Raw genomic sequence first — 113798 nt, forward strand, 5'->3', positions numbered from 1 at the left:
CCAGTTCTGCGATTCGTTCAGCACCCGATCGACATCGAGGGCAGGGAAGACGGCGACCAGCCAGGTGCGGAGATCCTCCCAGAGGTTGTCGCTGCTCTGCACCAACCGAGTGATCTGCCTGACTAGCTGGGACACCTGGTCAACGATGATGGGCAGCACGATCAGCACGATCCCGGCGAAGATTCCCAGGACGCCGAGGATCGTGATCAGCACGGCCAGCCAGCGCGGGAGCCTGCGTCGCTCCAGGAACGAGATAACCGGATCGAGGCCCAGGCTGATGAATAGCGCAGTGCCGACGTAGAGCAACACGGTCGACAGCGATTCGACACTGCCGATGAGCAGGACGCCGAGTCCCACACCGAGCGTCGCCACCAGTGCGGTGCGGAACGGGTTATGAACCTTCATGCGTTCTCCTCGACAAGACTGATCTCAGGGTAGTAGTCAGAATGGCAGCCACCATCCGCGACGTGCCGTTCAGCTTCGCCTGTACCCGTTTGTAGTCAACACACAGCCGGTTTCGATAGTCTGAAACGTCGAGCGGTGACACGGACGCGGCGTCCGAGTCACGTAAGGAGACTTTTCGTGCGTTTCGTTTGGGCCGTCGTGGCCTTCGTCCTGGCCACGCTTCTCATCGGAGCAGGTCTCGCTCAGAGAACCATTTTCATGGGTCCCTCGGTTCAGCAAGTGGAGATCAGTGTCGAGGAACCGGCGCCATTCCTGCTTATTGACGGCGCCGTGCTTCGCGAGCACTCCGGTCAGCAGACGCTCCTTATTCGCGGCGAAGGCGACATCTTCGCCGCCTACGGTCGTACTGCCGACCTCGAGGCATGGCTGGCGGATTCGGCATACAACTCGGTTGCACCGGGCGATGATGGCGCGACGGTGACGACTTTCGTCGAGCCGGTCGTCGCTGAGGAAGACCCCGCAGACCCACCGGCCGAGGAGGAGGGCGCGGAAGCGCCTGCAGAGGAAACCACTGAGGCGCCAGGCCGTAACCCGGCGGGCTCCGACCTCTGGCTTGACTCTTTCAGCGAACCAGATCAGCTGATTACAGACATGCAGCTTCCCGAGGGTATGAGCGTGCTGATCGCGAAAGACGGCACTGCAGACGCTCCGGAAGACATCGTCGTGTCCTGGCCGCTGGACACGACAACGCCGTGGGTCGGACCGCTGATCACCGCCGGTGGTGCGGTGCTGTTGTTCGGCCTTGTGATGTATGTTCTGGCGATCCGTCATCAGCGACGTGGTCGCGGCCCGCGCCGCAAGGGGCCAGGTCCGCTTCCACCGACAGAGCCGATCAATCTCGCGATGGAGACCGGATCTGTGCGCGCTCAGCTCGACGCCTCCGCAGCTGAAGAGCCGGGAGTTGAAGAGCCCGCAGTTGAAGAGCCCGTAGCCGAGGCAGAACCGACGCCGAAGAAGGGTGAGGCCACGACCGAACGTCGCGCTTCCCCCGTGCGCCGCCGTTTGCTTGCACTTCCTGCGATCGGCATCGCAGCGCTGCTGTTTGCAGGTTGCTCGAGCGACTCATGGCCGCAGTTTGGTGAGGCGACTCCGACTCCGTCCCCTTCTCCGACCGTGATCACGCCAGAGAATCAGAAGCCGCCGGCGGTCACCGAAACGCAGGCATCCCGCATTCTGCAGAACATCGCCGCGACCGTCGGAGAGGCAGACGCGGCACTCGACATCGATCTCGCCGCCACTCGCCTGGACGGTGCACCGCTCGATGCTCGACGGACGGATTACACGCTGCGCGCGGCTCTCACCGACCGAGCAGTTCCTGCGACCATCCCGACCGACGTCATCGAGGTGCTGCTGCCGCAGGCGACAGACAGTTGGCCACGCACCGTATTGACGCTGACCAAAAGCAAGAGCGACGACACTGTGCCGCCCGTCATCCTCACGATGACGCAGAACGATCCCTGGTCGGGCTACAAGGTCACCAACATCGCCGAGATGCAGGCCTCGGCGGAGGTGCCACCGTTGGCCCCGGCGTGGTTGGGTACCAGCCTCATCACCGAGAATGCGGCGGCCTTCCTTGCGCTATCGCCGGATGAGTTGTCCACGGCGTTCGCTGATGTGGTGGATGCGGGAGAGACAAGCGAGTATTACGCGCTCTTTGACCCGGTGGCCATCGCCCTTGCCGACTCGATCGCGGCCAGTCGTGACGCCGTCGTGCAATCACTGATCGACAATGATGCGGCCGAGACATCGAGTACGGCATTCGACATCGCGCCCAGCGCGGCGGCACCAGTCGCACTGGCAACGCTTGACAGCGGTGCGATCGTCGCTGTTTCTCTCATCGATAGCGAAACCATCACTCCGACCTCCGACGACGCGGTGATCAGATTCGGCGACAACCCCGAAGCCAAGACACTCACCGGGGCAGAGGAAGCGTCAAAGGGTGTCGTGACGACGTACGGTCTGCAGCTGTTCTTCTCCGTTCCCAGTCAGGGATCGACGGAACAGGTTCACCTTCTTGCAGTGCATCAGGACATTCTCAACGTGGAAGTGATCAAGTGAGCGATATCTCTGCTGCGGCCCTTCGTGGTGCCGTAGACCTCTCTACCCTGCGCAATCGCCCAGCGGCTCCAGCGAATCCGGCTTCCTCACCCGCCGAGGCGGGAGCTGTGGCCGCCGGTGGATTCATCGTGGACGTCACGGATGCCACATTCGGACAGATCCTCGAGCTCTCGCGCAGTGTGCCGATCGTCGTGGATCTGTGGGCCGAATGGTGCGGTCCGTGCAAACAGCTGAGCCCGATTCTGGAGAAGGTCGTCACTGAACTCGGTGGCCGAGTTGTGCTGGCGAAGGTCGATGTTGACGCGAACCCTCAGCTCGCTCAGAGCTTCAAGGCGCAGTCGATCCCGATGGTGGTGGCACTCGTCGCCGGACAACCCGTACCCATGTTCACGGGTGCCGTGCCCGAAGAACAGGTGCGCCAGGTCTTCGACCAGCTGCTGCAGCTTGCCGCCCAGAACGGTGTGACCGGATCTGTCGGCGGCGAGACGCCTGAGCAGAACGACGAAGAGGCCCCGCAGGAGGCTCCGCTGCCACCGTTGCACGCCGAGGCGTTTGCTGCCATCGAAGCGGGCGATTTCGCCACAGCGATCACAGCCTATGAGAAGGCGCTGGCGGAGAACCCCCGCGACGAGGATGCTCGAGCCGGTCTCGGTCAGGTCCGATTGCTCGACCGTGTGCAGGGAGTGGACCTGCAGGAAGCACGGGCCGCTGCAGCTGCTGCCCCGCAAAGCCTTGAGGCGCAGTTCACGGTCGCCGATCTCGACATCTCCGGCGGGCACATCGATGACGCGTTCGGTCGCCTGCTTGATCTATTCGCGGCGCTTCCCGCTGATCAGCGGCTCCCGGTGCGCGAACGCCTCGTCGAGCTGTTCGGTCTCGTCGGCGATGCCGACCCACGCGTGGCCGCCGCGCGAAATCGTCTGACGTCCCTGTTGTTCTGAGGCTCAGGGTTGTTCTGACGGCTCAGGGTTGTTCTGACGGCTCAGGCAGTCATTCGCTCGGCGCGATAGCGCAGCCAGATCGTCGACAGTGCTGGCAGCGTGATCTTCGTCATCGGCGTGCCATGCTCTCCGGTGGCATGCGCAGCCACACGGCCGTAATTGCCGATGCCGTGTCCGCCGTATTCGATGGCATCGGTATTGAGGATCTCATCCCAGACACCTGCCACCGGTAGCTCAAGCGGGAGACTGGCTCGCTCCACTCCGGCGAAGTTACTGATCACGATCACGCGTCCTCCGTGCGCGTCGCGTCGTTCGAAGGCGATCACGTTCGGGTCCCATGAGGGGGCGCCGAGCCTGCGGAAACGGGTGCTGTCGCTGTCGCGCTCCCACAGCGGTGCCGTGCTCCGGTAGACGGTGTTCATCGCGCCCACGAAGCGCTGAAGCTGCGCGTGTGCCGGCTGATCAAGCAGCCACCAGTCCAAGGGCCTACTCTCTGCCCATTCGGACATCTGACCGAACTCCTGGCCCATGAAGAGCAGTTTCTTGCCGGGGTGACCCCACATGTAGGCCAGGTACGCCCGGACGTTCGCGAGCTTGTGCGCGTGGTCGCCCGGCATCTTCGACACCAGGCTTCCTTTGCCGTGCACGACCTCGTCATGGCTGATCGGCAGCAGATAGTTCTCGCCAAAGGCATACACGAACGAGAATGTCATCTCGCCCTCGTGATGTGCGCGGTACATCGGATCACGTGCAATGTACTGCAGCGAGTCGTTCATCCAGCCCATGTTCCACTTGAACCCGAAGCCCAAGCCGGCGCTGTCGGTACGGGCGGTGACTCCGGGGAAGCTGGTGGATTCCTCAGCGATCATGACGATGCCGGGGTGCGCGCGGTACGCGGTGGTGTTGACCTCCTGAAGGAATCGGATCGCCTCGAGGTTCTCCCGACCGCCGTGGACGTTGGGCTCCCACTCGCCGTGATTACGGGAGTAGTCCAGGTACAGCATCGATGCCACAGCATCGACGCGCAGTCCGTCGATGTGGAACTGATCCAGCCAGTAGAGGGCATTCGCGACGAGAAAGTTTCGCACTTCGGGGCGGCCGTAATCGAAGATCAGCGTGCCCCAGTCCTGGTGCTCGCCGCGCCGCGGATCCGGATGCTCATACAGCGGTCGCCCGTCGAATCGGGCGAGTGCGAACTCGTCCTTGGGGAAGTGCCCTGGCACCCAATCCAGGAGTACGCCGATGCCCGCCTGGTGCAGCCGATCGATGAGATATCGCAGATCGTCGGGGGAGCCGAAGCGCGCGGTGGGCGCATAGTAGCCGCTCACTTGGTAGCCCCAGGATCCCCCGAAAGGATGCTCCTGGAGCGGCATGAACTCGACGTGGGTGAATCCGGTTTCGATAACGTGAGCGATGAGAGGATCAGCGACCTCGCGGTATCCGAGTCCCTGTCGCCAGGAACCGAGGTGCACTTCGTAGATCGACATCGGCTGCGCGACGGCATGGGTCGCTGCCCGCCTGGTCATCCAGGCGCCGTCCTTCCAGGAATATGCCGAAAACGGAACGATCGATGCGGTCTCCGGTGGCAACTGGGTGCGCCTCGCCATCGGATCCGCCTTAAGGATCCAGCGTCCATCCGGCGTGAGGATCTGATACTTGTACTGCGCGCCAGGCGTGACGTCGGGAATGAACAGCTCCCAGATGCCGCTGCCGCCCATCGAGCGCATGCTGTGGCCTTCGCCATTCCAGTCGTTGAAATTGCCGACTACTCGCACGGCCTGGGCATTCGGTGCCCAGACGGCGAAGGAAACGCCGATCTCGCCGTCAATCGGGTGGGAGTTGGCGCCCAAAGTCTCCCAGAGCCGCTCGTGCCGCCCTTCAGCGATCAGATGCAGGTCGAGCTCTCCGATGGTGGGGCGGTGGCGGTACGGGTCGCCTGCGAGGGTCTCCGTCCCGTCGTACACCGTGGCGACCCGGTACGAGCGCGGGTTCCCCCTGTGCTGACCCTCCCATATGCCGTGAGCGGTATGTTTCAGCACGAGTCGAGTGCCGTCGCTGAACACGGCGGTCACTTCGTCCGCCAACGGCCGCCGCACCCTGATCGTCGTGCGGGTGGCGCCAGCGGCATCCATGGTCGGATGAGCGCCGAGCAGGTCATGCGGAGCATGGTGAGAGCCCGTGGATATCGCCTCCCATTCGGCGGTGACGGTATCGGAGGTGTCGCTCATGATCGCTCCTTCACCCTGAGGATGTGCACCGGCTCGGCGAATGCGTCGAGGCGCACGAAATTGTGATCTGCCCAGGTCCATCGGGCACCGGTGATGAGATCCTCAACGTCATAGTGTGCGCCGGGCTCAACACCCCAGATACGAGTATCGAGATGCACAGTGGTCTCTCGAACGGAGTGCGGGTCGACGTTGGCCACCACGATGATGGTGTCTGGCGTACCGTCCTCGGTGAACGCTCCGTCGAGGTGTTTCGAATAGACCAGGATGCCGTCGTCGTCGCTCCAGTGCACCGCCAGGTTGCGCAGCTGGCCAAGCGCAGGGTGCAGACGGCGAATCTCGTTCAGACGGCGCAGGTACGGGGCGAGCGAGTCGCCGGCGACCTCGGCGGCGGCGAAGTCGCGCAGCTTGTACTCGTACTTCTCGTTGTCGATGTTCTCCTCGGACCCGGGGCGCGCCACGTTCTCATACAGCTCGTACCCGGCATACACGCCGTAGGTCGGAGCTGCTGTCGCGGCGATGGCAGCCCGGATCCGGTACGCGGCCCGGCCACCGAACTGCAGGTACTCGGTGAGGATATCTGGCGTGTTCACGAACAGATTGGGGCGCAGATAGTCGGCGGTCTCCTCGGCGAGTCCGGTGAGGAACTGCTCGAGCTCGCGCTTCGTGTTGCGCCAGGTGAAGTAGGTGTAGCTCTGCTGGAACCCGACAGCGGCGAGGCCGCGCAGGGGTGCAGGACGCGTGAATGCCTCCGCGAGGAAGACCACGTCCGGATGATCCGTCGTCACGCGCAGGATCAGCCATTCCCAGAACCACAGGGGTTTGGTGTGGGGATTGTCGACCCGGAAGATCTCCACGCCCTGAGCGATCCAGTGCTTCACGATCCGCAGGACCTCGTCGCGCAAGCCCACTGGGTCACCGTCGAAGTTCAGCGGATAGATGTCCTGGTACTTCTTCGGCGGGTTCTCTGCGTAGGCGATCGTGCCATCGGGGAGAGTCGTGAACCACTCAGGGTGCGAGCGCACCCACGGGTGATCGGGGGAGGCCTGCAGAGCCAGGTCAAGGGCCACCTCGACACCGACCTTTCGCGCTTCCCGCACGAAGTAGCGGAAATCGGCGAGTGTTCCGAGGTCGGGATGCACAGCATCATGACCGCCCTCAGCCGCTCCGATCGCCCAGGGTGATCCTGGGTCGGCGGGTCCGGCATTCAGAGTGTTGTTCGGTCCCTTGCGGTGGGTGCGTCCGATTGGGTGGATCGGTGGCAGATAGAGCACCTGAAAGCCCATGTCTGCGACGGCGGGAAGCCGCTTCGTGGCGGTGCGGAATGTGCCGCTCTTGATCGTGCCATCCTTCTGCCGCTTCGCCCCCTCGGATCGGGGGAAGAACTCGTACCAGCCGCCGACCCCAGCGCGCGTGCGTTCGACCACGATGCTCTGATCAGCAGTCGCCGAGGACATCGAGAAGAGCGGGCGGGCTGCGAAGAGTTCGGCGAGGTCGGGATCGGTAGCCACCTCGAGTGCGGTTTCGGCATCCGCTGTTTTGAGTGTCGACGAGATCGACGAGAGGCGCTTTCGCTCTGCCGGCGTGCGCGTCTTCTCGACAGCGGCACGTGCGAACAGGTCGCGGCCGAGGGCCGCCATCACCTCGACGTCGACATCTGCGGCGATCTTGACAGCCGCAGCGTGCGCCCAGGTGGCGTGGTCATCGGCGAAAGCTTCGAAGCGATAGTGCCAAACGCCTTGCGCATCCAACGCGATCTCCGCCTGCCAACGGTCGGATCCGTCGTCGACGCTGCTCAGGCGATGCAGACTCTCCTCGCCGTCGGGAGAGACGAGCCGAGCGTGTACGCCGATCAGATCATGGCCCTCGCGGAAGGCGATGACGTTGAACGGGACCACCTCGCCGGAGAAGGCCTTCGCCGCGAACCCACCAGGAACCGTCGGCCGGGGATCTGCCAGCGGAACGCGCCCGGTCAGCGTCCCTTCGTGCTCATCGACGGCACGGGGCCGCAGGGGGATCTGTGCGGGGCTTCGAAGCCCCGCGGGACGATTGCCAGAACGTGCAGCCACACCCTGAATGTACCGCGCCTGGCATGTCCTGGACACCCGTCCGGTAAAGCAATTTCCCTGAACGTCACTCGACGCGGAAAAGGCGCATGGATGTGCCGGGCGTCGGAAGCACGTCACCGGGTGCGAAAGTCTCCGCCGTGCTGTTCGGACGCTCGTCTGCACTCGACCACAGCGACACGAATCTCGTGGCACCTTCGACCCTGTCGGGCAGGGTCACGTCGATCGGTGCCTCGATGCCGTGCACGATGAGCAGGATGCGGTTGAACTGCTCATCGACAGGCGTGGATGCGGCGACATACTGCAGCGTGCGGTTGCCGGGGTCGGTCCACTGCGACTGCTCCATCGTCTCGCCATCCTGGTTGTACCAGTCCATGACAGACGCATTTGGCGTGTGCTCGCCGGCGCGGGCATAGCGGCTCGGGCGCAGTGCGGGGTTCTCCCGACGCAGCCTGGTCAGCGTCTGGACGTGGGCGCGGAGATCTTCTTGCCAGTCCTCGTGCTCCCAGCTGAGCCAGGTGAGGGCGGAATCGTGAGCATAGGCGTTGTTGTTGCCGCGCTGCGTGCGGCCCGTTTCATCCCCGGCGGTGAGCATGGGAATGCCAGCGGACAGCAGCAGGGTGCCCAGCAGATTGCGCATCGCCTTGCGTCGAGTGGCCCTGATCACAGGATCGTTGGTCGGGCCCTCTATGCCGTGGTTGAAAGCACGGTTCATATCGGCGCCGTCACGGTTGTCTTCGCCGTTGGCTTCGTTGTGCTTGACGTCGTAGGAGACAAGGTCGCGCAGCGTGAAGCCATCGTGCGCGGTGATGAAGTTCACACTGGCGAGGGGGCCGCGATCTTCGCTGAAGGTGTTCGAGGATCCGGCGAGGCGCGTGGCAAAACCGCCGATGCCGACCGGCGCCGACGCGCGACGCGCGTAGTCGATGTCGCTCAACCAGAAGTTGCGCACGCGGTCGCGGTAGCGGTCGTTCCACTCGTGCCAGCCGGCGGTGAAGTTGCCGGTCTGCCATCCGCCGAGACCGACATCCCATGGCTCGGCGATGAGTTTGACGTTCTGTAGTTCGGGGTCGTCGCGGATGGCAACGAGAAGCGGATGCTCCGGCGTGTACTCGTGCGCCGCGTCACGGCCCAGCGCGGCAGCCAGATCGAACCGGAAACCGTCGATTTGCATCTCCTCGGCCCAATAACGGAGTGAGTCGAGAACGAGCCTGGCTCCGGCATCCACCGCGGTGTTCAGAGTGTTTCCGACCCCGGTGGTATCGATGTAGACGCCGTCTGGTCCCTGCCGGTAGTAGTTAGCATTGTCGATTCCGCGGAAGCTCGACCTGGGCCCGCCGATGCCCTCTTCGGAGGTGTGGTTGTAGACGACGTCAAGGATGACTTCGAGACCGGCCTCGTGCAGCAGCCGGACCATGCCTTTGAACTCGGTGAGGATCGCCTCCGGGCCTTCCTTGCGCGCTTCGTCGGTGGCATAGGCGGCATGCGGAGTGAAGAAATTGAGGGTGTTGTATCCCCAGTAGTTGGTGAGTCCACGCTCGAGAAGTCGTGGCTCCGGCACAAAAGCATGCACAGGGAGCAGCTCGATCGACGTGATGCCGAGCGAGTGGAAGTACTCGATCATCGCCGGGTGGGCGAGGCCGGCGTAGGTTCCGTGCAGGGCGGGAGGGACATCCGGATGCCGCTTGGTCACGCCCTTCAGATGAGCCTCGTAGATCACGGTTTGATCGAGGGGAATCTCTGGCTTCTTCGAATCGCCCCAGTCGAACCCGTCGACGATGACGACCGAGCGCCACTCTTCGTAGCCGTCACCTTGCGCGAGACCGCGCGCGTAGGGGTCGAGCAGCAGAGTCTCTGGGTTGAAGGTGTTGCCGGGGCCATGGGGGCCGCCCACGCGCAGGGCGTATCGCGTTCCGGGTTGCAGCAGTTCCGTAGTCACTTCCCAGACACCGCCTGGTTGGCGCTCCAGCGCGACCTGATCCGTCACCCAATCGAGGTCGGTTTCGTCAAAAGTGACGAGCTCAATCGACGAGGCGTTCTGTGACCAGACACGCAAAGTCGCGGTGCCGTCGTGCAGACGCACGCCGAGGTTGTCGAGGGTGGTGCCGCCGGGAACGGCGAGCTGACGGGACGCAGGCATGAGTACACATTAGGCGGGATGTGTCGCAGTCTCACGTCAGGCCACACTCAGTTCCATATGCCAATGGGTGAAAAATGGGGGAGAGTTAAGGAATGCGGTTCTATCTCGACCATGCGGCCACCACGCCGCTTCGCCCTGAGGCACGTCAGGCGTGGCTGGCGGCGACCGATGTCGTCGGCAACGCCTCATCGACGCACGGCGCAGGGCAAGACGCGCGACGGCTGCTCGAGGAATCACGTGAGCGGATCGCCGCGGTGCTGGGCTGCGACCCGATCGAAGTCGTACTGACCTCGGGCGGGACGGAGTCGATCAACACCGCCTTGCATGGGATGTGGGCGTCGCGTCGCGCGGATGCCGACACGATTGTTCTTCCGGACGGTGAGCATCACGCGACGATGGACACAGTCGCGGCGCTTGCGCGTGAGGGCGCAGCAGTGCGTGCAGTGCCCATTTCGACTGTCGGCCGTATCTCGGCGGCGGCGTTCGCCGAGGCGCTGCCCGGCGCGGCGCTGGCTACTGCGCTCATCGCCAACAACGAAGTCGGCACGGTGAACGACGCAGCGATGCTGGCGGCTGCGGCCGCCTCTGCAGATGTGCCGCTGCATCTGGATGCTGTGGCCGCGATCGGTCACATGCGACTGTCGTTTCGTGAACTGCGTGCGGATGCTGTGGCGGGTGCGGGCCTGGTTGCGATGAGCGTCGCCGGTCACAAGGTCGGGGCGCCCGTCGGAGTCGGTGCGTTGGTTGTGGCGCGCACGGCAGGGATGACGCCGCTTCTATATGGCGGCGCGCAGCAGCGTGGACTGCGCGCCGGTACTCAGGATGTCGCTGGGGCCGCAGCCTTCGCCGTCGCGCTGGAGAGCGGCGAGGCAGAACGGGAGGCGGAGGGCATGCGGCTGAGTGTGATGCGCGACCGCCTGGTAGAAGGCATCCGCTCGGCTGTGCCCTCAGCGGAACTGCTGGGAGATCCGGTCGACCGGCTGCCGAACAACGCGCATGTGCTGTTTCCCGGTGCGGTGGGGGAGAGTCTGCTCTTTCTGCTGGACGTCGCAGGGGTCGCGGCATCCACGGGTTCAGCGTGCCAGGCTGGCGTCGCGGAGCCCTCGCACGTCGTAATGGCGATGGGGCGAAGCGAGAAGGATGCTCGCAGCGTGCTGCGGTTCACGCTCGGACGCACATCGAGCGACGCCGACGTCGACGCGGTACTTGCAGCGATCAATGATGCCTTTCTGCGGGCATCCGGTGCCAGTACAGGAACACGCTCGTAAACTGGAGTCATGCGGATTCTTGCGGCGATGAGTGGTGGAGTGGATTCTGCCGTTGCGGCGGCGCGCGCTGTGGATGCAGGACACGACGTCACAGGAGTGCATCTGGCGCTCTCGCGCGCAGGTGGGACGCTGCGCACCGGCAGCCGCGGCTGCTGCACGATCGAAGACGCCATGGATGCGCGACGTGCGTCCGACATGCTCGGCATCCCGTTCTATGTGTGGGACTTCTCCGAACGCTTCCGTGACGATGTCATTGACGACTTCATCAGCGAGTATCAGGCAGGGCGCACACCGAATCCGTGCATGCGCTGCAACGAGAAGATCAAGTTCGCAGCCCTGCTAGAGCGAGCGATCGAACTCGGTTTCGACGCAGTTTGCACTGGCCATTACGCGACGCTGATCGATGGCGAAGGCGGTCTGGAACTGCACCGCGCCTCGGATAACGCGAAGGACCAGTCGTATGTGCTGGGCGTGCTCACCACCGAGCAGCTGGCGCACACCTACTTCCCGCTGGGCACGACGCCGTCGAAGGCGATTGTGCGGGCGGAGGCTGCCGAGCGTGGCCTCACCGTTGCGCAGAAGCCGGATAGCCATGACATCTGCTTCATACCCGACGGCGACACGCGCGGCTGGCTGGCAGAGAAGGTCGGCGCCGAGCAGGGTGAGATTCTGGACCGCTCTGGTGCCGTGATCGGCTCACACGACGGTGCGCACGCGTTCACCGTCGGACAGCGTCGTGGCCTGAAGATCGGTATCCCGGCGGATGACGGCAAGCCCCGGTTCGTACTTGAGGTGCGGCCGGTGTCGAACACTGTTGTGGTCGGGCCGAAGGAAGCGCTCGCTATCAGCGAGATCTCCGGTGACCGGTACAGCTGGGCCGGCGCTGCTCCAGCCACGGCCGAGTTCGAGTGTCACGTGCAGATTCGCGCTCACTCCGAGCCCGTTCCCGCGCGTGCCACCGTCTCGGATGCTGGCGTCACTGTTGTGCCGGAGGTACCGCTGGACGGTGTTGCACCGGGGCAGACGGCCGTGCTGTACGTCGGCACCCGCGTGCTCGGGCAGTTCACGATCGATCGGACTGTGTCGGCGGTGCCGGTCGGGGCGTAAGCCCGCGGGCGTTGCGGCGGCGCGGCTTCGTGTGTACGCGCGAGAGCTTCTGCGCGTACCGCTCCTTCGGAGTTGTACCGGTTCCTCGGACCTTTTCGACGAATTGCTCCGAGCGCACCGCACATCTCCGAGCGAGGCGTACGGACGGTGGACGCGACGCGCATCCTCACATCGGATGTCGGCACCCGCTCGTAGACTGAGAAGGTGCCGGACAACATCTCGCTGGAAGACGCCCGCGTTGAAGCCGAAGAGCTGACGACGCGCATTCTCGATGCGAAAGACGCGTACTACGGGCGCGATACCTCGGTCGTGGATGACGCGACCTACGACGGCTGGATGCAGCGGCTCGAAGAACTTGAGCGACTGCATCCAGAACTGCAGGGTCAAGACTCGCCGACGCAGATGGTAGGGGCGGCTGAATCCACGGGTCTTGCGACGATCGAGCACGCCGAACGGATGCTGAGCCTCGACAACGTCTTCTCCATCGAGGAGCTGCGTGAATGGGCGGCGAAGACCACGGCGGCCTCTGGGCGCGAAGTTGCCTGGCTGACCGAGCTGAAGATTGACGGTCTCGCGATCAACCTGCGCTACGAGAACGGTGTGCTGACTTCGGCGGCGACGCGGGGTGACGGTCGCGTCGGTGAGATCGTGACGGAGAACGCACTGCGACTGGCAGACATCCCCGAACGGCTGAGTGGTGAAGGGCATCCGTCGATCGTCGAGGTGCGTGGTGAGGTATTCATCCCGGTTGCGGCCTTTGAACGGCTGAACGCCGCGCAAGCGTCGTTCCGCGAGCGTGCGTACGCCGACACTTTGGCGCGCTGGGAAGCACGCGGCGGCGCCAAGAAGCCGTTTGAGGAAGAGAAGGCGCGGGCGGCCGCCGCACGGCGCTTCCCCTCGTTCGCGAACCCGCGCAATGCTGCCAGCGGCGGGCTCCGCCAGCAGATTGACAAGAAGGACGGCCTGGAGCTCGAAGCGGGACTCCTGCGGGTGAACTCGCTGTCGTTGTATGTCCACGGCATCGGCGCGTGGGAGAACCCGCCGGTGGCGGCACAGAGCGAGGTCTACGAGCTGCTCGCATCGTGGGGGCTGCCCACCAGCCCGCATTCGAAGGTGTGCCGCGGCATCGATGAGGTCTCAGCCTTCGTCGAGTACTTCGGCGAGCACCGGCACGACATCGAGCACGAGCTCGACGGCATCGTCGTCAAGGTTGACGAGCTGGCGCTGCATGACGAACTGGGCACGACGAGCCGCGCCCCACGCTGGGCGATCGCCTACAAGTACCCGCCCGAGGAGGTGCAGACGAAGCTCCTCGACATCGTCGTCTCGGTCGGTCGCACCGGCCGTGCAACGCCGTTCGCTGTGATGGCTCCCGCTCATGTCGCCGGCTCCGTCGTTCGGCAGGCGACGCTGCACAACAAGGATGTCGTCAAGGCCAAGGGCGTACTCATCGGAGACACCGTCGTGCTGCGCAAGGCCGGAGACGTAATTCCCGAGGTATTGGGTCCGGTGGTCGAGAAGCGCGACGGCACCGAACGCGAGTTCGTGATGCCAGTCGGATGCCCAGAGTGCGGCACGCCGCTGCGCGCGATGAAGGAGGGCGACATCGATCTCCGTTGCCCTAACGCACGCTCGTGTCCGGCACAGGTGCGAGGGCGGGTCGAACACATCGGCTCGCGCGGGGCACTCGATATCGAGGCGCTGGGTGAGGTGACGGCAGCGGCATTGACGCAGCCGACCTTCCCCGCCGTCCCGCCGCTCGTCACGGAAGCGGGGCTGTTCGCGTTGACGTTGGACGAGTTGGTCCCGATCGAACTCGTCGTCAGGGATGCCGAGACCGGCCTGCCGAAGGAAGACGAAGACGGACTGGTGAAGACCCGCTCGCCATTCCGACGCAACCCCACCCCTGCAGAGAAGAAGAACGGCATCAATTCGACGCAGCCGTCGGCGCAGGCTCACACGTTGCTCGCCGAGTTGGAGAAGGCGAAGACCAAAGAACTCTGGCGCTTGCTGGTCTCGCTGAACATCCGTCACGTCGGGCCCGTTGCCGCGCGTGCGCTGGCGCAGTGGTTCGGATCGCTCGACGCAATTCGCGCGGCATCCCGTGAAGAATTGGCCGCCGTCGAAGGCGTCGGCGGGATCATCGCCGACTCGCTGCTGGACTGGTTCACGATCGACTGGCATGTCGAGATCGTCGAGCAATGGGCGACCGCTGGCGTGCAATGGACAACCCCCGGTCACCCGGGCCCTGGTGCGGCGGTTGTTGAAGGTGGCGTGCTTGACGGGCTCACCGTGGTCGCCACCGGCTCACTCGACGGATACACCCGCGACGGCGCGCAAGAAGCGATAATCAAAGCAGGTGGCAAGGCGGCATCCAGCGTCTCGAAGAAGACAGACTTCGTCGCGGCTGGCCCCGGCGCCGGTTCGAAACTTGCGAAGGCTGAAGAGCTCGGTCTCCGCATCCTCGACGCCGCCCAATTCCACATTCTGGTGACCGAAGGACCGGCCGCGCTGGATGCCTGAACATCTCATCGTCCTGAACGGCATGGCCGCGGCGGGCAAGACGACGTTGGCGCGGCCATTGGCTGCGGCTCTCGGCATACCGCTGGTGTCGAAGGATGCCATCAAAGAGGCGCTCGGCGACGCGGTGGACGCGCCGCTTCCCACCCGGGCGGTCGGCGCGCTGGCTGCGGATGCGCTCTGGCGGATCGTCGGGATGCTGGAGGGCACGGTGATGATCGAGTCGGTGTGGCTCACCGGACGAGACGAGGAGTGGTTCCGGCGGGGCTGGGAGTCCGTCGGATCGCCCATCGGGATTGAGTTGTGGTGCGAGGCGCCGCAGGCAGACATGCGCGACCGGTACCTGAACAGGCCGCGCCACACGGTGCACGACGATCAGGAACGCATCGCCGAGTGGGATGCTGCCGTCGGGCTGGCCCAGCCCATCAGTGGGTTTCCCGTCATCCGAGTCGACACGTCCGCGGCCGTCGACGTCGCCAGTCTGGCAGTACGGGTTCGCGGGGAGTTGGCATGAAGCGCTACGGACCGCTGCTCGCGGTGTCGGATGCCCTGGCCCTCGGCGACCCTGGCAGGCATCATCTGCGCCTGACGCCGGACGGAATCATCGTCCGCGAGGGTGCTGAGTACCGCCGCATCCTGCTCTGGGACAAGGTGTCCGGCTTTCGTCTGGACGTGCCCACAACCCGCTTCCGCCTCCCGGGACTTATGACCACGCTCGGACTCGGGATTTTGACGCTGATCTCCGTGTCTGACCTCGGGGTCGATCCGGACGACGGCTCGGTCGAGATCACTGTGGAGGGGGAGGTGATGAGCCTCCCGCTGAGCAGGCATCACGTCGGCGGCTACTGGGAGCGCACAATCGTCGGCACGCACCGACTGCTCGACCATCTCATCGCGCACCCGGCGCAGCGTGCGCTTCTCACGCGTCCGCAATCGCTCGTCGATGTTGCGGCGAAGCTCGCGCGCAGCAACATCTGAGGCGCGCGCCACCGTCGGCACATGGTGCCGCAATGACAAACCGCGGCGTGCACGACCTCGGAGATTCGAAGTCGTGCACGCCGCGGTTTTGCGTAGTTGGTGTGATCAGTCCTTGTGGCGCGGCTTGCGCGCATCGTAGGACGGACGATCCCGGCGCTCGTAGCCGCCACCGGTGTCGCGACGGCTGGGAACCCCACGGTCAGCCTTGATCTCGATCAGGCGACCCGAGATCCGGGTGTCCTTGAGCTTGTTGAGCACCGACGGGTCGAGGTTCGACGGCAACTCGACGATGGTGAAGTCAGGCTTGATGTTGATTGCGCCGAAGTCGTCGCGACCCAGCCCGCCTTCGTTCGCCAGCGCGCCGACGATCTGGCGCGGTTCCACCTTGTGACGGCGCCCGACCTCGATGCGGTAGGCCGCGTAGTCACCGCGCCCACGGCGCTCGCGCGGCTCGCGAGCAGGACGGTCAGAACGATCCGAGTCCCGACGCGGGCGGTTGTCGCGCTCGACGGCAGCGGTCAGTGGGTCGTTCGCAGGATCCAGCAGCAGCGGGGTCTTGCCCTGAGCGACGACCGCGAGGGCTGCGGCGACGTCGCCCTCGGGCACATCGTGATTGCGCACGTAGTGCGCGACGATGTCGCGGAACGCCTCAATACGGGCGGTCTCCGCGAGCGCAGCGGTGATGCCATCGTCGAAGCGCGCGAGACGAGTGGTGTTGACGTCTTCCGTGCTCGGCAGCGTCATCTGCACCGGGGCCTGACGGGTCGCCTTCTCGATGCTCTTGAGCAGGTAACGCTCGCGCGGTGTGATGAAGCTGATCGCATCGCCGGTGCGACCTGCGCGGCCCGTACGACCGATGCGGTGCACATAAGACTCGGTGTCGGTGGGGATGTCGTAGTTCACGACGTGGCTGATGCGCTCGACGTCGAGACCACGCGCGGCGACATCGGTCGCAACGAGGATGTCGAGCTTGCCATCCTTGAGTTGGTTGATGCTGCGCTCGCGCTGCACCTGTGCCACGTCACCGTTGATAGCGGCGGCGGAGTATCCGCGAGCACGCAATTTCTCAGCAAGCGTCTCGGTCTCGTTCTTCGTGCGGACGAAGACGATCATTCCATCGAAGTTCTCGACCTCGAGGATGCGCGTGAGCGCATCGACCTTCTGCTGGTACGAGACGACGAGGTACCGCTGTGTGATATTCGTGCTCGACGCGGTCTTCGACTTGATCGTGATCTCTTCAGCATCCTGCAGATACTTCTGAGCGAGGCGGCGGATCTGCGGCGGCATGGTCGCAGAGAACAGTGCAACCTGCTTCTCGGCAGGCGTCTGAGCAAGGATCTGCTCGACGTCCTCGGCGAAGCCCATCTTCAGCATCTCGTCGGCCTCGTCGAGAACGAGGTACTTCAGCTCAGAGAGGTCAAGGGTGCCCTTGGCGAGGTGATCCATGATGCGGCCGGGAGTACCGACGATCACGTGCACGCCGCGGCGCAGCGCCGACAGCTGCACGCCGTAGCCCTGTCCGCCGTAAACGGGCAGCACGTGCACGCCCTTCATCTTGGACGCGTAGGACTCGAAGGCCTCACAGACCTGGAGCGCGAGCTCACGGGTCGGGGCCAGGACGAGAGCCTGGGGGATCTTCTGCGACACGTCGAGACGCTCCAGCACAGGAAGTGCGAAAGCCGCAGTCTTGCCGGTTCCGGTCTGCGCCATGCCGACGACATCGCGTCCGCCAAGGAGGGTCGGGATTGTCGCCGCCTGGATGGGCGAAGGGGTCTCATAGCCAAGGCCGCGGATAGCCGCGAGGACGGGGCCGGTGATGCCTAGTTCCTCGAATCCGGGGGTCGTGGGGGATTCGTCGGTGGGCTCGCTCAGCGCTGCATCTTCAGGGGTCACTTCCTAAAGGTAGCGCCCCGAGATGCCGCTTGTCTGTGAAGACGCGCTCTCAGGCGCTGGTTGTGAGCGAGACGAGCTTTTCCTTCACCTGTCGACGCAGCACTTTCCCGATGATCGACTTGGGCAATTCGTCGACGACGAAGATCCGACGCGGCACCTTGTAGGGGGTCAGGATGCTCCGCGCAAACGCTCTGATCGACTCCTCATCGAGCTGTGCGCCCGCGTCGAGGACGATCGCGGCGACGACTTCTTCACCGGAGTGATCACTGTGCAATCCGACCACAGCGGCATCCGCGACCGACGGATGCTGGCGTAGCGCATTCTCGACTTCGGTGGGTGCGACGTTGAAGCCACCCGTGATGATGAGTTCCTTGATGCGATCGACGATCCGGATGAAACCGGCCTCATCGATCGCCACGATGTCGCCGGTGCGGTACCAGCCGTCGACGAACGCTTCCTCTGTCGCTTCCGGTTTGCCGTAGTAGCCGGAGAACACCTGCGGGCCACGAACAACGAGCTCACCGGGAGATCCGGGCTCGACATCCTGAGTGGGGTCGTCTGGATCGACAACACGGCACTCGGTGCCGGGCAGCGGCAAGCCGATTGTTCCCGGAACGCGGTTGTCAGCGACGGGGTTCGCCGTCAGCACGGGGGAGCACTCGCTGAGTCCGTACCCCTCGACGAGGAAACCTCCGGAGGCCGATTCGAAGGGCACAACGAGCTCGTGAGGGAGAGCCATCGCGCCGGAGATCGCGACGTCGATGCCCTGAAGTGAGACGCCCTTCGCCTCGGCGGCGGCCAGCAGACGTTCGGCGATCGGGGGAACCAACGGCAGGAAGGTCGCTGGATGCTTCTTTACGACGTCGAGCACCATGTCTGGATCGAACTTCGGGAACAACACCAGACGCGCACCCATCGACATCGCGAATGTCAGGCAGAGAGTGAGGCCGTAGGCGTGGAACATGGGGAGCACCGCATAGACGACGCAGCCGCGCCCGCGCTGTATCGACGGAACCCAAGCCTGGGCCTGCGCGGCGTTCGAGAGCAGATTGCGGTGGGTGAGAGATGCGCCCTTGGGGTTTCCTGTCGTGCCAGAGGTGTACTGGATGATCGCGAGATCGTCGGTGGCGGGCTTCGGATGCGAGGCGGGCAGCGGCGCAGAACCGACGAGTTGCTCCCACTCGATCGCGCCGCGCACCTTCTCGGTGAGAGCCGCGCGAGACTCGCGGGCCTTCGCGATCGGCAGCTTCAGCGCGACGCGCGTGAAGAATGGCATCGCCTTGGTGATGTCGACGGTGATCAGGTTCGTCATCGCGAGGTCAGCAGGGAATTCCTGCACGGTCTTCACGACCTTGCTCCACACGATGGCGTGCTTCGCACCGTGGTCTTCAAACTGTTTGCGCAATTCGCGGGGAGTGTAGAGCGGGTTGTGCTCGACGACGACGGCGCCCAGGCGCAGTACTGCGTAGAAGGCGATGATGTGCTGCGGGCAGTTCGGCAGCACGATCGCGACCGGATCGCCGGCCCGGATGCCAAGATCCCGCAGGCCCGTCGCCGCGCGGTCGATGGCTTCCTGCATCCGCGCGTACGTCGTCTCCTGGCCGAAGAACTGCAGTGCGGCAGCGTCCGGATAATCGCGCGCGGACGCCGCGACGATATCGATGAGTGAGCCATCAACGGGACCGAGGTCTTCCGGAACTCCCTCGGCGTAGCTGGCGACCCAGGGGCGAGGGGGATCGAACGTGGTCATGCCGAACAGCATATTGGGCTGGCACGTGCCGCGCGGCGGATCCGACGCGGCGAACTAGACTGGCGTGGTGTCTGAAATCACCCCTGAGCTCGTGCGCCATCTCGGCGTGCTCGCGCGTATCCAGCTGAACGACGACGAGGTGACGCGGCTCACGGGCCAGCTCGACGCCATCGTCGACAACATCGCGAAGGTGTCGGAGGTTGCGACCCCCGACGTGGCGGCCACAAGCCACCCGATCCCGCTTGCGAACGTCTTCCGACCCGACGTGGTCGGCGAGACGCTCACGCATGAGCAGGTGCTGCAGAATGCACCGGATGCCGCGGACGGCCGTTTCCGCGTGAGCGCGATCCTGGGAGAAGAGCAGTGAGCGACATCATCCGCTGGACCGCCGCTGAACTAGGAGACAAGCTCGCCGCCGGCGAGGTCTCCAGCCGCGAGGCCACTCAGGCACACCTCGACCGGATCGCCGCTGTTGACGGCGACGTCCACGCGTTCCTGCACGTGAACGAGGGTGCGCTGGCTGCAGCTGACGCCGTTGATGCACGGCGTGCCGCAGGCGAGAAGCTCGGCCCGCTCGCCGGTGTTCCGCTCGCGATCAAGGACGTCCTGGTCACCACCGACCAGCCCACCACGAGCGGTTCGAAGATTCTCGAGGGCTACATGTCGCCCTACGACGCGACTGTGGTCGCCCGTTCGCGCGCTGCTGGCCTCGTTCCGTTGGGCAAGACCAACATGGACGAGTTCGCGATGGGCTCCTCTACCGAGCACTCCGCGTACGGCCCGACGCGCAACCCGTGGGATCTGGATCGGATTCCCGGCGGCTCCGGCGGTGGTTCGGCTGCTGCTGTCGCGGCATTCGAAGCGCCGCTCGCGCTCGGCTCAGACACTGGTGGCTCGATTCGTCAGCCCGCGCACGTGACCGGCACGGTCGGACTGAAGCCGACCTACGGCGGTGTCAGTCGCTATGGTGCGATCGCGCTGGCATCGAGCCTTGACCAGGTGGGTCCTGTCACGCGGACGGTTCTCGACTCCGGGCTCCTGCACGACATTATCGGCGGGCACGACCCCAAGGATTCCACCTCGCTGACCGACGCATGGCCGTCGTTCGCGGATGCTGCACGTGAAGGCGCCCGCGGAGACGTGCTGAAGGGCCTGAAGGTCGGCGTCATCAAGGAACTTCCGGACTCAGGCTTCCAGCCCGGTGTTGCGGCATCCTTCCGCGCCTCTCTTGACCTCCTCGAGGCGAACGGCGCGGAGATCGTCGAGATCTCGACGCCGCACTTCGAGTACGGCGTCGCTGCGTACTACCTGATTCTGCCGGCCGAGGCATCCAGCAACCTGGCGAAGTTCGACTCCGTACGGTTCGGTATGCGCGTTACGCCCGAAGGCGCCGCCACCGTTGAAGACGTGATGTCTGCGACGCGTGAAGCCGGTTTCGGCGACGAGGTCAAGCGCCGGATCATTCTCGGCACGTATGCACTGTCGGCTGGGTATTACGACGCCTACTACGGCAGCGCGCAGAAGGTTCGCACGCTCATTCAGCAGGACTTCGACAACGCCTTCACTCAGGTCGACGTGATCGCCACTCCGTCGGCGCCGACCACGGCGTTCAAGATCGGCGAGCGGATCGATGACCCGCTGCAGATGTACTTGAACGACGTCACCACGATTCCGGCGAACCTTGCGGGCGTTCCGGGCATCTCGATCCCTTCGGGCCTTGCGCATGACGACGGTCTGCCCGTCGGCATCCAGTTCCTCGCACCCGCGCACGAAGATGCGCGTCTGTATCGTGTGGGCGCCGCGCTCGAAACCGCGCTCGTCGATTCGTGGGGCGCACCGCTGCTGACCCGAGCTCCCCAGCTCGCAGGAGGGAACCGCTGATGGCTGCGGCAAAGCTGATGGACTTCGACAAAGCGTTGGAACTGTTCGAGCCCGTGCTCGGGTTCGAAGTGCACGTCGAACTCAACACCAACACCAAGATGTTCTCGGATGCGCCGAACCCGGCGAACGAGAAGTATCACGCCGCAGAGCCGAACACGCTCATCGCACCGGTCGACCTGGGGCTGCCTGGTTCGCTGCCGGTGGTCAACGCGACGGCGATCCGCTCGTCGATCAGCCTTGGCCTCGCGCTCGGTTGCTCGATCGCAGAGTCCAGCCGGTTCGCGCGAAAGAATTACTTCTACCCCGACCTCGGCAAGAACTACCAGATCTCGCAGTACGACGAACCGATCGCGTACGAGGGATCCGTTGTGGTCGAGCTCGAGGACGGCACGCTCGTCACGATTCCGATCGAGCGCGCGCACATGGAAGAGGATGCCGGAAAGCTCACCCACATGGGCGGCGCTACCGGACGCATCCAGGGTGCTGAGTATTCGCTCGTCGACTACAACCGTGCCGGTGTCCCGCTGGTCGAGATCGTCACGAACATCATCTACGGCACGGAACACCGCGCACCCGAGGTCGCGAAGGCATACGTCTCCACGATCCGTGACATCGTGCGCAGCCTCGGAATCTCGGAGGCGCGCCTGGAACGAGGCAACCTGCGCTGCGACGCGAACGTCTCGCTGCGTCCGCGCGTCGCAGAGGGCGAGGAACCGGCACCGCTGGGTACCCGTACCGAGACGAAGAACGTGAACTCCATGCGCTCGGTTGAGCGCGCCGTCCGTCACGAGATTCAGCGCCAGGCGCAGATTCTCGCCGACGGTGGCACGATCACTCAGGAGACGCGCCACTGGCACGAGGACACCAGCACCACCTCGCCCGGTCGTCCGAAGTCAGATGCAGACGACTACCGGTACTTCCCCGAGCCCGACCTGCTGCCGGTGCAGCCTGCGGCCGAGCTGATCGAAGAACTGCGCGCAACGCTTCCTGAGCAGCCTGTCGCACGTCGTCGCCGCTTGAAGGCGGAGTGGAACTTCACAGACCTAGAGTTCCAGGACGTCCGCAACGGCGCCTTGATCGACGAGGTCGAGGCGACTATCGCCGCAGGTGCGACGCCGGCCGCCGCACGAAAGTGGTGGACGGGCGAGATCTCTCGTCTCGCGAACACCCAGGACAAGGATGCCGCTGGCCTCATCACGCCGGAGAACGTCGCTGCCCTGCAGAAACTCATCGACGAGGGAATCCTCACCGACAAGTTGGCCCGGCAGGTGCTTGAGGGCGTCATCGCCGGCGAAGGCACGCCGCAGCAGGTCGTCGACACTCGTGGCCTCGCTGTCGTCTCGGATGACGGGGCGTTGATCGCTGCGATCGACGAGGCACTGGCCTCGCAGCCAGACGTGCTCGCCAAGATCAAGGACGGCAAGGTCCAGGCCGCTGGCGCCGTCATCGGTGCGGTCATGAAGGCGATGAAGGGTCAGGCAGACGCCGCCCGCGTGCGCGAACTCGTCTTGGAGCGCGCAGCGCAGTAGCCCCGCAGGTAGTGCCGCGGCATCCGTAGCGGAGGAATTCACCCGTTCGGGAGGATCGGATCTTGGGATCTGCTCCTCCCGATCGTGCGTTCTTCTCCCGAATGGAAGACCGGATGCCGGGGCCGGGCGAGCGAATGTCAGTACCCTCGGCAAGAATGGAATCATGGGGCGTGGTGACGGACGGGGCAGGCTCGTCTCTCCCGACGGAGCAGACGACACTGGCACGCGCATCCTGCACGTCGATATGGATGCGTTCTACGCGGCCGTCGAGGTGCTTGATGATCCGTCGCTCCGCGGACTCCCGCTGATCATCGGTGCACCGGACGGGCGTTCCGTCGTGTCCAGCGCATCCTACGAGGCACGCCAGTACGGCATACGTGCGGCGATGCCGGTCAGTCAGGCGATACGCCTGTGCCCGAGTGCAAAGATCGTCATGCCGCATTTCGACCGCTATCAGGCGATCTCACGTCAGGTGATGGCGGTCTTCGAATCGATCACGCCGCTGGTCGAGCCGCTGTCGGTGGATGAGGCGTTCCTCGATGTGCAGGGCGTGCGGCGACTGTGGGGGAGTCCAGGCGAGATCGCCCGGCTTGTTCGTCAGCGCGTGCAAGCCGAGGTTGGGATCACCTGCAGCGTGGGGGTTGCCGCCACCAAGCATGTCGCGAAGATGGCGTCGACGATCTCGAAGCCTGACGGGCTATTGATTGTCGCGGCCGCTGACACCCTCGACTTTCTCTCACCACGCTCGGTTCGAACAATGTGGGGTGTCGGCCCGAAGGCCGCAGAGTCGCTTGAAGCCCGGGGCATTCGCACCATAGGCGACATCCGTGAGTCCCCGCCGGAGATGCTCGATCGTGCCGTCGGCCCTGCGCTCGGTGGTCGTCTGGTTCTGCTTTCTCGCGGTCAGGATGCACGTGCGGTCGAGACAGAACGAGTCGAGAAGAGCATCGGACATGAGGAGACCTTCGACGTTGACCTCACGGATCGAGAATTCCTGCGCGCCGAACTCCTGCGACTTGCTGATCGCGTGGCTGTCCGGCTGCGGCGCGCGGACTGGGAATGCGCGACGGTCGCCATCAAGGTGCGCTTCGACGACTTCACCACGTTGAGCCGTTCGCAGACTCTCGCAGAGCCGACTTCGGTCGGCCAGCGCATCGGCGAGGCGGCGCAGACACTGTACGAATCCATCGACCGTCGCGACCCGGTGCGGCTCATCGGCGTGCGTGCTGAGAAGCTGCGACCGGCAGGCGGTGCGGCTTTCGCGCTTTGGGATGAGGACGAGCATTGGCGAAAGGTCGAAGGCGCGCTGGACGACGCGCGCGCACGCTTCGGCAATGCCACGATCACTCGCGCCAGACATGTCGGTCGCGGCGACGGTCGCGGCGCCGCACGGCATCCCAAAGCACACGGGCTCGAGTGAGGCTCACGGCGGATTGATCTGCACGGGCGGCCAATCCTGGGATAGCGTGGAACCATGCCCAACATCGCAGTGGAACTCGGAAATCAGGCCGCCTCGTTCGGGGTAAAGAGCGCTTACGGCGAGCCGCAGGATGTCGACGGCGTCAGCATCACTCCTGTCGCCCTGACGATGTCGGGATACGGAGGCGGTTCGGGTGGCGCTGGCGAGGGTGAAGGAGCCGGCAACGGCGAAGGTGGTGCAGGCGGAGGAATCTCCATTCCCCTCGGCGTATATGTCCGTCGCGAAGAAGGCCTGCGCTTCGAGCCGAATCTGGTGACGCTGCTCGCTGTCGGGATCCCGTTCGTCTGGGTCGCAGGCAGAGCGCTCGCACGCGTGATCCGTGCACTCAAGAAGTAACGACCCCGTCGCGCAGGTTCTGCAGCACGCTGCGGCAGCCATTCTCGACGCCGTCGTCGCCGTCGCCGCATCGAACCCCGTCGTTTTGATCGACGGTAGAGCCGGCGCGGGCAAGTCCACACTGGCGCGTATGGTGGCAGCGAACTGGCCCCTTGCCGGCCGTCCGCAGCTCATCGCTCTGGACTCGTTGTACCCCGGCTGGGACGGACTCGACGCTGGCGTTGAACGTGCGCTGCATGACATTCTTCGCCCGCACGCCAGGGGACTGCTGAGCACCTGGCGCCGATGGGACTGGGAGTTGGAGACCGATGCGGAAGCGCAGGCAGTGACACCCGCTCTCGGCGTGATCCTCGAAGGCTGCGGTGCGCTGAATCCTGCTACGGCGCGCATCGCCGACGTGCGCGTGTGGGTGGAATCGCCAGAGGCGCCTCGAAAGCGCCGCGCGTTCGAGCGTGACGGAGAGGGGTTCCGTCCGCATTGGGATCGCTGGGCGGTGCAGGAGCAGCGCCACATCGAACGCGACGATCCTCGGGCTCTCGCCGATATCACCATCACCGTCCCGTAGCGATCGCTACGCGCTTTAGGGTGGATGGGTGAACACCTCTCTTCCTGACCTCGGACTGCTGCTAGACGTCGACGGCCCGATCGCGAGCCCTATCACCCGGTCGATCAGCATCCCTCAGATCATCACGGACCTCGTCGCGTTGACTGCCGCTGGCGTGCCGATCGCGTTCATCACCGGTCGATCCTCAGAGTTCATCCGCGATCAGGTCATGACGCCGCTGTTCGCCGCCGGACTCGCTGACGCCCTCGATCTGCCGACGTCGCGCATGTTCGGGGTCTTCGAGAAGGGCGGAACGTGGGCTGAGGTCAGTTCCGCGGGCATGGGGGAGGTCGTGATCGACCGCGACGTGGCATTCCCGGATGCGGCGATCGACAGCATCCGCTCACTTGTGGCCGAGCGATTCAGCGACACGATGTTCTTCGACGAAACGAAGCGCGCCATGATCTCGGTGGAGCAGCGCACCGACGTCTCCGCCGCGGCGTATCGCTCCGCGCAAGGGCCGTTTCAGGATGCCGCGTTCGCACTGCTCACAGCCATGGGCCTCGGGCTGCGTTACGGTTCGCTGGAGCATGCGGATGCCATTGGTGACGTGCCGTTCCGTATCGATCCGACGATCATTTCCACGGATATCGAGTCGGTGCGACTAGACAAAGACACGGGTGCACAGCGCGCGCTGGAGCACTTCTCAGCCGGGGGCGATCTCCCGCGCACGTGGCGCACTGTCGGAGACTCTCGCAGTGACTACAAGATGGCTGACCAACTGCATGCGGACGGCTTCGACGTGGCCCACGTGGACGTGCGCCCGGCAGACGGCATCCTGGATCGCCCATACGAGATCGTCACACTGGGGGATCTCATTCACGACGAGGCCGGAGCAGCGTTGCTCGCGCACTGGCGGGACAAGCTCGGGGCCTGAACAGCTCGTCGGCTCGTCTCAGATCAGCTCGTCCGCCGCTTCGATGAGCGCATCCAACCGATAGCCGAGCCAGTCGTATACACCGCGCCGGGGGTCTTCCTCGTCGATGTCGTCTTCGTCGGTGATGCCGAGGCGGGCGGCGATGACGAGTCGCAGCGCCGTAAGCGTGCGCATCCACGCGTCGAGTTCGCTTTCGGGGATGATGACCTGGTGGGAAGCGAGCACTTCGTCGTCCGTGAGGTCGGAGGGGTCGCCGGCGAACGACCACAGTGAATCGCGCACCACGGCCGCGTCGGCCGAGCGGCGATCCAGAAGTTCGTCGCGGGTCACCGCAGAGAATGCCTGAGCGGCCTCAGCATCGTCCGGGTACGGATCGGGCGTGAGCCTCGCGAGCCCTGGATCATGTGGTGCGTCGCCCTTGATCTCCGTCGAGAGTAGTTCTCGGAACTCGTCCAGAAGGTTCACCAGGTGCGTTCCCTCGATGAGTGAGAGGGGGACCAGCAGCGCCTCTTCGCTCATTACGGCACCTTTCGTACGGTGGCCCAGAGACCGTAATCGTGCATGGCTTGGGCATGAACTTCCATGGTCTCGCGCGGCCCAGTCGCCACGATCGCATGTCCGTCGTGGTGCACGCCGAGCATGAGTTCGGTGGCTCGATCCGTCGAGTATCCGAAGTAAGTGCGGAAGACGCGAACCACGTAGCTCATCAGGTTGACGGGGTCATTCCAGACGACGACCTGCCAGGGTTCGAGAGGAGCGGCCTGCAGATCTGTGACTTCGTCGAGGTCGGGTACTGCTACCGGGATGCTCATGCCCACCCCATTTCGTGAAGTTGGTCGTCATCGATGCCATAGAAGTGTGCGATCTCGTGCACCAGAGTCGTATGCACTTCGTCGCGCAGTTCTTCTTCGTCATCGCATTGCGCGAGATGTGGTTCGCGAAACACCACAATGCGGTCTGGCAGCTCGCCCATGCCGTACTGCCCGCGTTCGGTCAGTGCCAGACCATCGTAGATGCCCAGGATGCCGAGGGAACCATCGTCCGGACGGTCCTCAACGACGAAGACGACGTTGTCGAGTCCGTCGACCATCTCATCGGGCAGTTGATCGAGCTCGTCGATGACGAGTTCCTCAAAAGCCTTGGCATCCATCTCCATCACTGTTCAGCCTATTGCCCCGGCGGCGTCAGTGGATGAATAGCAGTAGCGCTGCCACGGCAAGGAAGAGGGTGCCGAAGACGATGTTGAGAACGCGCTGGCCGCGCGCAGTGCGGGTGACACGTTGGAACGGTTTCGCCGCCGTCGCGAAGAATCCCCACATCACAATGATGTCGACGAGTACGACGGTGATCACCAAGATCAGGTACTGCGGGAGCGCCGGCTGATCCACACGGATGAACTGCGGGATGAACGCGAGGAAGAAGACGATCGCCTTGGGGTTGAGCAGGTTCACCCAGAAGCCGCGCCGCATCATCGACCAGCGGCTCTCCGGTAGGCGTGGCGTGTTCTCATCGTCATCGGTGACTGGGGTCACGCGAGCGAAGATCAGCCGCAGACCGAGATACGCGAGGTAGGCGGATCCCGCGTAGCGGATGATGTCGAACAGTAGGGGAGAGCTAGCGACGATCAGCCCGACGCCGGCCGCGACGATGATCACGTGCACGATGAGAGCCAATTGCTGGCCGATGACTCCCCAGATGGATCGTCGCCAGCCTTCGGCAAGCGAGTTCGACATCGTGTTGATGGCGCCAGCTCCCGGAGTGAAACTGATGATTACGGATGCCGTGAGCAGGGAGAGCCAGACCGTCAGAGTCACGTGTCAATTCTAGGGCGCTGGCGCGTTGGGGCTGGCAGGGTCGACCGAGCTATCAGAAACGCAGAATGCCCGAGCCTTTCGACCCGGGCATTCGTATTGGGGTGGCTAACGGGGCTTGAACCCGCGACCCCCGCGACCACAACGCGGTGCTCTACCAACTGAGCTATAGCCACCATGTGCCCGCCGAAACAGGCAACTAGACGATTGTATTACACGTCCGAGGTGAACGACGACACGGTGCGCTCAGAGATCGCTCGAGCCTCGTCGCTGGTCGGTCCTGGGTCGGCCACGAAGACCGCTTCGCGGTAGTACTGCAGTTCACGGATCGACTCCAGAATGTCTGCGAGAGCCCGGTGACCGCCGTTCTTCTCCGGCGCCTGGAAGAACACGCGCGGGTACCAGCGCCGTGAGAGTTCTTTGATGCTCGACACATCGACGTTTCGGTAGTGCAGCCAGTTGTCGATCTGGGGCATGTACTTCGCGAGGAACATGCGATCGGTGCCGATCGTGTTGCCGGCCAGGGGAGCTTTACGCTCGAGAGGCACGAATTTCTTGATGTAGGCGAGAGTCTGCGCCTCGGCATCCGCCAGGGAGATGCCGTGAGGTATTTCTTCGATCAGACCGGACGTCTCGTGCATCTTGGTGACGAAGTCATTCATGTTCGCCAACGCGGAGTCGTTCGGTTTGATGACCACCTGGAACCCCGGGTCGAGCGGGCGCAGTTCGAAGTCAGTGATGACGACCGCGATCTCGACGAGCTCATCCGTAGCGAGATCCAGACCGGTCATCTCGCAGTCGATCCAAACAAGTCGATCGTTGTCAGACGCAGATACCATGCCCTCATTCTACTGAGGGCATGGACATTGCAGGTTTGGTCCCCCAGGCACGATTCGAACGTGCGACCGGCGACTTAGAAGATCGATGCTCTTCCACTGAGCTACTGGGGGTCACCATCTAGATTAGCGATACTTTTGGCGACGCTCATCTGCATTGCATCTAATCGCGCTTACGTGCGCGCCATTCTCGGGCGTAGGCGTTTCGTCGTTCGTGACAGAGCGTGCTGCCCATATCAGTCGCCACGAACGAGTTGACGCATTGACTGCGCGGGACACTTCAAATCTCTTCGTCGCGCCAGGCAGATGATCGAAGTCGAGCACCACAGGATCGGTCTCGCCACAATCGGTACAAGGGTGGGATGCGAGGTACTCAATCAGCTGCAAGAAGTTCTTGTGCCGGTGTATGGCTTGTAGTGCGCTGAGCTGCGCCCCCGTGCTCGGCACGCTCCATCACCCGTTGCGCAGAGCCTGCACGGCGTCGTCTGGTCGCCAGAACTCGCCGACGAGGCGGAAGGCGCCGGTGACGAGGTGCAAGCGCTCGGCGCGGTAGCGCAGTCCGAGCGGATCTGCGACCAGGCGCAGGTGGCCGAGAACCTTGCCGGCCGTGTCTTGTACACGCCAGAGGTGATCCGATGCGCGGACAAGTTGTTCACGCTGTGAAGAGAGCTGGGGCGGCGCGTATGGCACCTCGGGCAGGTGTTGAGTCAGTGTGTCGGACATCGGGTTCTCCTTTCACCTCGAACATATGACCGACCTCCGACATTTCGCAGGCGTGCGGGGGCAACGTCCTTTCCTCCACTGATCAGCAAATTGGATGGGTTCTCCACCGAACGCGCCTTTCCGGCCTCGCGCTGGCGGCCGCAGAGCGCACTCTGATGTGATCCGGGCGCGTCCCGGGCACACAGAGGAGACAGAAATGAATGACACCGTGACGATCCTTGGCCGCGTGGGCGCAGACCCGAACCGGATCGCGACGAGCACCGGGGATTCCATCGTGAAGTTTCGTGTCGCCAGCCCGCAGAGCAGGTACGACTCGAAGTCGCAAACATGGATCGACACCGGCACCAACTGGTACACAGTCTCGGCATTTCGCCAGCTCGCTGATCACGCAAAGGCCTCGCTTCGTCAGGGCGACGGCGTGATCGTCACCGGAAAGCTCAAGCTCCGCGAGTGGGAGAGCGGCGGGCGAAAGGGGATGAGCGCAGACATCGACGCCGAGGCGATCGGGCACGACCTGCGATGGGGCGCGAGCGCCTACATCAAAGCCAACAGCGCTGCGTCCGCTTCGCGGCCGGTGCTGAGCGAGAGCGGCATCACGCCGGTCGAAAGCCCCGTCGAGAACGAGTTGGATGAGGCCGAGCTGGATGAAGCCGAGCTGGATGACGCCGATGATTCGGCAGCGGAGGAGTCGGAAAGCGAAGAGCCCGAAATGGCGCTGTCGAGCCAGTCATGGGCGTCGAGCCAATGAAGTCGAGCCGATGAACTCGTCGTGAAGATCCGGTCTGCCTAGCGCCGCATGAGCGTCGCCTGGGAGGGGCTGACGGGGTGCGCCCGTAGGATCGGAGCGTGCCTCGTCGATTCCCCACAGCCCGCCGTCGCTCCGTCGTCGTCACAACGATGTTGCTGGTAGGGCTCGCGTTGACCGCGTGTACATCTGAGCCTGCGCCAGAACCAGAGGCCACTGCGAGCAGTGCTCCCGGCGCCACCGCGTCGCCCACGCCCGAGGGCCCTGCTTTTCACATCGATGGCACGGCCGAAGACAACCTGCCGATCTTTACGGCGATTGTCGAACAGGTCGGTGCGTCGCCGGAGAACACCTCTGGGCGCGTGTATATCGACGCTCTAGTGGCAGCAGGGTTTGACCGTGCCGGCATGCAGGTGACTCAGGACACGACAACAGTGGGTAATCCCGCCGAGAGTCTGCAGTTCTCGGTGCGCTGGGGCGACGACCTCTGCCTCATCGGACAGGTCGGTCCGTCGACCGGTGCGCCTGTCACCGCGATCATGGATCAGCTTGCTGAGGGACGCTGCCTGATTGGCAACACCCGCTCGATCGACTGGTGAAATACCGGTAGTTACCGGCGAGCGAGGAGCCTAGCTACGCGGCCGAGATCGTCGCTGCGGCCTGCTCGAATGATCAGGTGGGTGCTGCGCCGTTCCCGGGTAGGCTGGACGGAGACTTTCGTGCCGTGTCGGCGGCACGACGTGGGATCCGATTTTGACCAGTAAGGGCGTTTAAACGGTATGGCTGAATACATCTACTCGATGGTTCGTGCACGTAAGGCAGTGGGCGAGAAGCTCATCCTTGACGACGTGACGATGTCCTTCCTCCCCGGGGCGAAGATCGGTATGGTCGGCCCGAACGGCGCCGGTAAGTCAACGATCCTCAAGATCATGGCTGGCCTCGACAACCCGTCAAACGGTGAAGCGAAGCTTTCGCCGGGATTCAGTGTCGGTATCCTGCTGCAGGAGCCCGAACTCGACGAATCGAAGACGGTCCTGGAGAACATCCAGGAGGGCGTCGCGATCAAGCCGAAGCTCGACCGCTTCAACGAGATCTCCGCGCTGATGGCTGACCCGGATGCTGACTTCGACACGCTCCTCGCTGAGATGGGTGTGCTGCAGGAAGAGATCGATGCCGCTGACGGCTGGGATCTTGACTCTCAGCTTGAGCAGGCCATGGACGCACTTCGCACGCCGCCAGGAGATGCTGAGATCGCTCCGCTCTCCGGTGGTGAGAAGCGTCGTGTTGCTCTCGCCAAACTGCTGTTGCAGAAGCCTGACCTCCTGCTCCTCGATGAGCCCACCAACCACCTCGACGCCGAGAGCGTGCTCTGGCTCGAGCAGCACCTGAAGGCCTACAAGGGTGCCGTCATCGCGATCACTCACGACCGGTACTTCCTCGACAACGTCGCAGAATGGATTGCTGAAGTCGACCGTGGTCGCCTGATCGGCTACGAGGGAAACTACTCGACTTACCTGGAGAAGAAGGCCGAGCGCCTCAACATCCAGGGCAAGAAGGATCAGAAGCTCGCGAAGCGACTCAAGGACGAACTCGAGTGGGTGCGCTCGAGCGCCAAGGGACGCCAGACCAAGTCGAAGGCGCGTTTGGCCCGCTACGAAGAGATGGCCACAGAGGCGGAGCGGACTCGGAGGCTTGATTTCGAGGAGATCCAGATCCCCGCTGGCCCGCGCCTCGGCAGCGTCGTGATCGAAGCGAAGAAGCTCAACAAGGGTTTCGGAGATCGCACGCTCATCGATGGCCTGAGCTTCAGCCTGCCGCCGAACGGCATCGTCGGAATCATCGGCGCCAACGGCGTTGGCAAGACCACGCTGTTCAAGACGATCGTCGGCCTCGAGTCGCTCGACAGCGGTGACCTCAAGATCGGTGAAACGGTCAAGATCAGCTACGTCGACCAGTCACGCGCGAACATCGACCCGGACAAGACGCTGTGGGAGGTCGTGTCCGACGGCCTCGACATCATGATGGTCGGCAAGATCGAGATTCCTTCTCGCGCATACGTCTCCAAGTTCGGGTTCAAGGGCCCGGACCAGCAGAAGAAGGCCGGTGTGCTCTCCGGTGGTGAGCGCAACCGTTTGAACCTGGCACTGACGCTGAAGGAGGGTGGCAACCTGCTGCTCCTCGATGAGCCCACCAACGACCTTGACGTCGAAACCCTGAGCTCGCTTGAGAACGCCCTGCTTGAGTTCCCCGGCTGCGCCGTGGTCATCACTCACGACCGGTGGTTCCTCGACCGCATCGCCACGCACATCCTCGCTTACGAGGGCACGGACGAGAATCCGGCACAGTGGCACTGGTTCGAGGGTAACTTCGAATCGTACGAGAAGAACAAGATCGAGCGTCTCGGCGCCGACGCGGCAAACCCGCACCGTTCGACTCACCGCAAGCTGACGCGTGACTGATACGCCGAGCACGGCGGGCGTTCCGACAGTGTCGGCGCCCGCCCCGCGCATCTCCATCCCGATTCAGCTTCGCTGGGGCGATCTTGACGCGTACAACCACGTCAACAACACCTCGATGCTGAAGCTCTTGGAAGAGGCGCGCGTGCGTGCCTTCTGGGCGCCCGACGAGGGCGAGGAGGCACCGCCCACCGCTGTGCTGCAGACCGGCATCGCGTCTGGCACGCTGTCGCTCATCGCGCGCCAAGAGATTGAGTACCTGGCGCCCGTGCCGTACCAGCGCCGACCGCTCGACGTGCAGCTGTGGTTCGGCAAGATCGGCGGCTCCAGCGTCGACGTCTGCTACGAGGTTTTCAACGACCCCGCGAACGAGACGCGGGTGCTGTACGCGCGCTCCACGGCCGTGCTCGTCCTTGTGAACGCCGACAGCGGACGCCCGATGCGTGTGCCCACCGCGATGCGCCAAGCATGGGCGCCGTACATCGGGAAGCCGAACACCTACGCACACCGTTGAGATCGTGGCGGGGCACCGAAGTCAGTTCGCGTCCGGCACCCGGATCATGATCTCTTGCGAGACACTGGCCGCGAGCGCACCCTCACGCGTGTAGACCCGCCCGGTGGCCAGTCCACGGCCACCGCGGGCGTTCGGTGACTCCTGCACGTAAAGCAGCCACTCGTCCACGCGCGCAGGACGATGCCACCACATCGCGTGGTCAAGACTGGCGACCTTCAGTCCTGGTGTCGCCCATGACACACCATGCGCGCGCAGGATCGACTCCTGTATCGTCATGTCGCTGAGATACGCGAGAGCGGCCCGGTGGAGCCTCTGATCATCGGGCATCGGGGCGCGTAGGCGCATCCAGACGGCTTGCCGTGGGGAACGGTCTCCCGACACGGAAATATAGACGGGCTCTTCCAGATGACGGACTTCGACCGGGCGTTCAGTCAGCATCCGGCCCATGCCGGCTCCCAACTCCGCGGCGAACCGTTCATCGGAGTCGAGCAGCTCGGGATCCGGCACGCCCTCTGGCATCGGCGCTGCATGCTCGACTCCCGGCGCTTCGTCCTGAAACGACGCGATCATGGAGAAGATCGGGACGCCATTCTGGTATGCCTGTGAACGTCGAGTCGAGAAGGATCGCCCGTCGTGGATGCGGTCGACCGCAATCGTCACTCCCCGTGTGGCATCACCTGGCCGCAGAAAGTAGCCGTGCATCGAGTGCACTGCCCGGTCTTCCGGCATCGTCCGCTCTGCCGCGATCAGCGACTGCCCGAGCACCTGGCCGCCATAGATGCGCCCGGTCGGCATGCTCTGCGACCTTCCCGTGAAGATATCTTCCGTCGTGCGAGCGTTGCTCTCGTCGAGATCCAGCACGTCGAGCAGATTATCGACGGATGCCTGAGCCTGTGCGTCTACATTCATGGCGCTCCTCCCGCGACCACCGATCGCATCGTTGATAGTTTAGAACGGTGCAACAACGCCTTGTCCTCGCCGACGCCGATACCGCTCGAGATGTCCTCACCTTCGTCGGCCGCGCTGGGCAGATCTCTGACGAGGGCGTGCGCCTGCAAGGAGCCGGTGGCATCCTCGCGCTGACCGCCGCTGCGCTGGCACCGCAGGGACTGTTCGATCAGACGCCGACCATTCTCGCGATGCGCATCGTTCGTGCCGACCCCGAACTCGAATGCGACATTGTGGTCGATGAGCTGACTGCCGACGAGGACGAGCGGATGCTCCAGCTTCCTAACACCGGGCTTTCGCCCGCCTGGGCAGGTGTGGCGCCGCCGCGTGGCGGTTGGGAGCACACCGGCACGCTGGACGCGGCAGCAGTGGCGCAGCGAGCACAGTGGGGGATCTCCGCCGTTGCGCGCGGAGCAACTCCTGGTGCAGGCGAAGATGCAGTACGTGCACTCAGAGCGGGCATCTGGGGCGAGCCGGATGATGATCTCTCTGGTCTGCCACGCGGTATGGCGTTCGCCGCGCACGCCTTCGGCTTCGTGTCCGGTGAAGAGAGCGTGGCAGTGACCACATCAGGCCGCTGGACGCGCCTGGGCTTCAGCCGCGGGCATGTGTTGACCCGTGGACCCATGGTCACCGGCCTCACCGCGGTCCGCGGAACCGGATCACGCGCGTAGCGAGATATCAGCGCGCCGCTGCGCGCCCTGCCTGCCGACCCGAGAACAGGCATCCGCCCAGGAAAGTGCCCTCCAGAGCACGGTATCCGTGCACGCCACCACCGCCGAAGCCGCTGGCCTCTCCGGCAGCGTACAAGCCAGGAATCACCGTGCCATCGACGTCGAGCGCACGCCCGTCGAGATCGGTCTTGATGCCGCCCAGAGATTTGCGGGTCAACACGTGCAGCTTCACGGCAATCATCGGACCTGCTGCCGGATCTTGCAGACGATGCGGCGCTGCGGTGCGGATGAGCTTGTCGCCGCGGTAGCCTCGCATCGAACGCAGCATCCCGATCTGAGCATCCTTCGTGAAGTCATTCTCGATCTCGCGGTCTCGCGCGACGACCTCGCGGCGAACCGCATCGATGTCGAGTATTTCTCCGCCGGCGTGCTGCTGCATCTGCTCGAGCAGACTGTCCAGATCGTTCTCAACGATGAAGTCTTCGCCCTCATCGAGAAAGGCCTGCACCGGACCCGTCGGACCCTTTGCCAGGCGTGACTTGAGCAGCAGGCGCACGTCCTTGCCAGTGAGATCTGGGTTCTGCTCGCTGCCAGACAGGGCGAACTCCTTCTCGACGATCTGCCTGGATGTGACGAACCACGAATGGTCATGCCCGGTCGTTCGCAGGTGCTCAAGAGTTCCCAGGGTGTCGAACCCGGGAAACAGCGGAACAGGTAGCCGCTTGCCGGTGGCATCCAGCCACAGAGACGACGGACCAGGCAAAATGCGGATGCCGTGAGCCGGCCACACCGGAGACCAGTTGGTGATGCCTTCAACGTAGTGCCACATGCGGTCGCCGTTGATCAGATGCGCGCCAGCGGCCTCCGAGACCGCGTGCATCGAGCCATCGACGTACGCAGGCACGCCGGAGAGCATGTGCGCGGGCGGGGTGCCCAGCCGCTCAGGCCACGCGGCACGCACGAGGTCATGGTTTCCGCCGATGCCGCCGGAGGACACGATCGTGGCGGCCGCAGAGATTTCGAAGTCTCCCACCACCTCGCGCGACGAGACCGCGCCGCGCTCGGCCAAGCTGTCAGCGAGTCGATCGCCGCGCGCGCCCACCACAGCGCCGTCGGTGACAACAAGTTCAGTCACGCGATGCCGGGGGAGGACCGTCAACGTTCCTGCATCCTCAGCCTTGTGCACGGCATCTGCAAAAGGTGCAACGATGCCGGGGCCAGTGCCCCAGGTGATGTGGAATCGCGGCACCGAGTTTCCTGGTCCGATCGCGCCGTACCCGCCGCGCTCCGCCCAGCCGACCACGGGGAAGAACCCGACGCCGCGTTCACGGAGCCATGCGCGTTTCTCGCCGGCAGCGAACTGCAGATAGGCCTCTGCCCATTTGCGGGGCCAATGATCTTCCTCGCGATCGAACGCCGCGTTGCCGAACCAGTCTTGGGTGGCCAGTTCCAGGGAGTCTTTGACACCGAGGCGTCGCTGTTCGGGGGAGTCGATGAAGAACAGGCCGCCGAAAGACCACCATGCTTGTCCGCCCAGATTCGAGCGCGGCTCTTGATCGATGAGGATCACCCGCTTGCCGGCGGTGGCGGCTTCAGATGCGGCCACGAGTCCGGCCAGCCCCCATCCGATCACAAGGACATCTGCAGACAGGGGCGTTGTCGTCATTCGTTCTCCGTTAGTCCGGACTGCTGCTGCGGGTCTCAAGGGTCGTCCGCCCCGCCGGGGCGGGACCGATGCCTGACGACTCCATGGTGTTCACCATGGCATATGCTGCCCGCTCCAGGTAGTCCCAAAGCGTGGAATCATGCAGCGGTGACAGCTGCACTTCATCCAACGAGGTGCGCATGCAACGCAGCCAGCGGTCGCGCGCATCCGGGTTGACGTGGAACGGCTGGTGGCGCATCCGCAGTCGGGGGTGCCCACGACGCTCGCTGTAGGTCGAGGGTCCACCCCAGTACTGCGCCAGGAACAGCGTGAACCGCTCCGCCGCCGGGCCCAGGTCTTCCTCCGGATACATCGGCTTCAGCACTGGATCCAGGGCGACCTCGCGGTAGAAGCCATCCACGATCCGCTCGAACGTGGCGTAGCCGCCGACCTCGTCATAGAACGTCATTCGGTGTCCTTCGGTGATTCGGGCTTCGGTGTCTCGGGCTTCGGTGGCTGGGGCTTCGGATCCTTCTTGCGCCAGATTCCTCGTAGTACTGGGGGGACGCCGGTAACTGGGTTCGGACGAGTCCTCGGGGGATTAGCGCCTCGCACTCGGCGCGCGCCCTCAGGCCCCGTGGGCACGACGGATTCGAGGCTCGGCAGGGTGAGCCCCATCGCCTCGACTGCGCTCTTGAGTCGCATGCGCAGTTCGCGCGCGACGTCATCCTTCGCGTTAGCACGCGTCTTCAAGACCACACGGATGACGATCGCCTCGCCGGATATCGATTCCAAGCCCCACACTTCGGGTCGCTCGATGATGCGGGTACGCCATTTCGGATCCTTCGACAGGCCGTCGGCGGCGGCGAGCAGGGCCTTCTCGACCTCTGGGACATCAGCATCGACCGGAACACCGAGGTCAATGATCGCGCGAGCCCAGCCCTGCGACATGTTGCCGATGCGCAGCATCTCGCCGTTGCGTACGTACCAGAGGGTGCCGTTGACATCGCGCACCTGGGTGACGCGAACGCTCACATATTCGACGACGCCGCTGGCGAGTCCGGTATCGACGACGTCGCCAATTCCGATCTGATCTTCGGCGACGATGAACAGCCCGTTCAGTACATCTTTGACAATGTTCTGCGCGCCGAAACCGAGACCGGCGCCGAGCGCAGCGGTGAGCAGTGTCAGAGAGCCGATGAGATCCGGAGCGATCACCGAGACGACCATGAGCAGAGCCACCAACACGAGGGCCACATTGATGATGTTCTGCAGGATGCTGCCGAGCGTGCGCGTGCGCTGGATCAGACGCATGTCCGCGAGTGGGGAGCGCTCCAAGGCCTGTGTGTCATCGACGTTGGCCTTCGACTTCGCACTGTCGACGATGCGGTGAACGATCCGGCGGACGGCGAAACGGAGGAAGAATCCAATGAGAAGCGCGACGACGACGATGATCGCGACGCCGATCGCTTTTTCTCCGATGACCCTCAGCACCGCAAGAAATGACTCCCAGGTCTCGTTCACGGTCTCCGGCTCGACGGGCGGGTCGATGTTCTCGAAGGGAAGGGTCAGCACCCTCCGATACTAGCGATCGGGCCTCTGCACTGGCTGGAAAGCGCAGTGGCAGAGGCCCGATCGATGGTGCAGCAGATCAGTCAGTCTGTTCGTCGTCCTCGGCATCACGAGCTTGCGCCGTGAGTGCGCGCTCGACATCGGCCAGGCCCTCGCTCACGAGGCGACGCAGTGCAGGTGCAGCATCCGCATTGGCGGAGAGCCATGCACGGGTTGCATCGCGGAGCTCTGTATTGGCAAGTGACGTCGGGTAGAGGCCGACGATGAGGTAACTTGCGATCTGGTAGGTACGGGACTCCCATACCGGCAGCAGCATGTCGAAGTAGCTCTGCACGAACTCGCCGAGCACACCTGCACTGTTCGGGTGCGTGAAGCCGAGGGCGGCAGAACGCACGATCGTGTTCGGCGCATCGTCGTTGTCGACAAGCGTCTCCCAGGCGATGCGCTTGTCAGCGATTGTCGGAAGCGCTGCGCGTGCCTGAGCAGCAAACTCTGCACCCTTCGACGTATTGTCCGCGGCGAGTGCGGCGTCGATGGAAGCGGCATCCGTCGCGCCGATTGAAGCGAGCCCGACAAGCAGTTGCCAGGAGAGATCCGTGTCGATCTCAAGGCCGGGCAGGGTCTCCTCGCCGGAACGAAGCCGACCGATGATGCCGGCGTGCTCCGTGTCTACCAATGCGCCGGAGAACGCGGTAACGAACTGCAGCTGGTTGTCGCTGCCGGCCTGGGCGCTGTGAGCGAGGTCCCAAAGGCCATCAGCGATCTTTCGGCGCGCTGCGTCTCGGTCTGCAGGCGTCACGTACAACGTCGCTGCAGTGCGCAGCTGCGCGAGCGTGGTGCGCACAGTGGTCGACTCGGTCTCGCGACCGATGTTGCCGAGGACCAAGTCGAGATAGTCGGATGCTGCGCTCTCGGCGTCGCGGGTCTGATCCCAGGCCGCGCCCCAGATGAGAGAACGCGCAAGCGGGTCTGCGATGTCGCCGAGGTGCGCGATGGCGGTGGCCAGTGAACGCTCGTCGAGGCGGATCTTCGTGTAGGCGAGGTCATTGTCATTGAGCAGCACCAGATCGGGGCGCTTCTGACCCTGGAGCTCCGGAACCTCAGTGCGGTCCCCGTCGACGTCGATCTCGACGTAATGGCTGCGGGTGAGCGAGCCATCCGCGAGGTTGTAGAAGCCGATGCCGAGGCGGTGCGGGCGAATCGTCGGGTAGTCAGCGGGTGCGGTCTGCGTGATGGCGAAGCGGGAGATCACGCCATCCGCGCCTTCGGCGATTACGGGGGAGAGGGTGTTGACTCCCGAAGTCTCGAGCCACTTCTTGGACCACACGCTGAGGTCGCGGCCGCTGGTGGCCTCGAGCTCGGTGAGCAGGTCTGTGACCTCGGTATTGCCCCACGCGTGCTTCTGGAAGTACTGGCCGACGCCGGCGAAGAACGCCTCGATACCCACCCACGCTGCGAGCTGCTTGAGTACTGATCCGCCCTTGGCGTAGGTGATGCCGTCGAAGTTGACCTGGACGTCCTCAAGATCGTTGATCTCCGCGACGATCGGGTGTGTCGAGGGGAGCTGGTCCTGGCGGTAAGCCCAGGTCTTCTCCATGGCGTTGAACGTGGTCCACGCTTCGGTCCACTCGGTGGCCTCGGCGGTGGCGATGGTCGAAGCCCACTCAGCGAAGGATTCGTTCAGCCAGAGGTCGTTCCACCACTTCATGGTGACGAGGTCACCGAACCACATGTGCGCGAGCTCGTGCAGAATCGTGACGACACGGCGCTCCTTGACGGCGTCGGTCACCTTGCTGCGGAAGACGTAGGTCTCGGTGAACGTGACGGCGCCGGCGTTCTCCATGGCTCCGGCGTTGAACTCCGGGACGAAGAGCTGATCGTACTTGGCGAACGGGTACGGCACGCCGAACTTCGATTCGTAGTACGCGAAGCCCTCGCGCGTCTTGTCGAAGATGTAGTCAGCATCGAGGTGCTGCCAGAGGCTCTTGCGACCGAAGACGCCGAGCGGAATGACACGGCCGTCAGCGCTCGTCAGCTCGGAGAATGTCGACTCGTAAGGTCCTGCAACGATCGCCGTGATGTACGAGGAGATGCGAGGTGTCGCCTCGAACCCCCACGTCGCCGTGTCATTCGCGTCGTGCTTGATCGGCTCGGGAGCAGGCGAGTTGGAGACGACTTGCCACGCTGCAGGAGCGGTCACCGTGAACTGGAACGTCGCCTTCAGATCGGGCTGCTCGAACACCGCGAACACGCGGCGGGAATCAGGAACCTCGAACTGCGAGTAGAGGTAGACCTCGCCGTCCACCGGGTCTACGAAGCGGTGCAGTCCCTCGCCGGTGTTCGTGTATGCGCAGTCAGCGTCGACGACGAGGACGTTCTCGTCCTTAAGGTTCGCCAGCGTGATGCGGGAATCTGCGAACACCTCGTTCGGGTCGAGCTGCTCCCCGTTGAGGGAGATCTCGCGTACCTCGCGTGCGATCAGATCAATGAACGTGAAGCTATCCGGCTTGGCGGTGAAGCGGACGACGCTGCGGGACCCGAAGATCTCGGCGCCCTTCGTCAGATCGAGCGAGATCTCATACGACTGTGTGTCGATGAGAGTTCGGCGCTCCTGCGCTTCGATTCGGGTGAGGTTCTCTCCAGGCACAGCTGTTTCTCCCAGGGGTTCGGGGGCGCTACCTAGGCTCGACGCAGCTGGCGTCGACGGCAACCATGACAGCCTACGCCAGGAGTGCGCAGACCCGGGTGAGCCGTGAAAAGATGAAGGAGTGACTGCGCCCGATCAGATTGTCGTTCCGTTCGCTTCCGCCGCCGCTGCTACCGGTGCCGAGTTCGTCGAGACTCCGGTGGCATATGACGCCCTGGTGCTCGCCAGCTTCGGTGGCCCAGAGGGGCAGGACGACGTCATTCCTTTCCTCCGAAATGTGACTCGGGGTCGCGGCATCCCCGATGAGCGGCTGGAAGAGGTGGCCCATCACTACCGTCATTTCGGAGGAGTGAGCCCGATAAATGGGCAGAATCGCGAACTGAAGGCCGCGCTGGAGGCCGAGCTCGCCCGTCGCGGCATCGATCTGCCGGTGTACTGGGGCAACCGCAACTGGGGACCGTTCCTCGACGAGGCTTTCGCCGAAGCCGCCGCTGACGGCCACTCCACCCTTCTCGTTCTGGCGACCAGCGCATACAGCTCGTACTCCAGCGACCGCCAGTATCGCGAAGACATCGCGCAGGCGATCACCAAGGCAGGCCTTGAAGAACGCGTCACCGCCGATAAGGTGCGCCTCTACTTCGATCACCCCGGTTTCGTGGCGCCCTTCCAGGAGGGCGTGGATGCCGCGGTCAAGGGCTTCCTCGCACAGGGCATCGCGGCATCCGATATTCACGTGCTGTTTTCTACTCACTCGATTCCCACGGCGGATGCAGAGCGCTCAGGTCCCCGCGATGTGGACTGGGGACCAGGTGGCGCCTACGCGGCTCAGCACCGAGCGGTAGCTGAACACATCATCGAGCAGCTTGGTGCAGTCACCGGCGGTGCCACCGTGCCGTGGCAGCTGGTGTTCCAGTCGCGCTCCGGCCCGCCCACGCAGCCCTGGCTTGAGCCAGACATCAACGATGTGATCGCTGAGCTTCCGGCCGCCGGTGCGAAGGCCGTCGTTATCGTGCCGCTGGGCTTCGTCAGCGACCACATGGAAGTGCTGTGGGACCTCGACACTGAGGCGACAGAGTCGGCCGCTGAAGTCGGTCTTCCCTCTGTGCGCACCCAGACCCCGGGTGTGCACCCGGCGTTCGTCTCAGGTCTCATCGACCTGGTGATCGAGCGGATCGAGGGGATGCCGGCATCCGAGCGTCCGCATCTCACTTCTTTGGGACCCTGGCACGACGTCTCGCGCCCCGGCGACTGCGAGAACGTGCGTCTGGGATTCAAGCCTGCTGCCGCCGGCGTGGCGCCGTGACACTTCTAGGATGGTGAGCATGCGCATCCACATCGCCACAGACCATGCGGGACTGGAATTCTCCACACAGCTGCAGGACCACCTGCGTACGCTCGGACATGAAGTCATCGATCACGGACCCGTCGAGTACGACGCTGTCGACGACTACCCGGCGTTCTGCATCCGCGCCGCGCAGGCTGTTGTCGCTGACCGGTCAGTCGGAGTCGAGGCGCTCGGGATCGTGTTCGGAGGCTCCGGCAACGGCGAGCAGATCGCGGCGAACAAGGTGCAGGGCATCCGCGCCGCGCTCGTCTGGAATCTGTCGACGGCAGAACTCGCACGCGAACACAACGACGCCAACGTGATCTCCATCGGAGCACGTCAGCACACGTTCGAAGAAGTCGTCTCCTTCATCGAGCGCTTCATCGTCACGCCGTTCTCGAACGACGAGCGTCATGTGCGGCGCATCGGTCAGATCGCCGACTTCGAGCGTGACGGTTCATTGCTTCCGGACCCACGCGCCTGACATGCCTGAGGGACATTCCGTTCACCGGATCGCTCGACAGTTCGATCGCAACTTCATGGGCAAGCCGCTGCACGCGTCGAGTCCGCAGGGACGCTTCGCCGAGGGTGCAGCTGTGCTCGACGGGCGCGAGGCGCTGAGCGTTAAGGCGGTCGGCAAGCAGATGTTCCTCGAGTTCGAGGGCGACCTCTGGCTGCGCGTACACCTCGGGCTTTACGGAGCCTGGGACTTCTCCGGCGAGATCATGCTTGATCCGACCATCGCCTCCGCGAACGGGCGGATGGGGCAGACGAACCAGCGCGGCACGGACCTCGATGCGCTGAGCACGCCGAATCTGGATGACCCGATTCTGGACAGCGCAGGTGAGAACTCGCTCGCGTCGATCGGTGCGCCCAGGCGCACGCGCGTGCACGTGCGCATGTCGGAGCAGACCAAGGGTCTGGCCGACACGGAAATGGAGTGGCCGCCGCCCATCGTCGGGCAGGTGCGGCTCCGTTTGATGACAGACATCACTGCGGCCGACCTTCGGGGCCCCACCGCGTGTGCGCTGCAGACACCTGACGAGATGCTCGCCTCGGTCGCCAAGCTCGGACCTGACCCCCTCGTGGGCGATCCGGTCGAGAACGAGGAGCGCTTCGTGCGCGCCGTGCGCAAGAAGGGTACGGCGATCGGGCTGCTGCTGATGGATCAGTCTGTCGTCAGTGGGATCGGCAACGTGTACCGCGCTGAGATGTTGTACCGCGCGCGGCTGAACCCGCACACACCAGGCAAGGCTGTGCCTGAGGAGCTGGTTCGCGAACTCTGGCACGATTGGGCGCGGCTGTTGCCAGTCGGCGTGGAGACCGGCCAGATGATGACGATGGATGATCTGTCGACAGAGGGCTACCGTGCCGCGATGGCCAGCCGAGACGACCGGCATTGGGTTTACCACCGGGCGGGTCTGCCATGTCGCACCTGCGGCACTGAGATCGCGCTCGAAGTTATCGGTGCGCGCAAGCTCTACTGGTGCCCAAAGTGCCAGGCGTAACCGGGCTCCCGGCATAGGCTGAGAACATGCGCCAGAACCCGAGTTTTGCGATGACCGATATCGCCGAGCTGCGTCGTGTCATCGAGACCAATCCCTGGGCGACTGTCGTGGGACGAGACGCCGAAGGCATGACGGCGTCGCACTACGCGGTCCTGCTCGACCCCGAGCGCGACGATCTCACAGTCGTCGGCCATGTCGGGCGTCCTGACGACCTCGTCCTCGGACTCGGAGGACAGGAGCTCCTGCTCGTTTTCCAAGGCCCGCACGGCTACATCTCGCCGAGTTGGTACGGAGACGTGCCGGCAGTTCCCACCTGGAACTATGTTTCGGTGCATCTCTCCGGAGTTCCGGAGATCCTCGAGGACGAAGAGAATCTGCGAGTTCTGGAACACCTGGTCGATCACTTCGAGAGGCGTTTCCCCTCGCCTCGTGGCATGTGGACGGTGCCGAATGATGAGGCATTTGTTCGCCGTCTTGGATCAGGAACGGTCGGGTTCCGGCTGACCCCCACGCGTATCGTGGCCAAGCGGAAGCTCAGCCAGAACAAGGCTGACGACATCATTGAGAACGTCATCCTTGAGCTGGCGCGCGACGGCGAGTATGCGAATCCTGCTCTTGCGGCAGAGATGCAGCGTGCGCACGACGCCAGACTCAGTAAACGAGCATGACGTCTGTCGGTGACGCCGTCGCGGTGATCCGCGAAGTCCGGATCGCTGGACCAGGGCGAGAATTTCTGATGGACGACGAGCCGGTCGACATCCACGTGAGCGGTGGTCGAATCGTCGACCTCGCACCCACCGGGGCGCTGCCGGCGCATGGTGTGGTGCTCGAGGGTCATGGCGCGTGGGTCGTTCCAGGGCTGTGGGACCACCACGTGCACAGCGTGCAATGGGCGCTCGCATCGGAAAGAGCACAGCTCGACGGAACTGCTTCTGCCGTCGAGGCCGCTGCACGGATGGCGTCCGTCGCACCGCTGGCAGATGGCAGACGCGTAGGGACAGGCTTCCGTGATGCGTTCTGGACGGATGCGCCGTCCCTGGAGGTGCTGGATGCCAGCACCGGGGACGTGCCGACCTACTTGATCAACGCCGATGTGCACAGTGTCTGGTTGAACTCTGCCGCGCTGCGGCGCGAAGGGTTCATTGCCCCGGACGGGATGCTGCGCGAGGACGACGCTTTCGAGATCTCCCGGCGCCTGAACGCGGTGGATCCCCTGCACGGCGATCGTGCGGTGACCGTTGCCGGTGCTGCAGCGGCCGCGCGCGGGGTCACCGGGATCGTCGACTTCGACATGGCCTGGAATGCTGATGCCTGGGCGCGACGCGTGGCAGACGGATTCGCGTCACAGCGTGTGGAATTCGCGGTCTATCCGGCCGACCTTCGGCGTGCGATCATCGCTGGCCTTCGCACCGGCGATCCGCTGCCCGGAACCGACGGACTGGTTCATGTCGGTTCGTTGAAGGTGATCACTGACGGGTCCCTCGGTACGCGGACTGCGGCGTGCTCGCACTCATATCCAGGAGACGAAGCCGATTTCGGCGTTCTCAATGTTGCGCCAGACGACCTGATCGAGCTGCTGACTGCCGCCACCGGTGCCGGCTTCGCCGCGGCGATTCATGCCATCGGAGACCGCGCCGTGTCATCCGCGTTGGACGCCGTCACCGTTACTGGCGCCAGGGGCACGATCGAGCACACGCAGTTGGTGCGGCATGCTGATGTCGCGCGGATCGCGCGGCTGGGGCTTGCGGCCAGCGTGCAGCCGCAGCATGCGCTCGATGACCGCGACCTGGTTGACGGATATTGGGCCGCGCAGACGTCGATCGGGTACCCGATGGCGTCGCTGCGTCGTGCAGGGGTCGATGTGCGACTGGGCTCGGACGCCCCGGTGGCGCCGCTTGATCCGTGGTATGCGATCGCGTCGGCCGTGCACCGCACCGACGACGAGCGCCAGCCGTGGCATCCAGAGGAGCAGCTGACGCTCGACGAGGCGCTTGCTGCGAGTGTTCGTAGTGCGGTGCGGCCCGGTGAGGTTGCCGATCTGGTGCTCTGCGGCGCGGATCCGCGGTCGGCTTCGATGTCGACGCTGCGACGGATGCCGATCGTGGCGACGCTGCTGGAAGGCCGCGTGACGCACGTCGCGTGATTTAACCTCAACTTGAGGTTGAAAGTTTATTGCGTAGGAATGTTCGAATGTCGGTGGCCCCATGTTGAATGGGGATATGACCACTTCGGCGATGACGTCTCCAGCACTGAACGTGCTGCTGGACGACGTCGCGACGACATTGGGGTCGGTGGATCAGACGATCAATCAGATGATGGCCGTCAAGACCGCGCTTCTGGCGACAGCCGCGCGGATCGCGGATGACGAGCCCTTCGACTCGGTCGACTCCCGCGAGATGTCGCACCGTGCCGTGGCGACCGAACTCGCCGCGGTGCTTCGAGTGAGCGATCGCACGGTAGAGGCACAGATGGGCGACGCCGCGCTTCTGGTGAACGACTTCCCGGCGACGGCCGCAGCATTCGGCGAGGGTCGCATCTCGTACGCGCACATGCGGATCATCCTCGCCGCGGGCACGCCCATCGAGACGGCGGAGGGGCGTGGGCGGTTCGAGAAGATTGTTCTGCCGCGCGCTGAGGCAGAGTCACCCAACAGGCTGCGCCCCTTTGCGAAGCAGGCGGCCGAGCGGCTACGAGAGGTTTCTTTCACCGAGCGTCATCGCGAGGCGCGTGAACGGCGTGGCGTGTGGGTGCGCGAGGGCGATGACGGCATGGCCGAACTCGTGCAGTTCGGACCGAGTGCGCTGATTCACGCCGAGCATGATCGATTGACGCAGATGGCGTTCGTGAAGAAGACCGAGAACCAACGAATTGCGAAGGCTTCCGAGAACGATGACTTCGCCGATGAACGGAGGATGGCGCAGTTGCGCTGCGACATCCTCAGCGACCTGATCCTCACCGGTGTTCCGAAGGGGCACACCACCGCTGACGGACTATTGGGAGAGATCCAGGCGCACATCGACATCACGGTGCCGGCGCTGAGCCTGACCGACCCGGATGACCTGGCGGCGCCCGGTCATCTCGAAGGTATCGGGCCGATCGATCCTGAAACGGCACGGATTCTGGTCGGGCAGACGCCGGGATTCGATCGGGTGTTCACCGATCCGTTGTTCATCCACCCAGGGTCGGGAACGGTGGTCGCGGTGGATCGGTACCGACCCTCCGCCGAGATGCGACGGTATCTGCGAGCGAGAGACCGACGGTGTCGTTTTCCCGGATGTCGGATGCTGGCCCGGCTGTGCGACGGCGATCACACCATCGATCATGCGTTGGGTGGGCCGACGTCGCTGTCGAATCTGGCGGATTTCTGTCGACGACATCACGTGACCAAGCACTGCACTCCGTGGAAGGTGCGACAACTGGGCGGTGGGCTGCTCGAATGGACCAGTCCCACCGGCAGGACATACGTCGACCGGCCGCCCGGCGTCGCCACCCACGTCACCTTCGAGGACATCCAGGATCGGATGCCGGATCCGGCGCCGTTCTGAGCGATTGCAGGGCGCGGTGTGAACGCGGCGCGCTGAGCAATTGCAGGTCCTTGATTAATTACAGGTGCAGACAACTCACCCGCCCCTGCCCAGGCATGGAAATGGGGCACCCGGACGAGTCCCGGTGCCCCATTTCTGGAAGAGTTGTTACTCAGCGATGTGTGCGACGAGGAACCAGCGGTCCTTCTCGAGGCCGCGCACGATCTCGATCGCGACGTCCTGGCTGGTGAGGTCGATCTCATCGAGGCCATCGATCGCGGCCTTTGCGTCAACAAGGATCGCGTCGATGTCGGCGATCACGTTGCGGATGAGTGCGCTCGACTGTGCGAATCCGGCCGGCACCTCAGATGCGGAGCCCTTGGCCGCGACAGCGCTTACACGCGCGTCGATCGGAAGCCCGAGAGCGACGATGCGCTCTGCGGCGGTGTCAGCGAAGTCGCCTGCGTGAGCGACGATCGTGTCAAAGAGCTCGTGCACGCCAACGAAGTTCGCACCGCGCACGTGCCAGTGCGCCTGCTTCGTGTTGATCGTGAGAGCCTGCAACCCGAGAACGACAGGGGAGAGGAACTGGGCCGCAGCTGCGGCAACCGTCGGGTCGCTGGCGGTGGTGGAAATCGTCTGTGCCTTGCTCATTTTCGCTCCTCCAGAACGGCTGTTTCGTGCCTGATGGATACAACGTTACTCAGCCTCAGACATTCCGCAAGCAAGCTGAGGCTCGGCTTATCGGGTCGAAATACCGCGGAATCATGCGGGAGTGAGGATAGTCTCGCCTCATGAGCATCTCGTCGTCAGCATCCGTCCTCGCCCTCCAGAACAAGATCCCGAGTATCGCAGACGATACGTTCGTCGCGGACGGTGCCCGTATCGTCGGCGACGTCACACTCGAGGCGGGTTCGAGCGTCTGGTACAACGCCGTGTTGCGTGGCGATTCTGCGGGGATCACTCTTGGACGCGGCAGCAACGTGCAAGACAACGTGTCGGTGCACGTCGACAGTGGGCATCCCGTACTCATCGGCGAAAATGTGTCGATCGGGCACAATGCCGTCGTGCACGGATGCACGATCGGCGACGGATCCCTCATCGGAATGGGGGCGGTCATCCTCAGCGGGGCGGTAATCGGCAGAGGCTGCCTGATTGCCGGAGGAGCGGTGATCCTCGGCGGGACAGAGATCCCCGACGGGTCGCTGGTCGCAGGCGTGCCCGCGAAGGTACGGCGAGAGCTCAGCGAGGAAGAGCGAGCGGGCCTCATCCAGAATGCGGAGATTTACCACGAGCACCTGAAAGCGCATCAGGACGCCACCGCGCTCTGAAATTGCACGACGACTCCTGCCACACCGATAAGCTAGGAAACCTGCGGGGCGGTGGCCAAGTTGGTTAAGGCAGCGGGCTCATAACCCGACGATTCGTGGGTTCAAGTCCCACCCGCCCTACAAAGATGCCGACTGTTGTAAGCCGACGACGCGCAGAAGATCGAGTTTTTGTTCGTCCTCCGAGCCTGGAACGGTCGAATAGACAACGATCCGCAGATCGCCGCTGTCCGGCACGCTGAGGATGTCGCAATCGACGGTGATGTCGCCGATGACAGCGGAGTGCACGACCTTCGTGCTCGAGTGCTGTTTGGCGACATCTGTGCGCGCCCACAGTTCGGCGAAGGACTCCGATTCGGCCAGGAGGCGATCGACTAGTGCGTGCAGTCTGGCGTCATCGGAGTACCGGCCCGTCACGATGCGAAGGTCGGCGACGAGCCCAGCAAGGAATTTCTCTTCGCCACCGTCATGGGTGACCAGAACATTCTGGGAGACGAATACCCGCCAGAGCAGATTTGCCTCATCGCCTGTGCGCAACGTCGGGTCGCCGAACAGCGCACCCCACAATGGGTTCGACCACAGCAGATCCTGCGCAGCACTGAAGATTGCCACAGGCAGAGAGCCGAGCCGATCGACGATCCGCTGCACGCTGGGCCCGATGTGCACGGGGATGGAAGTGGGACTCGGTACGGCCGCACCTGCGAGTCGATACAGATGATCGCGTTCCTCATTGGTGAGCCGGAGGGCCCTGGCCAGAGCGCCGAGAAGCTGCGGAGAAGGGTTCGTCGCGCGGGCCTGCTCCAACCGCACCAGGTAATCGACGCTGACGCCTGCGGCCAGCGCGAGCTCCTCTCGGCGTAGCCCCTTCGTTCGGCGGTTCGGGCCCTGGGGAAATCCGATCTGCTCCGGTGTCACACGATCGCGCCAAGCGCGCAGGACTGTAGCGAATTCTTCCACCGTTCCATCATGCGTCCGATTCCGCCGTTATGGGTGGTCCTGCCAGACCCACCGTCAGTCGAGGCCTGGGTGATCGCTCATATCGCAGTGAACCTGGAGACATGACAACAACACTCATCACAGGAGCCAATCGAAGCCTCGGACTGGAGACCGCACGACGGCTCGTCGCAGCAGGCCACACCGTGTACGCAGGAATGCGAGACCTTGCCTCCGCCGCTGACGCTGAACGGATCGGCGCGATCCCAGTCGCACTCGACGTGACCGACCAACACAGCGTCGACACGGCAGCCGAGGCCCTTCCGGCGCTGGACGTGCTTATCAACAATGCCGGCATCCTGGGGCGCAGCCTCGCACTCGACGATTTGAACGCCGAAGTCATGCGAGAGGTGCTGGAGACGAACGTCGTCGGTATCGTCCGCGTGACGCAGGCATTCCTCCCCGCACTTCACCGCTCGAGCGCCCCGGTCATTGTGAACGTCGCTTCCGGAGTGGGCTCTCCGCGAAAGCTAGTGACTCCGGAGGCGGATGAGTATCCGGTGAAGGCAGTTCCGTACGCCAGCTCTAAGGCAGCTGTGATCGCACTGACGGTGCAGTACTCGAAATCTCTCCCGGAGTTCCGCGTCAACGTGAGCGACCCGGGGTACACAAGTACGGACTTCAACAATCACTCCGGCCATCAGAGCGTGACGGAAGGTACAGACGCCACCGTCATGCTCGCGCAGCTAGGAGCCGATGGCCCGACTGGAGCGTTCTTCGACCGTTCTGGTCAGATCGAGTACTGACCTCAGCGAGATCCGCGCAACGAGTCGGTCACAGCGGACGCGCGGTGACCGACTCGTTGCCGAGGTCTTTGCGCGCGGTGCGCAGGCACCTTGTGCACAGCAGCTCCACCGTGCGCGGATGGTTCTCGCCACAGGTGCAGTCGATCGTCACTCGCCACTTGGCGCGGCGACCACACGGGGCGTACGCCTCTTCGTCGCCATGGTCGCACTCGCATTCCTGGGGAGCGTCGTCATCCCAACCGAGCGACATATCGGCGAAGGCCTGGTCGAAGGGGTCGGCAGTGAGATCCGGCAGCGCCGGAACACGGGTTGGAACTTCTGGTCGCATCACATCACGTTGCCGATATACGAGTACTTCACGAACACCTCGGCGGCGATGCCCGACTCTTCCAACATGCCTTGCGCGGCACTCATCATGTAGTTCGAGTCCCACCCCATGTAGAGGAAGTTCTCGTCGTCCAGTGCATCCCACTGGCCTTTCCACGCCATCTCATTATAAATCGGACCGCCGTGCTTCGTGCAGTAGTTGATGGCCGACTCGCGATCATCGGTCCATGCACGTCGGAATACACGATTGAACAGCGCGCGAACGTCCTTGGTCTCCCAGTGCTCGCCGCGGTACTCGACATAGTCGAACTCACGATCCCATCCGGCCGGCCAACCACGTCGGCGCACGGCATCCAGCACTGGCGTCAGCCCGTCGTCGTCGATCTCCGGAAGGGCTGGACGCGCCCAGATACGCATCAGGTCTGCGCTGAGTCGCACCGTACGCTGCGAGATCATCGCGGTGCCCCAGGTTGGCACGTCGACAAGCTGCTTTGTGGCCGCAACGGCGCTGCGCGCGTATGCATCCGTCCGCTTGTCCGGATATGAGGCTCCGAAGACCCGCTCCGCGAGCGACTGTTCCAGCAGCGTCAAGTTTCCGAGCGTCGGCGCCAGCGCACGGAGACTGTTCTGCTCATCGTCGGAGTACTCACTCCACATTCGCGTGCCATCCCCAGACCAGGCCTCGCCGGGAACCACCGGAGCGATGTGCTCGACGTCGTACGCCGAGGTGTCGTCGACACCTTCGAGTCGCCCCAGCACATACGCGGCATGGGGGAGCGCCACGTACTTCAGAACAGCGCTGACGCGCTCATCTGACGGCGTGATCCGTGCGAAGGCGCGCATGAGGGCATCTTTGCCCTCGGTGCGTGCGCGGCAGAGCCGGGCGATGAGTCGCTCGGTCGGCAGATTGACCAGTGCACGACGCAAATACATGGACTGGGTCCACTCCAGAGTTTCCAGCAGTTCGTCCCTGGTGATGAGCCCGCGGGCATGCTCGCTGTACGCGCTCATCGCCAGGGGATAGGCCGCTTTGCCGAAAGTGTTGATGTACCCGAGCTGACGGCGAAGCTCCGCATCCTTCTCTAGGGTCGGATCCAGCAGGATGCCGTAGATCTCGGCGTAATGACGCCAGATCTCGGCATCCGCCTGCAAATGCTCGACGTCCACGCGAGGGAACGACTGACGAAACGCGCTGTACACGCCGTGCTCGCCATTCGCCGCGACCTCGCGGCCGGTGGTCATCACCAGATAGTGCCGCCAGAACGCACCGATCGCTTCGCCGGTGTGGCGTTCGATCGGTAGCCAGAAGCGCTCCTCGACATCGAGCTGCTCCGCGTGGCTTAGGCCCATCAGGATGTAGTTGTGGATCAGCTCGTGATCGCGCAGCGGCTCGCCGGTGGAGTTCAAGCTTTCGAAGATTTGCTGCGCATTGGCATCGGCGCCGAGTGTGATCGACACATGCTCGAGCTTCTGCAACCCACGCCAGATTCCCGGCGCCTCGTCGGCGTGCACCTGACTGCGAAAGAACGCGTAGTTGTCATCGAAGCGGGACTCGCGCTCAGTGTCATCGCTGCGATCGAGTATGACCGATTCGTAGAACTCAGCCCACGCCTGGTGCGGACGCAGCTTGGTACGCGAGGCGTCGTCAGCGCGAACCAGAACACGCTCCAATTCAGCCGCCATCGTCGGGTCGGAGTCGCGGACGGCGTGCTGCAGTGCCGCGACAAGAAGCATCAGGGTGGTGATGCGCTGCTGGCCGTCGATGAGGATCAGATCCGTCTCGGAGGCGTCCTGAGCAGAGAGGATCGATCCGATGAAGTGGCGGTGCGTGTCGTCTTCTTGGGCGACGGCGCGGACGTCCGCAAGCAGGCGTTCGCATCCGCCGATATCCCAGCGATACTGCCGCTGATAGACCGGGACGACGATCGTCGTGTCGGATGCGGCAAGCCACTCGATCGTATTGACGGCGGTCGCTTCGACATTCGTGGCAGTTGCCATGTTCTTCGCTCGTGCTCCTCACAGCGGTGGGTTCCTGCGATCCACCGCCAACGAGTCTAGCCGTCACTGATTATTCTCCGGTCGTGCTCCATCGAGTGCTTGAGCCTCGATGTTAGGCTTGCCTAATCAGGGCCTGTTAAAACGTGCTGGCCCCCGATGAAAGGACATGACCTAGATCATGGGATATATCAAATCCGCAGCTCTTGAGGAAAAGGGCTTCGTCGTCCTCGACAGCTACAACCAGGCGCTCGACCCCAAAGAGTGGCTGGATATCGAGTACAACGACTGGAAGTCCTCGGGCGACACTCGCTTCGCACCGCTGGCAAGTGCCAAGGGTGAGATCGAGTGCAACGGCTTCTGGAACCACAAGCCGCCGCGCACCGATAAGGACGGCGTCTGGATCGACTCGCAGGTTGCCAAGGCTCCGAACCTCACCCGTCGTGCGCAGGAACCTGGCGCAAACGTCGGTCGCTGCCGCGTCATCGAGCTGCAGCCCACACCGTATGGTGACTGCCTCTACAACCTGCACCAGGACGACAACAACCGTCTGAACCCGGACGGCACCGGCTGGGTGGTGCGTGGATTCTTCAACCTCACCGACGACAAGGACACCTTTTTCGTCCTGCGCGAGAACCGCACGGACCCGGCGGGGGAGGTGCGCATCGCGCTTCCGGCCGGCGCGCAGCTCATCGTCGACACACAGCGTCTCTGGCACGCCGCTACCCACACGGGCACCGAGCCGCGCTACAACCTCATCACCTCGTGGACGTCGGGCCCGGAGCTCGACGCCTACATCGAGAAGTACCACGGCACTGACGAGGTCGAGAACTACCACGTCCCGCAGGAGGTTCTTGAGGCCGGCTACGCAGAGCAGGCCCGCAAGGATGCCGCTCGCGACGCCTACTACGCAGCCAAGGGCCAGCAGGCCAAGCTGGCGATGAGCGAGGCGTAACCCTCCGCTCAGCGCGAAAGCCCCGGCCGATCGGCCGGGGCTTTCGTCGTCTGCGGCGCCGGGGTGCGTTTACGGCGACAGCGGGGTCGCTGCCGTGGGTTGCTGTTGCCTCAACCCGGTGACGAGAAGCGTCACCATCTGTTTGACGTCGTAGTCCGGATCGCGTGGACTCCATGCCACGAGATCGCCGACGGCGCGGATCAGTTGATATGGCGTGACCGAGGCGACCACTTCTCCCGATTCTCTGGCCGCGTCCAGCATTCGAGCAAGTACCGGGACGAGTCGTTCCAGAAACAGGGTGTGGAGCGCGGTGAAACCGCCAGCGTCGCCTTCCCAGACGTGCGCGAGCCCGTGCTTTGTCCCGAGGAAATCAACAAACTGGTGCACCCAGCTCAAAATCGCCGCGAACGGAGTCGGTGCCGACGCGAGCAGTGTGGGCCCTGCTTCTGCGCATGCGTCGATCTGGTGGCGGTAGACAGCAACGACGAGGTCGGAGCGGGTCGGGAAGTGTCGGTAGAGCGTTGCTACGCCGACCCCCGCGGCTGCGGCGACTTCGCGAACCGGAGCGTCCACTCCTGATCTGGCGAACACGGCGGCAGCTGCGTCCAGGAGTGCCCGCTCGTTCCGCTCCACATCTCGACGTCGCCGTGGCGCGTCGAGCCCGGGGGAGGATGTGCTCATCGTCCAATCATCGCACGTCGGACACCTTGTGCGGAACGTTGATCCGTTTCACTTGCAAAATGGAGTGTCGTTCCGTATCGTTACGGAACGTCGATCCATTTCGGGCGGCAGTCCTGCTTTGGAAGGTCTTTCGTGTCAGCTTCAGAATCAATTCCCCGCAGCGTCACTCAGGTGCTTAGTGCGCGTCCCGTGACGCTCCCCGCGCCCGCGCGTGGCGATGACCTTCAGGTGCGGATCACCGCGCCGGCCACGGGGGAGAACCTCCCGGTGATCGTCTTCGCTCACGGTTTCGGCCAGTCCATGACTGCGGGCGATCCGCTCGTTGATCACTGGGCAGACAACGGGTTCGTGATCGTGCAACCCACGTTTCTCGACTCAGCGACGCTCGGCGTTACGCCCGCGGATCCGCGTTACCCGACGATTTGGGAGACGCGCGTTGATGACCTCGAGCACGTGATTGACGACCTCGACGCCATCATTGCCGCGATGCCCGGCCTGACCGGCCGCGTCGATGCAGAGCGCCTCGCGGTCGCCGGGCATTCTTGGGGTGGCCAGTCCGTCGGGATGCTTCTCGGGGCCCGCGTCCTCGACGCGGATGGGCAGCCAGGTGAAGACCGCACCGATAGCCGTGTGAAGGCAGGAGTTCTGCTGTCCACTACCGGGGTCTCCCGAGGGGATCTGACACCCTTCGCGCAGGAGAACTTCGCGTTCATGAGCCCGGACTTCACACGGTTGAACACGCCATCGATCGTCGTCGCCGGGGACCAGGATCAGTCGCTGCTGTCGACGCGGGGCCCGGACTGGTTCACCGATGTTTACCACTACAGCCCGGGCGCACGGCACCTCGTCTCCCTATTCGGTGGCGAGCACACTCTGGGCGGCATCCAGGACTACGCGTCGATCGCCACGACAGACGAAAGCCCCGAGCATGTCGATTTGGTCCGCCGGACCACGACGGCCTTCATGCGGACGGCCCTCGATATTGATGAGGCCGCTTGGTCCGACATGGCCGCCACGCCTGCTGAACCTATCGGGCACATCGACTCCAAATAACCCCGGCCGGTTCCTGCTCCGCAATCTCCGGGAGGAACTTACAGTCCAACGGAAATCACAAGCTTGTGATTTCCGTTGGACTGGGCGATAATCGCCATATAACTGGATACTCTCGCCACACTTCGTTGGCTTAGGTCGTTGGGGAAGACGCACCTGAAGAAACGGAGAGATCATGGCGACGGCTTACGCACGCGGAGTGGTGTACATCCACTCTGCACCTCGCGCGCTCTGCCCGCACCTTGAATGGGCGGTGGGACGCGCTATCGGTCGCGCGGTGAACTTCGACTGGGCTGAGCAGCCCGTGCTCGAAGGGTCTCGTCGTGCCGAGTTCTACTGGGACGGCCCAGTCGGCACAGGCGCTGCTCTCGCGACCGCGATCCGTGGTTGGGAGCACTTGCGCTTCGAAGTCTCTGAAGATCCCACGCCACGCAGTGACGGCGGACGCTGGCTGCACACGCCAGATCTTGGCATCCACTACGCGCAGACCGATGCCGCTGGCAACATCGTCATCGGCGAGGATCGCATCCGGTACGCCATGGAGATCGCCGCCGGCAGTGCGGTGGAGCTTCAGCGTGAACTCGATGTCGCACTCGGTTCCGCATGGGACGTAGAACTCGAGCCTTTCCGTCACGCCAGCGACGACTCCAGCGTCGTGTGGCTGCACAAGGTCGGCTGATCGCGTCTGGCGAATTGGTCGGCTATCAAGACTCGGGCGTCGGGAGGCGTCAGTATCGGATGCCGGTGAGTGATCCCGGACTCTGAGAACGCGAATCCCGCCCCGTACGACGAAGGCCTCGCCCCGAATGAATCGGGGACGAGGCCTTTCGTCATGCTGCAGCGCGAGAGCGTGTCTCACAACTCGCGGGTAGTCAGGTTCGCGACCCGCCGCTTCTGTGACGCGCTCATCAGCCTTCGTAATCAGCGAACGCGGCGACAGCGTTGTGGCCGCCGAAGCCGAAGGAGTTGCTGATCGCGAGCTGCGGACCGTCACCGAGAGGCTGCGGGTCGCCGGAGATGAGCAGCGGAATCTCCGGATCCTGCGTGCTGAGGTTGATCGTCGGCGGGGCAACGCGGTTCTGAATGGCGAGGATCGTGAAGATCGCCTCCAGGGCGCCGGTGCCGCCGAGCAGGTGACCGGTGGACGATTTGGTCGCGGACACGGGGATCTCATGCACACGATCGCCGATGACGCTCTTCAGCGCCGCGTACTCGTTCGGATCTCCGACCGGGGTCGACGTCGCGTGCGCGTTGATGTGCGTGATCTCGTCAGGCGTGCGGCCAGCGGCGTCGAGCGCGAGCTTCACTGCCCGTGCGGCCCCCTCTGGGGCGTTCGCGGTGATGTGGAATGCGTCGGCGGTGACGCCACCGCCGACGAGCTCGGCGTAGATCTTCGCGCCGCGCGCCTTGGCATGTTCTTCCGTCTCGAGGATGAGCACAGCGGCGCCCTCACCCATGACGAATCCGTCGCGGTCCTCAGAATAGGGACGCGAAGCGGTCGCCGGGTCATCGTTTCGACGCGAGAGCGCCTGCATCGAGGCGAAGGATGCAATCGTGATCGGGTGGATGGCCGACTCCGTGCCTCCGGCGATCACAACATCCGCGAGCCCTGACTGCAGGTGCTCGTAGGCATTGACGAGAGATTCGGTGCTCGACGCGCACGCCGACGCGACAGTGCGGGCGAAGGCGCGAGCGGTGAAGTGAAGTGAGAGGTTGCCTGCAGCCGAGTTCGGCATGAGCATGGGCACCGTCATTGGCATGACTCGCCGGGGACCCTTTTCGCGCAGCGTGTCCCATGCATCCAACAGCGTCCACACGCCGCCGATGCCGGTCGCGAAGTCGACGCCGAGTCGCTCTGGATCGACATCGGGAGAGCCGGCGTCTGCCCAGGCCTCCATCGCCGCGATCAGCGCGAACTGTGAGGACGGGTCCAGCCGCTTGGCAACCGGTCGCGCCAGGACTTCTTCCGGGCGAACCATCGCCTCGGCAGCGAACGTCACTGGCAGCTCCAACTCGGCCACCCATTCGTGTTCCAGGGTCTTTCCGCCGGACATGCCAGCAAGAAGATTGGTCCAGTTTTCGGGGGCCGTACCGCCGATGGCTGAGCTGGCGCCGATACCGGTGACGACGATGCGCTTGGTCATTGCGTGTAGTTCCTTGTCGAACGGGTGGTTCTCGAATGAAGGGGAGGCAGAGGATGCCACGCCCCGCGCGCGGCGAGGGTGGCATCCATCAGGTATTACTCCTGGCCGGCGACGATGAAGTTGACGGCGTCAGCGACCGTCTTGAGGTTCTTGACCTCGTCGTCGGGGATGGTGACGCCGAACTTCTCCTCGGCGTTGACGACAATCGTCATCATCGAGATCGAGTCGATGTCGAGGTCATCGGTGAAGGACTTCTCGAGGACGACCTCGGATGCCTCAATGCCGGTCTCATCGGTGACGAGCTCTGCGAGGCCGGCGAGGACCTCATCGTTGGTGAAAGCCATGTGGTTTTCCTCTTTCTTGCGGGTTGTAATCGGAACCGTTGAATAGTTTAGGCAACGGTAGACGTAGATCAGGGAAGGACGACGACCTGTGCCGCGAATACGAGCCCAGCGCCGAAGCCGATCTGGAGCGCGAGACCCCCCGAAAGCTCGGGATGTTCGGTGAGCAAACGGTGGCTTGCGAGCGGGATGGATGCCGCTGACGTGTTGCCGGTGGTCTCGATATCACGCGCGATCACCGTGGTCTCAGGAAGCTTCAGCTGCTTCGCGAACTCGTCGATGATGCGCATGTTGGCCTGATGTGGAATGAAGGCCGCGAGGTCGGATGCCTCGATTCCAGCGACGTCGAGCGCCTGGCGAGCGACCTTCGCCATGTCCCAGACGGCCCAACGGAACACCGTGGGGCCTTCTTGGCGCAGGGTCGGCCAGGGCGCCTGGCCGTCGCGGAACTCGGTGAGCGTGTGGTTCATCCCGACTGCGTCGGCTTTCGAGCCGTCAGAGCCCCACACGACAGGTGCGATGGCAGGAGTCTCGCTGGGGCCGATGAGTGCAGCGCCAGCACCGTCGCCGAGAAGGAAGGAGATGCTGCGGTCCGCCGGGTCGACGACATCGGAGAGCTTCTCCGTGCCGATCACGAGCGCGTAGTGCGCAGCGCCTGCGCGGATCAGCGCGTCGGCCTGGGCGATCCCGTATGCGTAGCCTGCGCACGCTGCGTTGGAGTCATAGGCCGCTGCCGGATTAGCTCCTACGCGGTCAGCGACGATTGCCGCAGCCGACGGCGTCTGCTTCGGGTTGCTGATCGTCGCCACGATGACGAGGTCGATCTTCGCCGGATCGATACCGGAGCGTTCGATGGCTTCTTTGGCGGCGATGGTGGCGAGATCGATCGCATCGGTCTCCGGGATGGCGCGTGCACGGGTGATGATGCCTGTGCGCTGGCGGATCCACTCGTCGCTGGAGTCGATCGGACCGATCAGGTCTTCATTTGGCACAGCGTTCTCGCCGCGCGCCGCACCGTAGGCGAGGATGCGGGTGTACTGCGGACCTGTGGATTGCTTCAGTGTGGGGGTCATGCGGCTGCTCCGTTCAGCAGCCCAGCTGCTGCATCGAGGTCTTCCGGGGTCTTCACTGCGACGGTGGGAGTGCCACGCAGGCCACGCTTGGCGAGGCCAGTGAGCGCGCCGGCAGGTGCCAGCTCGATCAGGCCGGTGATGCCGTTGTCCGCGAACGACGACATGCACAGATCCCACCGCACCGGGGAAGAGACCTGGTTCACAATGAGTTCGAGTGCATTCGCGCCGGAGGTGACGATCGAGCCGTCCTTATTCGTCCAGAGCGTGGTCTGCGGGTCGCGCGGGGTGACATCGGCGACGGCGCTACGCAGCGCATCGACCGCCGATTCCATGTACTCGGTGTGGAATGCCCCGGCGACCTGAAGCGGGATCACGCGAGTGCCCTTGACGGGTTCCTCAGCGAGCTTGGCAAGTGCGGGCAGAGTTCCTGCCACCACGATCTGGCCGCCGCCGTTGTAGTTTGCCGGCGACAGTCCGAGTTCAGCGAGGCGAGCCAGTACTGTCTGCTCGTCGCCGCCGATGACCGCGCTCATCCCGGTCGGAGTCTGTGCCGCGGCATCCGCCATGGCGCGTCCTCGAACGCCCACGAGGCGCATCGTCTCTTCTGCCGAGACGACGCCAGCTTCTGCCAGCGCGGCGAACTCGCCGACAGAGTGACCAGCAACACCATCCGGAGTCCGCCCAGCACGCGCAGCGAGCGCCTGCGCGGCGACAAGGGAAGCGGCGACGATGAGTGGCTGCGCGATGCGCGTGTCCTTGATCGTGTCGGCATCCGATTCGGTGCCGTGCAGAATCAGATCGACCTCAGCGGCCTCCGAGTAGGCGGCGAGTCGGTCAGCGACACCATCCAGCTCGAGCCAGGGGGCGAGGAAGCCGGGGGTCTGTGAGCCCTGTCCGGGGCAAGCGACGACAATCACTTACCCAGTCTGCCAACGATCCGCCAGAACCGGTGGATGATTCATCACAAGATTGTGCAAATCGTTTGTGTGTGGCGTACAGCGGGTCCGGCAGTGTCAGCGTGCGCGGCGTCCGCTGGAGCGTCGACGCACCGACTCGGTGGTACCGATGGAGCCCAAAATCAACGCCGTCTGCAGAATCAAAGCTTCGCGCGGTCCGGTGGCATCCCAGCCGATGACTTCGCTCACGCGCTTGAGGCGGTAGCGCACGGTATTCGGATGCACGAACAACTCGCGAGCGGTCGCCTCGAGAGATCGACCGTTGTCGAGATAGCTCCACAGCGTGGTGACGAGGTCTGTGGAATGTGCCTGGAGCGGGCGATAGATCCGGTCGATCAACGTCTGCTTCGCGAGTGGATCGCCGGCGAGTGCCCGTTCGGGCAGCAGGTCGTCTGCTTCAACAGGGCGGGGAGCGGTGCGCCACGCTCGTGCGACGGCGAATCCGGCCAGTGCTGCGCGGGCGCTCTGCCCGGCATCCACCAGCGCCGCCACAGGTGGGCCAAGCACGACATATCCGGGGCCGAACGACGGCTCGAGTCGCGTGGCGATCTCATCGAAGGAGAGATCGTCATCTTCCTCTTCGCGACCGGCGATCTGGGCGCGACCGAGTACGAGCACGAGGCGGGACCCCTGCACTCCGATGAGCACGTCGACAGACAACTTGCGCGCCGTGCGACGCACATGGTCGACATCGAACTGTGGCGGTGTGGTGCCGACAAGCACGCAGACCTCGCCGTGACCGTGCCAGCCGAGTGCGGCGATACGGCTGGGAAGCTCCTCATCGGCTTCGCCGGTGAGGATCGAGTCGACGACGAGCGCCTCCAGGCGCGCATCCCAGAGTCCACGTGCCTCGGCAGCGCGTGCGTACACATCCGCAGCTGCGAAGGCGACGTCGCGGGAGTACAACAGAATCGCCTCGCGCAGGTTCTCACCCTTGCCGGCGATGCGCTCTTCCGTGATCGAGACGGTGACCCGGATCAGCTGCAGCGTCTGCGTAAGACTCACACTGCGAAGCAGTTCGCGCGGAGCCGCCGCGAAGATGTCGGCAGCGATCCACGGCGTCGAATCTGGATCATCGAACCACTGGATGAACGACGTGATGCCCGCCTGGGCCACCAGCCCGACCGCAGAGCGGCGGGCCGGTGGCATCTCGGCGTACCAGGGCAGCGTGTCTTCAAGGCGCTGAATAGTCGCCGTGGCGATGTCGCCGGAGATCCGGCGCAGCCAAGCGAGCGTCGTTGCCTTGTCCATCGATGTGGGAGACGATCCGGTCACCGGCGACTCAGCTATCGCCGCCGGCGTTCCCGCTCGTACCAGCATTGACGTTGTGCAGGTCGTACTTCGCGATCGCCTGAGCGATCACGGAGCGGTCGACCTGTCCCTTGTCAGCGAGGCCTTGAAGAGCGCGAACCGCCATCGACGGACCGTCGATCTTGAAGAATCGACGGGCAGCGGCACGAGTGTCCGCGAAGCCGAAGCCATCAGCACCGAGCGTGTAGTAATCGCCCGGGATCCACTGACGAACCTGATCCTGCACTGCGTGCATGAAGTCGCTCGTCGCGACGAATGGACCCTCAGCACCCTGCAGCTTCTGCGTGATGTACGCGAGGCGCGGCTCTTGCTCAGGGTGCAGGAAGTTGTGCTCGTCGGCGGCGAGGCCGTCACGGCGCAGCTCGTTCCAGCTGGTCACGGACCAGACGTCGCTGGCGACGCCCCAGTCCTTGGCCAACAGTTCCTGCGCCTCCAGGGCCCACGGCACGCCGACGCCCGACGCGAGCAGCTGGACGCGGGGGCCTTCGCCCTCGCCCTCGGAAACCCGGTGGATGCCCTTGAGGATGCCATCGACATCGACATTCTCGGGCTCAGCGGGCTGCTTGAACGGCTCGTTGTAAACGGTGATGTAGTACATGACGTCCGGGTCAGCGTGCGTTCCGCCGTACATCCGCTCGATACCGGCCTGCACGATGTGTGCGACCTCGTATCCGTATGCGGGGTCGTACGTGACCGTCGCCGGGTTGGTCGATGAGAGTAGCGGAGAGTGACCGTCAGCGTGCTGCGTTCCCTCACCGGTCAGCGTGGTGCGACCTGCGGTGGCGCCGATCACGAAACCACGCGCCATCTGGTCGCCTGCGGCCCAGAAGGCATCGCCGGTGCGCTGGTAGCCGAACATCGAGTAGAAGATGTAGATCGGGATCAGCGGCTCGCCGTGCGTCGAGTACGAGGTGCCGGTCGCGGTGAAGGCTGCAGTACCGCCGGCCTCGTTGATCCCGACGTGCATGATCTTGCCCTGCGGGCTCTCCTTGTAGGCAAGGAGCAGCTCGCGGTCGACGGCGGTGTAGTTCTGGCCGTTCGGGTTGTAGATCTTCGCCGTCGGGAAGTACGCATCCATACCGAACGTGCGCGCCTCATCCGGGATGATCGGCACGATTCGCTCGCCGAAGCCCTTGACCTTCATGAGGTCCTTGAGCATGCGGACGAACGCCATCGTCGTGGCGACTTCCTGGTTGCCAGAACCCTTCTTCGGGAACGCGTAGTCCTTGTCCTCGGGGAGCGTGAGCCCCACGTGGGTGGTGCGACGCTCCGGAAGGAAGCCACCAAGGTCATGACGGCGGTCCAGCATGTACTGGATCGTCTCGTCCTTCGCCCCAGGGTTGAAGTACGGCGGACGGTACGGGTCGGCTTCGAGCTGAGAATCCGTAATCGGAATCTGCATGGTGTCGCGGAAGAGCTTGAGGTCTTCCAGCGTCATCTTCTTCATCTGGTGCGTCGCGTTGCGCCCCTCAAAGTGCGGACCGAGGCCGTAGCCCTTCACAGTCTTCGCGAGGATGACGGTCGGCTGGCCCTTGTGCTCTGTCGCTGCCTTGTAAGCGGCATACACCTTGCGGTAGTCGTGGCCGCCGCGACGCAGCTTCCAGATCTGGTCGTCGGTGTAGTCCTTGACCAGGGCGGCGGTGCGCTCGTCGCGACCGAAGAAGTGCTCGCGCACGAAGGCGCCGCTCTCGGCCTTGTAGGTCTGGTAGTCACCATCCGGGGTGACGTTCATGAGGTTCAGCAGCGCACCGTCGGTGTCGCGGGCGAGCAGGTCATCCCACTCGCGTCCCCATACGGTCTTGATGACGTTCCAGCCGGCGCCGCGGAAGTACGACTCCAGCTCCTGGATGATCTTGCCGTTGCCTCGTACAGGCCCGTCGAGACGCTGGAGGTTGCAGTTGATCACGAAGGTCAGATTGTCGAGGCCCTCGTTCGCTGCGACCTGCAGCTGACCGCGCGACTCGACCTCGTCCATTTCGCCGTCACCGAGGAACGCCCACACGTGGGAGTCTGCGACGTCCTTGATGCCACGGTTGGCGAGGTACTTATTCGTCATCGCCTGGTAGATCGCGTTGATCGGTCCCAGACCCATCGACACGGTCGGGAACTGCCAGAACTCCGGCATCATGCGCGGGTGCGGGTAGGAGGGGATGCCGTTCGGCGACGCGGACTTCTCCTGCCGGAAGCCGTCGAGCTGGTTCTCGCTCAGACGGCCTTCGAGGAAGGCCCGAGCGTACATGCCGGGGGAGGCGTGACCCTGGTAGAAGATCTGGTCACCGCCGGCCGCGTCGCCCTGCCCGCGGAAGAAGTGGTTGTGGCCGACCTCATACAGCGACGCCGCCGAGGCGTAGGTCGAGATGTGACCGCCGACGCCGATGCCGGGGCGCTGTGCGCGGTGCACCGTGATCGCGGCGTTCCACCGGATCCAGTGGCGGTAGCGACGCTCGAGTTCTTCATCACCGGGGAAGTCCGGCTCGTTCTCGGACGCGATGGTGTTGATGTAGTCCGTGGTCGGAACCATCGGGACGTTGAGGTGCAGCTCTTTCGAGCGCTTGAGCATGCTGAGCATGATCTCGCGACCGCGCCCCGGGCCCTTCACATCGACGAGCTCGTCGAGTGACTGCTGCCACTCGCCGGTCTCCTCCGGGTCACTGTCGAGGGGGCCCTGGGAGTACGGATCCTGGTCGTGAACGGTCACGTGGAGCCTTTCGTCAAGCTGGCAGGTCTTGCCAAGGAAACGGGAAGCGACGCGGGGAGCCTTGTCGGCTCGGCACAACGCGCGCCGCAATCAGCCTAGTCCTGTTCATCGGTGTCGTCGCACATCTTCGGCATGGATAGAATGGATGCACCAGGGCCTGTAGCTCAGCTGGTAGAGCGCCACGTTTACACCGTGGATGTCGTCGGTTCGATCCCGGCCGGGCCCACCATATAGCTCCGCACCGCGCTCGTGTTCGCTTGTCTGACTGCCCATTTTCCTACGGTAGAAAGCGGCAAGGACTCATCGCAGTCGTGCGAGCGACGTCACAATCACCTCATCCGTAGACGGCGGCCATGGAAACAGCGGTGCCGTTTCGCGCAGTCCGGCCAGGCCGTGCAGTGCCACCCAGACGGCCGTGACGTCTTGTTTGACGTCGGCACTTCCCGAAGAGCCGTCGTCCACACACGCCTGCAACGCATCAACGAATAAGGCGTAGAGGTGCATCCCGATTCCGCGGAGGCGTTCGTCGTCGGCCGGATGCAGCTCCAACGCGTCAGCGGCGTTCCACACTCCGCCGAACATCACGCGATACAGGTGCGGACGTTCCTGCGCGAAGTCGAGATATCCGGCGCAAATCGCGCGGAACCCCGCGACCACGTTGCTTTGTTCATCTCTTCGCTTGGTAAGCGCGACGAAAAGCTCATCGAATGCCTGCTCGGCTACCGCGAACATGATGGCGTCGAGATCATCGAAATGACGATAGATCGAAGGAGCGGCAACTCCGGCCCGTCGAGCTATGGACCGCAACGTGACCGTCTCACCGTCGGCAATGAGCTGGCGCGTTGCCTCGAGGAGTTCGGTATGCAGCCGAGCACCCTTGCCGCGCGGATTTCGTTGACGCCCGTGTCTGGCGGATTCGTGTTCTCCCACGTTCTCGAGTGCGAGTCCGTCGTGGTTGTCACGCATCGGCGACCACCACCACTTTTCCAGCCACGGTCCGCGACTCGGCGAGTTGTACCGCGGACACGATTTGGGAGAGGGGGAATCTGCCGGCGATACGCGGACGGATCGCTCCAGACCCCAAGATGCGGAGCACGTTCGTCAAGGCATCCTGCTGGCGTGCGATTAATCGCTCTGGGCGACGTTTTCCCGCCCAGAAATTGTAGAGTTGTGCCGACTTTCCGTTCGGAACAGCGCTCCACACCACGATGCGCGCGAGCAATCGCACAAGGGGGAGCTTCCCTTCACCTTCGGAGTCTTTCGTGGAGGCACTACCGTACGACACCAGGGCGCCGCCGCGCCGCAACAGCTGCCACGAATTCACCAGGCCCTGGCCGCCGACGTGATCGAACACAGCGTCGACGCCCTCGGGTGCGAGCCGGCGAATTTGCTCGTACATGTCGGGGTCGTGGTAATCCACGGCTTTCGCCCCCAGATCCTCCAGGAGCGCGTGGTGTCGGCTCGACGCCGTGCCGATGACTCCGATGCCGGCATGTCGAGCCAACTGCACGAGCGTGCTGCCGACGCCGCCGTTTGCTCCCAGAACGACGATAGTTTCGCCCGCTCGGACAGCGGCGGAATGATGCAGCATCTGCCAGGCAGTGATGCCGTTAACGAGGAGAGCCTCGACCTCGGAGGGGTCCAGCCCGGCCGGAACGGTGAGCAGCGATGCGCGGGGGACAGTGACGTGTGTCGCCCACGCACCGATCTTGGTCACGACGGCGAATCGCTGCCCGACAATCGATGGATCAACACCTGCCCCGACGGCGACGGCCGTTCCCACGAGGTCGTATCCGGGTACGAACGGAAAGGCAGGCTGGTCGAAGTATGTTCCACGCCGCATCTGCTGCTCCGCGAAAGAAACCCCCGTTGCTTCCATCTGAAGCCGCACCTCGCCCGCCTGGGGTGCCAAAGGTTGCTGCTCGCGTATCTGCAAACCCTCGGGCTTGACCCGCGCGGGGAGCACCACTTCGATCGCTGGCGTGCTCATCGACGACTCCACGCAGCGACCTGAAAGTACACAGGCGCAGGTCGAGTCGAGATCTGTGCTGCGGATCTCTGAATAGTCATGGTTTCTCCGGATCTCGTCGATAAGTTTACAGGCGTTAGCTTATCTCTTAAGCTAACACGTGTAAAGAGACCGGGATCGGGAGACTCAGTCGTCGTCCTCCGTGACGCGAATGAGAACCTTGCCGATCGTGCCCTGTTGCACCGCGTCGTGAGCGGCGGCGGTCTCCTCTAATGGAAACCAGGTGAGGGGAAGCCCTGCTGCCGCACCGACAGGAAGCGCATCGTCCTCCAGCGCAGTCGTGATGTCTTCGACCGCCGCGGCGAGAGCCCCTTCTCCTACCGTGTACAGGAGCAATCCCTGCCAGCGGGCGTTCTTCGCGAAGGTTGTGATGATGGGGACCGTGATCGTGTCGCCTTTGTCGTTCGCGTAGAACGCGATCGCACCGTGGTTCGCCAGCACAGCGACATCCAAAGCGGCGTTCATGGCGGGCGAGACCTCGACGATGTGGTCGACGCCCGATGGGGCGACTTCGAGAATTCGTTCGGCCAGCCGGTCATCGGGATAGCGGAATACGTGGTGCGCGCCGGCGGCGCGGGCGAGTTCCTCCTTCTCATCGCTGCTGACGGTCGTGAGAACTTTTGCGCCTGCCCAGACGGCGAGCTGGATGGCAGCATGGCCGACGGCGCCTGCTCCACCCTGAACGAGGACCGTCCGATCGGCGAGCGCGCCGGGGGAGAGCCGCGATGGGCCGTGCTCGTGGACGGTGAGCGCGCGATGCGCAGTCATTGCCGGCACACCGAGACTCGCAGCGACGTCGAAACCGATCCCATCCGGAAGCCGGACGGCGCGCGCGGCGGGAACGATAGTGACGTCCTGAGCGGTCCCGGTCGGACGCTCGTGTGCAGCGAGGTATACCCACACGCGATCTCCGACCTGCAGGTCCCCGACATCGTCGCCGACCGCATCCACGATGCCGGCACCGTCCTGGTTCGGCACGACCTGATCGAATGGCATCGGCGTTCCCGAGGATGCTCGAGCCTTCCAATCAGTGGGATTCACGCCCGATGCGTGGATGCGGATGCGCACCTCGCCGGTGCCAGGCTGTCCTGCCTCGCGCTCGATCAACGTGAGCGTCTCTGAGCCGCCCTTGCCTGTGTACACGATTGCTCTCATGCCAGTTGCAAGCAGGCAACGCATGCGGGTATTCCCCGTTTATGCCTCCACGTGCCTGAGAAGGCGCGTCTTCAAGGATTCGCTCCGGCGGCGGGCTGCCAGCCTTCCTCTTCGCGGATGGCGCGCATGATTCGCCGACTGATCTCCTTTAACTGCTTCTTCTGCGACGAAGTCAGGGGGTCAAGGACCAGTCGATGGACAGTTCTCACGTGCCCGGGGCTCGCTTGATCGACTTTCGCTAGCCCGGCCTCTGTGAGCACCGCAAGCGTGTACCGGCCGTCGGTGGGATCTGGTGTTCGCAGCACCCACCCGCGTTTCTCCAGGCGCGCGGCGGCGCGCGACAGCCTGGACAGCGAACTGTTCGCGTAGTCGGCGAGCACGCTCATGCGAAGCGTGATCTCGGGAGCATTGGCGAGGGCGTACAGGATTCCATACTCGAAGTGCGTCACCTCTGAGTCGCCGAGCAGCTGGGCATCGAGCGCGGCAGGCAGCCACTCCAGGACGGTGGCCAGAGACGACCAGGTCTCCAGGTCATCGTCGCCGAGGACCGCGGGAACAGTGTGATCTGACATGTCAGCAGACTACGCGAAGCGCGGGGCCGCTGGCGGGCGTTTAACTTACTCAGGAAAGTTATGGTGGTAAAGTTTGACTTGACTGAGCAAGTGAATGGAGCATTGTGGAATTGAAACTAGGCGGCAGAAGAGCGTTCGTGAGCGGGTCGACGCAGGGGATCGGATACGCGATCGCGAGGGGGCTCCTCGCTGAAGGAGCGTCCGTCGTCATCAACGGGCGAAGCCAGGACAAGATCGACCACGCGGTACGCGAGCTGCGGGCGGGGAACCCCGACGCGCTCGTCTCAGGGATCGTCGCCGACTTCGAAGACCCACGGCAGACCGCACAGTTGGTCGATGCCCTCGGCGATATCGACATCCTGATCAACAACGTTGGACGCTTCGAACTCGCACCGTTCGAAGGCATCGCCGATGATGAATGGCAGCGCTACTTCGACATCAACGTCATGAGCGGCGTGCGACTGTCACGCCAGGCATTGCCGAGCATGCTCGAAAGGGGATGGGGTCGCATCGTCTTCATCGGCAGCGAGTCCGGGGTGAACGTCCCCGCAGACATGTTGCACTACGGGGTGACGAAGGCGGCGATGCTTGCCCTGAGCAACGGCCTCGCCAAGCTCACTCGCGGCACGGAAGTGACGGTGAACACGATCCTCGGCGGTCCGACCTACTCCGATGGCGTTGCAAACACGGTCGACCGGATCTCGCATGCTCAGGAGATGTCGACGGACGCACTGAAGGATGCCATCATCGCGGGAAATACGACATCCTTGCTGCAGCGGTTCATCGAACCCGAAGAGATCGCCAACCTGGCGCTCTACCTGGCGAGCCCGCTCTCGTCAGCGACGAACGGCGCGGCGCTGCGCGCTGACGGCGGCGTGTTGACAACGATGATCTGATCGCCTGGATGCCGGAAGGCCGGATCACCACTCACCATCCTGGTGCTCAGCGTGCTCCCGGTAGCCAGATGGTCATGCGCATTTTTTCTTCAGGGAGGTGCAGCACTTCGTAGCGACGGCCGACAATCTCACCGTCCTTACTGCGAACATGCTTGACCGAGGCGCGTCGACGCTCGACGATGTGCTCGTCCCACCAGTCACCGAAGAACTCACTTCGCTCACGTAGTTCTGCGACGAGTGCCTGCAGCTCATTGTCTTGAAGGTTCTCAGCGTTCGCGGCGCGGAGGTGAGCGACGGCCCCGCGGGTGATCTCCTCCCACTCCACGAAGACCTCGCGTGCCCGTTCGTCAGTCAATAGGTAGCGGCAGGTATTTCGCTGTCGCGCGGGAAGATCGGCAAAACCCTCGTATAGCGCCAGCCCTTCGGCGTTTGCTGCAACCATGCCGCTCAGGCGGTCGAGGACGTACGCAGGGTTAGGTCTGACGGCTTCGACCAGAGCGGCCATCCGTTCGACCAGCGCGGGGTCGTCTCCGCGCACGCTCCGAGAAGAAAGCGTCGCTCCGCGGAGGAGATAGAGATGTTCGTTGGCGTCTGGGGTTAGCTGGAGTGCACGGGAGATGGCATCCAACACCGAGTCGCTGGGGTGGGCTTCACGGCCCTGCTCGAGACGCGTGTAGTAGTCAACACTGATTCCGGAAGCGGCTGCAACTTCTTCACGGCGCAAGCCGGCGATGCGACGTCGATTCAAGCCGTCGGTTGTCGGGGGCTTTAATCCAGCATCCGCACGCCGAGCACGGAGAAATTCGCCAAGCTCGTTCGGCACTGCGGGTCTCCTCTGGTTCCGCCGCCGGTGAGGGGGTGCAGCGCTCCTAGGAAGTTTACGGTCTTCTGCTTACGCGGCGGGCTCGTGAAGCTGGCCTGAGCAGAGTCGACAATCTCAGGGAGCACGCGCATGGCGATCTACACACACGGCTATCACGAATCCGTTCTTCGTTCTCACCGCTCGCGCACGGCCGAAAACTCCGCGGCGTATCTGCTTCCGTTGCTGAGGCCTTCGGATCGCCTGCTGGACGTCGGCGCAGGCGCCGGCACAATCACCGCGGATCTCGCGGGACTCGTCGAACACGTCACCGCAACAGAGATCGGACCGGAGGAACTCGATCTCACACGCACGACCGTGATAGACCGCGGTGCGGCCAACGTCGACTTCCGGATCGCGGACGTACACGCGCTTGAGTTCGACGACGCGACCTTCGACGTTGTGCACGCGCATCAAGTGCTGCAACACATCGCCGACCCGGTACAGGCTCTGCGCGAGATGGTGCGTGTGACTAAACCCGGTGGCATCGTGGCAGTGCGCGACAGCGACTACGCCGGTTTCTGCTGGTGGCCGCAACTTCCCGCACTCGACACCTGGCTCGACCTTTACCGAAGCGCCGCCCGCGCCAACGGCGGCGAACCGGATGCCGGACGCCGGCTGCTGTCCTGGGCGCATGCCGCTGGACTGCACGACGTCACCGCCTCCTCGAGCACATGGTGTTACTCCGCCCCAGCTGAGCGCGACTGGTGGGGTGAAATGTGGGCCGACCGCATCCTCAACTCAGCGATCGCCGGACAACTCACCGATTCCGGCCTCGCGACAGAATCACAGTTGCGCGAGATCAGCGAGGCGTGGAAAGAGTGGGCTGCCGACGAGGACGGCTGGATCTCCATACTTCATGGCGAAATCATCTATCGCGTTGGCTCAGCCGGCCGGTGAGGGTGGCAGATCTGGTGCATCGGATCGACAGTGCACTGAGCCGGCTTAGGACTCCTCGTGCGTACGGGGGTCGGCGTCGAACAAACGGCCGTCGGCCCGTCCTAGCGCTGTAATCGCCGCGACCTCAGCGTCATCGAGAACGACGGATGCCGCCGCGAGGTTGGCCTGCTGATGCTCGAGCGAGGATGCCTTGGGAATCGCGACGGTCTCGCGCGCCACGTGCCAGGCGAGAATCGTTTGCACAGGGGAGATGCCGTGAGCCGCGGCGATCTCTGTGATCACCGGCTCTTGAATCAGCTCTCTGGCGCGACCGATGGGGCTCCATGCCTCAGTGATGATGCCGTGCTCGCGGTGATAGGCGAGCTGTTCTTCCTGCGGGAAGTACGGGTGCAGTTCGATCTGATTCACCACCGGACGCACGCCGGTCTCGCGCTCAATGCGTTCGAGATGCTCGGGGAGGAAGTTCGACACGCCGATCTGACGAACGACGCCGCGCTGCTGCGCATCAACCAGTGCGGCCCACGCCTGCACATACTCGTCTTGGATCGGGTTCGGCCAGTGGATGAGATGCAGATCTGTCACATCCACACCGAGACGGAATCGGCTCTCCTCGATGCTCGTGCGTGCCTTTTCGAACGGGTGATGGCGACCGGGGAGCTTCGTGGTGACGATGACTTCGGCGCGGTCGACGGTGGCATTCGCTGCACCTCGCCCCGCCGTGCCCTCGTTCTCGTAGTTGAATGCGGAGTCGATCAGTCGATAGCCGGCGTCGATTGCAGCCGAGATCGCGGCTGCGCCTGCGTCTCCGTTCAGGCGATACGTGCCGAAGCCGATCGCGGGAAGTTCGAATCCGTTGTGGGCGGTGCGGGTGGGAAGCGTGGTCATCTGTAATCTCCTTCGACGTCTGCAATCAGCGTACGCGGCACAATGGACTCATGCGCTGTCCCTGCCTATCCGGCGACACATACGAGTCGTGCTGCGGTCCCATCCACGCGGGCGACACGATGGCGCCCACCGCCGAGCGGCTCATGCGCTCGCGCTTCACTGCGTTCGCAGTGGGGGATGCCGAGTACCTCCTGCGCTCATGGCATCCATCGACACGGCCCGCAGAGATCACACTCGACCCGGCGGTTCGCTGGACGCGGCTGGATATCCTCGACACTGAATCCGGCGGACCGTTTGACACGACAGGTGTGGTCGAGTTCGAGGCGTTCTATCGGGAGGACGGGAAGCAGGCATCCCAGACTGAGCGGAGTCGGTTCGTACGAGAGAACCGGATTTGGACGTATCTGGATGGCGCACCCGGCTGACCGAGCCGAACGGCGGATGTCCCCGCCCACGGGTAGATTGGACATGTGAACGCCAGCCCAGAGCACCAGCGCATCCTTCTCGACGTCGCCGACCTGGATCGGCGCATCCAGCAGGCCGAGCGCGCGCGTACGACGCCACCGCAAGGGCCGCGAATCAACGAGCTGGTGAAAGAGCGACAAGAGCAGCTGCGTGAGCTGACCACTCTGGCCGGCACTCGTGATGATGCGCGCACCGAGTTGACTCGGATCGAGTCTGACGTCAAGGTGGTCGAGCAGCGTCGCACGCGTGACACAGATCGATTGGCATCGGCCACGAATGCGAAGGATGCGCAGGCATTCGAGAGTGAACTCGCAAGCCTCGCCAAGCGCGTCAGCGACCTCGAAGACATCGAGCTTGAGGTGATGAGCAGGGTTGAAGACGCAGACGCTGCGGTCGCCACCCAACAGGCTCTCATCGACGTGATCACTGCTGAAGGATCAGAACTCACCGCACAGGCGAAGGCCGGGGTAGCGGCTGCAACGACTGAGATCGAACACCTCACGCGCGATCGCGAAGCGATCAGTGCAGCGATCCCGGCAGAGCTACTGGCCGACTACACGCGACGCGCATCGCGTGGCATCGGCGTCGGTCTGTTGCGTCGTGGCACCTGCGAAGGCTGCCGCATGATGCTCTCCGGCACTCATCTCAACGATGTCCGTCGAGCTGCCCCTGACGCCGTACTTTCCTGCCCGGAGTGTGGCGCCATCCTGGTGCGCACCGACGAATCGGGCTTGTGACCCCACCTGTCGTGATCCTGTTGGCAGCAACGGGATCTGGCGACTTCATCACCGTCGAACTCGACGGCGAAGGAACGGAGATCGAGCGCACGGGTGTACTTCCCGCTGATCTCGTTGACTGGGTGCGTGACGCGGAATCCACTCGCGCACCACGCTGGGTGATCCGCAGTGCCCGCGAGGTCTACCCGCGACTTCTGGCCGAGGGTGTGCAGCTCGCGCGAACGCATGACCTGCTGCTGTGCCACGCGATTCTTCGTGACACCGACCGCGTGGCACGTCCGCTCGCACCTTCCGCGGATTGGTTCCCGCGGGAGCCGGATATCGACATTCCCGCACCCGCGCTGTTCGATGTGATCGACGAGAAAGCGACTGACTCGGTTGCGGATCTTCTCGATCAGTACGCGGAACAGCGTCGCGTTATCGCGGCGGATCGCACAGGGCGTCTCAACCTACTGTGCGCGGCAGAGTCTGCCGCCGGTCTCATCGCGGAAGAGATGCGCGCCGCTGGCCTTCCATGGGATCCGGGTGAACATGACCGGATCCTTACGGAGGTGCTCGGGGCACGACCCGCTGGTGGCGGACTGCCCGCCCATATGGCCGAGCACGCTGACACGGTGCGGTTCCACCTGGGAGATGCGCAATTGCACCTCGAGAGTCACGTGAAGATGTTGCGCGCACTGCACCGGGTCGGGGTGAACGTTGAGTCGACCAGCCAGTGGGAGCTCAGCGAAATCTCGCACCCGGTCATCCCGCCATTGCTCGCCTACAAGAAGCTGTCGCGGCTGCTGAGTGCGAACGGCTGGACGTGGCTCTCCGAGTGGGTGCACGACGGACGATTTCGCCCCGTCTACATTCCTGGCGGCGTCGTCACCGGGCGATGGGCTTCCGCCGGCGGGGGAGCGTTGCAGCTTCCTCGCATCCTGCGACCCGCAGTACGAGCCGATCCGGGATGGACGTTGATCGTCGCTGACGTGGCGCAGCTCGAGCCACGAATGCTGGCAGCGATGGCGCAGGACAAGGTCATGGCAGAAGCGGCGCGTGGCCGTGATCTTTACGAGGGGGTCGTTGCGTCCGGGGCGGTGAAGACGCGCGAAGAAGCAAAATACGCGGTCCTCGGTGCGATGTACGGAGCGACGACCGGCGACAGTGGGCGGCTCGTTCCTCGCCTGCGCAAGGTGTATCCGCGGGCGATGCGCCTCGTGGACGAGGCCGCACGTAAAGGTGAGGGCGGCGGAGTCGTCTCGACCAGTCTCGGGCGATCCTCACCAGCCCCCGATGCGGCCTGGACGGCTCAACAGTCCGATGCCACTGGCGCTGATGTCGATCCCGCGACGGTGAAGCAGGCCAGGCAGCGCGCCAGAGAGCGGGGTCGATTCACGCGGAACTTCGTCGTGCAGGGCACCGCAGCGGAGTGGGCGCTGATCTGGTTGGCAGAGATCCGGCATCGGCTGCGGCAGCTGCCTGCGGCGCAGACGGCTGCCACGGCATCCGGCCCTTTCGCAACACATGCGCACTTGGCATTCTTCCTCCACGACGAGGTGATCTTGCACGTCCCCGAGGAGCAGGCGGATGCCGCGGCAGACGCCGTCAGGGAAGCTGCGAACATCGCGACGAGGCGCTTGTTCGGCTCGTTCCCCATCGATGTGCCACTCGACTTGCAGATCGTCCAGACTGCTGAGAAGTAGACTTGGCACGCGAATGGGTCAGCCAGACGGTCGCGTTGCGGGAAACCGCACCGAGGAACGTCCGGGCTCCACAGGGCAGGATGGTGGGTAACACCCACCCGGAGCAATCCGCGAGACAGTGCCACAGAGAGTAGACCGCCTCGCCGACACCGAGCTTGTCTCGGAGGCGTCGAGGTAAGGGTGAAAGGGTGGTGTAAGAGACCACCGGGGGTCATGGTGACATGACCTGCCAGGTAAACCTCGTCCGGAGCAAGGTCAGACAGAGGATGTTGACGCGGCTCGCCGAGTCCTCGGGTAGACCGCTAGAGCGGCGCGGCAACGTGTCGCGTAGAGAGATGGCCGTCGAAGGGAATCCCCGAGAGGGGCCCCGGAACAGAACCCGGCGTATCGGCTGGCCCATTCGCCTCACAACATGAAGAAAGAGCCCGACCATCGGTCGGGCTCTTTCTTGATGGGTTCAGGAGTCAGACGGGCATTTGATCCAGAGGGGCCACGCGCCCAGAGGCTCCGGACAGCGCGTCAGCGATGTCTGGAGTGGGCGTGGGGATCAGTCTCCGGCGAGGGATGCCGCGCCGATGATGCCCGAATTGTTACGGTGGATCGCTGGGACAATTGGGGTTTTGAGCTCCAGCAGCGGAAGGAAATCGGCGGCGTTCTTCGAGACTCCGCCGCCGACCACGAACAGGTCAGGGCTGAAGAGGAACTCGATGTGTGAGTAGAAAGCCTGCAGGCGCTCGGCCCACTCAGCCCAGCTGAGGCCCTCCCGCTCGCGCGCCGAGGTCGCGGCCCAGTGCTCCACCGAGTCGTGGCCGGCGAAGTTCAGGTGCCCGAGTTCCGTATTGGGAACCAACACGCCGTCGTAGAGGAACGCAGACCCGATACCGGTACCGAGGGTCGTCAGCAGGGTGAGACCGGAGACATCCCTGGCTGCGCCGTGACGTGCTTCTGCGACGCCTGCGGCATCGGCGTCGTTCACGAAGATGATGTTGCGGTTCAATCCGTCACGGAAGAACTGCTCCGCCTCGAAGTTCACCCATTCCTGGGAGACGTTTGCTGCAGACAGTGTCTTTCCGCGCTTGACGATGGCGGGGAATGCCACGCCGAGGGGCACCGTCAAGTCCTTCACGTCAAGCTTCTTCAGTACGGTTTGCACTGCCTTGAGGACATCCTGCGGTGATGCACCCTCGGGAGTTGGGACACGCACGCGGTCGGATGCCATCGTTCCGTGCTCGAGGTCGACGATGCCTGCTTTGATACCTGTGCCGCCGATGTCGACGCCGATCGCTTTTGCCATGTCCAATAGCCTACCGAGACTGCCTTGCGACAGTAGGATCGTGACAGATGCTTACGAAGGGAGCGGGTCATGTCTGACGGCAAGGATGTGTATATGTCTAACGGCGAACGCAAGTATTGGTACAACAGCAATACGGGCGAGGTTGAGTACGGGTACATCTCACCGGCCGTCAACCGAATCGGCCCCTTCGATACCGAACAGCAGGCTGCGCACGCATTGCAGACGCTGCGTGAGCGCTCCGAGGCCTGGGCTGTCGAAGAAGCGATCGATGAAGACTGGCGCAAGGCGACCGAAGTTGATGGGAAGTAGAGCGCCAAATGAGCATGGATAAGCAGCGAGATTTCGTGCTGCGCACGATCGAAGAGCGCGGCGTGAAGTTCGTCCGTCTCTGGTTCACAGATGTGATCGGCACTCTGAAGTCGGTGGCTATCGCGCCCGCCGAAGTCGAGGGCGCCTTCGCAGAGGGAATCGGATTCGACGGTTCGGCCATCGAAGGTCTGACGAGAACCTTTGAGTCGGATTTGCTCGCCCAACCAGACCCGACGACGTTCCAGACTTTGCCGTGGCGCGGTGAGATCGACCCGACGGCACGCATGTTCTGCGACCTCACCACGCCGGATGGTCAGCCGGCCGTTGCTGACCCACGGCATGTTCTCAAGCGAACGTTGGCCAAGGCCGGAGATGCCGGGTTCACGTTCTACACGCATCCCGAGATCGAGTTCTACCTCCTCAAGTCATCGGAGATCGGTCCCGACGGGCCGGTTCCGGTCGACTCCGCCGGATACTTCGACAACGTTCCGGGTGGCACCGCTCACGACTTCCGTCGTCGCTCCGTGCGGATGCTGGAAGACCTGGGTATCTCGGTCGAGTACAGCCATCATGAGGGCGGCCCTGGCCAGAACGAGATCGACCTGCGCTACGCCGATGCTCTGGCGACAGCAGACAACATAATGACCTTCCGCACAGTGATCAAAGAGGTCGCGATCGAGCAGGGCGTGTACGCGACGTTCATGCCGAAGCCGATCAGCGACCAGCCCGGCAGCGGCATGCACACTCACATGTCATTGTTCGAGGGCGATCAGAATGCCTTCTGGGAAGAGGGCGCCAAGTATCAGCTTTCCAAGACCGGCCGTCACTTCATTGCGGGGCTCCTGAAGCACGCGAACGAGATCGCGGCCGTCACCAACCAGTTCGTCAACTCGTACAAGCGACTCTGGGGCGGTGACGAGGCGCCGAGCTTTGTCACGTGGGGTCACACCAACCGCTCAGCGCTGGTGCGTGTGCCGATGTACAAGCCCCACAAGAGCCAGTCGTCTCGCGTCGAATACCGTGGACTGGATTCCGCCGCGAACCCGTATCTCGCGTACGCACTTCTGCTTGCCGCCGGTCTCAAGGGAATTGAGAACGAGTATGAACTGCCGCCCGAGGCGGAGAACAACGTGTGGTCGCTGAGCGACGCCGAACGCCGTGCTCTCGGTTACTCGTCTCTGCCTGCCAGCCTCGACCACGCGTTGGAGTACATGGAAAGCTCTGAGCTCGTTGCGGAGACGTTGGGCGAGCAGGTCTTCAACTACGTGCTACTCAACAAGCGCAAGGAGTGGGAGGCCTACCGTGGTCAGGTCACTCCGTTCGAGCTGAAGAGCAACCTCGAGCTTCTCTGAGCCTATGGCTCGGTCTGCCTCTGCATCCTCACTGTCGTCGCTTGCGCGCCTTGGCTTCACCCGGCTCAGCGCCGGTGTCGTCGCGCTCGAAGAGTTGTCTGGTCTGGTCGGCCTCGACCGCGAGGTGCTCGTCAGCGGCGCCATCGCGGCGGATCCGGATGCTGCTGCTGAAGGCATGCTGCATGTGGCTCGCCGTGACCCCATAGCGCTGGGGCGACTGCTGGGCGCTGACGAGGCGCGCACGTATGTGTGGCGCGTATTCGGTGCTTCCAGAGGCCTCGCCGACTTCTTCCTCCGGCACCCAGACCAGCTCGAGGTCCTGGCCGAGGTCGGGCCGCTGGTGCCGAACGAGGCGACCCTCTCCGAGCGCATGCTGCACGCCGTGGGCGCGGTAGATGGCTTCGCCTCTTCGGGTGACGAGTCCGCCTGGGTTGCATTGCGCATCGCCTACCGCAGGGCGATCGCTGAGATCGCAGCCATCGATCTGTCGACCCCAGAGCCGGCATCCAGGATCGCGGCCATCTCGGCAGCGCTTGCCGACGCTGCAGGTGCCGCGCTGGAAGCCGCATTGACGATCGCGCGGGCTCGCGTGTCGGACGTCGTTCCTCGTGAAGACGTCGCGCTCACCCAACTCGCCATCATCGGCATGGGCAAAGCGGGGGCCAGAGAGCTCAACTATGTGAGCGATGTCGACGTGATCTTCGTCGGCGGCAGCGCGGATGAATCGCGGCTCGAAGAAGGACGCGCCATCGATATCGCGACAAAGCTCGCGAGAGAGACGATGCGTGCTCTGTCTGCGGCTGAGATCGAGCCGCCCCTGTGGGAAGTCGACGCGAACCTGCGACCGGAAGGAAAACAGGGGGCGCTTGTTCGCTCGCTGGGGTCGCACCTGGCGTACTACGACCGCTGGGCCAAGAGCTGGGAGTTTCAGGCGCTACTGAAGGCGCGACCGCTGGCCGGAGACCCCGAACTCGGACACGCGTATATCGAGGCAGTGCAGCCGAAGATCTGGTCGAGTGCGGCGCGCGAGAACTTCGTCGACAGCGTGCAACGTATGCGGGAGCGAGTCACCGAACACATCGACTCGAAAGACGCGGAGTACCAGATCAAGCTGGGCGCCGGAGGCCTGCGAGACATCGAGTTCACAGTGCAGCTGTTGCAGCTCGTGCATGGACTCACCGATCCCAGCATCCGCACGCGGGGAACGCTGGAGAGCCTGGATGCTCTCGTCGCCGGGGGATATATCGGCCGGGAGGATGCGGCGACGTTCGCGGCCGACTATCGCACGCTGCGTCTGCTGGAACACCGACTGCAGCTGCGAGAGCTGTCGCGTACACACCTGATGCCACGCGCTCCAGAGGAGCTACGGGGGCTCGCGAGAGCGACCGGCCTCGCCGAGGATGCCGCAGGCATCTGGTCGCTGTGGGAGCGTGTGCGGCGCGAAGTGCGCGAGATCCACACTCGGCTGTTCTATCGGCCGCTTCTGAGCGCGGTCGCTGAGTTGCCGGAAGACCAACGAACGATGACCACGGAGCACGCACGAGACCGACTGGCGGCGATTGGTTTCCGCGACCCCGCTGGCGCACTCCGGCACATCGGAGCCCTCACCACTGGCATCAGTCGCAAGGTCACGATCCAGCGACACCTCATCCCGGTCATGGTCAGCTGGTTCGCCGAAGGCAGCGATCCTGACTATGCCCTGCTCGCTTTCCGTCGTATCAGCGAGCGTCTGGGTGACAGCTCCTGGTTCCTGCGTATGCTGCGTGACTCCTCAGGAGCAGCGGAGAGTTTGACCCGGCTGCTGTCATCCTCGCGCTACGTCGGTGAGCTGATGGAGTGGATCCCGGAATCGGTGGCGTGGCTCGACAGCGCCGAGCTCCTTCGCCCGCGCGGCGAAGCCAAACTGTATGAAGAAGCACGGGCGATCCAGACACGACACAGCTCTGTGGCGTCGGCGCTCAAGGCGGTGCGGGCCCTGAGACGTCGCGAACTGCTGCGCACCGCGATGGGGGCAGTCCTTGGCGTCCTGACGATCGAAGAACTGGCAACCGCACTCACCGCCATCACCGACGCGACGATTCAGGCGGGGCTGCGGGCCGTGCGCCGAGAGGTTGTCTCGGCCGAGGATGATGCGCTGGAGTTCGCCGTGATCGGTATGGGGCGCTTCGGCGGCGCTGAGCTCGGCTTCGGATCGGATGCCGACATTCTCTACGTCTATGACGCGAACGGGATCGATCCGGAACGGGCGCAGTCTCTGGCGATGAAACTCGTCTCTGGGTTGCGGGAGCACCTCACCGATCATCGCGTACCGCTCGACCTCGATGCGGACCTGCGGCCTGAAGGGCGTCAGGGGCCTCTCGTGCGCTCTATCGCGGCCTATGCCGAGTACTACCGCCGCTGGTCGGTGTCGTGGGAAGCACAGGCGCTGCTGCGCGCCCGCGGTGTGGCCGGTAGTTCGCAGTTGATCGAGAAGTTCACGGCGCTGGCCGACACCATTCGGTATCCAGCGGAAGTCGATCAGCAGGGTTTGCGCGAGATCAAGCGGATCAAGGCCCGAGTCGAGGGGGAGAGGCTTCCGCAGGGAGCCGATCCACATCGTCATCTCAAGCTGGGCCCAGGATCGCTCAGCGACGTCGAGTGGCTGGTGCAACTCATCCAGCTGCAGCATGCACACGGCATTCCAGCACTGCGCACCACCTCGACGCTCGGCGCCCTTCAGGCGGCGGTAGACGCCGAGCTCCTCTCGGCTGACGACGCCGAGCTACTCCGTGAAGCCTGGTTGCTCTCGAGCCGTTTACGTTCGGCGATGACACTGCTCACCGGAAAGACCAGCGACATTCTGCCAGGAGATCGCCGCGAGTTGGATGCGATCGGGCGGCTTTTGGGATACCCGGACCGCTCGGCAACTGCTGTTGAAGAGGACTTCTTCGGTGTCACTCGACGAGCACGACGCGTCTTCGAGCACCTTTTCTACGGATGAGTTGCAGTTTGGCCGCAGCAGCCCCAGGCTGAACATATGACAGGAACGAAGCTCGGCATCATCTGGAATCCGTCGAAGATCGATGAGAGCGAGTTACGGTCAGCGGTTGACGCTCACCTCGACGGTTCTGCCGATGCATCAGATGCAGTTCAGTGGTGGGAGACGAGCGAGGATGACCCTGGTCTCGGCATGGCACAGGATGCCGTGAAGGCAGGATGCACCACCGTGATCGCCGTTGGCGGAGACGGCACTGTGCGGGCCGTTGCAGAGGGACTTGCGGGAACTGACGTAACGCTCGCAATCGTGCCGCAGGGGACCGGGAACCTCCTGGCGCGCAACCTCGAGGTACCGCTTGATGACATTCCTGCTGCGCTTGCGCGCATCAGCGCAGGCGATACGCGGACGATCGACCTCGGTTGGGTCACCTTCAATGGTGAGGAGCGCGCCTTCGCAGTCATGGTGGGGTTCGGTGTCGATGCACAGATGCTGGTGGAAACCGATGACGATTTGAAGAACCGTGCGGGTTGGCTCGCCTACATCGAGGCGATGGGGCGTGCGATGGCCGGCACGGAGATGACCGGCATCACCATGGCAATCGATGAGGGAGAACTGCAGGAACTGCGGGGGCACACGCTGCTGATCGGCAACTGCGGGATGGTGCAGGGCGGCATCCGTCTGCTTCCGGACGCCAAAGTCGACGATGGGTTGCTTGACCTGCTGCTGGTGAGCGCGGACGGCGCATTGCAATGGCTCGACACTGCACGCTCGGTGATCTGGGACAACGGCATCCGCCGGCTCTTCAAGGGCGAGGAGAGCGCGGTGAGCACGGAATCGACACGGCACCTGACAGCTGAACGCGTGAAGATTGAACTCGAAAAGCCTCTTGCCTTTGAAGTCGACGGTGAAGAGGTCGGAGAGGTCTCGGCATTCGAGGTGCGAGTGCAGCCCGGCGCGCTGCGCGTGCACTGAACTTCACGTCCGTCTGTCTGGCGGCACGGAGCCTATCCAGAAACGCGAAGGTCCCGCCCAGAATGAACTGGGCGGGACCTTTTGCTTTAGGCGACTACACGCCGTAGTACAGCTCGAATTCGAACGGGTGCGGACGCTGTGCGATCGGCAGGATCTCGTTCTCGATCTTGTAGGAGATCCAGGTCTCGATGAGCTCTGCTGTGAACACGCCACCCTCAAGCAGGAACTGGTGGTCTTCGCGCAGAGCCTCGAGCGAGTCCAGCAGCGAGTTCGGAACCTGAGGGATGTTCTTGGCCTCCTCCGGGGGAAGCTCGTACAGGTCCTTGTCGATCGGCGCGAGGGGCTCGATGCGGTTCTTGATGCCGTCCAGGCCCGCCATCAGCTGCGCGGCGAACGCGAGGTAGGGGTTACCGGAAGCATCCGGAACGCGGAACTCGATGCGCTTGGCCTTCGGGTTCGACCCGGTCAGCGGGATGCGCACGGCCGCGGAACGGTTGCCGGCGGAGTACGCGAGGTTCACAGGAGCCTCGAAACCCTTGACCAGGCGGTGGTAGCTGTTCACCGTCGGGTTCGTGAACGCCAGTACGGCATCGGCGTGCTTGAGGAGACCACCGATGTACCAACGGGCAACGTCGCTGAGCTGTGCGTAACCGGCCTCGTCGTAGAACAACGGCTTGCCTTCGCTCCACAGCGACTGGTGCGTGTGCATACCGGAGCCGTTGTCGCCATAGAGCGGCTTCGGCATGAAGGTCACCGACTTGCCCCACTCTTCAGCGGTGTTCTTGACGATGTACTTAAACTTCAGGATGTCGTCGGCGGCGTGGACCATCGTGTCGAAGCGGTAGTTGATCTCCTGCTGCCCGCCGGTGCCGACCTCGTGGTGCGAGCGCTCGAGAATGAAGCCCGCATCGATGAGCTTGAGCGTGATGTCGTCGCGAAGATCCGCAGTCTTGTCGACCGGGCTGACGGGGAAGTAGCCACCCTTGTACGGGGTCTTGTTACCGAGGTTGCCGCCCTCTTCTTCGCGGCCGGTGTTCCACGCGCCTTCTTCAGAGTCGACGCTGTAGAAGCTCGAGTTTGCCGTCACTGAGTAACGAACGTCATCGAAGATGTAGAACTCGGCCTCGGGGGCGAAGAACGCGGTGTCGGCGATGCCGGTGGAGACGAGGTACTTCTCTGCCTTCTTGGCAACCTGACGCGGGTCCTTCGAGTAGATCTCGCCGGTGCGCGGGTTGTAGATGTCGAAGAGCATCACGAGGGTGCTCGCCTCGCGGAACGGGTCGACATACGCCGTCGTCACATCAGGGATGAGCTGCATGTCGGACTCGTGGATGCTCGCGAAACCGCGGATCGAGGAGCCGTCGAACAGCTGGCCGTTCGTGAAGAAGTCCTCATCGACAGTCGACGCGGGAATGTTGAAGTGCTGCTGAACGCCGGGCAGATCGGTGAAACGAATGTCAAGGAATTTGACGTCGTTTTCCTTGATGTAGCTCAGCACCTCGGACGAATCGGTGAACATATATCACTCCTGGATAATGCGGATTTGGGTCTGGAAACCTTAACGAAGGCTAGGCGGGAAGGGTTACTTCGCCGTGTCCTCTTTGTTTCGGCCATGTTACAGACCCCCGGTAGACTTGACCCGTGACGGATGCTCAGAACATGTACCCCGGTGAGCGTCTCGGCTTCCCCGAAGCCGGCGTCGGAAGCATCGGCCGCATCGGCCGTCGGATCGGGGCACTGGCGATTGACTGGGCCGCTGCGGTGATCATTTCGATCGCGTTCTTCCAGTACGACTCGCTAGCAACGCTGCTGGTGTTCGCCGTCGTGCAGATCGTCTTCATTCCGACACTGGGCGGCAGCCCCGGTCACCGTATGGTCGGCATGCGACTCGTGATGTTGAACGGATCATGGGTGGGGCTGTGGCGTCCCATCGTGCGTACCCTGCTGCTTGTGGTGGTTATTCCCGCAGTGATCTGGGACCCAGATCAGCGCGGCCTCCACGACAAGGCAGTGGGAACGGTATTGATCCGCGCATGACGCGGTTCAGATACGCCCGCGATTGCGATGTCTGGTCTCTTTCGGTGCGCGACCGCCGAGGAACGAACGCGCAGGATCGATGATGAACCCGCGTCTCAGCGCCTCGCGTCCGATCAACATCCGAAAACCCATCTCGTCACGGTTGCTCAGCGTCACCTCAGAGATGATCAGCCGGTCAACGAGACGGATCGCGAGCAGCACGACAAGACGCTTCTGCGCGTGGCCAGACGAACTGCGCACTTCCCGGCGATCATGGACCGGACATTCGACGAATGTGGCATCCGCATTGGTGTGTTGCCATGGGTTCACTCGAAAGCGCACCCAATCTTCACCCTCGCGTTCGAACTCTTCAATATCGAACGCGTGCAGGGACGAGGTGCGCGCACCGGTATCGATCTTGGCTTTGATCCAGTCGACACCCGCATCCGGCAGGCTCACCCATTCACGCCACCCCGTAAGAGTGTTTGAATGAGAAGACCTATCCACTCGATACATCTTGGCAGGAAAAGTTCGTGAAGCTTGCAGTCCTCTCGCGTGCACCGCACGCCTACTCGACGCAGCGCCTCCGCGCGGCCGCACTTCAGCGCGGTCACAACGTCAAGGTGCTGAACACATTGAGGTTCGCGATCGATCTGACGGCGGACGAACCCGATCTGCACTTTAGGGGCAGGCAACTGAGTGACTATGATGCGATCTTGCCGCGAATCGGCAACTCGATCACGTACTTCGGCACGGCTGTAGTGCGTCAGTTCGAGCAGATGGATGTCTACACGCCCAACACGGCGAATGGCATCTCGAATGCTCGCGACAAGCTCCGGGCGAATCAGATCCTCTCGCGCCACAACATCGCGATGCCAGCGACCGCATTCGTGCGCAATCGCGCGGATGTGCGGCCGGCCATCGAGCGCGTGGGCGGTGCCCCCGTCGTCATCAAGTTGCTGGAGGGAACACAGGGCATCGGCGTGATTCTCGCTCCCCAGGTCAAGGTCGCCGAAGCCATCATCGAGACATTGCACTCCACAAAGCAGAACGTGCTCATTCAAAAGTTCATCGCCGAGAGCCGGGGGCGAGACATCAGGGCTCTGGTCGTCGGGGATCGTGTGGTTGCGGCCATGCGGCGCGTTGCGGCCGGCGATGAGTTCCGCTCCAACGTGCATCGCGGCGGCAGCGTGGAGCCCGTGGAACTCGATCCGATCTATGAGCAGGCCGCAGTGCGTTCGGCACAGATCATGGGCCTGCGCGTCGCCGGTGTCGACATGCTCGAGGGCGACGACGGTCCGCTGGTGATGGAAGTCAACTCGTCACCGGGCCTGCAGGGCATTGAGCAGGCCACGAACCTCGACGTTGCTGGCGCCATCATCGATTACATCTCGGCGCAGGTGGCGTTCCCGGAGATCGATGTACGTCAGCGGCTCACCGTGTCGACGGGATACGGCGTTGCCGAGCTGCTCGTGCACAACGCCGCAGAACTCGTCGGTAGGACGCTGGGGGAATCGGGCCTGTGGGAGCGCGACATCACGGTGCTCACGTTGCACCGCGGGGTCAATGTGATTCCGAACCCCCGCAAGCACATTGTTCTCGAGGCAGACGATCGTCTTCTCTGCTTCGGAAAGCTCGACGAGATGCGCGGGATGATCCCTGAGCGCCGTCGGCGTCGTGCGAAGGTGCGTCGCCTTCCCCCACAGCACCTCTGAGTTGAACTGAGCTCAGCTCAACGAGGGCCAGCTCAACTCAACGAGGGCGCTGCGCGCGGGCCTTCGTAGGGTCGATGCCCTTCGGGATCGGCAGCGACGAGATCGACTGCGAGACAGAGTCGATACGGCGGATCACGGCGGCAAGCGTGGTCTTGTTGATCGCCTTCGGAAGCTTCTTGATTGTCTTCGCGAGGTCAGCGATCGCCACCTCGTCTTCCCCGTGCCCGACGTAGAAGACGTGCACGGGTACGCCGTTTGCGACGCGCTGGGCCTTGGTTCGCTCTTCGTTCACGAGACGCGTGAGCCGTCCGCGTGCGCCTTCACCGACGACGACGATGCCGCCGCGGCCAATGGCGCGGTAGACGGCTTCTTGCGTTTTCGGGTTGATGCCGACGGGGGTATCTGAAGCCTGCCAGTTACGGCCGAGACTTGAACTCAGGACGTGCCCAGCGGCGCCGGGCATGCCGTCGATCTTGGCGTACATCGCATTCGTCGACAGGCGTGTCATCAAGAACAGCGCTCCGAGGACACCGAGCATCAGTCCGGTGACACCCCAGAGGATGAGAGTCCAGACCTGGAAGGGCGGAATCAGATATCCGGCGACCAGGCCGAGTAGCACGCCGACGAGCAGGATCGCGATCTGGGCCCAGGGCAGCCAGCCGTAAACCTCACGCGTGAACCGGAAGAGGGACTTGATCTGGGAGAAGAACCCAGGGCGCTTCTCGGTTGCTGGAGCACTCTTAGCCATGAGTACAGACTACCGAGTCGGCGAGCCCCGAATGTGCGCGTTCGCGGGTGGCGCACTGGTTCTGCACAATTTCGAGTGGCGGAGATTCGTCCACATTTCGGCCGTCTTCGCCCCGACAGCCTCGTGAATCAGATGTGATGGTGCAATGACCGAGACGGATGCTGTCGCAGATCGTTCTTCTTTGGTGCCTGGGGCCCATCGAATGATCCGTGCGGTGGACGGGCGGGAGGGTCCTTTTGCAGGCACTCTCGTCACGGTCGACGACGGTGTGTCTGTCTGTGTGGATGCGGAGTTGCTCGCCAATTGGGACGGGTGGGCATTCTCGGATTCTGAGCACATCTGTGGGGTGATAGATGTTCGTCGTCGTGTGAACGGTCATGATGCGCTGCTGCCATGGTGCACTCAGCGCATCGAGACATTCTTGGGGCGCAGGCGGGCCGCTGAAGCGGAACTCACGGCGGGCGAGCTGGGGACGCTCGTCGTGAGCCTGCTCCGAGGGATGCGTGAGCTCGGAAAAGACTCAGACAATGCAGTAGGCATTTGGTGGCTGACCAGCGACGGGCGACCGTTGTTCGTGCATGGCGACGGTAGCGCGGCCCGTGCAGGCACTGCTGCTCTCGTGGAGCGCGTCTCGCAACACAACACGGATCGTGCCACCGTGCGCATCCTCGAGGAGGTCACGGCGGCGCTACGGCAACCGCGTCATCACGTCGATGACGATCAGCGCTGGGAAGAGCAACTGTTCGCGCTGGCGGCACCGCGTGCGCTTCGACTTGACGTCTTCGCGCCGGAGCGAGCAGCCGATATTGCCTCGCACCGGATGCCGAGGGTCGGTGTTCCATCTGAGGCACATGGCACCCGGCGAGCGAGAAGCAGCGCGCTGCGACAGCAGCACGATCTCCCTCACCGTGTGAGGGAAGCTTTCGTCGCTGCCAGCGAACGGGGGAGGGCGCTGCTCGGGCGCTTCCAGCGGGGTGGCAACAGCACGACAGACGTCCCGCCGAAGGCTTCCAGGCGGCGACCGTTGATCCTGGCGGGATCGCTCGCTGCGGCGGTGCTGGTCGTGGGGCTGATGTGGCCGAGTGGAGGCACGTCAGACGGCGCGAACGCAGGAGTGGCGGTGCCCAAGGCGACGGAGTCCGTTGTGCCCGAGCCAGGCGGGACCGAGCCAGCCGGGACCGAGCCTGCGGAATCTGTGGAACAGGCGGGATCTCCACCCGTAGATGAATCGCCGCGTCCGGTAGACCCCGTTGAGGCGCCAATGGCCGAAGTGGATGCGTTGGGCGCCGTCCCCGCCTTGCTGGAGGCGATCCTAGCCTGCGTGAAGGCAGAGGCAGAGCAGTGTCTCGACGCGGTCGCGGAAGGCGCTCCGATGCCGACGGACGGTGCAGCAAGCGCCGGTTCGCACGCGAGCACAGCGGCTTTGGTCGATGACTATGGAGACGTGGCCGTCATCAGACTCACCCCGGTGGGCGGAGATGCTTCGGCGGCAGGAGAGCAGATGCTAGTGCTAGAGCGCCAGAACGACATCTGGCTGGTGCGCGACGTGTATGACGTCGCGCACCAGCCAGAGTGAGTGCGTGCCTGTGGTCAGGCGCCGAGGTTGCCCGCGAAGTTCGCAGCCTCAAGACGAGTCTTGATCGCCCCGAGGAAGCGTGCAGCGTCTGCACCGTCGACGATGCGGTGATCGTACGACAGCGCAAGGTAAACGTACGAACGGACAGCAATCGCGTCGACGCCATCGACCTTGACCAGGCCCGGGCGCTTGACGACCGTGCCGGTGCCGAGGATCGCGGACTGCGGCAGGAACACGACAGGCGTGTCGAACAGCGCGCCACGCGAACCGGTGTTGGTCAGCGTGAACGTGCCACCGGCGAGCTCGTCGGGCTTCAACTTGTTGTCGCGTGTGCGAGCAGCGAGGTCAGCGATCTCGTGCGCGATCTGAGCGATGCTCTTCGATGCGGCGTCGCGCAGCACCGGCGTAAGAAGACCACGCTCGGTGTCAACAGCGATCGACATGTTCTCCGTCGCCGGGTAGACGATGTTCTCGCCGTCGACAGTGGAGTTGACGATCGGGAACGCCTGCAGAGCTTCCGCGGTAGCAAGCGCGAAGAACGGCAGGAAGGAGAGCTTGTCGCCCGTCTTCTGCAGGAACTCGGCCTTGACGCTGTCGCGGTAGTTCGCCACGCCAGTGACGTCCACCTCAACCACGGTGGTCAGCTGTGCCGTCTGCTGCATCGACTCAACCGCGCGCTTTGCGAGCACCTTGCGAAGACGCGACATCGGCTGGGTTGTGCCGCGCAACGGCGAAACCTCGAGCGGTGCCGGGGCAGCCGCAGCGGGAGCTGTGGCCGGAGCAGTGCTCTTGGCTTCAGCAGCCTTCAGAACGTCTTCCTTACGGATACGTCCGCCGACGCCGGATCCAGTGACACTCGCCAGATCGACACCCTGCTGGGATGCGAGACGACGCACAAGCGGGGTGACGTAGATGCCGTCGTTGCTCTCGGCAGCGGGAGCAACCGGGGCAGGAGCTGCCGGAGCAGGTGCGGCCGCGGGAGCCGCCGGAGCAGGTGTGGCCGCCGGCGCCGCTGGGGCAGCAGCCGGTGCGGCGGGTGCCGGTGCGGCAGCAGGCGCTGCCGGGGCAGCGGGAGCTTCTGCAGCAGGTGCCGGAGCAGCGACCGGGGCCGCCGCTGCGGGTGCGCCAGAACCAACACGGGCGAGAACGCTGCCAACGGCGATGGTCTCGTCTTCCGCAGCAAGGATCTCCTGCAGGATGCCAGCAACCGGCGAGGGAATCTCGGTGTCGACCTTGTCGGTCGAGATCTCCAGCAGTGCCTCATCGACGGCGATTTCATCGCCGATCTGCTTCAGCCAACGGGTGACGGTGCCCTCGGTGACGCTTTCACCAAGCTCAGGGAGCACGATGTCGGTCGAGTCGCCAGCGGGCGCAGCCTGGGCCGGCGCAGCCTCAGCAGCGGGCGCTGCCTCAGGTGCGGGGGTTGCCTCGGCGGGTGCCGCTTCAGGTGCGGGCGCGGCCTCGGCTGCGGGCTCTGCGGCTGCCGGAGCATCCGCAGCGGGTGCGGCACCGCTGCCATCGCCGATTCGGGCCAGAAGTGCGCCTACCTCAACGGTGTCGTCTTCGGCGACCAGGATCTCCTCGACGATGCCGGCGACTGGCGAAGGGATCTCGGTGTCGACCTTGTCGGTCGAGATCTCCAGCAGGCCTTCATCCGCCTCGACGGAGTCTCCCACCTGCTTCAGCCAGCGGGTAACCGTACCCTCTGTGACGCTCTCACCGAGAGCGGGGAGGACCACGGATGTGCTCATGACGGAGTCTCCTTCAAGAATGTTTGTGACGTACTCAGCTTAGTGACCCTGACACCGATTGGTGTTCAGAGGGCGTGCAATGGTTTTCCGGCGAGTGCGAGGAATGCCTCGCCCAAGGCCTCGCTTTGCGTGGGGTGCGCATGAATGAGCGGGGCGAGATCTTCGGGATGTGCTTCCCAGGCGACTGCGAGCTGGCCCTCAGTGATGAGTTCTCCCACACGATCGCCGAGAAGGTGCATACCCACGATAGGCCCGTCCTTCAGCCGGACGACCTTGACGAGGCCGCTTGTGCCGATGATCTCGCTCTTGCCGTTTCCGGCGAGATTGTATTCATAGGATACGACCGCGTCCGCACCGTGCTCCGCGATGGCGGCCTCTTCGGTGACTCCCACCGATGCCACCTCGGGGTTGCAGTAGGTGATCTTGGGGATCTGCGATTCGGGGATCGGCGCGGGCGAGAGCCCGGCAATGCGCTCTGCAACGGCGATTCCCTGCAGGAAGCCGCGGTGCGCCAGTTGGAGTCCAGGAACAATGTCGCCGACGGCCCAGACTCCGGGAACACCGGTGCGAAGCTCTGGGTCGACGGTGACGAATCCTCGATCCAACGTGATTCCGGCATCCTCGAATCCGAGATCTGCGGTGACGGGTCCGCGCCCAACAGCGACGAGTAGGTACTCACCGCTGAAGCTCTGACCGTCTTCGAGAGTGACAGTCACACTGGAGTCATCCTGCGTCGCGGACTGGAAACGCGTGCCGAGGGAGTACTTGATGCCGCGACGTCGGAATGCCCGTTCCAGTCCCTTGCTGAGCGCGATGTCTTCGTTGGGAACCAGATGAGGCAGAGCCTCGATGATGGTGACCTCGGCACCAAAGGAGCGCCACACGCTGGCGAATTCGACTCCGATGACGCCGCCGCCGAGCACGAGAACGCGCTCCGGAACGACATCGAGTGCAAGCGCCTCTTCGCTGGTGAGGACGCGTCCGCCGATGTCCAAACCGGGCAACGAGCGGCTGTACGAGCCTGTGGCGAGCACGACATCGGCGCCCACGTACGTGTCGTCGCCGACGCTCACGCTGCGATCCGCATTCAGTCGGCCGGTGCCGGCGACGGTGGTGATGCCACGCGCCTTGATCAGGCCCTCGAGGCCCTTGAACTTCTTCGCGACGATGTTCTCGCGGTATGCGCGCACACCAGCGGCGTCGACCCCTTCGAACGTCGCCGTGACACCGACAGCTGCCGCGTCACGGACGTGGTCTGCGACCTCGGCAGCGTGCAGCAGAGCCTTCGTCGGGATGCAGCCGCGATGAAGGCAGGTGCCACCGACCTTGTCTTTCTCAATGAGGGCGACGCTCTTGCCGAGTTCGGCTGCCCGCAGGGCGGCGGCGTACCCACCGCTCCCGCCGCCCAGCACGACGATGTCGAAGGTGTGGGTGGTCATCATGCCTCCTTGGCAGTTGCTTCAGCGAATGCAACCAGCGAGCGGACGGTGGCGCCCGTTGCGCCCTTGTCAGTGAAGCCGAACGGTGCGCTGTTGTGCTCAGCGGATCCGGCAACGTCGAGGTGCACCCATGGAATGCGCGGAGCATCTTCTGCATCGCTGGTGCGGCCGATGAAACGCTGCAGGAAGAGGCCTGCGAACAATGAGCCACCGGCACGGTCGCTCATGTTGGCGTTGATCATGTCGGCGATGGGGGAGTCAAGGCTGTCCTCCATGTATTCCGGCAGCGGCAGCGGCCAGGCGAGTTCGCCGGCCGTCTCCGAAGCGGCGAGGTACTTGCTGACGGCAGCGTCATCGCCCATAACGCCGGTGTGCCGGTGGCCGAGTGCCACCAGGATCGCTCCGGTGAGAGTCGCGACATCGAAGATCACGTCGGGTTTGTCGCGGCTGGCCGCTACCAGTCCGTCGGCGAGGACAAGCCTGCCCTCAGCGTCCGTGTTCAGCACCTCGACGGTCGTGCCGTCCAGTACCCGCAGAACGTCGCCGGGGCGCGTCGCCTTCCCGGAGGGCATGTTGTCGGTGATCAGCATCCACGCGGTGACGCGCACCGGCACACGAAGCTCGGCGATCGCACGAAGAGCGGCAAGCACGGTGGCGGAGCCTGCCATGTCGAACTTCATGCCGACCATGCTGGCAGCAGGCTTCAGCGAGAGCCCGCCCGTGTCGAAGGTGATTCCCTTGCCGACCAAGGCAATATGCCGACCAGCATCGGCGGGGGAGTATTCGAGGCGAACGACGCGCGCCGGGCGGTCAGAACCCTGAGCCACACCGAGAACGCCGCCGAATCCCTGCGAGGCAAGAGCCACTTCGTCGAGCACTTCGACGGTGACATCCAGACCGGCGACGGCGTCGACTGCGCTCTGTGCGAGGTCGGCAGGGCTTTGCCACTCGGCAGGTACCGAGACGAGATCCTTGACGAGTGCAAGCGCCTCGCCGAGAATCCGTGCACGGGAGATGTCGTCGTCGGTGATCGTTGCGCTGTGCACGGTGACAGCAGTTGCGCGTGTCTTCCCGGGCTTCGCGCGGTACCCCTCGAACCGGTATCCGCCGAACGCGGCACCTTCAGCGGCCGCTGCCGCGAACTCATCGAGTGGGCCGGCAAGACCGAGCGCGACCTTCTCGAATCCGGTCAGCGTGCGCAGCGCCACGCCAGCAGCATCACGGACAGAGGCGGCGCTTGCCTTACTGCCGGATCCGACTACGGCGAAGGGGAGATCAGTGAGAGAAGGCAGATGAACGCGGGCGAATGCCGAGGTGGCTCCAGTGAAGCCAATTCCGCTCAGTACCTCTGCGAGACCGGGATACGCATCCAAAGCCTGCGGGAACGCGGTGGTGTCCGGAACGACGAGCACTGCTGCGTCGGCAGCGCCCCCGGGAAATGGATCAATTGTGTGCGAGAGCGCAGGAAGCGTCATGCATTCATCCTATGCGCCCTGTCGGTCTGTGCCCCCAGATCTGTTCGCTCTGAGCATCACGTTGCCGCCCCCTCGAGGTTCCTCGGCTCGTAGCATGGATGCATGCCCGTCTCCGGAGAGCTGTACGAACGTGTCGCGAACGTCCCCGCCGTCCCGCAGGGACTTCCACTGGTGATCCTTCTGACTGGATTCACGGATGCAGGCAACGCCGTGTCCGGGCTCATCGACCACCTGCAGGATGTGAGTGACCCGCAGCCCATCGTGATCTTCGACAACGATGTACTTCTTGATTACCGCGCGCGGCGTCCGATCATCGTGTTCGAACAGGACCACCTGACCGAGTTCCGGCCTGCGCGGCTCGAACTGTCTTTGGCGCACGACACTCTGGGTCAGCAGTTCCTGCTGCTCTCTGGGTATGAGCCGGACTTCGCGTGGAATGCGTTTACGCAGACGATCCTCGATCTTGCCGAGGAACTCAGTGTGTCCGGCGTCAGCTGGGTGCACTCGATCGCGATGCCGGTTCCGCACACTCGACCGATCAGCACGACGGTCAGCGGCAATCGCAAAGAGTTGACCGCGAGCCTTTCCGTCTGGCGCCCGCGTACGCAGGTACCCGCCACGGCAGGGCATCTGCTTGAGTACCGCTTCGCAGAGCGCGGCGACCGAGTGGTCGGCTTCGTGCTGCTCGTATCGCATTACCTGGCAGAGACCGAGAACCCCGATGCTGTCATCGCTGCCGCTGACCGTGTGATGAGCGCGACCGGTATCGTGCTTGCTCTCGACGACTTGCGGGAGAGCCGTGAGGAGTACCTCGGCAAGGTGAACGATCAAGTCGCGAACAATGACGAGTTGCGCCAGATGGTTAGTACACTCGAGAACCGTTACGACGCCTATATGGCCGGGCGCAACCCTGATGATCTGGACCGCTTCGACGAAGGCGGGTTTGATGAACGGGATCTGCCGAGCGCAGATGAACTGGCTGCAGAACTTGAACGCTATCTGGCCACGCGCCCACCGGGCGACGACGATAAACGTTCACGTTCCTGATCTCAGGTTGTTCGATGCATCGGTCTGCCCATTCGTGTGACATACTGGTTGTCTGACCCGTTGTCAATCATTTGCCGCAAGGCTGATGACTTGACAAGGGTCTTACTAGTGTCCGAAATGTCCCGGGGCGGGCACGCTGCCCCGTGAAAGGCGAAACGTGACTCCTGCCGCGACCAAAAACTCCCGGACGACCAAGACCGTAGCCGAGGGCGAAGCTGTCGAGCCTGCTGCTGTCGAACCCGAACAGACCCCCGCTGCTGCGAAGAAGCCTGCTGCGAAGAAGGCTCCCGCCGCAAAGGCTCCTGCAGCAGCGAAGGCTCCTGCCGCGAAGAAGCCGGTGGCGAAGAAGGCCCCCGTCAAGCGCAAGAAGGCCGATGACCTCGTCGAAGATGATGCCGTTGATGCGGATGCCGTCGCCGACGATGCGGATGAAGACGACAAGAAGCCTGTCTTCAGCGAGCCGCTGCCGACCGGCGCCATCGTTCTCACATCCAAGGATGAAGACGACGTCCCCGTCTACTCGACGCAGATCACCGGTGCTACAGCTGACCCGGTCAAGGACTACCTGAAGCAGATCGGCAAGGTCGCGCTGCTGAACGCGGCCGAAGAAGTCGAACTCGCGATGCGTATCGAAGCCGGTCTGTTCGCCGAAGAGAAGCTTTCGGACATGACCGACGCCGAGAAGACCGGCCAGCTTGGTCTGGATCTGCAGTGGGTCGCACGTGACGGTCAGCGCGCGAAGAGCCACCTGCTCGGCGCGAACCTCCGCCTCGTGGTCTCGCTCGCCAAGCGCTACACCGGACGAGGCATGCAGTTCCTCGACTTGATCCAGGAGGGCAACCTCGGCCTGATCCGTGCGGTCGAGAAGTTCGACTACACCAAGGGCTTCAAGTTCTCCACGTACGCCACCTGGTGGATCCGTCAGGCGATCACCCGCGCGATGGCTGACCAGGCGCGCACCATCCGCATCCCGGTGCACATGGTCGAGGTCATCAACAAGCTCGCCCGCGTGCAGCGACAGATGCTGCAGGATCTCGGTCGTGAACCTACTCCGGAAGAGCTCAGTCGTGAGCTCGACATGACGCCGGAGAAGGTCGTCGAGGTGCAGAAGTACGGGCGCGAGCCCATCTCGCTGCACACGCCTCTCGGTGAAGACGGTGACAGCGAGTTCGGTGACCTCATCGAGGACACCGAGGCTGTCGTGCCTGCTGACGCAGTGGGCTTCACCATGCTTCAGCGTCAGCTCGAGCAGCTGCTTGACTCGCTATCCGAGCGTGAAGCCGGCGTGATCCGCATGCGCTTCGGCCTCGGTGACGGTCAGCCGAAGACGCTCGACCAGATCGGTGACACCTTCGGCGTGACGCGCGAGCGCATCCGTCAGATCGAGTCGAAGACGATGGCGAAGCTTCGTCACCCGAGCCGCTCGCAGTCGCTGCGCGACTACCTCGAATGAGCCAGGCGAACGACGGCAAGGCGCTCGAGACGAGCGTCGATGGTAAGAAGTACGCGCGCATCCCGCTGCGTACGCGCGTCGTCATGCCCGATGACAATCTCGACGAGATCATCACGGAGTACGCAGCTGCCGCAGTGCAACCAGGCGACCTGCTCTTCGTCACCGAGAAGATCGTCGCGATCACGCAGGGCCGGTCCTTTCGGCTCGATGAGATCAAGCCCCGCAAGCTCGCACTGTTTCTGTCTAAGTACGTCACTCGCACGCCGTACGGCATCGGTCTGGGCATGCCAGAGACGATGGAGATGGCTCTGCGAGAGTGCGGTACACCGCGCATCCTTTTCGCGGCTGCCGTCTCGGCGGTGACCAAGGCATTCGGTCGTAAGGGCGACTTCTATCGCATCGCCGGTGACAAAGCCCGTGCGATCGACGGCCCAACTAAGCACACCATCCCGCCGTACAACGAGGCGGTCGTGCTGGGACCGAACGATCCGGATGGCGTCGCTTTGCACGTGAAGAAGCTCATCGGCGGCACTGCGGATGTCGCCGTCGTCGACATCAACGATCTCGGCGGCAACATCCTCGGTTCAACTCTTGACAAGGCTGGCGAACAGCGCCTCGTCAAGGTGCTCGGTGACAATCCACTGGGGCAGGGACGCGAATCGACGCCTCTCGGTATCGTGCGCGAAGTCTGACGCCAGCTTTTATACGAAGAAACCCCGGATGCTGAGCATCCGGGGTTTTTCGTCGAGTCCGGTCAGAACCCGATGACCTGCTGGTATCGAGGCTTGTGCCCGGTACGAATGCCGGTGACGCTGGGCTTGTTCTCGTAGACGCCTGCACCCCAGTTGCCCTCGACGAGTACTGGACCATCGGGGGAGACCACGATGTCCCAGCCGACGTACTGGATCTGAGGCACGACGCGGGCGACCTCGTCGACGAATGCGCGCACCTTGTCCATGTGCGGTAGCTGGAACTCCGCAATCGGGAAACCGGAGTCAGGGTGTGTCTCGTACACGTGGCCGTGTGAGTCGTAACCGGCGCTCACGGCGTGGCCGTTCTCGTCGAGCATCGTGTAGAAGCCACCGAAGGTCATCTGGTCGCTCACCTCACCACGGCCGAACTTCTGTGCCATGGCCAGAATGTGTGTCTTCTCACCATCAAAGAAGGCGGTGATGCGCGTCGTGTTGACCGTGCCGGGGCAGACAGCCGCGAGGTCTTCGTGCTGACGGATCACTTCTTCGATCAGTAGTTCACCGCGAGTGAGGAGACCACGGTGGAATGCCTCCCAGTCCTCGACGTCCGCTGCGTGATAGCGGTGCACACCGGTTCCGGCCTGTCCCACAGGCTCTTTGGTGACGATGGTGCCGAGGCGTTCCGTGAACTCGCGGACCTCGTCGGCATTGCCCTCTTCCACGATGATCCACTCGCGATGCAGGTGTGTAGAGAAATGCTTGTCGAACTCGACCTTGTCCTGGAAGATCCAACGAAAGTCGGGGTGGTCATATTTCTGCGAGAGTTCGTTCGATACCGGGTGTGTCATGAAGGTGGCGCGCTCGGCGCGCGTCAACATCGCGAAGTCGTAGTCGATGTAGTCCTGGAAGCCCACATTGCGGCGTGCAGCAGACCACAACATGTCGATGACGATCCCCGGCACAGGCTTGTGATGCTGCGCTGATGCTTCCTTTGCGCGCTCTACCACCGAACCTACGTCGATGCGCCGGGCGCGAGCGATCAGGTAACGGACGCGGGGCGCGAGGGACAGACGTGACATGGGGCTCCGGAGGTTGGGGACTAGACCAGTCTACGTGGGGTGCACCAGAGAAGCCGGTGGGCGAAGCTAGTGTGGAGGGCGTGGGTGAGAAGACTTCCAGCTCGGCGATACGGGCACTGATTTCACGCTCGGCGCTGGCGGATGCCGCGGCTGCGGCTGTCGCAGCCGGCGGACACATCGCGGATCTGCGCGGTGATGCTTACGGACACGGCGTGCTGTCGGTCGCGCGTGCAGTCACGGCCGCCGGTGCACAGTCTGTCACCGTGGATTCCGAAGACGAGGTGAGACTTCTGATTCGAGAAGGCATTGCCGCGACGGCGTCAGAAGCCCCCGACATCGACGCTCGGCTGCTCTATGGCATCCCGGATGCTGCAGGCCAGTTGGTGTCGCGACCGGTGCTGCGCCTCACCGGACGTGCCCTCTCGACGAAGTCTCTGCGTGCAGGCGATGCCGTCTCCTACGGATACACCTATCGCGCGCCATCCGACCGCAGCGTGGCACTGGTGACGGGTGGGTATGCGCAGGGGATCGTGCGCGCATTGGGAAACAGGACGCGGGTGGAGATCGACGGCGTACTGCGCCCCATAATCGGCCGCGTCGCGATGGATGTGTGTGTTGTCGATCTGGATGGCGTGAGCGCTGTCCCTGGCAGCGAGATCACGTTCTTCGGCGGATCAGGGCCCGCGGCTAACCAACTGGCCGAATGGGCCGCCGTGACGGGAATGACAGCCGCTGAGTTGCTGTGCGTCGCCGCGAAGCACGCCGTTCGAGGAGAAGAGGACTGATGCGACCGACTCTTCACATCTCTCGCGCTCAGTTTCTGAGGAATCTCGATGCTGTGCGCTCTCGTGTGGCTCCGTCTGCCGTCATGCTCGTCATGAAGGACGACGCGTACGGACACGGCATCGAATGGGCTGTGCACGCAGCAATCGACGCTGGCGTCGAGTGGTACGGGTCCTATGACGTGCGCACAGGCGTGCGTATCCGCGAAGCACTTGGCGACCACACAGGTCGTGTATTCGCCTGGGCGACGTCGACGGCGGAAGAAGTCGAAGCAGCGGTGCACGCAGAGATCGACCTTGGAGTCGGCACCGAGGAATACCTGCGGCTCGTGATCGCGACGGCCGAGCGTATCGGCATCCGTGCCCGCGTGCATCTCAAGATTGACACCGGCCTTCATCGCAGTGGCATCCGTCCGGAAGACTGGGCGCGTGCTGCGGTCCTGTCGCGCGAGGCAGAGCTGAGCGGCGCGTTGGCAGTTGTGGGCGTCTGGAGCCACCTCGCGGAGGCGAGCGATGATGAGGACGATGAGGCGCAGGCGATCTTCCTCGAGGCAGTGGCTACCGTGCGTGCGACGGGTTCGGCACCGGAGGCGCTTCACCTCACTGCCTCGGCCGCGTCCTGGTGGCGGCCCGAGCTGCGCGGCTCACTGTCGCGGATTGGTGCCTTCTGCTACGGCATCCGCTCTGCTGAGGGCGCTGAACTCGACGGCATCCGCCCGATCAGTGCTCTCAGCGCGCACGTGCAGGAAATCTACGACGAGCATGTGGTCATCGGAATCGGCGCCTTCGACGGGCTGCCGTCAACGCTGAGCGGCATTCACGTAGGCACACCAGCGGGTAGCAGAGAGTTGCGAAGGATCGGCCAGACAACCTCGACGGTCGCCACCTGGCCGGGGGCATCGCTCGGGGACGAAGTGTGGGTGCTCGGACCCGGCGAACACGGGGAGCAGTCTGCGACGACGCTCGCTGAGCGCATTGATACCGTCGGGGAAGAAATAATCACCCGCCTCACCTCACGGGTGCGACGGGCGATTGAGAACTGAGAAGTGGACTGTCAGACGGCTTCGGCGAGACGCGCGGTCTCGTCGTGCCAAGAGGTCGCGATGCTCCGAAGCTTCTCTTCGTACTTGCGGCCGTGGTGGGCGCAGAAGAGCAGCTCGGAACCGTTTACCTCGGCTGCGATGTAGGCCTGTGCACCGCAAGAGTCGCAACGGTCGATCGCGCTCAGACGGTACTCGACAGTGGAGGTCTCACGTTCGGTTGTAGCGTTCATCTCGGTGCCTCCTCGGGTATCGGCTTCCAGTTGGAATGTGCTCAATACAACCACGAACCGCTGTGAGTCATGCCCGGATCGCGGCGTGTTTCGCTCACCGCGTACCCGCAGGCTCAGGCATGCCTGCTATGGGGAGTGTCTGCGGACCTGCTGGGCGTGTCGAGAATAGAATTGGTGATTGTGACCTCCGAGTATTCCGCCCATCATCTTCAGGTTCTTGAAGGGCTCGAAGCGGTGCGCAAGCGCCCCGGCATGTACATCGGGTCGAACGGCTCTCCAGGGCTCATGCACTGCCTCTGGGAAGTCATCGACAACTCGGTGGACGAAGCTGTCGCAGGCAACGGCGATCGCATCGACATCATTCTGCACTCCGACGGCAGCGTCGAGGTCCACGACCACGGTCGTGGTATCCCGGTCGACATCGAGCCACGAACCGGCCTCACCGGTGTCGAAGTCGTATTCACCAAGCTGCACGCTGGTGGAAAGTTCGGTGGCGGCTCGTATGCAGCATCCGGCGGTCTGCACGGTGTCGGCGCCTCAGTCGTGAACGCTCTTTCGGAGCGACTTGACGTCGAGGTCGATCGCGGCGGCAAGACCTATGGCATGTCGTTTCATCGGGGCGAGCCTGGGTTCTTCACCGACAGCGGAGAGAAGCGACCTGACGCGCCGTTCTCCCCATTCGAGAAGAGCAGCGAGCTGCAGGTCATCGGCAAGACCAAACGCGGCGTGACCGGCACCAGAGTGCGTTATTGGGCAGATCGCCAGATCTTCACCAAGGATGCTGCTTTTCAGCTCGCAGAGCTCGAGACCCGCGCACGCCAGACGGCATTCCTGGTACCGGGACTCGAACTCGTCATTCGCGATGAGCGCAGCGAAGAGAAGTTGGAGACGTCTTACCGCTACGAGGGTGGCATTTCGGAATTCGTCGAGTTTCTGGCCGCCGATGCCCCTGTCACCGACACGTGGCGCATCCAGGGCACGGGTTCTTTCAAGGAGACCGTCCCGGTGTTGCAGGCGAACGGCCATATGGTCTCGCAGGAGGTCGAGCGCGACTGCCGCGTCGACATCGCGATGCGCTGGGGTACCGGCTACGAGACGGCGACCCGTTCTTTCGTGAACATCATCGCCACGCCCAAGGGCGGCACGCACCAGCAGGGTTTCGAGCAGGAACTGCTCAAGGTGCTGCGCGCGCAGGTAGACCAGAACTCACGTCGTCTGAAGGTCGGTAACGACAAGCTCGAAAAAGACGATGTGCTGGCGGGACTGACCGCGGTATTGACCGTCGAGGTGCCTGAACCGCAGTTCGAGGGGCAGACCAAGGAAGTGCTCGGCACCCCGGCCGTGCGCCAGATCGTCGCGCAGATCCTTCGCAAGGAACTCGGCGACCGTTTCACCTCGACCAAACGAGACGACAAGAACCAGGCGAGCCAGTTGCTCGACAAAGTCGTCTCCGAGATGAAGGCTCGGGTCTCAGCACGCGCTCACAAGGAGACGCAGCGTCGCAAGAATGCGCTGGAGTCTTCGTCGCTGCCCGCGAAGCTCGTCGACTGCCGCTCGAACGACGTCTCACGCAGTGAGCTCTTCATCGTCGAGGGTGACTCAGCGCTCGGGACCGCCCGCCGTGCGCGCGACAGTGAGATTCAGGCACTCCTGCCGATCCGCGGCAAGATCCTGAACGTGCAGCGCGCATCCATCGCCGACATGCTCTCGAATGCTGAGTGCGCAGCGATCATTCAGGTGATCGGTGCGGGCTCAGGCCGCAGCTTCGACATCGATGCCGCGCGCTACGGCAAGGTGATCCTGATGAGCGACGCCGACGTCGACGGCGCGCACATCCGCACGCTGCTGCTCACGCTGTTCTTCCGTTATATGCGGCCGCTGATCGAGGCTGGCCGCGTCTTCGCCGCTGTGCCGCCGCTGCATCGCGTGATCGTGATGAACCCCGGGTCTAAGCCGAACGAGACCCTCTACACGTACAGCGAGCAGGAACTGCACGCGCTGCTGGCGAAGCTCCGCAAGACCAACAAACGCTGGCACGAGCCGATCCAGCGCTACAAGGGTCTCGGTGAGATGGATGCTGATCAGCTGGCGAACACCACGATGGAGAAGTCCGGACGCCTGCTGCGTCGAGTGCGCATGGAGGATGCCGAGGCAGCCGGACGTGTATTCGAACTGCTGATGGGTAACGAGGTCGCGCCGCGGCGTGAGTTCATCATCGACTCGTCAGATCAGCTGTCGCGCGAGGCGATCGACGCGTGACGACGAGTCGGCGCGCGGGAGATAAAGACACAGGGGACACTGCCCCCGTCATCGCACTGATCTCCGCCCCGTCGAATCTCGGTCTCAGACCCCCACAGCCTGGTGCGGTGCCCGGCACAGCGAAGGCGCCAGAGGCGCTGCGAGAGGCGGGCCTGTACGAGGCGCTGCTCGCGCGCGGAGCTGTCGACTGGGGTGTCGTGCTGCCCGGTCGCTACGTCGACGACGCCGCACGCCGCGCCCCGGGCACCGTGCGCAATCAGGGTGCGATCATCTACCACGCCCGACTCCTGGCCCACCGCATCGTCGAGGCGCGCAGCGCGGGCTACGCGCCGCTCGTGCTCGGCGGAGACTGCAGTCTGCTCATCGCTGCCGGAATGGCGTCCAAGGTGAGCGGTGGTGGCGGGCTCGTGCACGTCGATGGTCACACCGACTTCCGCCATCCGGGTAACAGCGACCTCTACGGAAGTCTCGCTGGAGAAGATCTCGCGGCCGCCATCGGACATCATCTTCCGGAGATCGCCGATATCGATGGTCTCGGACCGTACTTCGAGGCTGAGGCGACGGCTCACGTCGGCTGCCGCCGTGAGGATGAGTACGTCGCCGAACTGTCGACGCTGATCGGTGTCACGATTCCGGCCGATCGGGTGATCCTGCATGGCGGGGTGCGCGCAGCGGCACAGGTCATCGCCGTGCCCGGCCTGGAACGCGGCTTCTGGCTGCAGGTCGATGTGGATGTGCTCGATCCTGAGCACATGCCGGCCGTCGACAGCCCGGATCCCGGGGGGCTTGCGCCGGACGAGCTCATCGCTCTGCTCAGTGGTCTCGCTCCACGCGCCTGGGGCGCGTCCGTCACGGTATTTGATCCAGATCTGGACCCGGAGGGAGCATACGCCGAGACCGTCGCGCGGATCATCGAAGAGGGCCTCGGCGATCTCGGGACGGACGCGGTCGAGAGCGACTGATTCCGACCGGTCGGTGCGGCTCGCACCTGAGGTCAGATGACTGGTCGGCCGATCGAGCCGATCACGCCGTCGATCAGCTGACCCGAGGCGTCACGCTTCGCGGGGATCTCCGGAAGCTTGCGCACCGCACCGTCGCTGCCGACGGCGTATGCAGGTTCTGGGCCGACCCACGCGGCGGTGAGGCGGTCTTCGCCCTTGAGGAACGCGTGCGCACGGACACCGCCGGTCGCACGACCCTTGGCAGGGAATTCCGCGAACGCTGAAACTTTCGCCCTACCGGCATCCGTTCCGGCGATCACGCCGTCGGTGCCGGAGACGGTGGCGACGGTGACCTCTTCGGACGCGATCACGACGCCGAAGAACAACACCGATGCGCCAGATGCGAGCTTGACACCCGCCATGCCGCCTGCCGGAGCGCCCTGCGGGCGCACTGTGGAGGCGGGGTAATGCAGCAGCTGGGCATCCGTCGTGAGGAAGACGACGTTGGACTCATCCGGGGCGGACGCCGCACCAACCAGGCTGTCGCCGGCCTTGAGACCGATGATCTCCTGCTCTGACCGCACAGGCAGCGCCGACACAACGATGCGCTTGACGGTTCCCTGCGCCGTGCCGAGCGCGACAGGAATGTCAGAGGCGAGGTCGACGAGCGCGAGCACCTTCTCGGAACGGGACGTGATGCCAAGGTAGTCCCGCAGCGGGGCGCCGGCGCCAAGTTGAACCGACGTCACAGGAACGGAGGGCAGATCGACAGGGGAGAAGCGCAGCAGACGACCGGTGCTTGTGATCGCACCGACCTCGCCGCGAACCGTCGCCGACACCGTCGAGAGGATGGCATCATGCTTACTGCGGCGCACGGGGCGGCTTAGCTCCTGACCCTCTGTCGCATCCACGCGCACTGCGCGACCTGTTGTGGACAGCGCGATCGTGGTCGGCGCATCCGCAATCTGCAGGTCGACCTCACCTGGCTTCACCCGGCGCGGAGTCGCAGGCTTCGCATTCATCAGCAGAGTGCGCCGAGGCGTGCCATATGCCTCGGCCGCGGCATCCAGTTCCTTCGCTACCTGACCCCGCAGCAGCACCGGGCTGCCCAGCAGTTCACGCAGCTGTGCGATCTCCGCAAGCAGCGCATCACGCTCAGTCTCAAGCTCGACACGGGAGAACTTCGTGAGACGCCGCAGACGCAACTCAAGAATGTACTCGGCCTGGGCTTCAGAGAGATCGAAAACCGACCGAAGTCTCGAGCGAGCCTGCTCAGAGTCGTCGGACGATCGGATGACCTGGATGACCTCGTCGATGTCGAGGATGGCGATGAGGAGGCCCTCAACAAGGTGCAGGCGCTCCTCGCGGCGAGTGAGCCGATAGCGGCTGCGCCTGGTGATGACCTCGAGGCGGTGGCCGACGTAGACGCTCAGCAGCTCCTTGAGCCCGAGGGTGCGAGGCTGACCCTCGACGAGGGCGACATTGTTGATGCTGAACGAATCTTCCAACGGTGTGAGCCGATAGAGCTGCTCGAGCACCGCATTCGGGTCGAACCCGGTTTTGATGCCGATCGCCACACGAAGTCCGTGCTGGCGGTCGGTGAGATCGTGGACATCACTGATGCCCTGCAGCTTCTTCGCCTGAACCGCATCACGGATCTTCTCGATCAGTCGCTCCGGGCCGATCATGTACGGCAATTCGGTGACGATGATTCCGGTGCGTCGAGGTCCGATGGACTCGACCGAGATCTTGCCACGCACCTTGAACGCGCCGCGACCGTTCGTGTAGGCATCCTTGATGCCGTCCAGGCCCATGATGATGCCCCCGGAAGGGAAGTCGGGGCCAGGCACGAATTCCATGAGCTCGTCGAGCGAAGCATCCGGATTCTCGAGCAGATGAATTGCCGCAGCGACGACCTCGACGAGGTTGTGCGGAGCCATGTTGGTGGCCATGCCCACGGCGATGCCGCTGGCACCGTTGACAAGCAGGTTGGGGAAGGCCGCCGGAAGCACGGACGGCTGCTGGAACTGGCCGTCGTAGTTCGGCACGAAATCAACGACGTCCTCGTCGAGATTCTCGGTCAGAGCCAGGGCTGAGGGAGCGAGGCGAGCTTCGGTGTAACGGGAGGCCGCGGGGCCGTCATCCAGAGAACCGAAGTTTCCATGTCCATCCACCAGCGGAACGCGCAGCGCGAAGTCCTGTGACAAGCGCACAAGGGCGTCGTAGATCGCGGAGTCACCGTGCGGGTGGAGCTTTCCCATCACTTCGCCCACGACGCGCGCGCTCTTCACATGCCCGCGCTCCGGGCGTAGGCCCATCTCGGCCATCTGATAGAGGATGCGGCGCTGCACGGGCTTGAGCCCGTCACGGGCATCGGGGAGCGCGCGAGAATAGATCACCGAGTAGGCATACTCGAGGAATGATCCTTGCATCTCGCTGGACAGATCGATGTCCTGGATGCGCTCCTCGACGGGCTCGGTTGATTCGGTGCGGGGCATGAACTTCCTGGGGACGATGCTGGGCCTGTGAAAGACTGGCTCGGATGTCACTCATTCTACCGACCACGCCACCCTCCGCTCGGATCCTGAGCGGGGTGGCGGGTGACCTGATCGCTGCGCTGGAGGGCTCAGGTGGGCCGCTGGCAGCTGCCAGATCGGTCGTACTGGTCGTTGTGGACGGGTTGGGCGCAATTCAACTGCGGGGGCACGCCGGGCACGCCAGGCATCTCACGGCCGGGTTGGGGAAGAAAGACGTCGCCTACTCTGTCTTCCCGACGACAACGGCAGCTGCGCTCACGAGCACACTCACTGGCGCTGATCCCGGCGCTCACGGGCTGGTCGGATATCAGGTACTCGATCGCTCGCGCGACGTTTTGGTCAACCAGCTCTCCGGATGGGAGAGCGACGGCATCGACCCACTTGTCTGGCAGCCGGTGCCCACCGTGTTCGAGCGGGCGTCGGCAGCAGGTCACGCCACCTATGCGATCGGCGTCGCAGCCTACGCACGCAGCGGGTTCACCAAGGCGACGCTGCGTGGCGCTGAGTTCGTGGCAGCAAAGACCCCGGCCGAGCGGGTATCTATCGCATATCAGCTGGCCTCAGACACGCCGGGAGCGCTCGTCTACTGTTATCTACCGGAAGTCGACAAGGCCGGACACAGGTACGGCGTGGACTCCGCCGAGTGGATTGCTGCGCTGGAGGAGATCGACGGTGCGCTGGCGCTGACGGTTCCACGGCAGGTCGGCGTGCTCATTACCGCCGATCACGGCATGATCGATGTTCCCTCGCACCGACAGGTGGTGCTGGAAGACGGTGATCCGCGTTTCGCCGGCATCCGCCACATCGGGGGAGAACCGCGCATGCTCCACATCTACCTGGATGCGGATGCCGATGCCGACGCCGTACTCAGCTGCTGGCGGCGCGAGAGCGAAGGGGATGCCGACGTCCTCAGCCTCGCAGAAGCGGAGGCAGCCGGACTCTTCGGCCCAGTGGTCACTCCCGATGCCAGGTCGCGTATCGGTGACCTGCTCGTGATCGCACGAGGAAATCGGGCGTTTTACGACGGCACGGCGGCTGATCAGCGGGCGCGCGAGATGATCGGACAACACGGCGCGTGGACGGCCGAGGAACGCCAGGTGCCATACATCAAGCGTGGTGCCTTCGCCAGCTGATCAGTCGTCAGTGCGCGCGCCGAACACGATTTCATCCCACGACGGCATCGCGTTGCGGCGTCGTCGACGGCCAGCAGTCTCGGGGGCGGGCTCCTGCGGGGCAGATGCCGCTTCTGGCGCGTCGTCGCGGGCGTCGGAGTCCTGCTCGAAGGCATCAAACAGTGCGATCGGGTTGGAGTTCTTCGTGTGCTCTACGGGCTCGGAGTCCTCGTCGTCGAGCAACGGGGCATTCTCACGCTGACCGCGGCGGCGACGCAGCGCCTCGAGTAGATCGGCAGTGTCGGCGCTGGTCGTCGACTGGTCAGGAGCGCGCTTGATGGCGGCCTGTTGTGCAGCGGCATTCGAACGCTCCGGCGCCGCTTCTTCGATGTCCGCGTCGGGAACGGGCAGAAGCCTTGGTCCGAATGCGCCGGAGTCGAATCGGCTTTCGTCCTTGTACGGCGATTCGACACGCTCGCTGTCGACGGCACGAAGGCGGGGAATCAGACCTTCGGGTAACGAGCCTTGGCGAGACAGCTGCGTGGCATCCGCGTTCTGCGGCGACAGCGAACTCCGGCGCGGGTCGAAGTTCCAGCGAGCGTCATGCGCCACCTCGTTGGCTGTGAACTCCAGCTTCACGATCCAGCCGGACTCGTCTTTCCAACTTGCCCAACGCTCATCGGACGCGTCGAGCTGTGCGAGCTTCGCTCGAATCGCCACGCCGAAGGTGGGTTGTGCGTCAGGCTCGACTTCGCTGCCGATGAGAACGGGAACAGCGAGTGCCTGGCCGATCACGTGTTCACGTTCCGCGAGCACGGGTCCTTCGAATCGCACGACGTCGTCGAGTCCGACGCCGAGAAGCTCGGCGACCTCGGCTGCGGTGAGCCCGGATCGGATGTGAGTCTGGATCTCACGAGGGCTCGCGGCAAGACGCGGCGACTCCTGGGTGCCGCGCCCGCGGGCGCGGCGGATCTCGCGCTGCAGTACGTCATCGATGGCGAGCGTGAATCGCTCACCAGAACCGGTGGCGAGGATCAGCAAGTCGTCTTCGGTACCGACGATTGTGACGTTTTCCATACGAATGCCCCTCTGGATGGGTGTTATTTGATGGTGTCACGGGAGTGGTGCCGGGGCCGGGAATACCCTGGGCGCGCCGTCAGTTTGATCCGTCATGCGTCGCTGCATTTGCATAATGCTTCCGTATCGTGCAAACTATGCCCGCCACTACCCGATGGCACACCGCCCACTAGCACCATGAAAGTGGAGATCTACCGCATGGCAACCGACTACGACGCCCCCAGAAAGAGCGAAGACGACTCCGAGTCGATCGAAGCCCTGAAGGAGCGTGTGCCGGACAAACTGTCTGGCACAACCGGCGATGAGGACTCTGACAACCCGTCGAGTTTCGACCTTCCGGGTGCAGACCTCTCCGACCTTGACCTTGATGTCGTCGTGCTGCCAGCGCAGCAGGACGAGTTCACCTGCATGAGCTGCTTCCTCGTGAAGCATCGCTCACAGCTTGATCACGACGGCCCAGATGGTCTGATCTGCAAGGAGTGCGCTGCCTGACAGCAGTCGCCACACGTTCACGCGCCCCAGCCATATGGCTTGGGGCGCGTTGTCGTATCCGGTGGGCTCTGGTTCGGGCCGGTGCGGGTTCAGGCTGGTGCGGATGCCTCGGCTTGAGCGTCGCGAATCGCCGCCGCAAGACGGTCCGGTGTGCGCGTGGAGATCGACCAGTGCGTGGCCGGGTCATTCGGATCGATGTTCGAGGCGACGATGATCCCGTCGATGCCGCCCCTGATCAAGTGCCAACCGCGCGCAGGAAGCACCGAGCCTCGTGCCGCTCGCGCATCATCCCCGGTGAGGGCTGTCACCGGGCCGAGCCAGCGCGCATCGATGTGCGCTCGACCGGCACGAACCACAGTGCCGTCGACGCGAACCGTCGGCGATCCGGCGATGAGCGCCGTGATCAGCAGCACAGCAGCAGCGATCCCGATGAGAAGAGCGGGAAGAGACCCTAGCGGCGTGAACGTCAGCGTGACCATCGGGGCAGCGACTGCCGCGGTCACGAGCAGCCACAGACTCGGCGAGAGACGCTCGCGGTAGCGGACACGTGTGTCAGGGGTGGGGTTCTGCATTAGCCTCTTGGGGTGAGCGATTCCGTTGATCTTCCCATTATCGCGTCTGTGATGCCGCATTACGCCCACCCGGGTGATGCCGGCGCCGATCTGGTGTCGGCCGAGGCCGTGCGCCTCGAGCCCGGCGAGCGCGCGCTCATCCCCACCGGGGTGCGAATCGCGCTGCCAGACGGATACCTGGCTTTCGTCGTGCCGCGCAGTGGTCTCGCGGCCAAGCACGGCATCACGATCGTGAACTCGCCGGGGACTGTGGATGCCGGTTACCGCGGCGAGATCAAGGTGAGTCTGCTCAATACAGACAGTTCGAGCGCGTACGATGTGGCGGTCGGGGACCGGATCGCCCAGCTGATCATCATGCCGGTGACCCGTGCGAACTTCATTCCGGTCGAGGAACTTCCGGACAGTGCGCGTGGTGCGGCCGGATTCGGCTCCACCGGGTATCAGGTGCCTACACAGGCAGCCGACTAGGCAGGAATTTACAAATGACTGAAGAGATCACCCAGCCGTCGTCGAAGTCGGCGCCTGCGAACCGCGCCACCGAGGGCCCGTTCGATGAGAGCGAGGCGAACCCGATCCGCCCGTACATCGACTTGGGCGGGATCAAGATCCTCCCGCGCGAGGGACTGAACCTGCGCCTCGAAGTTGAGGAGCAGACCAAGCGCATCGTCGCTGTCGGGCTTGACTACGAGGATTCCTCACTTCAGGTCCAACCGTTCGCTGCGCCGCGGACGCTCGGCCTCTGGCACGAGACGCGCATGCAGTTGGTCGACCAGGTTCGCCAGCAGGGTGGGCGCGTCGAAGAGCGCGATGGTCCGCTCGGTCAAGAGCTGCTCGCCGAGGTTCCCGGTCCGGCATCGGAAGGTTCGACGCTGCGTCTGGCGCGTTTCGTGGGAGTGGACGGACCGCGCTGGTTCTTGCGCGGCGTCATCGGCGGGGCCGCCGCATCCGACCCGGAGGCCGCGGCAAAGGTTGAAGATCTGTTCCGCTCGATCGTCGTGGTTCGCGGTAGCTCGCCGATGCCGCCGCGGGATCTCATTCCGCTGAAGATGCCCGCCACGCCTGGTTCCGCGTGAGTACTCCTGACGGATCCGCCGCACCTGGCTCGCAAGACCCGAACGACGAGCAAGACCCGAACGACGAGCAAGACCCGAACGACGAGCAGGACCCAACGGCATCCGATCTCGTCGGTGCGGCCATCGGCTCAGCTGCGCGCCGGGCAGGGCTCGATCCCGAGAAGGATGCGCCGGCGGGCCAGGTCGTGTGGCAGGTCATCGGCGGCTGGCGCGGCGTTGCAGAATCGGTTTTGCCGGTGCTCACCTTCATCATCACGTTCACGACAACGCAGAACCTGGTGCTTGCACTTGCGCTCTCTGTCGGGGCAGCGGCAGTATTCACGCTGATCCGCCTGTTCACCAAGTCGCCACCGGTCGCCGCACTGTCGGGGCTTGTCGCCGCGGTCGTCGCCGCTGGTCTTCCGCTGTTCACCGGGCGCGCCGAGGACCAGTTCGTAATCGGCTTCATCACCAACATCGCCTACGGATCCGCGCTATTGATCTCGGCATTCGTACGGTGGCCGCTGATCGGTGTCGTGGTGGGCTTTCTCGTGGGTGAAGGGCTTCAGTGGCGAAGCGATCGTCGCAAGCGCCGCACTTTCTTCTGGCTGACCGTCGCTTGGGCATTGCTCTTCTTCGCACGCCTCACGGTGCAGTTGCCGTTCTATTTCGCCGGAGACGTCGTCACACTCGGTACGGTGAAGATCATCATGGGCATCCCGCTCTTCGCCGTAGTTCTGGCGGCAACTTGGATTCTTTCGCGCAGGCTTTACCCGCGCGAGTCGCGCCAGGAGCAGCCGCCCGCTCCGTGATAGATTTATCTTGACATCAAGATAAATTGTACGCTTTCGCTTCGGCGCGATGCGGCGCACACTGTTAGGTGTGCCTTGCTAGCAGCCAGCGCTACAGGCGAGCAAGATGGATTCGCCTATCGCTTCCATCAGACAAGAAGGAGACGGATTCGTGTCCACGGTAAATAGCTTCGGTGCCAAGAGCACCCTGACAGTCGGCAGTACCGATTACGAGATCTTCAGAGTTGACACGGTTCCGGGCTTCGAGAAGCTCCCGTTCAGCCTGAAGGTTCTCCTCGAGAACCTTCTTCGCACCGAAGACGGTGCAAACGTGACGAAGTCGCAGATCGAGGCGCTCGGCGCGTGGGATGCCGCGGCAGAGCCCAGCACCGAGATCCAGTTCTCGCCGGCCCGCGTGGTCATGCAGGACTTCACCGGTGTGCCCTGCATCGTTGACCTCGCCACCATGCGCGAGGCAGTGACCGCTCTGGGTGGCGACCCGAACAAGATCAACCCGCTCTCGCCGGCTGAGATGGTCATCGACCACTCCGTCATCGCCGATCTGTTCGGCAGCGAGAACGCACTCGAGCGCAACGTCGAGATCGAGTACGAGCGCAACGGTGAGCGGTACCAGTTCCTTCGTTGGGGCCAGACCGCGTTCAACGACTTCAAGGTCGTTCCTCCGGGAACCGGCATCGTGCACCAGGTGAACATTGAGCACCTCGCCAAGGTCATCTACGACCGCACCAACGGCGGCGTTCTCCAGGCGTACCCCGACACCTGCGTTGGCACCGACTCGCACACCACCATGGTCAACGGCCTTGGCGTGCTGGGCTGGGGCGTCGGCGGTATCGAGGCAGAGGCCGCGATGCTCGGCCAGCCCGTGTCGATGCTCATCCCTCGCGTTGTCGGCTTCAAGCTGAACGGCGAGATCCCGGCCGGGGTCACCGCGACAGACGTTGTTCTCACGATCACCGAGTTGCTGCGCAAGCACGGCGTTGTCGGTAAGTTCGTCGAGTTCTACGGTGCCGGCGTCGCTTCTGTGCCACTCGCGAACCGCGCCACGATCGGCAACATGAGCCCCGAGTTCGGGTCCACCGCGGCAATGTTCCCCATCGACGATGTGACGCTGGACTACCTGCGTCTCACCGGTCGTGACGAGCAGGCTGTCGCCCTCGTGGAGGCATACGCCAAGGAGCAGAAGCTCTGGCACGACCCTGACAGTGAAATCATCTTCAGCGAGTACCTGGAACTCGACCTCGGCACGGTTGTTCCGTCGATCGCCGGTCCCAAGCGCCCGCAGGACCGCATTCTGCTCTCGGAAGCCAAGTCGCAGTTCGAGAAGGACATCGTCAACTACGCCGAGCCGTGTACCTCGGACTCGATCGTTGACCTCGACTCGAAGCACTCGTTCCCCGCATCCGACCCGGGGGCAGTCCCCGGTGAGGAAGACACTGACACTCGTCTGGTGCACATCTCCAGCGGTGTGAACGGCTCTTCGAAGCCGGTTCCGGTGACGACGCCTTCCGGGGAGAAATACATCCTCGACCACGGTGCGGTGACGTTGGCCGCCATCACGTCGTGCACGAACACTTCGAACCCATCGGTGATGATCGCGGCAGGTCTCCTCGCACGCAAGGCGCGCGAGCGCGGTCTGAAGCAGAAGCCGTGGGTCAAGACCACGCTCGGCCCGGGTTCCAAGGTCGTCACCGACTACTACGAGAAGTCGGGTCTCGACAAGGATCTCGAAGGCCTTGGCTTCTACACCGTCGGCTACGGCTGCACGATCTGCATCGGTAACTCCGGTCCGCTGATCGAAGAGGTCTCGGCTGCCATCAACGAAAATGACCTCGCTGTCACCGCGGTGCTCTCGGGCAACCGCAACTTCGAAGGTCGTATCAGCCCCGATGTGAAGATGAACTACCTCGCATCGCCGCCGCTGGTGGTCGCGTACGCACTGGCCGGTTCCATGCACTTCGACTTCGACGTCGACGCGCTGGGAACTGACACCGACGGCAACGACGTGTTCCTCAAGGACATCTGGCCCGCACCCGACGAGGTGCAGGCGATTGTCGATTCGTCGATCTCGCGCGAACAGTTCATCAAGCAGTACGCCACTGTCTTCGACGGTGACGAGCGCTGGACGAGCCTGCCGACGCCGACCGGTCCGATCTTCGAGTGGGATGAGAACTCCACGTACGTGCGCAAGGCGCCGTACTTCGACGGCATGTCGATGGAACTGACGCCCGTCTCTGACATCCAGGGCGCACGTGTCATGGCGACGCTGGGTGACTCGGTCACGACCGACCACATCAGCCCCGCCGGAAACATCAAGTCCGGCACGCCCGCGGCGAAGTACCTCGAGGAGCACGGAGTCCGCCAGAAGGACTTCAACTCCTTCGGATCGCGTCGTGGAAACCACGAGATCATGATTCGCGGCACGTTCGCGAACATCCGCCTGAAGAACCAGCTGGTCCGCGCCGTCAACGACGGTGCAGAGGTCGAGGGTGGCTTCACCCGCGACTTCACGCAGCCGGATGCGCCGCAGACATTCATCTACGACGCCAGCCAGAACTACCAGGCTGCCGGTACACCGCTGGTCATCTTCGGCGGCAAGGAGTACGGCTCCGGCTCGTCGCGCGACTGGGCAGCCAAGGGCACGAGTCTGCTGGGCGTCAAGGCGGTCATCACCGAAAGCTTCGAGCGTATTCACCGCTCGAACCTGATCGGCATGGGCGTCGTCCCGCTGCAGTTCCCGGCAGGCGAGAGCTGGGAGACGCTGGGTCTCGATGGCACGGAGATCGTCTCGATCTCAGGCATCGAAGAGCTCAACAACGGCACCACTCCGAAGACCGTGCATGTCACGGCCACGCCGAGCGAGCACTCGGCTGAGGGCAAGCAGACTGTGGAGTTCGACGCGGTCGTCCGCATCGATACCCCCGGTGAGGCTGACTACTACCGCAACGGCGGCATTCTGCAGTACGTGCTGCGTTCGCTGGTCTGATCCACTCTGATCACGTGAGGGCCCGGATGCTTCGGCATCCGGGCCCTTTGCGGTTCATACTCGGGGTATTCCCCGGACTCGGCGGTAGGATCGGGAGGGTCGTCGTCCGTATCCGATGAGACGATCGGCGCAGATGCTCAGGAGGTGTTGATGCCCATTCTTCCCGGCATCACGGGTCCGCGGGACCTCGACGGGCTGAGTACGACTCAGCTGAATGCGTTGGCAGCGGAGGTGCGCTCCTTTCTCGTAGAGAACGTCTCGCGCACAGGTGGGCATCTCGGTCCGAACCTCGGCGTCGTTGAACTCACAATCGCTTTGCACCGGGTGTTCGAGTCGCCGAACGACCCGATCATTTTCGATACCGGGCACCAGTCCTATGTGCACAAGCTGCTCACCGGACGTCAAGATTTTTCAGAGCTGCGCGTGCGTGGCGGCCTGGCAGGCTACCCGCAGCGCAGTGAGAGCCCCCACGACGTCGTGGAGTCCTCGCATGCCTCCAGCTCGCTGAGCTGGGCTGATGGAATCTCTCGGGCGCTGACGGCCACTGGGCGTGCTGATCGCCACGTCGTTGCAGTGGTCGGCGATGGTGCGCTCACCGGGGGAATGACCTGGGAAGCACTCAACAACATCTCCGACGACAATGACCGAAATCTCGTCATCGTCGTCAACGACAACGGCCGCTCCTACGCGCCGACGATCGGCGGAATGTCGCGGTATCTGAACCGTGTGCGCACCGCTGGCGCGTACAAAGACCTGCATCACCGCTCCGATCGACTCTTCCGCGCATTCGGGCCTGTCGGACGCGCGATGTTCCGTGGGCTCCGCGGTGGGACGCACGGATTCCTCTCGCGCTTCACGAACAACGAGGCGCTGTATTCCAACCTCGACATCAAGTACCTCGGCCCCGTTGACGGTCACGATCTGCCCGCGCTCATCGAGACACTCGAGCTCGCGAAGTCATACGGCGCACCGGTGATCGTTCACACGATTACGGAGAAGGGTCGCGGGTACCAGCCGGCGCTGGATGACGAAGCGGATCAGTTCCATGCCGTCAACCGCATGGATCCGGTGACCGGCGAGCCACTCAGCAGCAGCGGGATCGGCTGGACCGACGTGTTCGCTGATGCACTCGTCGGCGTGGGCGAGCGTGATCCCAAGATCATCGCCATGACCGCAGCCATGCTGCGCCCGACCGGTCTCGCACCGTTCGCCGAGCGTTTCCCCGACCGGGTCTACGACGTCGGGATCGCTGAGCAGCATGCCGTGGCTTCAGCCGCTGGGCTCGCCTTCGGCGGTCTGCACCCCGTCGTGGCGATGTACGCCACGTTCATGGGGCGCGCATTCGATCAGGTGCTCATGGATGTCGCGCTGCACAAGGCTGGCGTGACCTTCGTGCTGGATCGTGCGGGTGTGACCGGTCCTGACGGGCCGAGCCACCACGGCATGTGGGACCTCGCGATGCTGCAGATCGTGCCGCACATCCGCATCGCTGCGCCGCGTGATGGCACGCGATTGAAGGAAGCGCTGGACGAAGCGGTTGCCGTCGACGATGCGCCGACCGTGATTCGCTTCCCGAAGGGGTCGGTCGCAGAAGATCTGCCCGCGATCGAGCGTCTCGATGACGGCGTCGACGTGCTCTCAAGGGGCGAGAGCGAGGACGTACTGATCGTTGCCATCGGTCCGTTCGCTTCGATGGCGATGGATGTTGCCCAACGCTTGCGCGCGCAGGGCATCGGCGCCACCGTGATCGACCCGCGGTGGGCGATCCCGGTCCGGGAGTCTGTCGTCGAGCTCGCCGCCCGCCATCGCCTCGTCATCACCCTGGAGGATGGCATCCGCGTCGGCGGAATCGGAACGCGCGTGCGACAGGTGCTTCGAGAAGCAGGAATCGACACGGCGGTCGATGAACTGGGCCTTCCGGACGAGTTCATCGATCACGCATCCCGTGACCAGATTCTGGCGGATGCCGGACTCACGGCCTCCAAGATTGCGCAGGATGTCGTCGCCCAGGTACTCGGCACTCGCATCCCAGTAGCCCGCAACGCGGGGGAGACCGGCGCGATTGACCTGCCGCTGCACGATCGGCGCTGAGCGCGCCCAGACGAGCTCACCTGGGACGCGGGAACAGCAAAGCGGGGCGGCCCGAAGGCCGCCCCGCTTTCGTTGTGAACTGCTCAGCTGTTCG

At 63.8% G+C, this 113798-nt stretch carries 103 protein-coding genes, 4 tRNA genes and 1 other RNA gene (2 of these 108 cut by a window edge); 59 read left to right on the plus strand and 49 right to left on the minus strand.

The annotated features are described in order from the left end of the window. On the minus strand, positions 1 to 405 hold the start of the coding sequence (locus tag AC1C2Q_RS17485) for an AI-2E family transporter (protein WP_495428738.1). It extends 648 nt beyond the left edge of the window; only the first 405 of its 1053 coding nucleotides appear in the window; its start codon is at positions 403 to 405; the stop codon falls past the left edge of the window. Between the two features lie 177 nt (positions 406 to 582). On the opposite strand from AC1C2Q_RS17485, the gene AC1C2Q_RS17490 reads away from it, so the two are divergent. Continuing rightward, positions 583 to 2523 (plus strand): DUF8094 domain-containing protein, encoded by a 1941-nt coding sequence (locus AC1C2Q_RS17490; RefSeq protein WP_495451168.1) that lies wholly within the window; start codon positions 583 to 585, stop codon positions 2521 to 2523. Further along, positions 2520 to 3464: a tetratricopeptide repeat protein gene (locus AC1C2Q_RS17495; RefSeq protein WP_495451169.1), complete on the plus strand. Its 945-nt coding sequence runs from the start codon at positions 2520 to 2522 to the stop codon at positions 3462 to 3464. The genes AC1C2Q_RS17490 and AC1C2Q_RS17495 overlap by 4 nt, the downstream gene beginning before the upstream one ends. A 41-nt stretch (positions 3465 to 3505) precedes the next feature. Here the strand turns inward: AC1C2Q_RS17495 and glgB are convergent, their stop codons facing one another. The 3 genes from glgB to glgX form a co-directional block, all read right to left on the minus strand. Next, on the minus strand, positions 3506 to 5692 hold the full coding sequence (glgB, locus tag AC1C2Q_RS17500) for a 1,4-alpha-glucan branching protein GlgB (RefSeq protein WP_495451170.1): 2187 nt from the start codon (positions 5690 to 5692) through the stop codon (positions 3506 to 3508). Then, complete coding sequence (locus AC1C2Q_RS17505; protein WP_495451171.1) at positions 5689 to 7758, minus strand: maltotransferase domain-containing protein; 2070 nt, start codon at positions 7756 to 7758, stop codon at positions 5689 to 5691. Before AC1C2Q_RS17505 ends, glgB begins: the two co-directional genes overlap by 4 nt. Before the next feature lie 64 nt (positions 7759 to 7822). Then, positions 7823 to 9895 (minus strand): glycogen debranching protein GlgX, encoded by a 2073-nt coding sequence (glgX, locus tag AC1C2Q_RS17510; RefSeq protein ID WP_495451173.1) that lies wholly within the window; start codon positions 9893 to 9895, stop codon positions 7823 to 7825. A 92-nt stretch (positions 9896 to 9987) separates the two neighbouring features. Between glgX and AC1C2Q_RS17515 the strand changes: the two genes are divergently transcribed. The 5 genes from AC1C2Q_RS17515 (at position 9988) to AC1C2Q_RS17535 (ending at position 15768) form a co-directional block, all read left to right on the plus strand. Beyond that, on the plus strand, positions 9988 to 11163 hold the full coding sequence (locus tag AC1C2Q_RS17515; RefSeq protein WP_495451174.1) for a cysteine desulfurase family protein: 1176 nt from the start codon (positions 9988 to 9990) through the stop codon (positions 11161 to 11163). Between the two features lie 9 nt (positions 11164 to 11172). Then, the gene (mnmA, locus tag AC1C2Q_RS17520) at positions 11173 to 12270 is read left to right on the plus strand and encodes a tRNA 2-thiouridine(34) synthase MnmA (RefSeq protein ID WP_495451176.1); all 1098 of its coding nucleotides are present in this window, start codon (positions 11173 to 11175) and stop codon (positions 12268 to 12270) included. A 204-nt stretch (positions 12271 to 12474) separates the two neighbouring features. Next, entirely contained in the window at positions 12475 to 14793 is a 2319-nt protein-coding gene (ligA, locus tag AC1C2Q_RS17525) for an NAD-dependent DNA ligase LigA (RefSeq protein ID WP_495428747.1), read from the plus strand. Beyond that, positions 14786 to 15304, plus strand: coding sequence for a P-loop nucleotide/nucleoside kinase family protein (locus AC1C2Q_RS17530; RefSeq protein ID WP_495451178.1), 519 nt, complete (start codon positions 14786 to 14788; stop codon positions 15302 to 15304). The genes ligA and AC1C2Q_RS17530 overlap by 8 nt, the downstream gene beginning before the upstream one ends. Beyond that, the gene (locus AC1C2Q_RS17535; protein WP_495451179.1) at positions 15301 to 15768 is read left to right on the plus strand and encodes a hypothetical protein; all 468 of its coding nucleotides are present in this window, start codon (positions 15301 to 15303) and stop codon (positions 15766 to 15768) included. Before AC1C2Q_RS17530 ends, AC1C2Q_RS17535 begins: the two co-directional genes overlap by 4 nt. Before the next feature lie 105 nt (positions 15769 to 15873). Here AC1C2Q_RS17535 and AC1C2Q_RS17540 read toward each other — a convergent pair whose 3' ends face one another. Further along, positions 15874 to 17661 carry a DEAD/DEAH box helicase gene (locus tag AC1C2Q_RS17540; RefSeq protein ID WP_495428750.1) on the minus strand — a complete coding sequence of 596 codons (1788 nt, stop codon included), beginning with the start codon at positions 17659 to 17661 and terminating at the stop codon, positions 15874 to 15876. A gap of 49 nt (positions 17662 to 17710) precedes the next feature. Beyond that, entirely contained in the window at positions 17711 to 19411 is a 1701-nt protein-coding gene (locus AC1C2Q_RS17545; protein ID WP_495428751.1) for a long-chain-fatty-acid--CoA ligase, read from the minus strand. Positions 19412 to 19478: 67 nt separating this feature from the next. Here AC1C2Q_RS17545 and gatC point away from each other — a divergent pair, with 67 nt between their 5' ends. The 7 genes from gatC to AC1C2Q_RS17580 all read left to right on the plus strand — a co-directional run bounded on the left by gatC (position 19479) and on the right by AC1C2Q_RS17580 (position 26118). Beyond that, positions 19479 to 19778, plus strand: coding sequence for an Asp-tRNA(Asn)/Glu-tRNA(Gln) amidotransferase subunit GatC (gene gatC, locus AC1C2Q_RS17550; protein WP_495428752.1), 300 nt, complete (start codon positions 19479 to 19481; stop codon positions 19776 to 19778). Beyond that, the gene (gene gatA / locus AC1C2Q_RS17555; RefSeq protein WP_495451181.1) at positions 19775 to 21292 is read left to right on the plus strand and encodes an Asp-tRNA(Asn)/Glu-tRNA(Gln) amidotransferase subunit GatA; all 1518 of its coding nucleotides are present in this window, start codon (positions 19775 to 19777) and stop codon (positions 21290 to 21292) included. The genes gatC and gatA overlap by 4 nt, the downstream gene beginning before the upstream one ends. After that, on the plus strand, positions 21292 to 22821 hold the full coding sequence (gene gatB / locus AC1C2Q_RS17560; RefSeq protein WP_495451183.1) for an Asp-tRNA(Asn)/Glu-tRNA(Gln) amidotransferase subunit GatB: 1530 nt from the start codon (positions 21292 to 21294) through the stop codon (positions 22819 to 22821). The genes gatA and gatB overlap by 1 nt, the downstream gene beginning before the upstream one ends. A 163-nt stretch (positions 22822 to 22984) precedes the next feature. Continuing rightward, positions 22985 to 24241 carry a DNA polymerase IV gene (dinB, locus tag AC1C2Q_RS17565; protein ID WP_495428756.1) on the plus strand — a complete coding sequence of 419 codons (1257 nt, stop codon included), beginning with the start codon at positions 22985 to 22987 and terminating at the stop codon, positions 24239 to 24241. Between the two features lie 54 nt (positions 24242 to 24295). Beyond that, positions 24296 to 24637: a hypothetical protein gene (locus tag AC1C2Q_RS17570; protein WP_495428758.1), complete on the plus strand. Its 342-nt coding sequence runs from the start codon at positions 24296 to 24298 to the stop codon at positions 24635 to 24637. Further along, complete coding sequence (locus AC1C2Q_RS17575) at positions 24621 to 25202, plus strand: nucleoside/nucleotide kinase family protein (protein WP_495451184.1); 582 nt, start codon at positions 24621 to 24623, stop codon at positions 25200 to 25202. Before AC1C2Q_RS17570 ends, AC1C2Q_RS17575 begins: the two co-directional genes overlap by 17 nt. Positions 25203 to 25230: 28 nt before the next feature. Continuing rightward, positions 25231 to 26118, plus strand: a complete 888-nt coding sequence (locus tag AC1C2Q_RS17580; protein WP_495451185.1) for a hypothetical protein — start codon at positions 25231 to 25233, stop codon at positions 26116 to 26118. An 18-nt stretch (positions 26119 to 26136) separates the two neighbouring features. Here AC1C2Q_RS17580 and AC1C2Q_RS17585 read toward each other — a convergent pair whose 3' ends face one another. The 8 genes from AC1C2Q_RS17585 to AC1C2Q_RS17620 form a co-directional block, all read right to left on the minus strand. Beyond that, entirely contained in the window at positions 26137 to 26637 is a 501-nt protein-coding gene (locus tag AC1C2Q_RS17585) for a DUF2017 family protein (RefSeq protein ID WP_495451186.1), read from the minus strand. Then, the gene (gene clpS, locus AC1C2Q_RS17590; RefSeq protein WP_495451187.1) at positions 26637 to 26930 is read right to left on the minus strand and encodes an ATP-dependent Clp protease adapter ClpS; all 294 of its coding nucleotides are present in this window, start codon (positions 26928 to 26930) and stop codon (positions 26637 to 26639) included. The genes AC1C2Q_RS17585 and clpS overlap by 1 nt, the downstream gene beginning before the upstream one ends. After that, positions 26927 to 27274, minus strand: coding sequence for a metallopeptidase family protein (locus AC1C2Q_RS17595; RefSeq protein WP_495431642.1), 348 nt, complete (start codon positions 27272 to 27274; stop codon positions 26927 to 26929). Before AC1C2Q_RS17595 ends, clpS begins: the two co-directional genes overlap by 4 nt. A gap of 28 nt (positions 27275 to 27302) precedes the next feature. Next, entirely contained in the window at positions 27303 to 27932 is a 630-nt protein-coding gene (locus tag AC1C2Q_RS17600) for a LysE family translocator (protein ID WP_495428764.1), read from the minus strand. A 97-nt stretch (positions 27933 to 28029) separates the two neighbouring features. Beyond that, positions 28030 to 28105, minus strand: a tRNA-His gene (locus tag AC1C2Q_RS17605). 36 nt (positions 28106 to 28141) lie between these two features. After that, on the minus strand, positions 28142 to 28768 hold the full coding sequence (gene orn, locus AC1C2Q_RS17610; RefSeq protein ID WP_495451189.1) for an oligoribonuclease: 627 nt from the start codon (positions 28766 to 28768) through the stop codon (positions 28142 to 28144). Positions 28769 to 28804: 36 nt separating this feature from the next. Then, positions 28805 to 28879: transfer RNA gene (locus AC1C2Q_RS17615), tRNA-Arg, on the minus strand. A gap of 339 nt (positions 28880 to 29218) precedes the next feature. Next, the gene (locus AC1C2Q_RS17620) at positions 29219 to 29488 is read right to left on the minus strand and encodes a hypothetical protein (RefSeq protein WP_495428775.1); all 270 of its coding nucleotides are present in this window, start codon (positions 29486 to 29488) and stop codon (positions 29219 to 29221) included. A gap of 196 nt (positions 29489 to 29684) precedes the next feature. Between AC1C2Q_RS17620 and AC1C2Q_RS17625 the strand changes: the two genes are divergently transcribed. The 4 genes from AC1C2Q_RS17625 to AC1C2Q_RS17640 all read left to right on the plus strand — a co-directional run bounded on the left by AC1C2Q_RS17625 (position 29685) and on the right by AC1C2Q_RS17640 (position 33203). Continuing rightward, positions 29685 to 30236 carry a single-stranded DNA-binding protein gene (locus tag AC1C2Q_RS17625; RefSeq protein WP_495451190.1) on the plus strand — a complete coding sequence of 184 codons (552 nt, stop codon included), beginning with the start codon at positions 29685 to 29687 and terminating at the stop codon, positions 30234 to 30236. Between the two features lie 98 nt (positions 30237 to 30334). Beyond that, positions 30335 to 30832: a DUF6993 domain-containing protein gene (locus AC1C2Q_RS17630; RefSeq protein ID WP_495451192.1), complete on the plus strand. Its 498-nt coding sequence runs from the start codon at positions 30335 to 30337 to the stop codon at positions 30830 to 30832. A 180-nt stretch (positions 30833 to 31012) separates the two neighbouring features. Further along, a complete protein-coding gene (ettA, locus tag AC1C2Q_RS17635; protein WP_495428778.1) occupies positions 31013 to 32692 on the plus strand; it encodes an energy-dependent translational throttle protein EttA in 1680 nt (559 codons plus the stop codon). Then, the gene (locus tag AC1C2Q_RS17640) at positions 32685 to 33203 is read left to right on the plus strand and encodes an acyl-CoA thioesterase (RefSeq protein ID WP_495451193.1); all 519 of its coding nucleotides are present in this window, start codon (positions 32685 to 32687) and stop codon (positions 33201 to 33203) included. The genes ettA and AC1C2Q_RS17640 overlap by 8 nt, the downstream gene beginning before the upstream one ends. Before the next feature lie 21 nt (positions 33204 to 33224). Here AC1C2Q_RS17640 and AC1C2Q_RS17645 read toward each other — a convergent pair whose 3' ends face one another. Continuing rightward, positions 33225 to 34112, minus strand: a complete 888-nt coding sequence (locus AC1C2Q_RS17645) for an acyl-CoA thioesterase (protein WP_495451194.1) — start codon at positions 34110 to 34112, stop codon at positions 33225 to 33227. A gap of 47 nt (positions 34113 to 34159) precedes the next feature. Between AC1C2Q_RS17645 and AC1C2Q_RS17650 the strand changes: the two genes are divergently transcribed. Continuing rightward, a complete protein-coding gene (locus AC1C2Q_RS17650) occupies positions 34160 to 34825 on the plus strand; it encodes a DUF8185 domain-containing protein (protein ID WP_495451195.1) in 666 nt (221 codons plus the stop codon). A 7-nt stretch (positions 34826 to 34832) separates the two neighbouring features. On the opposite strand, the gene AC1C2Q_RS17655 is transcribed toward AC1C2Q_RS17650, so the two are convergent. From AC1C2Q_RS17655 to pepN, 4 genes are all read right to left on the minus strand, one after another. Next, complete coding sequence (locus AC1C2Q_RS17655; protein ID WP_495451196.1) at positions 34833 to 36491, minus strand: FAD-binding dehydrogenase; 1659 nt, start codon at positions 36489 to 36491, stop codon at positions 34833 to 34835. Between the two features lie 10 nt (positions 36492 to 36501). Continuing rightward, positions 36502 to 36939, minus strand: coding sequence for a globin (locus AC1C2Q_RS17660; protein WP_495428783.1), 438 nt, complete (start codon positions 36937 to 36939; stop codon positions 36502 to 36504). Continuing rightward, on the minus strand, positions 36936 to 38042 hold the full coding sequence (locus tag AC1C2Q_RS17665; protein WP_495451289.1) for a mechanosensitive ion channel family protein: 1107 nt from the start codon (positions 38040 to 38042) through the stop codon (positions 36936 to 36938). Before AC1C2Q_RS17665 ends, AC1C2Q_RS17660 begins: the two co-directional genes overlap by 4 nt. Before the next feature lie 79 nt (positions 38043 to 38121). Next, positions 38122 to 40689: an aminopeptidase N gene (gene pepN / locus AC1C2Q_RS17670; RefSeq protein ID WP_495451197.1), complete on the minus strand. Its 2568-nt coding sequence runs from the start codon at positions 40687 to 40689 to the stop codon at positions 38122 to 38124. A gap of 121 nt (positions 40690 to 40810) precedes the next feature. On the opposite strand from pepN, the gene AC1C2Q_RS17675 reads away from it, so the two are divergent. From AC1C2Q_RS17675 to AC1C2Q_RS17700, 6 genes are all read left to right on the plus strand, one after another. Further along, on the plus strand, positions 40811 to 41992 hold the full coding sequence (locus AC1C2Q_RS17675; RefSeq protein WP_495451198.1) for a ferrochelatase: 1182 nt from the start codon (positions 40811 to 40813) through the stop codon (positions 41990 to 41992). Positions 41993 to 42011: 19 nt separating this feature from the next. Continuing rightward, positions 42012 to 42497, plus strand: coding sequence for a ribose-5-phosphate isomerase (locus AC1C2Q_RS17680; protein ID WP_495428787.1), 486 nt, complete (start codon positions 42012 to 42014; stop codon positions 42495 to 42497). Position 42498: 1 nt separating this feature from the next. Further along, a complete protein-coding gene (locus AC1C2Q_RS17685; RefSeq protein ID WP_495451199.1) occupies positions 42499 to 43521 on the plus strand; it encodes an Fpg/Nei family DNA glycosylase in 1023 nt (340 codons plus the stop codon). 26 nt (positions 43522 to 43547) lie between these two features. Then, complete coding sequence (locus AC1C2Q_RS17690; RefSeq protein WP_495451200.1) at positions 43548 to 44189, plus strand: FMN-binding negative transcriptional regulator; 642 nt, start codon at positions 43548 to 43550, stop codon at positions 44187 to 44189. Continuing rightward, entirely contained in the window at positions 44186 to 45664 is a 1479-nt protein-coding gene (locus tag AC1C2Q_RS17695; protein ID WP_495451201.1) for an amidohydrolase, read from the plus strand. Before AC1C2Q_RS17690 ends, AC1C2Q_RS17695 begins: the two co-directional genes overlap by 4 nt. Positions 45665 to 45740: 76 nt before the next feature. Further along, positions 45741 to 47066 carry an HNH endonuclease signature motif containing protein gene (locus AC1C2Q_RS17700; protein ID WP_495451202.1) on the plus strand — a complete coding sequence of 442 codons (1326 nt, stop codon included), beginning with the start codon at positions 45741 to 45743 and terminating at the stop codon, positions 47064 to 47066. A gap of 147 nt (positions 47067 to 47213) precedes the next feature. On the opposite strand, the gene AC1C2Q_RS17705 is transcribed toward AC1C2Q_RS17700, so the two are convergent. Beyond that, on the minus strand, positions 47214 to 47699 hold the full coding sequence (locus AC1C2Q_RS17705; protein WP_495451204.1) for a Dps family protein: 486 nt from the start codon (positions 47697 to 47699) through the stop codon (positions 47214 to 47216). A 140-nt stretch (positions 47700 to 47839) separates the two neighbouring features. Here AC1C2Q_RS17705 and AC1C2Q_RS17710 point away from each other — a divergent pair, with 140 nt between their 5' ends. Both AC1C2Q_RS17710 and AC1C2Q_RS17715 read left to right on the plus strand, forming a co-directional pair. Further along, entirely contained in the window at positions 47840 to 48376 is a 537-nt protein-coding gene (locus tag AC1C2Q_RS17710) for a gamma carbonic anhydrase family protein (RefSeq protein ID WP_495451205.1), read from the plus strand. 45 nt (positions 48377 to 48421) lie between these two features. Beyond that, positions 48422 to 48496 (plus strand) — tRNA-Ile (locus tag AC1C2Q_RS17715). Here the strand turns inward: AC1C2Q_RS17715 and AC1C2Q_RS17720 are convergent. Further along, positions 48494 to 49330 (minus strand): helix-turn-helix transcriptional regulator, encoded by an 837-nt coding sequence (locus tag AC1C2Q_RS17720; RefSeq protein ID WP_495451206.1) that lies wholly within the window; start codon positions 49328 to 49330, stop codon positions 48494 to 48496. The two genes, AC1C2Q_RS17715 and AC1C2Q_RS17720, sit on opposite strands and share 3 nt — an antisense overlap. 101 nt (positions 49331 to 49431) lie before the next feature. Here AC1C2Q_RS17720 and AC1C2Q_RS17725 point away from each other — a divergent pair, with 101 nt between their 5' ends. Further along, positions 49432 to 50112: an SDR family NAD(P)-dependent oxidoreductase gene (locus AC1C2Q_RS17725; RefSeq protein ID WP_495451207.1), complete on the plus strand. Its 681-nt coding sequence runs from the start codon at positions 49432 to 49434 to the stop codon at positions 50110 to 50112. 28 nt (positions 50113 to 50140) lie between these two features. On the opposite strand, the gene AC1C2Q_RS17730 is transcribed toward AC1C2Q_RS17725, so the two are convergent. Both AC1C2Q_RS17730 and AC1C2Q_RS17735 read right to left on the minus strand, forming a co-directional pair. Continuing rightward, complete coding sequence (locus AC1C2Q_RS17730; protein WP_495428795.1) at positions 50141 to 50440, minus strand: hypothetical protein; 300 nt, start codon at positions 50438 to 50440, stop codon at positions 50141 to 50143. Beyond that, positions 50440 to 52437 (minus strand): DUF262 domain-containing protein, encoded by a 1998-nt coding sequence (locus AC1C2Q_RS17735; protein WP_495451208.1) that lies wholly within the window; start codon positions 52435 to 52437, stop codon positions 50440 to 50442. The genes AC1C2Q_RS17730 and AC1C2Q_RS17735 overlap by 1 nt, the downstream gene beginning before the upstream one ends. A 178-nt stretch (positions 52438 to 52615) precedes the next feature. Between AC1C2Q_RS17735 and AC1C2Q_RS17740 the strand changes: the two genes are divergently transcribed. After that, positions 52616 to 53389 carry a hypothetical protein gene (locus AC1C2Q_RS17740; protein WP_495428798.1) on the plus strand — a complete coding sequence of 258 codons (774 nt, stop codon included), beginning with the start codon at positions 52616 to 52618 and terminating at the stop codon, positions 53387 to 53389. Between the two features lie 69 nt (positions 53390 to 53458). Here the strand turns inward: AC1C2Q_RS17740 and AC1C2Q_RS17745 are convergent, their stop codons facing one another. After that, positions 53459 to 54070 (minus strand): TetR/AcrR family transcriptional regulator, encoded by a 612-nt coding sequence (locus AC1C2Q_RS17745; protein ID WP_495451209.1) that lies wholly within the window; start codon positions 54068 to 54070, stop codon positions 53459 to 53461. A 189-nt stretch (positions 54071 to 54259) separates the two neighbouring features. Between AC1C2Q_RS17745 and AC1C2Q_RS17750 the strand changes: the two genes are divergently transcribed. Next, entirely contained in the window at positions 54260 to 55123 is an 864-nt protein-coding gene (locus AC1C2Q_RS17750; protein ID WP_495451210.1) for an alpha/beta hydrolase family protein, read from the plus strand. A 172-nt stretch (positions 55124 to 55295) separates the two neighbouring features. Then, positions 55296 to 55799, plus strand: a complete 504-nt coding sequence (locus AC1C2Q_RS17755) for a DUF3145 domain-containing protein (protein WP_495451212.1) — start codon at positions 55296 to 55298, stop codon at positions 55797 to 55799. Between the two features lie 229 nt (positions 55800 to 56028). Here the strand turns inward: AC1C2Q_RS17755 and AC1C2Q_RS17760 are convergent, their stop codons facing one another. The 6 genes from AC1C2Q_RS17760 to aceE all read right to left on the minus strand — a co-directional run bounded on the left by AC1C2Q_RS17760 (position 56029) and on the right by aceE (position 63643). Next, positions 56029 to 57264, minus strand: a complete 1236-nt coding sequence (locus tag AC1C2Q_RS17760) for a beta-ketoacyl-[acyl-carrier-protein] synthase family protein (protein WP_495451213.1) — start codon at positions 57262 to 57264, stop codon at positions 56029 to 56031. 95 nt (positions 57265 to 57359) lie between these two features. Continuing rightward, positions 57360 to 57608, minus strand: a complete 249-nt coding sequence (locus tag AC1C2Q_RS17765) for an acyl carrier protein (RefSeq protein ID WP_495428801.1) — start codon at positions 57606 to 57608, stop codon at positions 57360 to 57362. Positions 57609 to 57676: 68 nt separating this feature from the next. Then, positions 57677 to 58678: a beta-ketoacyl-ACP synthase III gene (locus tag AC1C2Q_RS17770; protein WP_495428802.1), complete on the minus strand. Its 1002-nt coding sequence runs from the start codon at positions 58676 to 58678 to the stop codon at positions 57677 to 57679. Beyond that, complete coding sequence (locus tag AC1C2Q_RS17775) at positions 58675 to 59595, minus strand: ACP S-malonyltransferase (RefSeq protein ID WP_495451214.1); 921 nt, start codon at positions 59593 to 59595, stop codon at positions 58675 to 58677. Before AC1C2Q_RS17775 ends, AC1C2Q_RS17770 begins: the two co-directional genes overlap by 4 nt. A gap of 96 nt (positions 59596 to 59691) precedes the next feature. After that, complete coding sequence (locus tag AC1C2Q_RS17780; RefSeq protein WP_495431645.1) at positions 59692 to 60885, minus strand: PucR family transcriptional regulator; 1194 nt, start codon at positions 60883 to 60885, stop codon at positions 59692 to 59694. Between the two features lie 31 nt (positions 60886 to 60916). Continuing rightward, the gene (aceE, locus tag AC1C2Q_RS17785) at positions 60917 to 63643 is read right to left on the minus strand and encodes a pyruvate dehydrogenase (acetyl-transferring), homodimeric type (RefSeq protein WP_495451215.1); all 2727 of its coding nucleotides are present in this window, start codon (positions 63641 to 63643) and stop codon (positions 60917 to 60919) included. Positions 63644 to 63796: 153 nt separating this feature from the next. Between aceE and AC1C2Q_RS17790 the strand changes: the two genes are divergently transcribed. Then, positions 63797 to 63872, plus strand: a tRNA-Val gene (locus AC1C2Q_RS17790). A 71-nt stretch (positions 63873 to 63943) separates the two neighbouring features. Here the strand turns inward: AC1C2Q_RS17790 and AC1C2Q_RS17795 are convergent. The 4 genes from AC1C2Q_RS17795 to AC1C2Q_RS17810 form a co-directional block, all read right to left on the minus strand. Beyond that, positions 63944 to 64609, minus strand: coding sequence for a TetR/AcrR family transcriptional regulator (locus tag AC1C2Q_RS17795; protein ID WP_495451216.1), 666 nt, complete (start codon positions 64607 to 64609; stop codon positions 63944 to 63946). Further along, entirely contained in the window at positions 64602 to 65633 is a 1032-nt protein-coding gene (locus AC1C2Q_RS17800; protein ID WP_495451217.1) for a medium chain dehydrogenase/reductase family protein, read from the minus strand. The genes AC1C2Q_RS17795 and AC1C2Q_RS17800 overlap by 8 nt, the downstream gene beginning before the upstream one ends. A gap of 165 nt (positions 65634 to 65798) precedes the next feature. Further along, positions 65799 to 66827, minus strand: a complete 1029-nt coding sequence (locus tag AC1C2Q_RS17805; RefSeq protein WP_495451218.1) for an NADPH:quinone reductase — start codon at positions 66825 to 66827, stop codon at positions 65799 to 65801. A gap of 71 nt (positions 66828 to 66898) precedes the next feature. Further along, positions 66899 to 67399 (minus strand): MarR family winged helix-turn-helix transcriptional regulator, encoded by a 501-nt coding sequence (locus AC1C2Q_RS17810; RefSeq protein WP_495451219.1) that lies wholly within the window; start codon positions 67397 to 67399, stop codon positions 66899 to 66901. 137 nt (positions 67400 to 67536) lie between these two features. Here AC1C2Q_RS17810 and AC1C2Q_RS17815 point away from each other — a divergent pair, with 137 nt between their 5' ends. Continuing rightward, a complete protein-coding gene (locus AC1C2Q_RS17815; RefSeq protein WP_495451220.1) occupies positions 67537 to 68295 on the plus strand; it encodes an SDR family NAD(P)-dependent oxidoreductase in 759 nt (252 codons plus the stop codon). Between the two features lie 46 nt (positions 68296 to 68341). Here the strand turns inward: AC1C2Q_RS17815 and AC1C2Q_RS17820 are convergent, their stop codons facing one another. Beyond that, the gene (locus AC1C2Q_RS17820; protein ID WP_495451221.1) at positions 68342 to 69118 is read right to left on the minus strand and encodes a helix-turn-helix domain-containing protein; all 777 of its coding nucleotides are present in this window, start codon (positions 69116 to 69118) and stop codon (positions 68342 to 68344) included. Positions 69119 to 69247: 129 nt separating this feature from the next. Between AC1C2Q_RS17820 and AC1C2Q_RS17825 the strand changes: the two genes are divergently transcribed. Further along, positions 69248 to 70054, plus strand: a complete 807-nt coding sequence (locus AC1C2Q_RS17825) for a class I SAM-dependent methyltransferase (protein WP_495451222.1) — start codon at positions 69248 to 69250, stop codon at positions 70052 to 70054. Positions 70055 to 70099: 45 nt separating this feature from the next. Here AC1C2Q_RS17825 and AC1C2Q_RS17830 read toward each other — a convergent pair whose 3' ends face one another. Continuing rightward, positions 70100 to 70939, minus strand: a complete 840-nt coding sequence (locus AC1C2Q_RS17830) for an aldo/keto reductase (RefSeq protein WP_495451223.1) — start codon at positions 70937 to 70939, stop codon at positions 70100 to 70102. 50 nt (positions 70940 to 70989) lie between these two features. Between AC1C2Q_RS17830 and AC1C2Q_RS17835 the strand changes: the two genes are divergently transcribed. The 4 genes from AC1C2Q_RS17835 to rnpB all read left to right on the plus strand — a co-directional run bounded on the left by AC1C2Q_RS17835 (position 70990) and on the right by rnpB (position 74229). Further along, the gene (locus AC1C2Q_RS17835) at positions 70990 to 71364 is read left to right on the plus strand and encodes a YchJ family protein (protein ID WP_495451224.1); all 375 of its coding nucleotides are present in this window, start codon (positions 70990 to 70992) and stop codon (positions 71362 to 71364) included. A gap of 45 nt (positions 71365 to 71409) precedes the next feature. Continuing rightward, positions 71410 to 72141, plus strand: a complete 732-nt coding sequence (locus AC1C2Q_RS17840) for a zinc ribbon domain-containing protein (RefSeq protein ID WP_495428811.1) — start codon at positions 71410 to 71412, stop codon at positions 72139 to 72141. Then, complete coding sequence (locus AC1C2Q_RS17845) at positions 72138 to 73826, plus strand: bifunctional 3'-5' exonuclease/DNA polymerase (RefSeq protein ID WP_495451225.1); 1689 nt, start codon at positions 72138 to 72140, stop codon at positions 73824 to 73826. Before AC1C2Q_RS17840 ends, AC1C2Q_RS17845 begins: the two co-directional genes overlap by 4 nt. 14 nt (positions 73827 to 73840) lie before the next feature. After that, an RNA gene (rnpB, locus tag AC1C2Q_RS17850) (RNase P RNA component class A) lies at positions 73841 to 74229 on the plus strand. Positions 74230 to 74373: 144 nt separating this feature from the next. Here rnpB and ppgK read toward each other — a convergent pair. After that, the gene (gene ppgK, locus AC1C2Q_RS17855; protein ID WP_495428814.1) at positions 74374 to 75120 is read right to left on the minus strand and encodes a polyphosphate--glucose phosphotransferase; all 747 of its coding nucleotides are present in this window, start codon (positions 75118 to 75120) and stop codon (positions 74374 to 74376) included. A gap of 69 nt (positions 75121 to 75189) precedes the next feature. On the opposite strand from ppgK, the gene AC1C2Q_RS17860 reads away from it, so the two are divergent. From AC1C2Q_RS17860 to AC1C2Q_RS17875, 4 genes are read left to right on the plus strand one after another with little or no spacing between them, the layout of a single operon-like run. Further along, positions 75190 to 75429: an SPOR domain-containing protein gene (locus AC1C2Q_RS17860; RefSeq protein ID WP_495428815.1), complete on the plus strand. Its 240-nt coding sequence runs from the start codon at positions 75190 to 75192 to the stop codon at positions 75427 to 75429. Between the two features lie 14 nt (positions 75430 to 75443). Continuing rightward, the gene (locus tag AC1C2Q_RS17865) at positions 75444 to 76781 is read left to right on the plus strand and encodes a glutamine synthetase family protein (protein WP_495431646.1); all 1338 of its coding nucleotides are present in this window, start codon (positions 75444 to 75446) and stop codon (positions 76779 to 76781) included. Between the two features lie 4 nt (positions 76782 to 76785). After that, on the plus strand, positions 76786 to 79761 hold the full coding sequence (locus tag AC1C2Q_RS17870; protein WP_495451226.1) for a bifunctional [glutamine synthetase] adenylyltransferase/[glutamine synthetase]-adenylyl-L-tyrosine phosphorylase: 2976 nt from the start codon (positions 76786 to 76788) through the stop codon (positions 79759 to 79761). 36 nt (positions 79762 to 79797) lie between these two features. After that, positions 79798 to 80730, plus strand: a complete 933-nt coding sequence (locus AC1C2Q_RS17875; RefSeq protein WP_495451227.1) for a diacylglycerol/lipid kinase family protein — start codon at positions 79798 to 79800, stop codon at positions 80728 to 80730. A 94-nt stretch (positions 80731 to 80824) separates the two neighbouring features. Here the strand turns inward: AC1C2Q_RS17875 and glnA are convergent, their stop codons facing one another. Beyond that, complete coding sequence (gene glnA, locus AC1C2Q_RS17880) at positions 80825 to 82249, minus strand: type I glutamate--ammonia ligase (RefSeq protein ID WP_495428818.1); 1425 nt, start codon at positions 82247 to 82249, stop codon at positions 80825 to 80827. A gap of 140 nt (positions 82250 to 82389) precedes the next feature. On the opposite strand from glnA, the gene AC1C2Q_RS17885 reads away from it, so the two are divergent. After that, the gene (locus AC1C2Q_RS17885) at positions 82390 to 82767 is read left to right on the plus strand and encodes an RDD family protein (RefSeq protein WP_495451290.1); all 378 of its coding nucleotides are present in this window, start codon (positions 82390 to 82392) and stop codon (positions 82765 to 82767) included. A gap of 6 nt (positions 82768 to 82773) precedes the next feature. Here AC1C2Q_RS17885 and AC1C2Q_RS17890 read toward each other — a convergent pair whose 3' ends face one another. After that, entirely contained in the window at positions 82774 to 83262 is a 489-nt protein-coding gene (locus AC1C2Q_RS17890) for an ATP-dependent zinc protease family protein (protein WP_495428819.1), read from the minus strand. 17 nt (positions 83263 to 83279) lie between these two features. Here AC1C2Q_RS17890 and AC1C2Q_RS17895 point away from each other — a divergent pair, with 17 nt between their 5' ends. After that, complete coding sequence (locus tag AC1C2Q_RS17895) at positions 83280 to 84461, plus strand: RimK family alpha-L-glutamate ligase (RefSeq protein ID WP_495428820.1); 1182 nt, start codon at positions 83280 to 83282, stop codon at positions 84459 to 84461. A 37-nt stretch (positions 84462 to 84498) separates the two neighbouring features. Here AC1C2Q_RS17895 and AC1C2Q_RS17900 read toward each other — a convergent pair whose 3' ends face one another. Beyond that, the gene (locus AC1C2Q_RS17900) at positions 84499 to 85209 is read right to left on the minus strand and encodes a DUF4191 domain-containing protein (RefSeq protein ID WP_495428821.1); all 711 of its coding nucleotides are present in this window, start codon (positions 85207 to 85209) and stop codon (positions 84499 to 84501) included. 145 nt (positions 85210 to 85354) lie between these two features. Between AC1C2Q_RS17900 and AC1C2Q_RS17905 the strand changes: the two genes are divergently transcribed. Further along, positions 85355 to 86785 carry a hypothetical protein gene (locus AC1C2Q_RS17905; RefSeq protein ID WP_495451228.1) on the plus strand — a complete coding sequence of 477 codons (1431 nt, stop codon included), beginning with the start codon at positions 85355 to 85357 and terminating at the stop codon, positions 86783 to 86785. A gap of 14 nt (positions 86786 to 86799) precedes the next feature. Here the strand turns inward: AC1C2Q_RS17905 and sucB are convergent, their stop codons facing one another. The 3 genes from sucB to AC1C2Q_RS17920 all read right to left on the minus strand — a co-directional run bounded on the left by sucB (position 86800) and on the right by AC1C2Q_RS17920 (position 91450). Next, the gene (gene sucB / locus AC1C2Q_RS17910) at positions 86800 to 88536 is read right to left on the minus strand and encodes a 2-oxoglutarate dehydrogenase, E2 component, dihydrolipoamide succinyltransferase (protein ID WP_495451229.1); all 1737 of its coding nucleotides are present in this window, start codon (positions 88534 to 88536) and stop codon (positions 86800 to 86802) included. Positions 88537 to 88601: 65 nt separating this feature from the next. Then, complete coding sequence (lpdA, locus tag AC1C2Q_RS17915) at positions 88602 to 89975, minus strand: dihydrolipoyl dehydrogenase (protein ID WP_495431648.1); 1374 nt, start codon at positions 89973 to 89975, stop codon at positions 88602 to 88604. Beyond that, positions 89975 to 91450: a leucyl aminopeptidase gene (locus AC1C2Q_RS17920; RefSeq protein ID WP_495428825.1), complete on the minus strand. Its 1476-nt coding sequence runs from the start codon at positions 91448 to 91450 to the stop codon at positions 89975 to 89977. Before AC1C2Q_RS17920 ends, lpdA begins: the two co-directional genes overlap by 1 nt. Positions 91451 to 91552: 102 nt before the next feature. On the opposite strand from AC1C2Q_RS17920, the gene AC1C2Q_RS17925 reads away from it, so the two are divergent. The 3 genes from AC1C2Q_RS17925 to AC1C2Q_RS17935 all read left to right on the plus strand — a co-directional run bounded on the left by AC1C2Q_RS17925 (position 91553) and on the right by AC1C2Q_RS17935 (position 94642). Then, complete coding sequence (locus AC1C2Q_RS17925) at positions 91553 to 92497, plus strand: proteasome assembly chaperone family protein (protein ID WP_495428826.1); 945 nt, start codon at positions 91553 to 91555, stop codon at positions 92495 to 92497. A 157-nt stretch (positions 92498 to 92654) separates the two neighbouring features. Beyond that, entirely contained in the window at positions 92655 to 93950 is a 1296-nt protein-coding gene (locus tag AC1C2Q_RS17930; protein ID WP_495428828.1) for an RNA polymerase sigma factor, read from the plus strand. Continuing rightward, the gene (locus AC1C2Q_RS17935) at positions 93947 to 94642 is read left to right on the plus strand and encodes a coenzyme F420-0:L-glutamate ligase (RefSeq protein WP_495428829.1); all 696 of its coding nucleotides are present in this window, start codon (positions 93947 to 93949) and stop codon (positions 94640 to 94642) included. The genes AC1C2Q_RS17930 and AC1C2Q_RS17935 overlap by 4 nt, the downstream gene beginning before the upstream one ends. A gap of 62 nt (positions 94643 to 94704) precedes the next feature. On the opposite strand, the gene AC1C2Q_RS17940 is transcribed toward AC1C2Q_RS17935, so the two are convergent. Further along, on the minus strand, positions 94705 to 95721 hold the full coding sequence (locus tag AC1C2Q_RS17940; RefSeq protein ID WP_495451230.1) for a sugar-transfer associated ATP-grasp domain-containing protein: 1017 nt from the start codon (positions 95719 to 95721) through the stop codon (positions 94705 to 94707). An 80-nt stretch (positions 95722 to 95801) separates the two neighbouring features. Here AC1C2Q_RS17940 and AC1C2Q_RS17945 point away from each other — a divergent pair, with 80 nt between their 5' ends. Together AC1C2Q_RS17945 and AC1C2Q_RS17950 are read left to right on the plus strand one after the other, a co-directional pair. Continuing rightward, a complete protein-coding gene (locus AC1C2Q_RS17945; RefSeq protein WP_495451231.1) occupies positions 95802 to 96506 on the plus strand; it encodes an alanine racemase in 705 nt (234 codons plus the stop codon). After that, positions 96506 to 97546: an alanine racemase gene (locus tag AC1C2Q_RS17950; RefSeq protein WP_495451232.1), complete on the plus strand. Its 1041-nt coding sequence runs from the start codon at positions 96506 to 96508 to the stop codon at positions 97544 to 97546. The genes AC1C2Q_RS17945 and AC1C2Q_RS17950 overlap by 1 nt, the downstream gene beginning before the upstream one ends. Positions 97547 to 97557: 11 nt before the next feature. Here the strand turns inward: AC1C2Q_RS17950 and AC1C2Q_RS17955 are convergent, their stop codons facing one another. Further along, positions 97558 to 97776, minus strand: a complete 219-nt coding sequence (locus AC1C2Q_RS17955; protein WP_495428833.1) for a DUF7455 domain-containing protein — start codon at positions 97774 to 97776, stop codon at positions 97558 to 97560. A gap of 177 nt (positions 97777 to 97953) precedes the next feature. Between AC1C2Q_RS17955 and AC1C2Q_RS17960 the strand changes: the two genes are divergently transcribed. Continuing rightward, positions 97954 to 100035, plus strand: a complete 2082-nt coding sequence (locus AC1C2Q_RS17960; protein WP_495431649.1) for a DNA gyrase/topoisomerase IV subunit B — start codon at positions 97954 to 97956, stop codon at positions 100033 to 100035. Between the two features lie 107 nt (positions 100036 to 100142). Continuing rightward, positions 100143 to 100997: an arginase family protein gene (locus tag AC1C2Q_RS17965; protein WP_495428834.1), complete on the plus strand. Its 855-nt coding sequence runs from the start codon at positions 100143 to 100145 to the stop codon at positions 100995 to 100997. A 32-nt stretch (positions 100998 to 101029) separates the two neighbouring features. Here the strand turns inward: AC1C2Q_RS17965 and AC1C2Q_RS17970 are convergent, their stop codons facing one another. Continuing rightward, positions 101030 to 103474, minus strand: a complete 2445-nt coding sequence (locus AC1C2Q_RS17970; protein WP_495428835.1) for a DNA gyrase/topoisomerase IV subunit A — start codon at positions 103472 to 103474, stop codon at positions 101030 to 101032. Positions 103475 to 103518: 44 nt separating this feature from the next. On the opposite strand from AC1C2Q_RS17970, the gene AC1C2Q_RS17975 reads away from it, so the two are divergent. Continuing rightward, on the plus strand, positions 103519 to 104646 hold the full coding sequence (locus tag AC1C2Q_RS17975; protein ID WP_495451233.1) for an alkaline phosphatase family protein: 1128 nt from the start codon (positions 103519 to 103521) through the stop codon (positions 104644 to 104646). Here the strand turns inward: AC1C2Q_RS17975 and sepH are convergent, their stop codons facing one another. Continuing rightward, complete coding sequence (sepH, locus tag AC1C2Q_RS17980) at positions 104647 to 105702, minus strand: septation protein SepH (protein ID WP_495428837.1); 1056 nt, start codon at positions 105700 to 105702, stop codon at positions 104647 to 104649. It lies immediately after the preceding gene. A gap of 198 nt (positions 105703 to 105900) precedes the next feature. On the opposite strand from sepH, the gene AC1C2Q_RS17985 reads away from it, so the two are divergent. Continuing rightward, entirely contained in the window at positions 105901 to 106194 is a 294-nt protein-coding gene (locus AC1C2Q_RS17985) for a DUF4193 domain-containing protein (RefSeq protein ID WP_495431650.1), read from the plus strand. A gap of 89 nt (positions 106195 to 106283) precedes the next feature. Here the strand turns inward: AC1C2Q_RS17985 and AC1C2Q_RS17990 are convergent, their stop codons facing one another. Continuing rightward, complete coding sequence (locus tag AC1C2Q_RS17990; RefSeq protein WP_495428838.1) at positions 106284 to 106766, minus strand: DUF3093 domain-containing protein; 483 nt, start codon at positions 106764 to 106766, stop codon at positions 106284 to 106286. A 12-nt stretch (positions 106767 to 106778) separates the two neighbouring features. Between AC1C2Q_RS17990 and dut the strand changes: the two genes are divergently transcribed. The 5 genes from dut to dxs all read left to right on the plus strand — a co-directional run bounded on the left by dut (position 106779) and on the right by dxs (position 113704). Next, positions 106779 to 107234, plus strand: coding sequence for a dUTP diphosphatase (gene dut / locus AC1C2Q_RS17995; RefSeq protein WP_495428839.1), 456 nt, complete (start codon positions 106779 to 106781; stop codon positions 107232 to 107234). Positions 107235 to 107248: 14 nt separating this feature from the next. Continuing rightward, positions 107249 to 107839 (plus strand): DUF3710 domain-containing protein, encoded by a 591-nt coding sequence (locus tag AC1C2Q_RS18000; RefSeq protein ID WP_495451234.1) that lies wholly within the window; start codon positions 107249 to 107251, stop codon positions 107837 to 107839. Then, positions 107836 to 108630, plus strand: coding sequence for a DUF3159 domain-containing protein (locus AC1C2Q_RS18005; RefSeq protein ID WP_495451235.1), 795 nt, complete (start codon positions 107836 to 107838; stop codon positions 108628 to 108630). Before AC1C2Q_RS18000 ends, AC1C2Q_RS18005 begins: the two co-directional genes overlap by 4 nt. Before the next feature lie 151 nt (positions 108631 to 108781). Then, entirely contained in the window at positions 108782 to 111613 is a 2832-nt protein-coding gene (gene acnA, locus AC1C2Q_RS18010; RefSeq protein WP_495451236.1) for an aconitate hydratase AcnA, read from the plus strand. Positions 111614 to 111763: 150 nt separating this feature from the next. Beyond that, positions 111764 to 113704: a 1-deoxy-D-xylulose-5-phosphate synthase gene (gene dxs, locus AC1C2Q_RS18015; RefSeq protein WP_495451237.1), complete on the plus strand. Its 1941-nt coding sequence runs from the start codon at positions 111764 to 111766 to the stop codon at positions 113702 to 113704. Positions 113705 to 113787: 83 nt separating this feature from the next. Here the strand turns inward: dxs and AC1C2Q_RS18020 are convergent, their stop codons facing one another. Next, on the minus strand, positions 113788 to 113798 hold the 3' end of the coding sequence (locus tag AC1C2Q_RS18020; protein WP_495451291.1) for a 3-hydroxyacyl-CoA dehydrogenase NAD-binding domain-containing protein. It continues 2134 nt past the right edge of the window; the window shows 11 of its 2145 coding nt (coding positions 2135-2145); its start codon lies off the right edge, out of view — the gene reads right to left on this strand; it ends in the stop codon at positions 113788 to 113790.

Source organism: Microbacterium sp. Y356, from assembly GCF_059445355.1.

What these genes read in the sequence shown, in the direction of transcription:
- AC1C2Q_RS17570 (WP_495428758.1), top strand. Translation starts at nt 24,296, where the DNA reads ATGCCCAACATCGCAGTGGAACTCGGAAATCAGGCCGCCTCGTTCGGG.
- AC1C2Q_RS17935 (WP_495428829.1), top strand. Translation starts at nt 93,947, where the DNA reads ATGAGCCAGGCGAACGACGGCAAGGCGCTCGAGACGAGCGTCGATGGT.
- AC1C2Q_RS17795 (WP_495451216.1), bottom strand. Translation starts at nt 64,609, where the DNA reads ATGCGTGACAACCACGACGGACTCGCACTCGAGAACGTGGGAGAACAC.
- glnA (WP_495428818.1), bottom strand. Translation starts at nt 82,249, where the DNA reads ATGTTCACCGATTCGTCCGAGGTGCTGAGCTACATCAAGGAAAACGAC.
- AC1C2Q_RS17690 (WP_495451200.1), top strand. Translation starts at nt 43,548, where the DNA reads ATGCGCCAGAACCCGAGTTTTGCGATGACCGATATCGCCGAGCTGCGT.
- AC1C2Q_RS17710 (WP_495451205.1), top strand. Translation starts at nt 47,840, where the DNA reads ATGAGCATCTCGTCGTCAGCATCCGTCCTCGCCCTCCAGAACAAGATC.
- AC1C2Q_RS17925 (WP_495428826.1), top strand. Translation starts at nt 91,553, where the DNA reads ATGCCCGTCTCCGGAGAGCTGTACGAACGTGTCGCGAACGTCCCCGCC.
- AC1C2Q_RS17810 (WP_495451219.1), bottom strand. Translation starts at nt 67,399, where the DNA reads ATGTCAGATCACACTGTTCCCGCGGTCCTCGGCGACGATGACCTGGAG.
- AC1C2Q_RS17780 (WP_495431645.1), bottom strand. Translation starts at nt 60,885, where the DNA reads ATGGACAAGGCAACGACGCTCGCTTGGCTGCGCCGGATCTCCGGCGAC.
- AC1C2Q_RS17655 (WP_495451196.1), bottom strand. Translation starts at nt 36,491, where the DNA reads ATGACGACAACGCCCCTGTCTGCAGATGTCCTTGTGATCGGATGGGGG.
- gatB (WP_495451183.1), top strand. Translation starts at nt 21,292, where the DNA reads ATGGCTGCGGCAAAGCTGATGGACTTCGACAAAGCGTTGGAACTGTTC.
- dxs (WP_495451237.1), top strand. Translation starts at nt 111,764, where the DNA reads ATGCCCATTCTTCCCGGCATCACGGGTCCGCGGGACCTCGACGGGCTG.
- clpS (WP_495451187.1), bottom strand. Translation starts at nt 26,930, where the DNA reads ATGAGCATCCCGGTAGCAGTACCCGACCTCGACGAAGTCACAGATCTG.
- AC1C2Q_RS17905 (WP_495451228.1), top strand. Translation starts at nt 85,355, where the DNA reads ATGACCGAGACGGATGCTGTCGCAGATCGTTCTTCTTTGGTGCCTGGG.
- AC1C2Q_RS17645 (WP_495451194.1), bottom strand. Translation starts at nt 34,112, where the DNA reads ATGAATGTAGACGCACAGGCTCAGGCATCCGTCGATAATCTGCTCGAC.
- AC1C2Q_RS17865 (WP_495431646.1), top strand. Translation starts at nt 75,444, where the DNA reads ATGGATAAGCAGCGAGATTTCGTGCTGCGCACGATCGAAGAGCGCGGC.
- AC1C2Q_RS17985 (WP_495431650.1), top strand. Translation starts at nt 105,901, where the DNA reads ATGGCAACCGACTACGACGCCCCCAGAAAGAGCGAAGACGACTCCGAG.
- glgB (WP_495451170.1), bottom strand. Translation starts at nt 5,692, where the DNA reads ATGAGCGACACCTCCGATACCGTCACCGCCGAATGGGAGGCGATATCC.
- AC1C2Q_RS17725 (WP_495451207.1), top strand. Translation starts at nt 49,432, where the DNA reads ATGACAACAACACTCATCACAGGAGCCAATCGAAGCCTCGGACTGGAG.
- AC1C2Q_RS17585 (WP_495451186.1), bottom strand. Translation starts at nt 26,637, where the DNA reads ATGAGCGAAGAGGCGCTGCTGGTCCCCCTCTCACTCATCGAGGGAACG.
- AC1C2Q_RS17870 (WP_495451226.1), top strand. Translation starts at nt 76,786, where the DNA reads ATGGCTCGGTCTGCCTCTGCATCCTCACTGTCGTCGCTTGCGCGCCTT.
- AC1C2Q_RS17885 (WP_495451290.1), top strand. Translation starts at nt 82,390, where the DNA reads ATGTACCCCGGTGAGCGTCTCGGCTTCCCCGAAGCCGGCGTCGGAAGC.
- AC1C2Q_RS17805 (WP_495451218.1), bottom strand. Translation starts at nt 66,827, where the DNA reads ATGAGAGCAATCGTGTACACAGGCAAGGGCGGCTCAGAGACGCTCACG.
- AC1C2Q_RS17765 (WP_495428801.1), bottom strand. Translation starts at nt 57,608, where the DNA reads ATGGCTTTCACCAACGATGAGGTCCTCGCCGGCCTCGCAGAGCTCGTC.
- AC1C2Q_RS17825 (WP_495451222.1), top strand. Translation starts at nt 69,248, where the DNA reads ATGGCGATCTACACACACGGCTATCACGAATCCGTTCTTCGTTCTCAC.
- AC1C2Q_RS17770 (WP_495428802.1), bottom strand. Translation starts at nt 58,678, where the DNA reads ATGACCCCCACACTGAAGCAATCCACAGGTCCGCAGTACACCCGCATC.
- AC1C2Q_RS17730 (WP_495428795.1), bottom strand. Translation starts at nt 50,440, where the DNA reads ATGCGACCAGAAGTTCCAACCCGTGTTCCGGCGCTGCCGGATCTCACT.
- mnmA (WP_495451176.1), top strand. Translation starts at nt 11,173, where the DNA reads ATGCGGATTCTTGCGGCGATGAGTGGTGGAGTGGATTCTGCCGTTGCG.
- AC1C2Q_RS17975 (WP_495451233.1), top strand. Translation starts at nt 103,519, where the DNA reads ATGTCACTCATTCTACCGACCACGCCACCCTCCGCTCGGATCCTGAGC.
- AC1C2Q_RS17680 (WP_495428787.1), top strand. Translation starts at nt 42,012, where the DNA reads ATGCGCATCCACATCGCCACAGACCATGCGGGACTGGAATTCTCCACA.
- AC1C2Q_RS17745 (WP_495451209.1), bottom strand. Translation starts at nt 54,070, where the DNA reads ATGAGCACATCCTCCCCCGGGCTCGACGCGCCACGGCGACGTCGAGAT.
- AC1C2Q_RS17700 (WP_495451202.1), top strand. Translation starts at nt 45,741, where the DNA reads ATGACCACTTCGGCGATGACGTCTCCAGCACTGAACGTGCTGCTGGAC.
- AC1C2Q_RS17755 (WP_495451212.1), top strand. Translation starts at nt 55,296, where the DNA reads ATGGCGACGGCTTACGCACGCGGAGTGGTGTACATCCACTCTGCACCT.
- AC1C2Q_RS17660 (WP_495428783.1), bottom strand. Translation starts at nt 36,939, where the DNA reads ATGACGTTCTATGACGAGGTCGGCGGCTACGCCACGTTCGAGCGGATC.
- orn (WP_495451189.1), bottom strand. Translation starts at nt 28,768, where the DNA reads ATGGTATCTGCGTCTGACAACGATCGACTTGTTTGGATCGACTGCGAG.
- sucB (WP_495451229.1), bottom strand. Translation starts at nt 88,536, where the DNA reads ATGAGCACATCCGTGGTCCTCCCCGCTCTCGGTGAGAGCGTCACAGAG.
- AC1C2Q_RS17735 (WP_495451208.1), bottom strand. Translation starts at nt 52,437, where the DNA reads ATGGCAACTGCCACGAATGTCGAAGCGACCGCCGTCAATACGATCGAG.
- AC1C2Q_RS17970 (WP_495428835.1), bottom strand. Translation starts at nt 103,474, where the DNA reads ATGCCCCGCACCGAATCAACCGAGCCCGTCGAGGAGCGCATCCAGGAC.
- AC1C2Q_RS17595 (WP_495431642.1), bottom strand. Translation starts at nt 27,274, where the DNA reads ATGGAGATGGATGCCAAGGCTTTTGAGGAACTCGTCATCGACGAGCTC.
- AC1C2Q_RS17705 (WP_495451204.1), bottom strand. Translation starts at nt 47,699, where the DNA reads ATGAGCAAGGCACAGACGATTTCCACCACCGCCAGCGACCCGACGGTT.
- lpdA (WP_495431648.1), bottom strand. Translation starts at nt 89,975, where the DNA reads ATGACCACCCACACCTTCGACATCGTCGTGCTGGGCGGCGGGAGCGGT.
- AC1C2Q_RS18000 (WP_495451234.1), top strand. Translation starts at nt 107,249, where the DNA reads ATGACTGAAGAGATCACCCAGCCGTCGTCGAAGTCGGCGCCTGCGAAC.
- AC1C2Q_RS17530 (WP_495451178.1), top strand. Translation starts at nt 14,786, where the DNA reads ATGCCTGAACATCTCATCGTCCTGAACGGCATGGCCGCGGCGGGCAAG.
- AC1C2Q_RS17990 (WP_495428838.1), bottom strand. Translation starts at nt 106,766, where the DNA reads ATGCAGAACCCCACCCCTGACACACGTGTCCGCTACCGCGAGCGTCTC.
- AC1C2Q_RS17545 (WP_495428751.1), bottom strand. Translation starts at nt 19,411, where the DNA reads ATGACCACGTTCGATCCCCCTCGCCCCTGGGTCGCCAGCTACGCCGAG.
- AC1C2Q_RS17685 (WP_495451199.1), top strand. Translation starts at nt 42,499, where the DNA reads ATGCCTGAGGGACATTCCGTTCACCGGATCGCTCGACAGTTCGATCGC.
- AC1C2Q_RS17625 (WP_495451190.1), top strand. Translation starts at nt 29,685, where the DNA reads ATGAATGACACCGTGACGATCCTTGGCCGCGTGGGCGCAGACCCGAAC.
- AC1C2Q_RS17620 (WP_495428775.1), bottom strand. Translation starts at nt 29,488, where the DNA reads ATGTCCGACACACTGACTCAACACCTGCCCGAGGTGCCATACGCGCCG.
- dinB (WP_495428756.1), top strand. Translation starts at nt 22,985, where the DNA reads ATGGGGCGTGGTGACGGACGGGGCAGGCTCGTCTCTCCCGACGGAGCA.
- AC1C2Q_RS17760 (WP_495451213.1), bottom strand. Translation starts at nt 57,264, where the DNA reads ATGACCAAGCGCATCGTCGTCACCGGTATCGGCGCCAGCTCAGCCATC.
- AC1C2Q_RS17740 (WP_495428798.1), top strand. Translation starts at nt 52,616, where the DNA reads ATGGGATATATCAAATCCGCAGCTCTTGAGGAAAAGGGCTTCGTCGTC.
- AC1C2Q_RS17875 (WP_495451227.1), top strand. Translation starts at nt 79,798, where the DNA reads ATGACAGGAACGAAGCTCGGCATCATCTGGAATCCGTCGAAGATCGAT.
- AC1C2Q_RS17535 (WP_495451179.1), top strand. Translation starts at nt 15,301, where the DNA reads ATGAAGCGCTACGGACCGCTGCTCGCGGTGTCGGATGCCCTGGCCCTC.
- ppgK (WP_495428814.1), bottom strand. Translation starts at nt 75,120, where the DNA reads ATGGCAAAAGCGATCGGCGTCGACATCGGCGGCACAGGTATCAAAGCA.
- AC1C2Q_RS17950 (WP_495451232.1), top strand. Translation starts at nt 96,506, where the DNA reads ATGCGACCGACTCTTCACATCTCTCGCGCTCAGTTTCTGAGGAATCTC.
- AC1C2Q_RS17890 (WP_495428819.1), bottom strand. Translation starts at nt 83,262, where the DNA reads ATGTATCGAGTGGATAGGTCTTCTCATTCAAACACTCTTACGGGGTGG.
- AC1C2Q_RS17900 (WP_495428821.1), bottom strand. Translation starts at nt 85,209, where the DNA reads ATGGCTAAGAGTGCTCCAGCAACCGAGAAGCGCCCTGGGTTCTTCTCC.
- AC1C2Q_RS17835 (WP_495451224.1), top strand. Translation starts at nt 70,990, where the DNA reads ATGCGCTGTCCCTGCCTATCCGGCGACACATACGAGTCGTGCTGCGGT.
- AC1C2Q_RS17860 (WP_495428815.1), top strand. Translation starts at nt 75,190, where the DNA reads ATGTCTGACGGCAAGGATGTGTATATGTCTAACGGCGAACGCAAGTAT.
- AC1C2Q_RS17695 (WP_495451201.1), top strand. Translation starts at nt 44,186, where the DNA reads ATGACGTCTGTCGGTGACGCCGTCGCGGTGATCCGCGAAGTCCGGATC.
- glgX (WP_495451173.1), bottom strand. Translation starts at nt 9,895, where the DNA reads ATGCCTGCGTCCCGTCAGCTCGCCGTTCCCGGCGGCACCACCCTCGAC.
- AC1C2Q_RS17955 (WP_495428833.1), bottom strand. Translation starts at nt 97,776, where the DNA reads ATGAACGCTACAACCGAACGTGAGACCTCCACTGTCGAGTACCGTCTG.
- AC1C2Q_RS17830 (WP_495451223.1), bottom strand. Translation starts at nt 70,939, where the DNA reads ATGACCACGCTTCCCACCCGCACCGCCCACAACGGATTCGAACTTCCC.
- AC1C2Q_RS17920 (WP_495428825.1), bottom strand. Translation starts at nt 91,450, where the DNA reads ATGACGCTTCCTGCGCTCTCGCACACAATTGATCCATTTCCCGGGGGC.
- AC1C2Q_RS17940 (WP_495451230.1), bottom strand. Translation starts at nt 95,721, where the DNA reads ATGTCACGTCTGTCCCTCGCGCCCCGCGTCCGTTACCTGATCGCTCGC.
- ettA (WP_495428778.1), top strand. Translation starts at nt 31,013, where the DNA reads ATGGCTGAATACATCTACTCGATGGTTCGTGCACGTAAGGCAGTGGGC.
- AC1C2Q_RS17800 (WP_495451217.1), bottom strand. Translation starts at nt 65,633, where the DNA reads ATGAGCACGCCAGCGATCGAAGTGGTGCTCCCCGCGCGGGTCAAGCCC.
- AC1C2Q_RS17515 (WP_495451174.1), top strand. Translation starts at nt 9,988, where the DNA reads ATGCGGTTCTATCTCGACCATGCGGCCACCACGCCGCTTCGCCCTGAG.
- sepH (WP_495428837.1), bottom strand. Translation starts at nt 105,702, where the DNA reads ATGGAAAACGTCACAATCGTCGGTACCGAAGACGACTTGCTGATCCTC.